The sequence below is a fragment of the Variovorax sp. LjRoot175 genome (assembly GCF_964253805.1).
Lineage (GTDB): Bacteria > Pseudomonadota > Gammaproteobacteria > Burkholderiales > Burkholderiaceae_C > Variovorax.
Genome location: NZ_CAXURY020000001.1, coordinates 3,351,065 through 3,464,579, shown reverse-complemented (window position 1 = coordinate 3,464,579; position 113,515 = coordinate 3,351,065). Strand labels below are relative to the sequence as shown.

General features: G+C 66.2%; 104 protein-coding genes and 3 pseudogenes (2 of these 107 cut by a window edge). 69 read left to right on the top strand and 38 right to left on the bottom strand.

The features are described from left to right. The 4 genes in view from ACSQ89_RS17220 to ACSQ89_RS17205 are tightly spaced (each overlapping or abutting the next) and all read right to left on the bottom strand, a layout consistent with a single transcriptional unit that may run on beyond the window. A protein-coding gene (locus ACSQ89_RS17220; RefSeq protein WP_436292796.1) for an aldo/keto reductase crosses the window boundary here: on the bottom strand, positions 1–875 show its 5' portion. It extends 106 nt beyond the left edge of the window; 875 of the gene's 981 nt are visible here — the first part of the coding sequence; its start codon is at positions 873–875; its stop codon lies off the left edge, out of view. Further along, a complete protein-coding gene (locus ACSQ89_RS17215; protein WP_093111765.1) occupies positions 872–1,903 on the bottom strand; it encodes an ABC transporter permease in 1,032 nt (343 codons plus the stop codon). The genes ACSQ89_RS17220 and ACSQ89_RS17215 overlap by 4 nt, the downstream gene beginning before the upstream one ends. Next, complete coding sequence (locus ACSQ89_RS17210; RefSeq protein WP_436292797.1) at positions 1,900–3,426, bottom strand: sugar ABC transporter ATP-binding protein; 1,527 nt, start codon at positions 3,424–3,426, stop codon at positions 1,900–1,902. The genes ACSQ89_RS17215 and ACSQ89_RS17210 overlap by 4 nt, the downstream gene beginning before the upstream one ends. Then, positions 3,423–4,469, bottom strand: a complete 1,047-nt coding sequence (locus ACSQ89_RS17205) for a substrate-binding domain-containing protein (protein ID WP_436296301.1) — start codon at positions 4,467–4,469, stop codon at positions 3,423–3,425. Before ACSQ89_RS17205 ends, ACSQ89_RS17210 begins: the two co-directional genes overlap by 4 nt. Positions 4,470–4,955: 486 nt before the next feature. Here ACSQ89_RS17205 and ACSQ89_RS17200 point away from each other — a divergent pair, with 486 nt between their 5' ends. The 3 genes and pseudogenes from ACSQ89_RS17200 to ACSQ89_RS17190 form a co-directional block, all read left to right on the top strand. Beyond that, positions 4,956–6,722, top strand: coding sequence for a glycerol-3-phosphate dehydrogenase/oxidase (locus ACSQ89_RS17200; RefSeq protein WP_436292799.1), 1,767 nt, complete (start codon positions 4,956–4,958; stop codon positions 6,720–6,722). Between the two features lie 100 nt (positions 6,723–6,822). Continuing rightward, on the top strand, positions 6,823–7,107 hold the full coding sequence (locus ACSQ89_RS17195) for a GntR family transcriptional regulator (RefSeq protein WP_436292800.1): 285 nt from the start codon (positions 6,823–6,825) through the stop codon (positions 7,105–7,107). 69 nt (positions 7,108–7,176) lie between these two features. Then, positions 7,177–7,329, top strand: a pseudogene (locus ACSQ89_RS17190) (UTRA domain-containing protein); the annotation flags it as partial. An 84-nt stretch (positions 7,330–7,413) separates the two neighbouring features. Here ACSQ89_RS17190 and ACSQ89_RS17185 read toward each other — a convergent pair. Next, the gene (locus ACSQ89_RS17185; protein ID WP_436292849.1) at positions 7,414–9,003 is read right to left on the bottom strand and encodes a GMC family oxidoreductase; all 1,590 of its coding nucleotides are present in this window, start codon (positions 9,001–9,003) and stop codon (positions 7,414–7,416) included. A 506-nt stretch (positions 9,004–9,509) separates the two neighbouring features. On the opposite strand from ACSQ89_RS17185, the gene ACSQ89_RS17180 reads away from it, so the two are divergent. The 3 genes from ACSQ89_RS17180 to ACSQ89_RS17170 are packed head-to-tail and all read left to right on the top strand — an operon-like array spanning position 9,510 to position 13,517. Beyond that, a complete protein-coding gene (locus ACSQ89_RS17180; protein ID WP_436292801.1) occupies positions 9,510–10,997 on the top strand; it encodes an FGGY family carbohydrate kinase in 1,488 nt (495 codons plus the stop codon). Next, on the top strand, positions 10,994–12,757 hold the full coding sequence (locus ACSQ89_RS17175; protein ID WP_436292802.1) for a glycerol-3-phosphate dehydrogenase/oxidase: 1,764 nt from the start codon (positions 10,994–10,996) through the stop codon (positions 12,755–12,757). The genes ACSQ89_RS17180 and ACSQ89_RS17175 overlap by 4 nt, the downstream gene beginning before the upstream one ends. 19 nt (positions 12,758–12,776) lie before the next feature. Next, complete coding sequence (locus ACSQ89_RS17170) at positions 12,777–13,517, top strand: GntR family transcriptional regulator (protein ID WP_436292850.1); 741 nt, start codon at positions 12,777–12,779, stop codon at positions 13,515–13,517. A gap of 121 nt (positions 13,518–13,638) precedes the next feature. Here the strand turns inward: ACSQ89_RS17170 and ACSQ89_RS17165 are convergent, their stop codons facing one another. Then, entirely contained in the window at positions 13,639–13,836 is a 198-nt protein-coding gene (locus ACSQ89_RS17165; protein WP_436292853.1) for a hypothetical protein, read from the bottom strand. Here ACSQ89_RS17165 and ACSQ89_RS17160 point away from each other — a divergent pair. After that, a pseudogene (locus tag ACSQ89_RS17160) lies at positions 13,814–14,011 on the top strand (hypothetical protein); the annotation flags it as partial. The gene ACSQ89_RS17165 and the pseudogene ACSQ89_RS17160 overlap by 23 nt on opposite strands. A gap of 56 nt (positions 14,012–14,067) precedes the next feature. Next, the gene (locus ACSQ89_RS17155) at positions 14,068–14,775 is read left to right on the top strand and encodes an autoinducer binding domain-containing protein (RefSeq protein WP_436292803.1); all 708 of its coding nucleotides are present in this window, start codon (positions 14,068–14,070) and stop codon (positions 14,773–14,775) included. Between the two features lie 6 nt (positions 14,776–14,781). Here the strand turns inward: ACSQ89_RS17155 and ACSQ89_RS17150 are convergent, their stop codons facing one another. Continuing rightward, entirely contained in the window at positions 14,782–15,405 is a 624-nt protein-coding gene (locus tag ACSQ89_RS17150) for an acyl-homoserine-lactone synthase (RefSeq protein ID WP_436296300.1), read from the bottom strand. A gap of 306 nt (positions 15,406–15,711) precedes the next feature. Here ACSQ89_RS17150 and ACSQ89_RS17145 point away from each other — a divergent pair, with 306 nt between their 5' ends. The 5 genes from ACSQ89_RS17145 (at position 15,712) to ACSQ89_RS17125 (ending at position 20,414) form a co-directional block, all read left to right on the top strand. Continuing rightward, positions 15,712–16,659, top strand: coding sequence for a Bug family tripartite tricarboxylate transporter substrate binding protein (locus tag ACSQ89_RS17145; protein WP_436292805.1), 948 nt, complete (start codon positions 15,712–15,714; stop codon positions 16,657–16,659). Continuing rightward, positions 16,656–17,030, top strand: a complete 375-nt coding sequence (locus ACSQ89_RS17140; protein WP_093111751.1) for a chorismate mutase — start codon at positions 16,656–16,658, stop codon at positions 17,028–17,030. Before ACSQ89_RS17145 ends, ACSQ89_RS17140 begins: the two co-directional genes overlap by 4 nt. 233 nt (positions 17,031–17,263) lie before the next feature. Next, positions 17,264–17,812 (top strand): helix-turn-helix domain-containing protein, encoded by a 549-nt coding sequence (locus ACSQ89_RS17135; protein WP_436292851.1) that lies wholly within the window; start codon positions 17,264–17,266, stop codon positions 17,810–17,812. A gap of 420 nt (positions 17,813–18,232) precedes the next feature. Beyond that, positions 18,233–18,442: a hypothetical protein gene (locus tag ACSQ89_RS17130; protein ID WP_436292806.1), complete on the top strand. Its 210-nt coding sequence runs from the start codon at positions 18,233–18,235 to the stop codon at positions 18,440–18,442. Between the two features lie 577 nt (positions 18,443–19,019). Continuing rightward, positions 19,020–20,414 (top strand): NAD(P)-binding protein, encoded by a 1,395-nt coding sequence (locus tag ACSQ89_RS17125; RefSeq protein ID WP_436292807.1) that lies wholly within the window; start codon positions 19,020–19,022, stop codon positions 20,412–20,414. 424 nt (positions 20,415–20,838) lie between these two features. Here the strand turns inward: ACSQ89_RS17125 and ACSQ89_RS17120 are convergent, their stop codons facing one another. Both ACSQ89_RS17120 and pabB read right to left on the bottom strand, forming a co-directional pair. Further along, a complete protein-coding gene (locus tag ACSQ89_RS17120) occupies positions 20,839–21,708 on the bottom strand; it encodes a DMT family transporter (RefSeq protein ID WP_244503934.1) in 870 nt (289 codons plus the stop codon). Continuing rightward, a complete protein-coding gene (pabB, locus tag ACSQ89_RS17115; protein WP_436292808.1) occupies positions 21,701–23,833 on the bottom strand; it encodes an aminodeoxychorismate synthase component I in 2,133 nt (710 codons plus the stop codon). The genes ACSQ89_RS17120 and pabB overlap by 8 nt, the downstream gene beginning before the upstream one ends. Positions 23,834–24,336: 503 nt before the next feature. On the opposite strand from pabB, the pseudogene ACSQ89_RS17110 reads away from it, so the two are divergent. Continuing rightward, a pseudogene (locus tag ACSQ89_RS17110) lies at positions 24,337–25,748 on the top strand (type II toxin-antitoxin system HipA family toxin). A gap of 390 nt (positions 25,749–26,138) precedes the next feature. Here ACSQ89_RS17110 and ACSQ89_RS17105 read toward each other — a convergent pair. Then, on the bottom strand, positions 26,139–26,414 hold the full coding sequence (locus ACSQ89_RS17105; protein ID WP_436292809.1) for a helix-turn-helix domain-containing protein: 276 nt from the start codon (positions 26,412–26,414) through the stop codon (positions 26,139–26,141). A 332-nt stretch (positions 26,415–26,746) separates the two neighbouring features. Here ACSQ89_RS17105 and ACSQ89_RS17100 point away from each other — a divergent pair, with 332 nt between their 5' ends. From ACSQ89_RS17100 to mobF, 4 genes are all read left to right on the top strand, one after another. After that, the gene (locus tag ACSQ89_RS17100; RefSeq protein ID WP_436292852.1) at positions 26,747–27,295 is read left to right on the top strand and encodes a helix-turn-helix domain-containing protein; all 549 of its coding nucleotides are present in this window, start codon (positions 26,747–26,749) and stop codon (positions 27,293–27,295) included. A gap of 481 nt (positions 27,296–27,776) precedes the next feature. After that, positions 27,777–28,130 carry a hypothetical protein gene (locus ACSQ89_RS17095; RefSeq protein WP_436292810.1) on the top strand — a complete coding sequence of 118 codons (354 nt, stop codon included), beginning with the start codon at positions 27,777–27,779 and terminating at the stop codon, positions 28,128–28,130. Continuing rightward, positions 28,130–29,761: a type IV secretion system DNA-binding domain-containing protein gene (locus ACSQ89_RS17090; protein ID WP_436292811.1), complete on the top strand. Its 1,632-nt coding sequence runs from the start codon at positions 28,130–28,132 to the stop codon at positions 29,759–29,761. Before ACSQ89_RS17095 ends, ACSQ89_RS17090 begins: the two co-directional genes overlap by 1 nt. Before the next feature lie 17 nt (positions 29,762–29,778). After that, positions 29,779–32,769 (top strand): MobF family relaxase, encoded by a 2,991-nt coding sequence (gene mobF, locus ACSQ89_RS17085; protein ID WP_436292812.1) that lies wholly within the window; start codon positions 29,779–29,781, stop codon positions 32,767–32,769. Between the two features lie 85 nt (positions 32,770–32,854). Here mobF and ACSQ89_RS17080 read toward each other — a convergent pair whose 3' ends face one another. Beyond that, positions 32,855–33,712 (bottom strand): helix-turn-helix domain-containing protein, encoded by an 858-nt coding sequence (locus ACSQ89_RS17080; RefSeq protein ID WP_436292813.1) that lies wholly within the window; start codon positions 33,710–33,712, stop codon positions 32,855–32,857. A gap of 238 nt (positions 33,713–33,950) precedes the next feature. Between ACSQ89_RS17080 and ACSQ89_RS17075 the strand changes: the two genes are divergently transcribed. Genes ACSQ89_RS17075 through ACSQ89_RS17015 form a run of 13 tightly spaced genes read left to right on the top strand, consistent with a single transcriptional unit; the run spans position 33,951 to position 44,424 of the window. Then, positions 33,951–34,580: a lytic transglycosylase domain-containing protein gene (locus ACSQ89_RS17075; protein WP_436292814.1), complete on the top strand. Its 630-nt coding sequence runs from the start codon at positions 33,951–33,953 to the stop codon at positions 34,578–34,580. A gap of 50 nt (positions 34,581–34,630) precedes the next feature. Then, a complete protein-coding gene (locus ACSQ89_RS17070) occupies positions 34,631–35,005 on the top strand; it encodes a hypothetical protein (protein ID WP_436292815.1) in 375 nt (124 codons plus the stop codon). Positions 35,006–35,013: 8 nt separating this feature from the next. Further along, the gene (locus ACSQ89_RS17065) at positions 35,014–35,346 is read left to right on the top strand and encodes a hypothetical protein (RefSeq protein ID WP_436296299.1); all 333 of its coding nucleotides are present in this window, start codon (positions 35,014–35,016) and stop codon (positions 35,344–35,346) included. Next, positions 35,346–37,865, top strand: a complete 2,520-nt coding sequence (locus ACSQ89_RS17060; RefSeq protein ID WP_436292817.1) for a conjugal transfer protein TrbE — start codon at positions 35,346–35,348, stop codon at positions 37,863–37,865. Before ACSQ89_RS17065 ends, ACSQ89_RS17060 begins: the two co-directional genes overlap by 1 nt. Further along, positions 37,865–38,587: a P-type DNA transfer protein VirB5 gene (gene virB5, locus ACSQ89_RS17055; protein WP_436292818.1), complete on the top strand. Its 723-nt coding sequence runs from the start codon at positions 37,865–37,867 to the stop codon at positions 38,585–38,587. The genes ACSQ89_RS17060 and virB5 overlap by 1 nt, the downstream gene beginning before the upstream one ends. 4 nt (positions 38,588–38,591) lie before the next feature. Continuing rightward, a complete protein-coding gene (locus tag ACSQ89_RS17050; protein WP_436292819.1) occupies positions 38,592–38,855 on the top strand; it encodes a hypothetical protein in 264 nt (87 codons plus the stop codon). A gap of 13 nt (positions 38,856–38,868) precedes the next feature. Next, complete coding sequence (locus ACSQ89_RS17045; protein WP_436292820.1) at positions 38,869–39,822, top strand: type IV secretion system protein; 954 nt, start codon at positions 38,869–38,871, stop codon at positions 39,820–39,822. A 10-nt stretch (positions 39,823–39,832) separates the two neighbouring features. Beyond that, on the top strand, positions 39,833–39,970 hold the full coding sequence (locus ACSQ89_RS17040; protein ID WP_436292821.1) for a hypothetical protein: 138 nt from the start codon (positions 39,833–39,835) through the stop codon (positions 39,968–39,970). Beyond that, the gene (locus ACSQ89_RS17035; RefSeq protein WP_436292822.1) at positions 39,967–40,773 is read left to right on the top strand and encodes a virB8 family protein; all 807 of its coding nucleotides are present in this window, start codon (positions 39,967–39,969) and stop codon (positions 40,771–40,773) included. Before ACSQ89_RS17040 ends, ACSQ89_RS17035 begins: the two co-directional genes overlap by 4 nt. Then, positions 40,770–41,588, top strand: a complete 819-nt coding sequence (locus ACSQ89_RS17030) for a TrbG/VirB9 family P-type conjugative transfer protein (RefSeq protein ID WP_436292823.1) — start codon at positions 40,770–40,772, stop codon at positions 41,586–41,588. Before ACSQ89_RS17035 ends, ACSQ89_RS17030 begins: the two co-directional genes overlap by 4 nt. Positions 41,589–41,590: 2 nt before the next feature. Then, complete coding sequence (locus ACSQ89_RS17025; protein WP_436292824.1) at positions 41,591–42,826, top strand: TrbI/VirB10 family protein; 1,236 nt, start codon at positions 41,591–41,593, stop codon at positions 42,824–42,826. Positions 42,827–42,837: 11 nt separating this feature from the next. Next, a complete protein-coding gene (gene virB11, locus ACSQ89_RS17020) occupies positions 42,838–43,908 on the top strand; it encodes a P-type DNA transfer ATPase VirB11 (protein WP_436292825.1) in 1,071 nt (356 codons plus the stop codon). A gap of 27 nt (positions 43,909–43,935) precedes the next feature. Then, positions 43,936–44,424, top strand: a complete 489-nt coding sequence (locus ACSQ89_RS17015) for a single-stranded DNA-binding protein (protein ID WP_436292826.1) — start codon at positions 43,936–43,938, stop codon at positions 44,422–44,424. A gap of 33 nt (positions 44,425–44,457) precedes the next feature. Here ACSQ89_RS17015 and ACSQ89_RS17010 read toward each other — a convergent pair whose 3' ends face one another. Both ACSQ89_RS17010 and ACSQ89_RS17005 read right to left on the bottom strand, forming a co-directional pair. Next, positions 44,458–44,646: a hypothetical protein gene (locus ACSQ89_RS17010; protein ID WP_436296298.1), complete on the bottom strand. Its 189-nt coding sequence runs from the start codon at positions 44,644–44,646 to the stop codon at positions 44,458–44,460. A 934-nt stretch (positions 44,647–45,580) separates the two neighbouring features. After that, a complete protein-coding gene (locus tag ACSQ89_RS17005; protein ID WP_436292827.1) occupies positions 45,581–47,206 on the bottom strand; it encodes a carboxylesterase/lipase family protein in 1,626 nt (541 codons plus the stop codon). Positions 47,207–47,441: 235 nt separating this feature from the next. Between ACSQ89_RS17005 and ACSQ89_RS17000 the strand changes: the two genes are divergently transcribed. Then, entirely contained in the window at positions 47,442–48,152 is a 711-nt protein-coding gene (locus tag ACSQ89_RS17000) for a gamma-glutamylcyclotransferase (RefSeq protein WP_436292828.1), read from the top strand. A 16-nt stretch (positions 48,153–48,168) separates the two neighbouring features. Here the strand turns inward: ACSQ89_RS17000 and ACSQ89_RS16995 are convergent, their stop codons facing one another. Both ACSQ89_RS16995 and ACSQ89_RS16990 read right to left on the bottom strand, forming a co-directional pair. Beyond that, complete coding sequence (locus tag ACSQ89_RS16995) at positions 48,169–49,809, bottom strand: AMP-binding protein (RefSeq protein ID WP_436292829.1); 1,641 nt, start codon at positions 49,807–49,809, stop codon at positions 48,169–48,171. A gap of 24 nt (positions 49,810–49,833) precedes the next feature. Beyond that, positions 49,834–50,424 (bottom strand): 2-hydroxychromene-2-carboxylate isomerase, encoded by a 591-nt coding sequence (locus tag ACSQ89_RS16990; RefSeq protein ID WP_436292830.1) that lies wholly within the window; start codon positions 50,422–50,424, stop codon positions 49,834–49,836. A gap of 162 nt (positions 50,425–50,586) precedes the next feature. Here ACSQ89_RS16990 and ACSQ89_RS16985 point away from each other — a divergent pair, with 162 nt between their 5' ends. Genes ACSQ89_RS16985 through ACSQ89_RS16975 form a run of 3 tightly spaced genes read left to right on the top strand, consistent with a single transcriptional unit; the run spans position 50,587 to position 52,622 of the window. Then, entirely contained in the window at positions 50,587–51,327 is a 741-nt protein-coding gene (locus ACSQ89_RS16985) for an SDR family oxidoreductase (protein WP_436292831.1), read from the top strand. A 7-nt stretch (positions 51,328–51,334) separates the two neighbouring features. Beyond that, positions 51,335–52,321, top strand: coding sequence for an NAD(P)H-dependent flavin oxidoreductase (locus ACSQ89_RS16980; protein ID WP_436292832.1), 987 nt, complete (start codon positions 51,335–51,337; stop codon positions 52,319–52,321). A gap of 55 nt (positions 52,322–52,376) precedes the next feature. Next, on the top strand, positions 52,377–52,622 hold the full coding sequence (locus ACSQ89_RS16975) for a hypothetical protein (RefSeq protein ID WP_436292833.1): 246 nt from the start codon (positions 52,377–52,379) through the stop codon (positions 52,620–52,622). 84 nt (positions 52,623–52,706) lie between these two features. Here the strand turns inward: ACSQ89_RS16975 and ACSQ89_RS16970 are convergent, their stop codons facing one another. The 16 genes from ACSQ89_RS16970 to ACSQ89_RS16895 form a co-directional block, all read right to left on the bottom strand. Continuing rightward, positions 52,707–53,777, bottom strand: coding sequence for an enolase C-terminal domain-like protein (locus ACSQ89_RS16970; RefSeq protein ID WP_436292834.1), 1,071 nt, complete (start codon positions 53,775–53,777; stop codon positions 52,707–52,709). A gap of 21 nt (positions 53,778–53,798) precedes the next feature. Then, positions 53,799–57,338 (bottom strand): indolepyruvate ferredoxin oxidoreductase family protein, encoded by a 3,540-nt coding sequence (locus ACSQ89_RS16965; RefSeq protein ID WP_436292835.1) that lies wholly within the window; start codon positions 57,336–57,338, stop codon positions 53,799–53,801. After that, positions 57,335–58,279, bottom strand: a complete 945-nt coding sequence (locus ACSQ89_RS16960; RefSeq protein WP_436292836.1) for a 2-dehydropantoate 2-reductase — start codon at positions 58,277–58,279, stop codon at positions 57,335–57,337. Before ACSQ89_RS16960 ends, ACSQ89_RS16965 begins: the two co-directional genes overlap by 4 nt. Positions 58,280–58,295: 16 nt before the next feature. Further along, the gene (locus tag ACSQ89_RS16955) at positions 58,296–59,270 is read right to left on the bottom strand and encodes a Bug family tripartite tricarboxylate transporter substrate binding protein (protein WP_436292837.1); all 975 of its coding nucleotides are present in this window, start codon (positions 59,268–59,270) and stop codon (positions 58,296–58,298) included. A gap of 34 nt (positions 59,271–59,304) precedes the next feature. Next, positions 59,305–60,282 (bottom strand): Bug family tripartite tricarboxylate transporter substrate binding protein, encoded by a 978-nt coding sequence (locus ACSQ89_RS16950; RefSeq protein ID WP_436292838.1) that lies wholly within the window; start codon positions 60,280–60,282, stop codon positions 59,305–59,307. Positions 60,283–60,417: 135 nt separating this feature from the next. Continuing rightward, on the bottom strand, positions 60,418–61,515 hold the full coding sequence (locus ACSQ89_RS16945) for an enolase C-terminal domain-like protein (RefSeq protein ID WP_436296297.1): 1,098 nt from the start codon (positions 61,513–61,515) through the stop codon (positions 60,418–60,420). Positions 61,516–61,529: 14 nt separating this feature from the next. After that, on the bottom strand, positions 61,530–62,312 hold the full coding sequence (locus tag ACSQ89_RS16940; protein ID WP_436292840.1) for an SDR family oxidoreductase: 783 nt from the start codon (positions 62,310–62,312) through the stop codon (positions 61,530–61,532). 173 nt (positions 62,313–62,485) lie between these two features. Then, positions 62,486–63,517: an AraC family transcriptional regulator gene (locus ACSQ89_RS16935; protein WP_436292841.1), complete on the bottom strand. Its 1,032-nt coding sequence runs from the start codon at positions 63,515–63,517 to the stop codon at positions 62,486–62,488. 24 nt (positions 63,518–63,541) lie between these two features. Next, positions 63,542–65,320, bottom strand: a complete 1,779-nt coding sequence (locus ACSQ89_RS16930) for an acyl-CoA dehydrogenase C-terminal domain-containing protein (RefSeq protein ID WP_436292842.1) — start codon at positions 65,318–65,320, stop codon at positions 63,542–63,544. Positions 65,321–65,336: 16 nt separating this feature from the next. Then, complete coding sequence (locus tag ACSQ89_RS16925) at positions 65,337–66,521, bottom strand: acetyl-CoA C-acyltransferase (protein ID WP_436292843.1); 1,185 nt, start codon at positions 66,519–66,521, stop codon at positions 65,337–65,339. 3 nt (positions 66,522–66,524) lie between these two features. Continuing rightward, on the bottom strand, positions 66,525–68,297 hold the full coding sequence (locus ACSQ89_RS16920; RefSeq protein WP_436296296.1) for an AMP-dependent synthetase/ligase: 1,773 nt from the start codon (positions 68,295–68,297) through the stop codon (positions 66,525–66,527). A gap of 5 nt (positions 68,298–68,302) precedes the next feature. After that, entirely contained in the window at positions 68,303–69,499 is a 1,197-nt protein-coding gene (locus ACSQ89_RS16915) for an ABC transporter substrate-binding protein (protein WP_436295998.1), read from the bottom strand. Positions 69,500–69,512: 13 nt separating this feature from the next. Then, positions 69,513–70,295: an ABC transporter ATP-binding protein gene (locus ACSQ89_RS16910; RefSeq protein ID WP_436295997.1), complete on the bottom strand. Its 783-nt coding sequence runs from the start codon at positions 70,293–70,295 to the stop codon at positions 69,513–69,515. Beyond that, positions 70,296–71,060 carry an ABC transporter ATP-binding protein gene (locus tag ACSQ89_RS16905; protein WP_436296295.1) on the bottom strand — a complete coding sequence of 255 codons (765 nt, stop codon included), beginning with the start codon at positions 71,058–71,060 and terminating at the stop codon, positions 70,296–70,298. Then, the gene (locus tag ACSQ89_RS16900; RefSeq protein ID WP_436295621.1) at positions 71,057–72,130 is read right to left on the bottom strand and encodes a branched-chain amino acid ABC transporter permease; all 1,074 of its coding nucleotides are present in this window, start codon (positions 72,128–72,130) and stop codon (positions 71,057–71,059) included. The genes ACSQ89_RS16905 and ACSQ89_RS16900 overlap by 4 nt, the downstream gene beginning before the upstream one ends. 4 nt (positions 72,131–72,134) lie before the next feature. Further along, positions 72,135–73,007, bottom strand: a complete 873-nt coding sequence (locus tag ACSQ89_RS16895; RefSeq protein WP_436295622.1) for a branched-chain amino acid ABC transporter permease — start codon at positions 73,005–73,007, stop codon at positions 72,135–72,137. A 208-nt stretch (positions 73,008–73,215) separates the two neighbouring features. Here ACSQ89_RS16895 and ACSQ89_RS16890 point away from each other — a divergent pair, with 208 nt between their 5' ends. Together ACSQ89_RS16890 and ACSQ89_RS16885 are read left to right on the top strand one after the other, a co-directional pair. Beyond that, a complete protein-coding gene (locus tag ACSQ89_RS16890; RefSeq protein ID WP_436295623.1) occupies positions 73,216–73,806 on the top strand; it encodes a TetR/AcrR family transcriptional regulator in 591 nt (196 codons plus the stop codon). A 12-nt stretch (positions 73,807–73,818) separates the two neighbouring features. Further along, positions 73,819–74,328, top strand: a complete 510-nt coding sequence (locus ACSQ89_RS16885; protein WP_436296294.1) for a MarR family winged helix-turn-helix transcriptional regulator — start codon at positions 73,819–73,821, stop codon at positions 74,326–74,328. A gap of 336 nt (positions 74,329–74,664) precedes the next feature. Here the strand turns inward: ACSQ89_RS16885 and ACSQ89_RS16880 are convergent, their stop codons facing one another. Next, complete coding sequence (locus ACSQ89_RS16880) at positions 74,665–76,128, bottom strand: efflux transporter outer membrane subunit (protein ID WP_436296293.1); 1,464 nt, start codon at positions 76,126–76,128, stop codon at positions 74,665–74,667. 106 nt (positions 76,129–76,234) lie between these two features. On the opposite strand from ACSQ89_RS16880, the gene ACSQ89_RS16875 reads away from it, so the two are divergent. The 5 genes from ACSQ89_RS16875 to ACSQ89_RS16855 all read left to right on the top strand — a co-directional run bounded on the left by ACSQ89_RS16875 (position 76,235) and on the right by ACSQ89_RS16855 (position 82,925). Further along, complete coding sequence (locus ACSQ89_RS16875) at positions 76,235–76,852, top strand: TetR/AcrR family transcriptional regulator (RefSeq protein WP_436295626.1); 618 nt, start codon at positions 76,235–76,237, stop codon at positions 76,850–76,852. Positions 76,853–76,936: 84 nt separating this feature from the next. Further along, complete coding sequence (locus ACSQ89_RS16870) at positions 76,937–78,052, top strand: efflux RND transporter periplasmic adaptor subunit (RefSeq protein ID WP_436295627.1); 1,116 nt, start codon at positions 76,937–76,939, stop codon at positions 78,050–78,052. Next, positions 78,049–81,126, top strand: coding sequence for an efflux RND transporter permease subunit (locus tag ACSQ89_RS16865; RefSeq protein ID WP_436295628.1), 3,078 nt, complete (start codon positions 78,049–78,051; stop codon positions 81,124–81,126). Before ACSQ89_RS16870 ends, ACSQ89_RS16865 begins: the two co-directional genes overlap by 4 nt. Positions 81,127–81,165: 39 nt before the next feature. Next, complete coding sequence (locus ACSQ89_RS16860; protein ID WP_436295629.1) at positions 81,166–81,975, top strand: oxidoreductase; 810 nt, start codon at positions 81,166–81,168, stop codon at positions 81,973–81,975. Between the two features lie 35 nt (positions 81,976–82,010). Further along, on the top strand, positions 82,011–82,925 hold the full coding sequence (locus tag ACSQ89_RS16855) for a LysR substrate-binding domain-containing protein (protein ID WP_436295630.1): 915 nt from the start codon (positions 82,011–82,013) through the stop codon (positions 82,923–82,925). An 8-nt stretch (positions 82,926–82,933) separates the two neighbouring features. Here ACSQ89_RS16855 and ACSQ89_RS16850 read toward each other — a convergent pair whose 3' ends face one another. Beyond that, positions 82,934–83,353, bottom strand: coding sequence for an aconitase family protein (locus ACSQ89_RS16850; protein ID WP_436296292.1), 420 nt, complete (start codon positions 83,351–83,353; stop codon positions 82,934–82,936). Here ACSQ89_RS16850 and ACSQ89_RS16845 point away from each other — a divergent pair. Next, on the top strand, positions 83,285–83,818 hold the full coding sequence (locus tag ACSQ89_RS16845; protein ID WP_436296291.1) for a LysR family transcriptional regulator: 534 nt from the start codon (positions 83,285–83,287) through the stop codon (positions 83,816–83,818). The genes ACSQ89_RS16850 and ACSQ89_RS16845 overlap by 69 nt on opposite strands. A gap of 483 nt (positions 83,819–84,301) precedes the next feature. On the opposite strand, the gene ACSQ89_RS16840 is transcribed toward ACSQ89_RS16845, so the two are convergent. Next, positions 84,302–85,141, bottom strand: coding sequence for an IclR family transcriptional regulator (locus ACSQ89_RS16840; RefSeq protein WP_436295633.1), 840 nt, complete (start codon positions 85,139–85,141; stop codon positions 84,302–84,304). 121 nt (positions 85,142–85,262) lie between these two features. Beyond that, entirely contained in the window at positions 85,263–86,417 is a 1,155-nt protein-coding gene (locus ACSQ89_RS16835) for a serine hydrolase domain-containing protein (protein WP_436295634.1), read from the bottom strand. Positions 86,418–86,624: 207 nt separating this feature from the next. Here ACSQ89_RS16835 and ACSQ89_RS16830 point away from each other — a divergent pair, with 207 nt between their 5' ends. The 11 genes from ACSQ89_RS16830 to ACSQ89_RS16780 all read left to right on the top strand — a co-directional run bounded on the left by ACSQ89_RS16830 (position 86,625) and on the right by ACSQ89_RS16780 (position 97,048). Beyond that, the gene (locus ACSQ89_RS16830) at positions 86,625–87,347 is read left to right on the top strand and encodes an SDR family oxidoreductase (protein ID WP_436295635.1); all 723 of its coding nucleotides are present in this window, start codon (positions 86,625–86,627) and stop codon (positions 87,345–87,347) included. Between the two features lie 56 nt (positions 87,348–87,403). Next, positions 87,404–88,210, top strand: coding sequence for an SDR family NAD(P)-dependent oxidoreductase (locus ACSQ89_RS16825; RefSeq protein ID WP_436295636.1), 807 nt, complete (start codon positions 87,404–87,406; stop codon positions 88,208–88,210). 8 nt (positions 88,211–88,218) lie between these two features. Further along, positions 88,219–89,031 (top strand): SDR family NAD(P)-dependent oxidoreductase, encoded by an 813-nt coding sequence (locus ACSQ89_RS16820; protein ID WP_436295637.1) that lies wholly within the window; start codon positions 88,219–88,221, stop codon positions 89,029–89,031. Beyond that, positions 89,028–89,606, top strand: a complete 579-nt coding sequence (locus ACSQ89_RS16815) for a nuclear transport factor 2 family protein (protein WP_436295638.1) — start codon at positions 89,028–89,030, stop codon at positions 89,604–89,606. The genes ACSQ89_RS16820 and ACSQ89_RS16815 overlap by 4 nt, the downstream gene beginning before the upstream one ends. A 25-nt stretch (positions 89,607–89,631) precedes the next feature. Continuing rightward, a complete protein-coding gene (locus ACSQ89_RS16810; protein ID WP_436295639.1) occupies positions 89,632–90,834 on the top strand; it encodes an acetyl-CoA C-acetyltransferase in 1,203 nt (400 codons plus the stop codon). Between the two features lie 135 nt (positions 90,835–90,969). Further along, positions 90,970–92,325 (top strand): aromatic ring-hydroxylating oxygenase subunit alpha, encoded by a 1,356-nt coding sequence (locus ACSQ89_RS16805; RefSeq protein ID WP_436295640.1) that lies wholly within the window; start codon positions 90,970–90,972, stop codon positions 92,323–92,325. A gap of 7 nt (positions 92,326–92,332) precedes the next feature. Beyond that, complete coding sequence (locus ACSQ89_RS16800; RefSeq protein ID WP_436295641.1) at positions 92,333–94,048, top strand: FAD-binding protein; 1,716 nt, start codon at positions 92,333–92,335, stop codon at positions 94,046–94,048. 19 nt (positions 94,049–94,067) lie between these two features. Further along, positions 94,068–95,051, top strand: a complete 984-nt coding sequence (locus ACSQ89_RS16795) for a thiamine pyrophosphate-dependent dehydrogenase E1 component subunit alpha (protein ID WP_093103554.1) — start codon at positions 94,068–94,070, stop codon at positions 95,049–95,051. After that, positions 95,048–96,058 (top strand): alpha-ketoacid dehydrogenase subunit beta, encoded by a 1,011-nt coding sequence (locus tag ACSQ89_RS16790; protein WP_436295642.1) that lies wholly within the window; start codon positions 95,048–95,050, stop codon positions 96,056–96,058. The genes ACSQ89_RS16795 and ACSQ89_RS16790 overlap by 4 nt, the downstream gene beginning before the upstream one ends. Positions 96,059–96,092: 34 nt before the next feature. Next, positions 96,093–96,323 carry a biotin/lipoyl-containing protein gene (locus ACSQ89_RS16785; RefSeq protein ID WP_093103551.1) on the top strand — a complete coding sequence of 77 codons (231 nt, stop codon included), beginning with the start codon at positions 96,093–96,095 and terminating at the stop codon, positions 96,321–96,323. Further along, positions 96,320–97,048, top strand: coding sequence for a 2-oxo acid dehydrogenase subunit E2 (locus tag ACSQ89_RS16780; protein ID WP_436295643.1), 729 nt, complete (start codon positions 96,320–96,322; stop codon positions 97,046–97,048). The genes ACSQ89_RS16785 and ACSQ89_RS16780 overlap by 4 nt, the downstream gene beginning before the upstream one ends. A gap of 21 nt (positions 97,049–97,069) precedes the next feature. Here the strand turns inward: ACSQ89_RS16780 and ACSQ89_RS16775 are convergent, their stop codons facing one another. Together ACSQ89_RS16775 and ACSQ89_RS16770 are read right to left on the bottom strand one after the other, a co-directional pair. Next, positions 97,070–98,671 (bottom strand): GMC family oxidoreductase, encoded by a 1,602-nt coding sequence (locus tag ACSQ89_RS16775; RefSeq protein ID WP_436295644.1) that lies wholly within the window; start codon positions 98,669–98,671, stop codon positions 97,070–97,072. A gap of 8 nt (positions 98,672–98,679) precedes the next feature. Further along, the gene (locus tag ACSQ89_RS16770) at positions 98,680–99,921 is read right to left on the bottom strand and encodes a cytochrome P450 (protein WP_436295645.1); all 1,242 of its coding nucleotides are present in this window, start codon (positions 99,919–99,921) and stop codon (positions 98,680–98,682) included. A gap of 215 nt (positions 99,922–100,136) precedes the next feature. On the opposite strand from ACSQ89_RS16770, the gene ACSQ89_RS16765 reads away from it, so the two are divergent. From ACSQ89_RS16765 to ACSQ89_RS16715, 11 genes are all read left to right on the top strand, one after another. Next, a complete protein-coding gene (locus ACSQ89_RS16765) occupies positions 100,137–100,382 on the top strand; it encodes a hypothetical protein (RefSeq protein WP_436295646.1) in 246 nt (81 codons plus the stop codon). A gap of 249 nt (positions 100,383–100,631) precedes the next feature. Continuing rightward, entirely contained in the window at positions 100,632–100,859 is a 228-nt protein-coding gene (locus ACSQ89_RS16760; protein ID WP_093103542.1) for a hypothetical protein, read from the top strand. Between the two features lie 16 nt (positions 100,860–100,875). Then, positions 100,876–102,114 (top strand): CaiB/BaiF CoA transferase family protein, encoded by a 1,239-nt coding sequence (locus tag ACSQ89_RS16755; RefSeq protein ID WP_436295647.1) that lies wholly within the window; start codon positions 100,876–100,878, stop codon positions 102,112–102,114. Further along, positions 102,111–103,373 carry an NAD(P)/FAD-dependent oxidoreductase gene (locus ACSQ89_RS16750; RefSeq protein ID WP_436295648.1) on the top strand — a complete coding sequence of 421 codons (1,263 nt, stop codon included), beginning with the start codon at positions 102,111–102,113 and terminating at the stop codon, positions 103,371–103,373. The genes ACSQ89_RS16755 and ACSQ89_RS16750 overlap by 4 nt, the downstream gene beginning before the upstream one ends. A gap of 13 nt (positions 103,374–103,386) precedes the next feature. Further along, on the top strand, positions 103,387–103,707 hold the full coding sequence (locus tag ACSQ89_RS16745) for a 2Fe-2S iron-sulfur cluster-binding protein (protein WP_436295649.1): 321 nt from the start codon (positions 103,387–103,389) through the stop codon (positions 103,705–103,707). Positions 103,708–103,769: 62 nt separating this feature from the next. Then, positions 103,770–104,990 carry an amidohydrolase family protein gene (locus ACSQ89_RS16740; RefSeq protein ID WP_093103536.1) on the top strand — a complete coding sequence of 407 codons (1,221 nt, stop codon included), beginning with the start codon at positions 103,770–103,772 and terminating at the stop codon, positions 104,988–104,990. Between the two features lie 3 nt (positions 104,991–104,993). Then, positions 104,994–105,971, top strand: a complete 978-nt coding sequence (locus tag ACSQ89_RS16735) for an NAD(P)H-dependent flavin oxidoreductase (protein WP_436295650.1) — start codon at positions 104,994–104,996, stop codon at positions 105,969–105,971. 9 nt (positions 105,972–105,980) lie between these two features. After that, a complete protein-coding gene (locus tag ACSQ89_RS16730) occupies positions 105,981–107,162 on the top strand; it encodes an NADH:flavin oxidoreductase (protein ID WP_436295651.1) in 1,182 nt (393 codons plus the stop codon). Next, positions 107,162–107,992, top strand: a complete 831-nt coding sequence (locus tag ACSQ89_RS16725) for an enoyl-CoA hydratase (protein ID WP_436295652.1) — start codon at positions 107,162–107,164, stop codon at positions 107,990–107,992. The genes ACSQ89_RS16730 and ACSQ89_RS16725 overlap by 1 nt, the downstream gene beginning before the upstream one ends. 4 nt (positions 107,993–107,996) lie before the next feature. Next, positions 107,997–108,791: an enoyl-CoA hydratase/isomerase family protein gene (locus tag ACSQ89_RS16720; protein WP_436295653.1), complete on the top strand. Its 795-nt coding sequence runs from the start codon at positions 107,997–107,999 to the stop codon at positions 108,789–108,791. Positions 108,792–108,826: 35 nt separating this feature from the next. Further along, positions 108,827–109,648 (top strand): enoyl-CoA hydratase/isomerase family protein, encoded by an 822-nt coding sequence (locus ACSQ89_RS16715; RefSeq protein WP_436295654.1) that lies wholly within the window; start codon positions 108,827–108,829, stop codon positions 109,646–109,648. 24 nt (positions 109,649–109,672) lie between these two features. On the opposite strand, the gene ACSQ89_RS16710 is transcribed toward ACSQ89_RS16715, so the two are convergent. Beyond that, a complete protein-coding gene (locus tag ACSQ89_RS16710) occupies positions 109,673–109,870 on the bottom strand; it encodes a hypothetical protein (protein WP_436296290.1) in 198 nt (65 codons plus the stop codon). Here ACSQ89_RS16710 and ACSQ89_RS16705 point away from each other — a divergent pair. The 4 genes in view from ACSQ89_RS16705 to ACSQ89_RS16690 are tightly spaced (at most 57 nt apart) and all read left to right on the top strand, a layout consistent with a single transcriptional unit that may run on beyond the window. Beyond that, positions 109,854–110,693, top strand: a complete 840-nt coding sequence (locus ACSQ89_RS16705; RefSeq protein ID WP_436296288.1) for an oxidoreductase — start codon at positions 109,854–109,856, stop codon at positions 110,691–110,693. The two genes, ACSQ89_RS16710 and ACSQ89_RS16705, sit on opposite strands and share 17 nt — an antisense overlap. A 10-nt stretch (positions 110,694–110,703) precedes the next feature. Then, the gene (locus ACSQ89_RS16700; protein ID WP_436295504.1) at positions 110,704–112,059 is read left to right on the top strand and encodes a hypothetical protein; all 1,356 of its coding nucleotides are present in this window, start codon (positions 110,704–110,706) and stop codon (positions 112,057–112,059) included. Then, positions 112,056–113,456 (top strand): acyl-CoA reductase, encoded by a 1,401-nt coding sequence (locus tag ACSQ89_RS16695; protein ID WP_436295503.1) that lies wholly within the window; start codon positions 112,056–112,058, stop codon positions 113,454–113,456. Before ACSQ89_RS16700 ends, ACSQ89_RS16695 begins: the two co-directional genes overlap by 4 nt. Positions 113,457–113,513: 57 nt before the next feature. Then, on the top strand, positions 113,514–113,515 hold a 2-nt sliver of the coding sequence (locus ACSQ89_RS16690) for a MarR family transcriptional regulator (protein WP_436295502.1). 742 nt of this gene lie beyond the right edge of the window; just 2 of its 744 coding nucleotides fall inside the window; the start codon is cut by the window's right edge — 2 of its three bases fall inside, at positions 113,514–113,515; the stop codon falls past the right edge of the window.

The window sequence follows — 113,515 nt, the reverse complement described above, 5'->3', positions numbered from 1 at the left end:
CGCACGCGCGCGCCGCACAGGGCCACCGAGACGGTGCCGCGCGCGATGGTCCAGGCGATCATCAGCTGGCCGAACGAGCAGCCGAGCCGCGCGCGCAGCGGGTCGAGCTCCTCGAAGAAGGCCTTGAGCTTGGAGCGGTTGGCCTCGTTGAAGCGCGGGTTGGTCGCGCGCTGGTCGTCGCCCTTGAACTCGCGTTCGGGATCGATGGGGCCGGCGAGCAAACCAAGCGCCAGCGACGAGTAGCCCAGCACCGCGACGTTGTGCTCGCTGCACAGCGGTGCCAGCGTGGTCTCGATCTCGCGGTCGATCAGGCTGTAGCGCTCCTGCGCCGCATCGACCGGGCCGTAGCGCAGGTACTCGGCGAGCGTTTCGGGGCTCACGTTGCTGACGCCGATGGCGCGGATCTTTCCCTGCTTCTTGAGCTCGAGCAGCGCGTCCATGGTTTCGGCCACGGGCGTGGTGCTGTCCTGCCAGTGCGTGATGTAGAGGTCGATGTAGTCGGTCTGCAGCCGCTTCAGGCTTTCTTCGGCTTCATGGGAGATCGATTCGCGGCCGAGGTAGCGGTACACCGGGTGGCCGTCTTCCTCGAAGAAGTGCGTTCCCTTCTGGGTGTGCCAGACCAGGCCGCACTTGGTCGCGATCACGGCCCCGTGGCGGCGCCCCCTGAGCGCGGTGCCAACGATGCTTTCGGAGCGGCCGAGGCCGTAGGCGGGCGCGGTGTCGATCAGGTTCACGCCCGCGTCCAGCGAAGCCTGGATCGCATTGACGGCGCCCGCGTTGTCGCCGCCGCCCCACATCCATCCGCCCATGGCCCAGGTGCCCAGTCCGATGGCCGAGCATTCGATGCCGGAAGGACCCAGCGTTGTCTTCTTCATCGCGTTGTCTTTCTCGTGTTCAGGAGGTGGTCGATGGTCACGGCGGCGAGCAGGATCAGGCCCTTGATGACGTCCTGCCAGTAGGGCGACACGTCGAGTAGGATCAGCGAGCTGGTCACCACCGACAGCAGTGCGAGGCCAAGCACCGCGCCCAGCACCGTGCCGGAGCCGCCCTTGAGACTGGCGCCGCCGATCACCGCGGCGGCGATCACGTTGAGCTCCATGCCCATGCCGAAGGTCGGCGTGGCGGCGCCGAAGCGGGCCGTGTAGATCACGCCGGCCAGGCCTGCCGATGCCGAGCACAGCACCGTGACCCAGAACTTCACGCGTCCGACGCGGATGCCCGAGTACAGCGCGGCCTTCTCGTTGCTGCCCGTGTAGAACACCCGGCGCAGCAGCGTGGAGCGGCGCAGCACGAAGTCGCTCACCACCACGATCAAGAGGAAGATCAGGATTACCGCCGGAATGCCGAAGAGCGTGCCTTGCCCGATGAACTTGAACTCGCCCGGCAGCGAGAACAGCGATTGCGGCGTGCCCTGCGTGAGCGCGAGGCACAGCCCGCGCACGATCACCATGAAGGCCAGCGAGGCGATGAAGTGATTGAGCCCGATGCGCGTCACGCAGCCGCCGATCATGGCGCCGATCAGCCCGCTCGCGCCGATGGCCACCAGGCTCGCGACCCACGGGTCGACGCCCATCAGGAAGAGCTTGCCCGTCACCACCATCGCGAAGCAGACCACCGAGCCGACCGAGAGGTCGATCCCGCCGACAATCAGCAGGATCGTCATGCCGACCACCACGATGCCTTCGATGGAGAAGGACAGCAGCATCGCGCGCACGTTGTCCCAGGTGAGGAAGTAGGGCGATGCGAAGCTCATCGCCACGCACAGCACCGCGATGATCAGAAGAAGCCCTGCTTCGCGCATGCTCGTCAGTTTGTTCGGTAGCTTCACCGGGTCTCCTGTGCGACGGGGTTGGACGCCGGCCAATGCCGTGCCCCCCGCGCCGAGTCTCGATGGAAAGTTCATGCCATCTCCTGTTCGCAGAGTCCGGAGGCGAGCCGCAGCAGGGCTTCCTCCGTCATTTCGTTCGGTTCCAATTCGCCCGCCAGCTTGCCGTCGCGGATCACCAGGGCCCGGTCGCACAACCCGATGATCTCGGGCAGCTCCGAAGAGATCACGATGACGCCCACGCCCTGGTTCGCGAGCTCGCGCAGGATGTGGTGGATCTCGGACTTGGCGCCGACATCGACGCCGCGTGTCGGCTCGTCCATCAGCAGCACCACCGGCTTGGTGGCGAGCAGCTTTGCGATTGCCACCTTCTGCTGGTTGCCGCCCGAGAGGCTCGACACCTCGATGGCGACGCCGTCCGATTTGAGGTTCAGCTTCGCGCCGAGCTCGCGGGCCAGCCGGTGTTCGGCCGAGCGCTGCAGCAGCCCCCAGCCGGAGCTGACGCGCCGCAGCGCCATCGACGACACGTTCTGTGCGATCGGAAGGTCGAGGAACACGCCGGCTTCCTTGCGGTCTTCGCTCAGGTAGGCGATGCCTTCGCACAGCGCGTCGCTGTACTTGCGGATCGTGAGCGCCTTGCCGCACAGGCGCACCGTGCCGCGTTTCGCGAGGCGCAGGCCGCACACGGTTTCGGCCAGCTCGCTGCGTCCGGCGCCCATCAGCCCGGCGATGCCGAGGATCTCGCCGCGCTCCAGCGCGAAGGAGACGCCGTGCACACGCTCGCCGTCGGCGATGTCGGTCACTTCGAGCACGGGCTCGGAGGACCCGGTGGCGGTCTGCTTGGGCGGGTAGTAGTTGCCGAGGTCGCGCCCGACCATGCGGCGGACCAGTTCGTCCGGCGTCATGCCGGCCAGCGGGCCGCAGTGCACGTTGCGCCCGTCGCGCAGCACGGTGACACGGTCGCCGTGCGTGAGGATCTCGGCCATGCGATGGCTGATGTAGATGATGCCGATGCCCTGCGCCTTGAGGTCGTGCAGCACGCGGAAGAGCGCAGCCGACTCGTTGTCGGTCAGCGCGGCCGTGGGCTCGTCGAGGATCAGCACCTTGCAGTCCAGCGTGAGCGCCTTGGCGATCTCCACCAGTTGCTGGCTCGAGATGCTCAGGTCGCGCACCAGTGCGCCGGGGTCGATGTCCTGCCCCAGCCGCCGCAGCGCCTTGCCGGCCCGCTCGTTGAAGCTGGCGTAGTTCATCCACGCCTGCTTGCCGGCGTTGATCTCCGGCATGAAGATGTTCTCGGCCACGGTCGCGTCGGCGCACAGGGCGATCTCCTGGTGCACCAGGCCGATGCCCAGGCGCATCGCATGCGCCGGGCCGTCGATCACGACCTTCTCGCCGTTCAGGACGATGTCGCCTTCGTCGGGGCGGTGGATGCCGTCGATGATGTTCATCAACGTCGACTTGCCCGCGCCGTTCTCGCCGCACAGGGCGTGGATCTCGCCGGCCTGCAGCGAGAAGTCCACGCCCGAGAGCGCGCGCGAGGCGCCGAAGCGCTTGCTGATGCCGCGAAGTTCGAGCAGCGAAGAAGAGCCCGCAGCGCTCACTCGCCGATTCCCTTGGTGCCGCGGCGCGCGAGGTACTTGCCCCAGTAGAAGTCGTCCGCGTTCGCCTTGCTGACCACGGCGAGGCCGTTGTCCAGGAAGGGCACCGACATCGGGTTGGCGCCGTTGCGCTTGGCGTCATTCATCGGATCGATGAGCGACGGGTTCTTCGCCAGGAACAACATCATCATCCCCATGTAGCCCTGCATGCCCTGGTTCGGGTTGATGGAGCCGAACACGTCGCCCGACTTGATCATGTCGAGGATCTTGGCGTTGACGTCGCAGCACATCACCTTGATGTTCTTCTTGGTCTCGACCTTGGCCTGCGCCGCGCCGAGTGCCGAGTTGGCTTCGGGCATGAACAGCGCACCCAGGTTCGGATTGGCCTGCGCCAGGCTCAGCACCGCCTGGTAGGCCTTGTTCGGGTCCTGGTTGCTGGCGGCGCGGCCGACCAGCTTCATGCCCGGGTGCTTGGTCGTCATGCGGTTCACGAAGGCCGCGATGCGGCGGTCGTGGTTGTCCTGGCCCGGGTTCTCCAGCACTGCGTATTCGCCCTTGCCGTTGAGCGAGGTCGCGATGGCGTCGGCCGCCTGCGTGCCCTCGCGGTCGTTGTCCGAGGTGACGAAGGACGTGCGCTTCGAGTTCGGCGAGTCGGCCGCGAAGGTGACGACTGGGATGCCCATCGCCGCGGCGCGGTTGATCGGCTCGATGAACGGATCGGGGTTCATCGGGTGCAGCAGGATGCCCGCGGGCTTGCGTGCCAGCTCCTGCTCGAACGATGCCAGCTGCTTGTTGACGTCGTACTCCGGCGTGCCGGTGTAGCGGGTGCGAACGCCCAGCGTGCGGCCGAGCTGTTTCATCATTTCGTAGACCGGAAACCAGTACTCGACGCCCGACACCATCACGTTCATCACGTAGACGTCGCTGGCATTGCCGCGCAGGCCGGCGCCCGCCGCGGGGGCTGCGGATTGCTGTTGCGCGAATGCGCTGGCGCCGGCCAGGCCGATACCGGCGGCAGCTGTGGACCTCAGGAAATTACGCCTCATTCTTTGTCTCCTTACGTTGGCTGGAAGAGCTTGCGACCCGCTGTTCAAGCAGATCTTTGGGATCTCGGTGTCACGATTGCTGTTATGACAGGCTAGAATGTACACTTGGCCCGTTTATCTCGATAACTAGGGGAAACGCTACTGGAGATGAGTTTTGTTCCTCAAAGCTGTTATGACATGAAGCCAAACATACTGATCATTGACATGGGCTCGAGCAGCGCTGAAGGCGCTGGCACCGGAGGCTGGCAGTGGCCGCACGCTGGCGACATCCGGCCTCGCAGTGCCGCGTTCGCGTTGGCCCCGCCGGCGAATGCGAGGTGGGTGCGCAAGCGATCCACGCCGTCCGGTCGGCCCTTTGCTCGCGCCGTGTGACCAGATCGCGCCGGACGCGGCCAACGCGGCGGCGCACACGGATTTTTATCTTGCCCTCAACGAACTGGTCGACCGCATGTCGCCCACGTTCACCTACCTATCTGGCGAAATCCAATGAAGCATTCCGATCTGCCCTTCGAGCGCCCGGCGTCTCTGTCTGGCCGGCATTTCTCGACAGTGATAGTCGGCGCGGGCATCAACGGCGTGGGCGTGTTCCGCGACTTGTCTCTCCAGGGCGTAACCTGCCTGATCGTGGACAAAGGAGACTTCGGCGCCGGCGCAAGCGGTGCACCGTCCCGCATGATCCACGGCGGTTTGCGCTATCTGGAGAGCGGCGACTTGGCGCTGGTGGCGGAATCCACCCGCGAGCGCAACCTGTTGTTGCGCAACGCACCTCATCTGGTTCAACCGCTTAAGACGGTCGTGCCCCTGGCGAGCCGGTTTGGCGGCTTGTTGAGCAGCGCGCTCAGATTTGCCGGCATGAAGCAGGCGCCGCGCACGCGAGGCCTGTTTGCTGTCGCGTTCAGTTTGCGTCTGTACGACTTGCTGGGGCGACGGCAGCGCGTCATGCCGGGACACCGGATCGACCATGTGCAGCCCCAGGATCGCACCTTGTTCCGCTCGACCGTGCGATGGCTTGCGACCTACTTCGATGCCTGGATTAGACATCCCGAGTGGCTCATTCTTGAATTGATCGCAGATAGCCACCGCGACCAACCTCAGTCCAGAGCTGCGAACTACTGTCGGCTCGTGGGCTGCGAGGGAAAGTCCTTGACGCTGTGCGACGAGCTGACCGGCGAACGGATACAGGTCAGCGCCGATACGGTGGTCAACGCCGCGGGAGCCTGGCACGACCATAGCGCGGCCGCGCTGGGCGGCGCGGGCTCGCGCGTGATGGGCACCAAAGGCTCTCACCTGGTACTCAAACATCCCGCGCTGCGCGATGCGCTCGACGGCCGAATGGCCTATTTGGAGGCGGCGGATGGCAGGGTATGCATCGTCTATCCCTTTCTCGACCGGGTGCTTGCGGGGTCCATCGACATACCGGTGGATGACCCGGATCAGGTCGTCACCGAACCAGACATCGACTATCTGCTTGGCGTTTTGCGCGAACGTTTTCCGCGCTTGAGCTTCGATCACGATGATGTGGTGTACACCTTTGTCGGCGTGCGCCCCCTGGCTCGCTCCGGCGCCGACAAGCCCGGGCAGATCTCGCGCGAACACTCGGTGCTCGTCGATCCGTCAAGTGCGACGCGCGCGATCCCCCTGGTTCGCCTCGTCGGCGGAAAGTGGACGACGTTCAGGTCACTTGCACAAGAGGCGACGGACGAGCTCCTGCGGCTGCTCGGGCGCCCCCGGATCGGGTCGACCGAGGAATTGCCCATCGGCGGCGGGGCCGAATGGCCTACCGATCCGCTGCAAGCAGATCGCTTTGTCGAATGGACGATGGCGGTTTCCGGTGTGAGCCGCCGGCGGGCTTCGGAGCTCACGACCCGCTATGGCTCGAAGGCGCTTGTGCTGGCTGAGCGCTTCGCCGCGAATGGCGATCTGCCGCTGCGACACGCGCCCCACTACTCGGCCTCTGAGATCCGCTACCTTTGCCTTGAAACGGGCGTGGTCCACCTGTCCGATCTGGTGATCCGCAGAACGCTGCTGGCCATACGCGGGGAAGTCACCGATGGCATGCTCGCCGAGATCGCCGATCTCGCCGCCCAAGCCCTGGATTGGGACGCGATCCGTCGAAACGAAGAACTGCGGACCTGCGGTACCACCTTGCGAGATCGGCACGGCGTTCGGCTGGCCGCAGAACACTCTCCATCCCGAATCGACGGACGAAGCACCCTGGACCCGCGCACCAGCATTCGCCGAAATCTGCCATGAACAACCCGACTGGCTGTTTGCCGCACTCGATCGCAACTCCCCATCCCCGCTGCGGACCCAGTTCAGGGATGCCGTTCGCGTCCAGATTCTGGGCGGCAAATTGGAGATCGGTGCCAAACTCCCGTCCGAGGCCGAGCTCGGCGAGCAATATGGCATCTCGCGCATCGTCGCGAGAGAGGTGCTGGCTGCTCTGGTCCGAAGCGGCTCGATATACAAGATCAAAGGCCGTGGGGCCCTTGTAAATCAGCCCGCGAGCGCGACGAGGATTCGTGTCGACCGTTCTCGGTTTCTCCGACGAGATGTGGAGCGCAAGGGGCGCTCGGTGCGCACTCAGGTGTTAGGCCAAGAACTGCGTTTGCCGCACGAAGACGAAGCGCGTCACTGAGACTGACCGAAGGGATGCAGGGGGTTGCATAAGTGCCTGCGCAGTGTCGATGGCGAGCTGTGATTGCTTGTGGAAACGGTCGTGCCTGCCGACCAGGCGCCCAGCCTGCACCGCATCCGGTTGGAAGCTCGATCCCTCTACGACGTGCTGCGACGGCAGTACGGGCTTCGCATTGTTCGGGCCGAACGGTGGATCGATGCCGCGGTGCCTGACGCATCAACCTGCGCCCTTTTGAATCTGCCCGAACCCGAGGCCCTGCTGCGCACTCGCTCCATAGCCCTTTGCACATCGTCGCGGGAGAACGCTTCACTCACGCGCATCCGCCCGAACCCACCCGGCCGCCTTTTCTGCCATCATCAAAGTCGGGCTGTTGGTGTTGCCGCTGGTGATGGTCGGCATCGCGCCGGCGTCGACAACGCGCAATCCGGCGATCACGCCACCGCGTCCGTCGCGCACGCGCAGCCGCGAATCCAGCACCGCCATCGGATCGCTGTCAGCGCCCATCTTGGTGGTGCCGACGGGATGGAAGATCGTGGTCGCGATGTCGCCGGCCAGCCGCGCCAGCTCTTCATCGCTCTGGTACTGCGTGCCGGGCTTCCATTCCTCGGGCTGATACTTTGCGAGTGCAGGCTGGGCCGCAATCCGGCGCGTCACGCGAAGCGAGTCGGCCGCCACCTTGCGGTCTTCGTCGGTGCTCAGGTAGTTCGGGGCGATGGCCGGCGCATCCTGGTAGCGATTGCTCTTGATGCGCACCGTGCCTCGGCTGGTGGGGTTGAGGTTGCACACGCTCGCGGTGAAGGCCGGAAAGCTGTGCAGCGGCTCGCCGAAGGCGTCGAGTGAGAGCGGCTGCACGTGGAACTCAAGGTTCGGGTGCTCATGCGCGGGCGAGCTGCGCGTGAACGCGCCCAGCTGCGACGGCGCCATGCTCATGGGGCCGCTGCGCTTCGTCAGGTACTCCAGGCCGATCCTTGCCTTGCCGAGCATCGACGAGGCCAGCACGTTGAGCGTCGGTGCGCCATTGATTTTGAACACGGCGCGGATCTGCAAATGGTCCTGCAGGTTGGCGCCCACGCCCGGCAGGTCGGCCAGCACCGGGATGCCATGCTGCAGCAGCAGGTCGGCCGGGCCGATGCCCGAGAGTTGCAAGACTTGCGGCGAGCCGATGCTGCCGCCGCAAAGCACCACTTCCTGCGTGGCCTGCACAGTGACCATCTCGTGGCCGTCCCACACCTGCACGCCGGTGCAGCGCTGGCTGCCATCAATCTGTGTTTCGACGATGAGCTTCGTCATATGGGCATTGACCCACATCTCGAAGTTGGGCCGGCCGTAGCAGGTGGGCCGCAGGAAGGCCTTGGCCGTGTTCCAGCGCCAGCCGTCATTCTGGTTGACCTGGAAGTAGCCCACGCCTTCGTTGCTGCCGCGGTTGAAGTCGCTGCAGTGGGGGATGCCTGCTTCCTGCGCAGCAAGCGCGAAGGCGTCGAGGATGTCCCAGCGCAGCCGCTGCTTCTCGACCCGCCATTCGCCGCCCGCGCCGTGCAGTTCGTCGGCGCCGAGGTAGTAGTCCTCGTGCTGCTTGAAGGCCGGCAGCACGTTCTGCCAGCGCCAGGTCTCGTCGCCTGTGAGCGCAGCCCATTGGTCGTAGTCGCGCGCCTGGCCACGCATGTAGATCATGCCGTTGATGCTGGAGCAGCCGCCCAGCGTCTTGCCACGCGGGTAACGCAGCGTGCGGCCGTTGAGACCGACATCGGGCTCGGTGGTGTAGAGCCAGTCGGTGCGCGGGTTGCCGATGCAGTACAGGTAGCCGACCGGAATGTGGATCCAGTGGTAGTCGTCCTTGCGGCCAGCCTCGATCAGAAGCACGCGCTTGCTTTTTTCGGCACTCAGGCGGTTGCACATCAGTGCCCCGGCGGTGCCGCCGCCGATGACGATGTAATCGAATGAGGAACTCTTGATCTCGTTGCTCACAGTAGGCTGTCTCCGGCCAGACTTCGCGCGTGCGCAAAACCTTGCCGCGCATTACTGGCCTTAAATTTTCAGTCTCGCTAGACCGGTGAAGGAAGACTCACTCGACGCCCGACACCATGACGTTCATCACGTACGTCGCTGGCATTGCCGCGCAGGCCGGCGCCCGCCGCGGGGGCTGCGGATTGCTGTTGCGCGAATGCGCTGGCGCCGGCCAGGCCAATACCGGAGGCAGCTGCGGACCTCGGGAAATTACGCCTCATTCTTGTCTCCTTACGTTGGCTGGAAGAGCTTGCGACCTGCTTTTCAAGCAGATCCTTGGGACTTCGGAGTCACTGTCGATGTTATGACAGGATGGAATGTACGCTCGGCCCGTTTGTCTCGATAACTAGGGCAAACGCTACTGGCAACGCGCTTTTATTCCGCGAAGCTGTTATGACATGAAGCCAAACATACTGATCGGCATCGACATGGGCTCGAGCAGCCTGAAAGCGCTGGCCCTCGAAGCCGGAAGCGGCCGAACGGTCGCCTTGTCCCGAATGCCCTTGCCGCACGACCGGCTGCCCGGAGGCGGTTGCGAGGTGGGCGCCGCAGCGATCCGCGCCGCGCTGACCGACGTGCTGCGCGATGTTGCCCACCAGCTCGGCCCGCGCACGGCCGAGGTTCGCGCCATGGCATGCACCGGCCACGGCGCCGGCCTCTATGCGCTCGATGCCAGCAACGAACTCGTGGGTGGCCGAGCCGTCGCATCGACCGACCAGCGCGCCGGTGCCCGTGCGCGCGCCCTGTCGGCGAGCCGCGGTGCGCGGCTGTTCGAGGACGTGGGCTGCGGCCCGTGGCCCGGGCAGCCGACGGTGATCGCCGCCGAGCTGCTGGGCGCCGATGCCGTGCGGCGCGGCGACCTGCGCCGCCTGCTGTTCGCCAAGGACTACCTCGGCTTCCTGCTGACCGGCGAGATCGCCACCGATGCCAGCGATGCGAGCACCGCCGGCCTGGTGTCGCTGGCCACCGGCGGCTGGTCGCAGGCGGCCTTCGATGCCTCGGGCCTTGCGGACCTCGGGCCGCGCACCTTCGCCCCCATCGTGCCGAGCGGCACCGTGATCGGAAAGCTATTGCCCTGCGAGGCTGCGCTGTGCGGATTGCCTGCGGGCATTCCCGTCGCGATGGGCGCCATCGACCTGCTCGCCTCGATGACCGCGATCTGCGCGGAAGGCCGCGGCCGCGCGGTGTCGGTCTTCGGCACATGGTGCGTGAACGCGGTCATCGGGCCGGTGATCGAGCCCAAGCCCGCTGTCGCTGCCATCGTGAACTTCGGCCGCAAGAACGAGCGGCTCTACATGGAGAACAGCCCCTCATCGATGGCCAACATCGCCTGGCTGGCCGGCGTGCTCGCGCTGCCCGATGCGCGCGCGGTCGTCGACCTTGCCATGACAGTGCCGCTGGGCGCCAACGGTCTGCGCTTCCTGCCTTTCATCAATGGCGGCGGGGGCGTGACAGCGGGCTTCGTGGGCCTCAAGAGCCATCACACGCGCTCGGACATGGCACGCGCCGTGGTCGATGCCGTGACGGCGCAGCATGCGCGGCACACGGCGCGCCTCGCGGCGGGCGGCCTCGCCGTTTCGGCATCGACGGTGCTGGGCGGCGGGGCGAGCGATGCGCGCCTCGTGCGCCTGCTCGCCGCCTTTCTGGGGCGACCGCTCGAGCGCTGCGCCGACGACGAGACCGGCGCACGCGGCGCCGCGCTCTATGCCGCCATGTCGCAGGGCCTCGACGACGCAGCGCACGGCAGTGCCTTGCTCGCGCCCTGCGACGTCATCGAACCCGATGCAAGGGACGCACGCGCCCATGCGGATTTCAACGCCGATTTCAACGAACTGATCGACAGCATGTCACCTGTCTTCACCCACATCGCGGGCGGTGCGCAATGAGCGCATGGCAACTGCCCTTCGTGCGCCCGGCCTCTTTGTCGGGCCGCCATTTCTCGACGGTGATCGTCGGCGCCGGCATCAACGGCGTCGGCGTATTCCGAGACCTCTCGCTGCAGCGCGTAGACTGCCTGATCGTCGACAAGGGCGACTTCGGCGCCGGCGCCAGCAGCGCGCCCTCGCGCATGATCCATGGTGGCCTGCGCTACCTGGAGAACGGCAGCTTCTCGCTCGTGGCCGAAGCCACCCGCGAGCGCAACCTGCTGCTGCGCAATGCGCCGCACCTGGTGCGCCCGCTCAAGACCGTCGTGCCGCTCGCCAACTTCTTCGGCGGCCTGATGAGCAGCGCGCTCAAGTTCTTCGGTCGCACGCCGCCGCAGCGCACACGCGGCCTGCTGGCCGTGGCGCTGGGCCTGCGGCTCTATGACCTGCTGGGGCGCCGCCAGCGCGTGATGCCGGGGCACCGGATCAGCCGCGTGGCCTCGGCGGACCGCAGCCTGTTCCGCGCGGCGATACGCTGGACCGCGACCTTCTTCGATGCGTGGATCAGCCACCCCGAATGGCTCATCCTCGAGTTGATCGCCGATGCCTGCCGCGACCAGCCGCGCTCCGCGGCCGCGAACTACTGCCGCGTGGTGGGCTGCGCGGGCAACATCCTCACGCTGCGCGACGAGATCACCGGCGCGCACGTGCGCGTCACCGCCGACACCGTCGTGAACGCCACGGGTGCCTGGCTCGACCGCAGTGCGGCGGTGCTCGGTGGTGCTGGCCCGCGCGTGATGGGCACGAAGGGCTCGCACCTCGTGCTCGACCATCCGGCGCTGCGCGATGCGCTCGACGGCCGCATGGCCTACTTCGAGGCGGTGGACGGGCGGGTGTGCGTCGTCTACCCGTTCTTCGATCGCGTGCTCGTGGGCTCCACCGACATCCCGATCGAAGACCCGGACCAGATCGTCACCGAGCCCGCCGAAGTCGACTATCTGATCGATGTGCTGCGCGAGGTTTTTCCGAACATGGCCTTCGGGCGCGACGACGTGGTCTACACATTTGTCGGCGTGCGGCCGCTCGCGCGTTCGGATGCCGACAAGCCAGGGCAGGTCTCGCGCGACCATTCGGTGGTCGTCGACCTGCCGAACGCGACACGCGACATTCCCATCGTCGGTCTCGTGGGCGGCAAGTGGACCACTTTCCGTTCGCTGGCCGAAGAAGCGACCACCGAAGTGCTGCAGCAGCTGGGTCGCTCGCGCACGGCCTCGACCGAGCTGCTGCCCATCGGTGGCGGCGCGGATCTGCCCGCCGATGCGCCGGCAACCGAACGCTTCATCGAACGGATGATGGCCGCCTGCGGCATGGGCCGCACGCGCGCGCTGAATCTGCTGAGCCGCTATGGCTCGAAGGCGCTGCCGCTGGCACAGCGCCTTGCGGCGTCGGGTGACGTGCCGCTGCGACACGCCCCCGATTACTCGGCCGCTGAACTGTCCTACCTGTGTCTCGAAACCGGTGTGGTGCATCTCGACGACCTCGTGATTCGCCGCACGCTGCTGGCCATCCGAGGCCTTGTCACCGATGCCGCGCTCGCCGAGATCGCCGGCGTCGCGGCGGAAGCGCTGGGCTGGGATACAGTGCGCGCGCACAACGAACTGTGTGCCTGCGCGACCGCTCTGCGGGAGCGCCATGGCGTTCGACTCCAGGCGGTGGCTCCCGACGCGGAACCCTCCTTCGATGCATCATTGATGATCAGCTCAGCCCTCGGCCAATCTTAAAGTGAACAGTTCCAACGACATGTCGAGCGTGCTCGACCGCACATCCGAATCACCGCTGTGGGCGCAGTTCCGCGACGCGATCCGCCTGCAGATCCTGCAGGGCGTCCTGCCCATCGGCGCCAAGCTGCCTTCCGAGGCGGAGCTCGGCGACCAGTTCGGTATTTCGCGCATCGTGGTGCGCGAAGCCCTGGCCGACCTGGTGCGCAACAACCTGATCTACAAGATCAAGGGCCGCGGCGCCTTCGTGTCGGCGCGCGAACGGGACGAGGATTTCGTCTCGACCGTGCTGGGCTTCTCCGACGAAATGGAACGCAAGGGCCGCTCGGTGCGCACGCAAATCCTCACGCAGGAGCTGCGCGCGCCCACCGAGCAGGAGGCCACCGCTCTGGGCCTCACCGGAGACGACGCTCAGGTCGTTGCGCTCAAGCGCCTGCGCAGTGTCGATGGCGAGCTGCGCCTGCTGGTCGAGACGGTGGTGCCGGCGGACCTGGCACCGGGGCTGCACCGCACGCGGCTGGACGATCGCTCGCTCTACGACGTGTTGCGCCGGCAGTACGGCCTGCGCCTGGTGCGTGCCGAACGCTGGATCGATGCGGTGCTGCCCGATGCGGCGACCTGCGAACTGCTCGCGCTGCCGCAGCCCGAGCCGCTGCTGCGCATCGAGTCGATTGCCTACGGTGCGAACGGCCGGCCGCTGGAGCACTACCGCGCGCTGCACCGCTGCAAGACGAGCCGCCTGCACGTGCAGACGACGGCCTGACATGGCCACGGCATCGAGAAACTCGCGCTTGCGCGTCTTTCTCGTCGACAGGTTCAGGCACAAATGAAATCCTGAACTCGCCCGATGTCATCGAGCGGCTTGAGAAGCAGACCATCGCCCCCTAGGCGGCACACCAGCCGACATGGGCAAGTTCTTTGAAGCGGAACTGCGTTTCTGGAAAGACGCCGCAAAGGCGGCGAAGGTTCCGCCGAGTCAGCAACCTCGAATTCAGGAAGGAGACATCATGAGGATCCGCGCTTCTGTCAAACGGCTCGTCAACTACAACGTTGGGATGTGCGTCAAGAAAGATGGCAGGCATGAAGGACTCCAAGGTGATCGTGGCAAGCAACAAGGACGAAGAGGCGTCGATCGTCAGCGTGGCCGATTGCGGCCTGGTTGCCGACCTTTTCACGGCCGTGCAGGAACCGGTCAAGACGCTTTTGCGGCGCCCGAGGCGGCGCGCAACGACTTTGTCTGATAGTTTCAAGTCATAACTATTGGCGCGCGGCCGCTGCATTCGCCGCAGATCCTGGACATGGCGAGGGCTGTCATGAAGGCATGGACGGAAGATCTTGTTACGGGCATCAGTCGCGCGCATGGCGTGGACGACCTGTTCGCCCAAATCTGCAAAAGCGCCAGGAGTCTTGGCTTTGAGCGCTGCGCATACGGCTTGCGACGGCCCTCGCCTTTTACGCGGCCAAGAATATTCCTGCTGAACGACTATGACCCGCGTTGGCGTCGTCGCTACGAGGAGGCCGGCTACCTTGCGGTCGATCCCACGGTGCTTCACGCAACCAGGAGCCTGACGCCAATCGTGTGGTCCGATGCGCTCTTCTGCGAGACGCCGGCGCTATGGGCCGAAGCGAGATCCTTCGGCCTGTGCGTCGGCTGGGCGCAATCGTGCTTCGACGCGGACGGTTCGGTGGGGTTGCTGTCCTTGTCGAGATCACACGAACGGCTGACGGAGAAGGAGCTCCGCGCGAAGGACATGCCTCTGCGTTGGCTGGTAAACGTCGCGCAGATAGCGCTTTCTTCCGCGCTCACGGCCATCGCGTCTGGCGAGCCTCCTCGCTTGACCCGGCGCGAGAGGGAGGTCATGCAGTGGACGGCAGACGGAAAGACTTCCCTCGAGGTCGGGGACATCCTTGGCATCTCGGTCGACACGGTCAACTTCCACGTCAATAACGTGCTCGTGAAGCTCGGGACCGCGAACAAGACCGCCGCTGTTGCACGCCTGGCCGTGCGCTTGTTTCACTGAATTCACCTATGCGTCCCTCTTGGTCGAACTGGCGTCCGACTGTTGAGAGTGCAACGGGCGCCTCCCGCTGCCCGGGATGTCGGTGTATATCCAGCAGGCAAAGACCTGCTGTTCGCCGACGAACCGCGGCGCTGCCGCGCGGCTTGCACTGATGCGATATCGCCGCAGAAGACGTTCGATCCCGAGTGGAGAAACCGTGATGAGTCGGCCCACCCCGGCGCCGGCGGCCGCCGACATTGCGGCCCGCAGCAAAGCCACCGCCAATGGCGACGAGTATCGACCATCTGCGTGCGGATCGATCGAATCGAGATCCATCGCAGCGAATCTCGACAACTCCCAGATGTCCGGAGATCGCGGGACTTCCGCGTCCCCCATCAGCTCGGGAAAGACCTCGCCGAGCAGGTACGGCCGTTCGGTCGGCAGCAGCCGTGCCGTGCCCACCAGCGTGATAGCGTCGCGCAGCGCTACCAGATAAAGGGTGTCGGGCCGATCGAACTGGTCGTATTCCATTCCTTCGGGCGAAGGTAGCGGCCAGCCCAGGCGCTCGACAAAGACTTTGTGCCGGTAGCGCGCCATCCGGGCCATCAGTTCGGCGCCTAAGCTGATGGGCGTGCCCGCCAGAATTTCCACTTTCTGATCCCGTTGAATGTCATGAGGCCATTCCAGCGGAGCGCGCCGACGTCGGAAACTACATGATCTGGCAGGTTGCCAACCGGCGGCGGGTTTGACCTGTACCACACCCGATTTGCGCGGGATGCAAGGCTCCCAGGAGGGACGTCGGCGGCCCACCCTTGCGTCGCATGCAAGCGTTGAAAGCGCACTCAACGTGGGAAATGATCGGCGCACCGAATCGAACTCAGGTGACCTTCCTTGCGACCGACTCCTTCTGTCCTCCGCTTCCTGCGCAGCTTTCTGGGTGCGCTTGTTCTTGTTTCGATGGCCAGCGGCTCCGGCGCGCAAACTGCCGCCAAGCCCGAGCCTGCCGACAAGTGGCCGACCAAGCCCCTGCGCATCATCGTGGGCTTTGGCGGCGGGTCTTCGCCGGACCTGGTCGCCCGAACGCTGGCCGAGCCGCTGTCCCGAGCGCTGGGGCAGCCCGTGATTGTGGAGAACCATCCTGGCGCGAGCGGGAACATCGCCGCCAACCTGGTGGCCAAGGCCGCTGATCAGCACACGATCGGCATGCTGATCAACGGCAACATGACGATTGCCAAGCTGGTGACGCCTTCCACTCCCTACGATCCGCTCACGGACCTCGCCCCCATCAGCCTGATCTGCACCGCGCCGCTGCTGCTGACGGCGCCCGTCGATGCGCCGGGGCGGGACGCGCGCGACTTCTTCGCCGCTGCGCGCACTGCAGGCAACCGCTGGAGCTACGGCACGCCAGGCATCGGCACGGTGGGTCATCTGGCCATGGAATTGCTCAAGACCCGTTCGGGCATCGCACCGATCCACGTGCCCTACCAAGGCAACCCGCAGGTCATCAACGGACTGATCGGACGCGACATCCAGCTCGCACTGCTTCCGCCTGGCCTGGGCGCGGCTCAGGTTCATGCCGGCAAGCTGCGCGCCATCGGCGTGACCTCGGCGACCCGCAGTGCGCTGGTGCCGGAATTTCCGAGCCTCGAAGAGGCGGGCATCCACGGGTTCCAGATCGAGATCTGGACCGCCGCCGCCGCGCCGGCCACGCTGCCCAAACCCATCATTGCCCGGCTGTCGGCGCTGCTCAGCGAGATCACGCGCTCTCCCGAGGTGAGGCAGAAGCTGTTCCAGCAGGGCCACCAGGCGGTTGGCACGACAGCCGAAGGCTTGGCCAGCCGAATCAAATCGGACACGGACCTTTTGCGCGGCATCATCGTGGCGCAGGGTGTGAGGGCGGAATGAACACCTCGCCTCTACCCACAACACCGTGCCAACCCGCCGGTAATCCGCATGAGGTCCTCGAAAGGCTGCGTGACGAACTCGACGTGATCGACAAGGCATTGCTGGCGGCCATCCGCGACCGCCTCGCGTGTTGCCGCCAGATCGGTCTTCACAAGAAGCGCAATGGAATACCCATGATGCAGGCTGGCCGAATTGGAGTCGTCCAGCAGCGTGCATCGTTGTTCGCCCAGCAACACGGACTCAACGGGGAGTTCTTGCGGCAGCTCTACGAACTCATCATCGAGGAGGCATGCCGGCTCGAAGACGCCATCATTCAGTCCGACGGCAGCGATCTGGACCAACGCATCGTTGTAGCCGTGAAGCAAAGCTGAGGCGGGTTGAGCGCCAACTTCTTGTCTCCGGACTCGGGTTCGACCATTCGAGTGGCAGGTGTCGTGTGTCTTGGCCGGCGCCAGGTGAGGGCCACGCTGCAGTGGAGGCGGATGCCATGAGAAGAAAGTCCCCGGCGTCGCCGCTCCCGACGACGAGAAGAACAAGCATCCCGATTGAGCTGTCACCCCAACACGGCATCCCCGCTCCCGCCCGCAGCAGGTCTGCCTCGCGACTGGGCGAGCAGATCAGGGCGTTGCGCGTTGCCTCCGGTGCCTCGGGGGGAGAGCTCGCGCGAAACTGCGGTATCTCCCGCTCGATGCTCTCGCGCGTTGAGCGTGGCCTGGTGTCTCCATCTGTCGAAACGCTGGATCGCATCGCCCACGGGCTGGACGTTCCGCTCTCGCGCTTCTTCTGCGAGCCGGGGAGCCGCTCGGACATGTCGTTCGTGCCGGCCGGCCAGGGCATCGTCGTCGAGCGCCTCGGCGCCGGGACGGACTGCCGCCACGCGTTGCTGGGCCACGTGCTGTCAGGCAATCTGCTCGTGGAGCCTCATTTCGTTACGCTGCTGCCGGACGCGCAGCCGCACGCCGGTACTCAACACGCTGGCTTGAAGTTCCTGTACATGATGTCCGGGCGCGTGCGCTACCGGTACGGCACCAGGCGGCTTGAACTTGGCCAGGGCGACGCCTTGCTCTTCGAGGCGAGCGCGCTCCATGGCGTCGACGCAATCATCGAGGCACCGGCATGCTACCTGGCGATCGTCCTGACCGTTCGTGACTAGACTGCCGCAGCACCGCTTCAAATTCATGTCCACCTTCGTCACCCTGGGTCCGCCGAACAGCAACCATGATTTCGTGCTGCGGCGCTATCTGAGGGCGCACGGCCTGCTGGACCTTGAGCGCGTTCGCATCGAGCTTGTCGATGACTTCCACCAAGGTGCCCGGATGTTGATCGATGGTCGCGCGGACTTCATGTTGCAGTGCGCCGTGCACCCGTCGACGGCTGAGATCACCGGGGCTTTCCGGCGGCAGGTGTTCGTGGTCGACGCGTTCATCTCGCGCAGCAGGCCCATGTCGCTACTAATGGCGCAGGATCACGACGCTGGGCAGTTGCCGCGCCGCGTAGGGCTACAGCCCGCCACGCGAGAATATGCCGACCTGTCCCGGTGGTCGGAGGCCGTGCTTGACCTACGGTCACGGCCGTGGGCGAGGGCCTGCTGGCGAAGAAGTACGAGGCCGGCATTGCGTTCTCTTCGCTGCTCGAAGAGTACCCAGGGAGATTCCAGGTCCTGGAGGACGTCGGTGCCATCTGCGATGCGTGGGTGGTGTTCGGGACAGCGGCCGTGGATAAGGGCAAAGCTGTAGTGTGGACGGACAGCCCGGTGGCGCGTCTGTATCGCGACGCGGCCTAGCGTACCGGGCGCGCGTTGCCCCGGACCAACTCTCCCCAGCATTTGGTCGACCATCTTGATGGCATCGACCGCCTTCACAAAACCGTGCTGCAACAAAGCCAGATTGATCACCGACGTCGCGACCGCCGATGGCGAACCGGTGCGGGAGCGACTCGCGCTGACAATGGCGCCGGTTGGCCTGCGGCTTCGGCTGCGCGTCCGGGCGCACTGAGAGCCGAGGGCGGCTCGACGAGCCCGCAGTCGGTAACAACTCAGCATAGACCGACCTGCGCTGCGATGGAACACTCTCCCTCTGGAAGTGGGGGTTTTTTTAGGAGTTCGTCTGCCAGAACGTCCGCACTGCCAGCGGTTGCGGTCTTTCCTGTCCGCCACCGGAACTCACGGACTTATCCCCATTGCGGTTGTCCACTACCGCGCCGATCGGAACGAAAACGACGAACAAGCAATGAAAGGGGGATGCGGCGCTGGAATGCGAAGGTCCTCGCATGTACAAGCATTGACGACCAGTTGTGCTCGCAGTCGAATCGAGGTTTTCCGGCGGCTCTAACCCCCGGAAGCAAATGGAAGGAGGCGGCATATGGCTCCTCAGGCTTTGGAGACTGACTACCTGGTGGTCGGCAGCGGCGCAGCCGGTATGGCGTTCACCGACTCGCTCGTCAGCGAAACCGACGCCCATATCGTGATGGTGGACCGCCGCTCGGCGCCCGGGGGACACTGGAACGACACCTACCCTTTCGTTCGCCTGCATCAGCCGTCGCTCTACTATGGCGTGAACTCAACACCGCTCGGCAGCGACGCCATCGAACTGCGCGGGCCCGAGGCGGGCCAATACGAGCGAACGAGGGGCTCCGAGATTCGCGCGTACTACGCTCGTGTCATGGAAAAGCGATTGATCGCTTCAGGCCGGGTCCGCTTCTTCCCGAATTGCGAATACGTCGGCAAGCAGCGCTTCGTGTCGCGCCTGTCGGGCGCTACGTTCGACGTCAAAGTGCGCAGAAAGCTGGTCGACGCCAACTATCTCTCGCCATCGATTCCCGCGCTCACTCCCGCGCCGTTCGGCGTTGGCGACGGCGTGTCCGTGATTCCAGTCCACCGCCTCGTCGATGTCGTCGACAAGCCTGACCGCTACGTCATCGTCGGTGCCGGCAAAACCGCCCTCGACGCCTGCGTCTGGCTCCTTAGGAACGGTGTCGAGCCGGGCGACATCCAATGGGTGAAGCCACGCGAAACGTGGCTGCAGAACCGCACCTACACGCAGCCCGGCGAGCTCGTTGGCACTTTGCTCGAAGGCATCTCGTTGCAGATGGAAGCTGCCGCCCAGGCAACCTCGATCGACGATCTCATCAACCGGCTGGAAGCGGCTGCACAGATGCGGCGAGTCGACCGCAGCGTGCGACCGACGATGTACAAGGGCGCGACGATCGGCGACTGGGAGATCGACCTGCTCCGGCGCATCGAGGATGTCATCCGCCTCGGCCACGTCTGCAGCATCGAACGCGACCGCATCCTGCTGGAGCGGGGCAGCGTCGCGACCAGTCCCCGGCACCTGCACGTGCACTGCGCGGCGCAGGGCGTGCGGTATCCGCCTGCGTTGCCGATCTTTGCGGCGGACCGCATCACATTGCAGCCGGTGCGCATGGGCCTCATTCCCTTCAACGCAGCGCTGGTGGGGTTCGTCGAGGCACGCCGCGACGACGACGCGGAGAAAAATCGTCTGTGCCCTACCAACCCATTTGCGAACACGCCGCTCGACTGGGCTCGCGGAACGCTGGTCCAGATGGGAGCCGACCGCGCCTGGTCGAAGGAGCCCGACCTCCAGGCGTGGCTCGAACGCTCGCGACTGAACCCGATGCGCGGACTGCGCGCTCATGCTGACGAAGAACGGGTGCAGCGGGCATCACAGAGATTCGCCGCCAACGTTGGGCCCGGCCTCAAGCGGCTTGCAGCGATCGTTGGGCAGACTGCAGCGTAGACGCGCCCGAAGACGCGGCCCCCGCGCCCCGCAAACGCAGTCGTTCGGAGCAGTGTTGCCCTGCTAGTTCGGAGAAGCAGATACGGCAAGCGATCGCCGCGCTGGAGTCTGATGCGCGCGCTGCGCTCGCCAAACGACCGCTCCCAAAGTGGATCTGTCAGTGGATCAGAAAATTGCCAGGGACCGCTTTATGCGACCGGCGTCTCGGTGGCCCAGAGCCAAACGGCAGCAGCCAGTCTAGAGCGCTCGTTGAAGCCGGCTCTGACGGCCCCACAAGCCCAGATCGCCGAAGTTCACCGAGGCCCACGGCCCTTGAGATAACCACCGACATCCGCGAAGCAACTGGCTGTCATATCGACGTGGCCATCATCACTCACGAGCACCAGGACCGTGTCAACGCGGCCGAAAGGCGGAGGCGGACCACTCAGCGGGAACGACTGCCGCGTAGCGCCAGGAGGCCGCCGGCACTGATCAGCACGATGCCGATGCCCGACGCCGCATCGGGCGTCTCGTCCCACCCGAGGTAGCCCATCAGAAGCGCCCAGAGCAGGATGCTGTAGCGAAATGGCGCGACGACCGAGAGATCGACGTCGCGGCAGGCGGCGATCAGCGCGTAGTTGCCCAGCGCCGCGCACAGGGCGGCCAGCGCGAGACCCAGCGTTTGCGCGGGCTGCAGCGGTTGCCAGGTCTCCCGCAGGCCGAGCGCGAAACCGCCAGCGCACGAGGCCACCGTCGCCGCGAGGGTGATGAGGACCGAAGGAACACCCGGGGGCATGGCGCGCGTGGCCAGGTCCCTTGCCGCCAGGCCGGCAGCGCAGGCGAGAGAGAACACGATGCCCCAGTTCGCCACGCTCGCCTGCGAGAAGGGTCTGGCGATCAGCAGCACGCCGGCCAAACCGGTCACTGTCGCGAAGATGCGACCGGCTTGCGGCGCCTCCCATCCGAGCGCCATCGCGCACACGGCAATCAGCAAGGGCGACACCATCATGATGGCCGTGACGATGGATAGCGGAGTCAGCGAGAGAGCGGCGACGGAGGCCATGGCGGTCGCCACCTCCAGCACCGATCGGACGGCGACCATCGGCTGCAGCAGTTGCCGCCATCGCGGCAGCATGCCGGCGCGACGGGCGAGCACCAGGACCATCGCCGTGGCAAACAGGCCGCGGACGGCCAGCACCTGCCCATGCGGGTGGTGCGCCAGCGTGAATTTCAGGCAGGCGTCGTTGAGCACGTAGCACGCCATCGCCCCGAGCATCAGGAAGACGCCGCGGCGATTGGCGGAAGGGTCAGCCATCGCTGTCGTGCGGCGTTGGATCCCCGGCACTGCGAGAAGCGCGCGTGCCCGGCGCGCCGGCCTCTTGCAGCACATCCTGCTGGGCCCGCGCCTTCAGGACGATCTCCTCGACTTCGGCGTCCGGATCGGACATTGCGATGATGGCGCCGCCGGAGCCGATCGAGACGCGGCCGTTCGCACTCACGATGGTGCGGATCACGATGTTGAGCTTGGCGCTGCCGTTCAGCGACAGAAAGCCGATGCTGCCGGAATAGATGCCCCGTGGCGACCCTTCGATCTCGTCGAGGATCCTCATCGTCCGGATCTTGGGCGCCCCGGTCATGGAGCCGCCGGGGAAGGCGGCGTGGACGCAGTCGATCGCACTCACGTCGTACCGCAACTGGCCCCGGATGGTGCTGACCAGCTGGTGGACCGTCGCGAAGGTCTCGATCTGGAACAGGCGCGGCACGTGCACGCTGCCAACCTTGCAGACCCGGTTGAGATCATTGCGCAGGAGGTCGACGATCATGAGGTTCTCGGCGCGGCTTTTTTCGTCGCTGGCGAGGGTTGCCGCGATGGCGGCGTCCTCCTGCGGCGTCGCGCCGCGGCGCGCGGTGCCTTTGATCGGCCTGGACTCGACCGTGCCGTCCGGCTCGATGTTCAGGAACAGTTCGGGCGAGGCGCACAGGACCGCCAGGCCGGGCGTTTTCAGGAAGGCGGCGTAAGGCGCCGGATTGCGCCTGCGCAGCGTGCAATAGACGTCCAGGGCGTCGATCTGGCCGGCGCCCTCCAGCTGGTTGGTCAGGCAGACTTCGTAGGTCTCGCCATCGAGGATGTTCTCCTGGCATCTCGCGATGCGGCGTCGGTAGTCGGGCAGATCGATGCGCCATGCGAGCGCGTCCGCAATTCGGGAAGCGCCGTCAGGTGGTGCAGCGTCCGATGGCACCGGATTGGAGAGGGTCCTTTGCATTTCATTCATCCAGGCCTCGCTGGCCAGGGAATGCGGTTCGCGATCGACGCAGACGATCCAGGTCTGTTGCTCGCCGTGATCGATAGCGACAAAGCGACGAACCCGCATCCACAGCGCGTCCGGCGTGGACGCGTCGTGGGCGTGGTTGCCGCCCAGTTCACCCTTGAGCTCGTAGCCGAAATAGCCCACGTAGCCGCCGGCAAAGTCGAAGGGCAATGACGCTCCGCCAGGCGGCACAACGTTGGTTTCCTGCTTGAGGAAATCGAAGATGCTCTGGATGCGCGTTTCGATATGCGCTTCGTGGTGGATATCGATCTGCCTGTCACGCGACCGGTAGGTGATCACCTGCGCGTCCGGTCCGCCCGCATCGCCCATGTACGAATAGCGCGAGTTCTGGCCGTCCGCGTCGCTGCTGTCCAGCCAGAAGGCGGCCGCGTTGCCGGCGAAGCGGTGGCGGAAAAGCGCTTCGGCGTCTGGATAGCTTTCAAGGCATCGCGCGCGAATGATCAGCGTGTCGTCCTGCTGCAGCGGCATGCCGTGTCCAAGTTGCGGCCACCTGGGCGATGCCGAGGGGCCGTGGACGGCAACTGCGCGGGCTTGCCACTGCTCGGTGAGTTCCCTGAAGTTGCGCAGCAGGCGCGCCCCGTACTCGGTGCAGATCGATTCCGGATGGAACTGCACGCCCCACCAGGGTTTCGACGTATGCCGCAGGGCCATCAGGGTGCCGTCGAAGGTCCACGCCAGCGGCTCGAGCTGCTCGGGCAGCCCGGTCACTGCCAGCGAGTGGTATCGGACTGCATCGAACTGTTCCGGGATTCCCCGGAACAAGCCGCTTCCGGAGTGGCGGACGCGGTCGAGGCGTCCATGCATCGGCCGTACGGCGCGGGCCACGTTCGCACCGCAGAAGTGGGCCATGGCCTGGTGCCCGAGGCAGACACCCAGTACCGGTACCCTGGCGTGCCGGAGCACGTCGGCCGAGACCCCCAGGTCCGAAGGGCGTTGCGGTCTTCCGGGCCCCGGCGAGATGACGATGTTGTCGAACTCGAGTTCGGCGATCTGGGGCCACGACATTTCATCGTTCGTGATGACGCGCGGCGGCTGCGCGTTGGTCGCGGCGAGGTACTGGTAGAGGTTGTGGGTGAACGAGTCGTAGTTGTCGATCAGCAGTGTGCGCATCGTGGATCCCTTTGCACTTTAGGCGTGCGGATCCATCGTTGACGACGCGCAGAGTTGTGCCAACTACCAGAACAGGTAGGCATGCTTGAAGGTTGAGCACCTGGTACCACTTGGGCGCGCAGATCGCTCCTGCGGATTCTTGTCCGGATGACTCTGTGAATGTCGGGGCGAAGGTCCGCTTCTCTGTCCGGAGAGCTTCCAACCATGGGGCGTACTTGGCGCCGGTCAGTTCGAAGACGAGCCTGGGGCCGCAGCGCACGCGATGCACGCGATGCACGCGATAGACCGTGCGCCCCTCCTCAGGCGCTGCGGGAGCTACGGCTCAGGAACCGACGGTTTGCCAGTCTCTGCGTATGTTGGGGTGGGGAACCGTGGCCCGGATCTAACTTTCGCGTATCTGAAATACGCAAAGGTCTATTCTTGTCACGGTCTCGGCGCTGCGGCAGCGCTTCCTGGAGGCGTTCCGCCTGCGCAGCGAACATGCGGCGTCGATCGACGCGACGATGCGCGCGGCGATCGCCGTACGCCTGATCCAGGAGTACGGTGATGCCAAAGGCGCCGCTGACGCGGTCTGGGCGCTGGCCCGCGAAAACGACTGGTATCGTGAAGGGGAGGGCGCGGAGAAGTATCTGCTGCGGCGAACGTCCTCTGTCGCGACCCGCAACGAAGCCGCCTTCGCTCTGACGGTCGCGTGGCACGGCGTGCCGCTCGGTGAACTGTCTCACGACGGTTTTGAATGGCGTTGGACCCCGGCCGAGGACGGTCCCGTCCTGCCGCCGCTGATCCGGCAGACCACGCCAGGCCGACTGCCACCCTTCATCGTCTCGCTGCTGCCTGAAGGCTGGCTCGCGTCAGTTTTCAAGGATCCTGACGAGCGCGTGCTGCTGCGCGAGGGCAAGCGGTACATGTCCAACATCACGATCGCAGAGAAGAGCGCGGAGCTCGCCGCCTTGCCGTCAGACCTTCTCTCAACGCGGCTTTCCGTCTTCATGTCCGAGGGGGTCTTTACTGGGACCTATGCCGGTCCGGGGCGCAGTGCCACCGACCAGGACTTCGAGCAAAGACTCGCCAAACTCTTCGAAAGCGCAGAAACGCCCCGGCTTTCGGGCGTCCAGATCAAGGCGCCGATGTTCCTGGGCGAAAACGGCGCCCTCCAGCCGGCCACCGGTCTACCCTTCACCCACATCCTCAAGCCCGCCGGAACGAGCGGATTCGAATCCCTGCCGCCGGTCGAATGGATCGGCCTTGCTCTTGCGCGCGGATCCGGGCTAGAGGTGCCGGACAACGCCCTTGTCGCTATGCCCGATGGCCTGCCACCAGCCTTGCTCGTTGAGCGCTTCGACATCCGGACCGGCCCGCAGGACACGCTCATGCTGGCGATGGAAGACATGTGTTCGGTCCTCGATCTGGAACCTAAGGACAAGTACACCGCACGATCGAACGCGTGGCGCGCGCGATTCGGCCGCTATCGACCGCTCCCGAGGACGACTTGCGCCTCCTGCTGCAGCGTGCGCTCTTCGCCTGGCTGATCGCGGATGGAGAGATGCACCTCAAGAACATGGCAATCCTCAAGATCGCGTATCCGGGCGAACAGGCGTTTCGTTCGGTTCGCGTCGCCCCTGTCTACGACACGCTGACGACCCGCGTGTTTCCTCGCCTTGAGCACGATCGCATGGCCCTGAAGCTCAATGGCAAGGATGAGCGGCTGCGCCGATCGGACTTTGTCGCCGTCGCGACCCTTGCAGGCTTGCGCGCGGGCGACGCGAACGAGGCGATCGATCAGCTTCTGCAAGCACTCAAAGGCGCGATCGAGGGTCTCGTCTTTCCCGCGCAGTGCCTCTACGGTCCGCATGCCGAAGCGGCCGTGGCGAAGGTCTTTGAACTGTGCCGAGGCCGCGTGGAGTCCTTCGACTGACTGACGGCGATCACTGCTGCTGAAGACGTCGTCTCCGTCTGCCCTGCGGCGGAGCGTCACGTCCGAGGCGCGCCGAAGCAGGCAAGCACCAAATTTGTCCATAGCCGCTGACCACCTTGCGAGGCTTACTCCACAACTTGAGAAGGAGTCAAGGCGGTGACCTGGCTCACTGCATCCGGGTGATGATCTCCAGCGCCTTGATGCGCCTTTCGGGCGTGAGCGCGTGAAAGGCAAGTAGCATGGCGGCCGTCGTCATCAACCGCGTAGAAGTAGGCCACCGGCACGTCGAGCACCGCGGCCAGTCTTTCCACGGTCAACCAAAGCGCTGGCGGGGCCGCGGCCCGGTCTTGACCTCTTCAGCTGAGCCCCCGGCCCAGCGACTTCAGCCCACTACGGTGCCTTGCCTGTTCTCTTCCTGTGCTGATCTAGGTCCTTGAAAAATTCCGATGGCTGAATGCCGAGCGCAGTGACGATTTTCAGTATGTTGATCAGGGCGAGGTTGTGTTCGCCACGTTCGATGCCGCCCATATAGCTGCGGTCGATCCCGCATGCGTCACCGAACGCCTCTTGCGAATAGCCAAGCTTCTTCCGGCGGCGACGAACAGCCTCCCCAAAAAGCAGCAGCTCGGGCACTTTCTGCTTGCCGGTTGAGGTGGGTTTGACCATTCATGGATGGTCAATTTAAATGGCATTAAACTCCACGGTATAAGATTGGACGGGATATAGTTACCAGTCGAGAACAACATTCGCGCCCTCCAGTCCGGAAAGGAATTCACATGAAGAGGGATTGTCGATGCCATGAGCGCGGAATGCGGATCAGCAGAGGTGCACGAGGGCAGGGATGAGGACGCTCCGCATCTCGGTCAGAAAGACATGCCATGAGAAAACTGCTCACTGCTTCGCCGTTCCCGACGGCAAGAAAGCCCAAGATACCCGTTGCGCTGTCGCACCCGCGCGGCCGTCCCGCAACGCCTGCCCGCAGCGAGTCCACCTCGCGCCTGGGCGAGCAGATCAAGGCCCTGCGCGTCGCCTGCGGCGCCTCTGGCGGCGAACTCGCCCGCCGCTGTGGCATCTCCAGCTCGCTGCTCTCGCGTGTCGAGCGCGGCCTGGTGTCCCCATCGGTGGAGACGCTCAACCGCATCGCCCAGGGGCTCGATGTTCCGCTTTCCCGCTTCTTCTCCGACCAGAGAAGCCGCACGGACCTGTCCTTCGTGCCGGCAGGCCACGGGATCATGGTCGAGCGCATCGGCGCCGTGGCGGACTACCGCTACGAGCTGTTGGGCCACCTGCTGTCGGGCAACTTGTTCGTGGAGCCCTATCTGGTCACGCTGCAGCCTCAGGCGCGGCCTTACACCAGCTTCCAGCATCCGGGCCTGAAGTTCCTGTACCTGATGTCCGGGAGCGTGAACTACCGCTACGGCGGCAAGCTGCTCAAGCTCGGCCGTGGCGACGCGCTGCTGTTTGACGCGAGCGCGCTGCACGGGGTCGAGGCGATCATCGAAGCGCCGGTGAGCTATCTGGCGATCGTCTTTTCGTTGCGCGACTAGACCGCAACGCAGTCCCAGCCATAACCCCAGTCTCAGCCCTCCAGCCCTCAGCCAGAGGCGGCGGTCACGGCGATGGGCAAGTGACGCTTGCAGAAGAACTATGAAACCGGCATTGCGGCGTTCGAGCAGCAGCGCCTAAACCATGATTGCGGGCCGGAACGGCGCGACCACGGACAGATCGGCACGGGGCCCGCGGAACAGTCAACTCCCAGAACTGGTGGGTGAGCGAAGGCACGCGCTCGGATAGGCTCTTCGAGGGGCGATCAATATGTTGCGTTGATACGCGGCGGCATGAGCAGGAAGCCCAACGACTGATCATTCGAGTCGCAACTCAGCATGGAAAGGCCTCTGGGGGAGAAGCAGATGATCGACCTTCGCCATTCGCGCCATTTCGGGGGGGTGAACTGGCTTTGCCTGGCCTCTCCGAGGTCTGACCTCGGGGTCCGCAAGCCGCGTGAATGCGGCTTGAAGGGGTAGGACCATGTCCAGCATCGTGTCCATCAAGTTCAACGCTGAAGAGGCCGAGGTGCTGCAGCGTGCCCATGCGGCCTCGGGCATCGCCGGCCTGAGCTCGCACATCAAGCAGGTCTACTTCGACGCCCTCACGCTCAACGTCGGCGTGCTCCAGGAGATTCGATCCGAGCTCGAACGCATCGGCGCCGGGGTCGAGCGGCTGCGCGATAGCGATGGTGGAAAGACCGATCCGGACTTGCTGCTGGGCATCCTCTGCGGCCTGTACGTCATGGTTCGCAAGTCGGTCAGTGAAAGCATCCGTGCCCAGGCTGACCAGGTGCTGGACGTCACGGCGATCGAAGGCTTCCTGAAGGGCAGGTGATGCTCGTCAGCCATCGCAGCCCCGACAACGCCCTGCGATCCTTGCTCGCGCTCGGTGTGTTCGCCGCCATCCTGGCGGGCTGGGTCGCTGGCGTCGCGCTCTACTACCGGCTACCCGCATCGATGTTTGCACGGGGTCTCTGGTATGCGGCCAAGGAGACGCCCGGCATTCCAGCGCTCTGGATCGGGCCGATCGCGGGCCTGATTCTCGGCGTGCTGGTCTTCGCCGTCTGTGCGAATCGCTACGTCAATCACTTCGGCGGCGCGGCCTTCGTGACGAGACTGAGGGGGCCCAGGATGGTGAGCCAGACGCTGCTCGCCGCGCAGACCAGGAAGGGCAGGGGGCAACTGCGTTTTGCCGGGATTCCCATTCCTGCGGAAGTGGAGAACACCCAGTTCTTCGTGGGCGGTTCGACCGGCACGGGCAAGAGTGTGTGCATCAGCGACTACATCGAAAGCGCGGTGGCGCGTCAGGACCGCATCATCTGTGTCGATCCCGACGGCGCATCCATGCGCTACTTCTACGCCGCTGGCGACGCGATCCTGAATCCGTTCGACAAGCGCAGCCAGGGCTGGAGCATCTTCAACGAGATCCGGACCAGCTTCGACTGCGAGCAGTACGCGATCAGCCTGATCCCGCGCAGCCCGTCCACGGAGCAGGAGACGTGGAACAGCATGGGCCGCACGATCGTGAGCGAGACCCTGACGGTGTTGCTGCGGCAGGGAGCGGGCACCACGGAGCGGCTGGTCTACTGGCTCACGACGGCCAGCAATGACGACCTCAAGGCGCTGCTGGCGGGAACGCCGGCCGCCGGCTGCTTCCACGGAGCGCCGGACACCCTGGCCAGCATCCGGACCGTGCTGACCCAGTACATCACGCCGCACAAGTACCTGCCCTCGGGCGACTTCTCGTTCCGGGATTGGCTCGACGCGGGCCGGGGAAGCCTGTGGATCACCTGGCGTGAGGACATGCTGCAGGCGTTGAAGCCATTGATCTCCTGCTGGGTGGACGTGACCTGCGCCAGCGTGCTGTCGATGCCGGAGGATCCGGACCGGCGCATGCACCTGGTCTGCGACGAACTCGACTCACTGGAGAAGTTGAACTACATCATCGACGCCGCGACCAAGGGACGGAAGAAGGGCCTGCGCATCATGCCGGGGGTGCAGTCGCTGGCGCAACTCAACGACATCTACGGCAGGGACGACGCGCTGACGTTGCGCAACTGCTTTCGCAGCGCCTTCCTGTGCGGCATCGGCGAACTCGACACCTACACCGCCGAGGAGTTCTCTCGCGGGCTCGGCGAACATACCGTGCTGCGCCGGGCGCCCAGCGTGTCGGTCGGCAGTGCAGGCGGGAAGGGCACCCTTTCGCATCGTCAGGACACCGAGCGCCTGGTGTCGCCGGCCGAGTTCCACCTGCTCCCCAATCTCACGGGCTACCTGAAGCTGGCGGGCAACTATCCCATCGCACGCGTGACCATGAGGTACAAGCCACGCCTGGTGGTTGCGGCGCCGATGGTCATGGCGGACGGCTTTCATGATCGGCCACAGGAAGAAAACCTGCTGTTCTCAGCCGCGGCCGATGCTGCGCCCGCCACGCCCGCAGCAGTGGCCGCCGCGGCCAGTGCCTGACGCTGGAGCGCCGGCGGATGCTGTCCTTCAAGTTCGTGACCAGCGCCTCCGGCGCAGCCCACTACTTCGAAACCTCCGACGACTACTGCGGCAAGGAGGGCCATCGCGGCGACTGGATCGGTCAGGGGGTGATCGATCTCGGGCTGGACGGCATCCACGCCGTCGATCGCGAGACCTTCCAGAACCTGCTCGACGGCCAGTTGCCCAACGGGAAGCGCGTCCGACTCAGCCAGACCAGGGGCAGCAAGGACCGCAAGGGCATCGACTTCACCTTCAGTGCGCCCAAATCGGTCAGCATCCAGGCGCTCGTGAAGGGTGACCCGCGGATCATCGACGCGCACGACGCGGCCGTGAAAAAGAGTCTCGACCTGCTGCAGGAGTTCGCTGCCACCCGCAAAAAGCAAGCCGGCCTGTCGTTTCGGGAGCGCACCGGCAAGCTCGTGACGGCGACGTTCCGCCATGAGCTGTCGCGCGCGCAGGATCCGCAACTGCACACGCATGCCATCGTCATGAACCTGACACGCCGTTCGGATGGCGAATGGCGGGCCCTCTCGAACGAGGACATGCTCAGGAACGTGAAGGTGGTGGGCGCCTTCTACCGCGCGACGCTGGCGGCCGAGCTGAGGGCGCTGGGTTTCGAGTTGCGCGAGACCCGAAAGGGCGGCTGGGAGCTGGCGCACATTTCCGATCCGGCTATCCGGCTTTTCAGTCAGCGTAGCCAGGAGATCGAGCGGCTGCTCGCGGCACGCGGTCAGGATCGGGAAAGCGCCACCACCGCCCAGAAACAGATCATCACGCTGGCCACGCGCCGCAAGAAGACCGAGAGCGACCGTGCCTGGCTGCGCGCGCACTGGCTGCAGACCGCACGCGAGGCCGGCATCGAGCTGGATGTCCAGAGTGGGCTCGGGCAGACGATCCAGCGAACAGTCGGCAAGCTGGGCGACGCCATCGTCGAGAAGCTGACCGGCAAGGGGGGCAGCGCGACAGCAGCCAATGACGCGATCGACTTCGCGATCGCGCACCTGGCGGAGCGGCAGGGTATCTTCACCCGGGGCGAACTGCTCGAGGTGGCCTATGGCCGCGCTGCAACGCGCACCAGCACCACTGCGGTCGAAGCGGCGCTGAACTCGGCGAAATCGGATGGCCGTCTGCTGTCCGAGCTGCCGCTGTACCAGACGGCCCGCTCGCTGAACATCAGCGCCTCGGAGCTGCTGAGGGATCCTCGCGCGGGCCGCTTCAAGGGACATGACGACTCGGAGAAGCTGACCCGCTCTTCATGGATCGCCCTGACGATGGCGGCGCGCGGCCAGGCCCAGCAGCAGGCGCAGGCCAGCGTCGACGCGGCCATCCGGCGCGGTGCGCTCGTCTCGGCCGAGCCGCGCTTCACGACGCCCGAAGCCCGCCGCAGCGAGATCCGCATCCTGGCCATCGAGAAAGCCGGGCGCCGCGCCGTGCCCGCCGTGGCATCTGCCGAGGCGGCGGCCGGCATGCTGGCAGCGAGCGACCTGAATGCCGGCCAGCGTGATGCGGTGTCGATGGTGCTGACCGCGCGCGATCGGTTCGTCGGCATCCAGGGCCTGGCAGGGACCGGCAAGAGCCACATGCTGCGCAAGGCCGTCGAAGGGATCAAGGCCGAGACCGGCAAGCTGTCGGGCAAGCTCGGCTACCGGGTGATCGGGCTGGCGCCCTACGCGTCGCAGAACGAGGCGCTGGCTGCGCTGGGTATGGAGTCGCAGACGCTCGCCTCCTTCCTTGCCCGAACCAGCCAGCATCGAGCGCTCGATCGCCATTCGATCGTGCTGCTGGACGAAGCTGGCGTCGTGCCCGCGCACCAGCTCGAAAAGCTCATGGCCATCGTCGAGAAGCACGATGCGCGGCTGATCCTGGCGGGCGATCGCAAGCAGACCCACGCGGTGGAGGCCGGCAAACCTTTCGAGCAGCTGCAGGACGCCGGCATGACGAGGGCCTACCTGACCGAGATCAAGCGCCAGAGGAACGAGGCGATCCGTGCGGCGGTGGTCCACGCGGCGAACAGCGAGGTTCCCGCCGCCGTGTCGGTGCTCCAACATACGGTAGTGGAGGTGAAGCAGGACGCCCGGCGCTACGTGCGCATTGCGCAGGCCTATGTCCAGCTCCTGGCATCCGAGCGACTCGAAACCTTGATCGTCGCCGGCACCAACGAGGCACGCCGGGCGATCAATGCGCTGGTGCGCGAGGGGCTGTCACTTCCGAACGGTGAAAAGGTGGAAGTCTTGAACAACGTCGACATGACGCGCGCCGAACTCAAGTCAGCGCAGAGCTACGAGGCCGGCCAGATCGTCGTGCCGCAGCGCAGCTACGGCGGCGATCTCGTCAAGGGCGAGCAGCTCAGCGTCGTGAGCCACGACATCCGTCGCAACCTGCTCACCGTGGAGCGGGAAGGGGGCCGGCGCTTCGCCTTCAACCCCGGTCGGCAGTCCATGCTGCGCTTGTACGAGAAGGAGAACGTGGATCTGGCGCCGGGCGACTGGGTGCGCGTGAGCGCGAACGACAAGGCCCTGGGCATCTGCAATGGCGAGCGCTACCAGGTGGCGGCCGTCGATGCGACGCATGTGACGCTCAAAGGCGGCCACCTGGGCATCAGGATCGATCGCCGGCGGCCCATGCACCTGCAGCACGGCTACGCCAGCACGATCCACTCGGCGCAGGGGCTCACCAGGAACCGGGTGCTGGTCGACGCCAACACGAAAAGCCTGACCAGCAACCGGGCGGTGTTCTACGTGGCCATCTCGCGGCCGCGCAACGACATCACGCTGTTCACCGACGACGCGTCGACGCTCGCCGGGGCAATGAGCCGGGAGCCGAAGAAGTTCGCGGCACTGGAATTGCGCGATGCGCGCAACGAGGAGATGGTCTTGAAAACCAGGATAGACCGTGCTGCCAGGCTCAAGCTTGCCGCTCAGTTCAGGATGCGCCCGCCGCCTGCAAGGCCGGCAGCGGCGGCGCTCGGGGTCGCTCACCAGAGGTGAGGTGGCCGTACCTGGTCGTCACGCGCGCGTCGGTCGCGGCTCGGACCCTCATGCCCTGCCCGTTCGACCGCGCGACGGAAAAGCCCTATCGGGAATCCGGGGCTCGAGGGGATTCCAGGCCATCGCTCTCGAGCGCCGCAATGATGAACTCGATCTGCGCGGGCTTTTCGAACACCCTGAAGTTGTACTGGCTCGACGCCGCGGCGACCTCCGCCGTGTTGATGCTGCCGTCGCGCAGGCGCCCGCTGAGCAGGGCGATGGCGCCGTGAACAGCCTGCTCGCGGATCTTTGCCACGACCGGCAAGGCATTGCCGCCGCGCACTTTCCAGTCGAGGATGTAGCCGTCGAACGGCGAGCGCTGGATCTCTGCGATCAACGCATTCGCGGCGCTGAAACCCACCGGCTCGTAGCCTTTCTCACGCAGCGCGGCGCAGATCGTCTTGGTGACTTCCTTGTCGTCGTCCAGTACCGCGATGCGGGCAGGCGGGCCGATCATCTGGTCGATTTCGAAGCGGGCGATCTGCCGGGTCCTGGAGGATTTGGGTGCCGAGTCTGCAGAAACGACCTTGTAGGCGCCGGCGCTTTCTACGGCCACAAAGGTGGCGTTGCCGAGCTCATCGCCATCGGCAAACCAGACGCGGCACGGGGCCCGGACCTCTCCCACCTGCAACGTCGCTCTCGTCCCTCCCTTGGCACGTCCGCCGCCGAGCATCTCCGGAAGCGACTCCCCGAACTTTTCCGCGAGGGTCTGCAACTCGTCGATGGTCCAGGCAGCCGTGCTGTGAACGCGGCGGTGCGCAGCAGCGCGCGAGAGATTGAAGAACTCGCCGACGAATGTGGATTGCCTGTGCTTGGGGATGCCGTGGCGGTCGAGCAGGGCGCGAACGGCCTGAGCGGCTTGCGACGGTGGTTCGTCTTCGTCGGGGGGCGGACTGGATGTCATCTACTCTGGCCTTATCCAAATGTAAGTTTGCGTCACGCGCAACTAAAAATCATCTTTTGTATCGTCAGACGATACATAATACGCCACGCCAGACAGCACTGACTAGTTTTCCATCCGTTGACGATCAAAAAATGCTCGCTACGACCATGCAAAGCCACTCCACCGCGACGTTGTGCGATGGTCTACGGCTTGCGCCCTTCCTTGCAAGCGGTACGCGTGGCAATGCAGGAGCGGCGCAATGGTAGCGATCGCTGCGTTGCTCGATCAATGTGCTCCGCAGGTCTCGCCGGTGCTGATGCAGGCGCTCGTGCGTGCTGAGTCGGCCTGGCAGCCCCTGGCGATCGGCATGGACAAGGCGCACGGTTCGGTGAAGCAGCCGGCGACCTTGGAGGAGGCCGTCGCAACGGCCAAGGCCCTGGTTGCCGCTGGCCGCAAGTTCTCGGTCGGACTGGCGCAGATTCACGCGAGCAACGTGTCGCTGTACGGGCTGACCTGGCAGCAGGCCTTCGATCCGTGCCAGAACCTCGCTGTCGGCCAGAAGATCCTCTGGAACTCTTACGACCGTGCCGCGGCCTCCGGCTATTCCGGCATGGCAGCGATATGGGCGGCGCTGCGCGGCTACAACTCCGGCGGCGTGGACCGGGCGATCAGCGATGCGTACTGCAGCCGGATCTTCGCGTACATGAGCAGTGCGCCGCCCTCGGTGCATTTCGGCGCCGGTGCCCTGGCCGCCCGGCCCGCAGTCTCGGCCCCGCGCGCGGCGGGGAACGTCGCTGCGCTGCCGGCGGACGAAACCAAGAGCAAGCAGACCCTTGCCGGCGAGTCGCTCGACATCTTCGAAAAGGCCGGCAGCCGCCCGGGCTTCTGACCCTCTACCTGCGCAGTCAAACACCGACCACTTCACCTCGGGAGGATTCCATGCTTGCCCAGTTCACCCTGCCGCTCCACAGGATTGATCTCGCCAAGGCTCGCCGCGTGGCCGGTTGGGCGCGCATGGCATGCGTTGCGGGCGCGCTCGCAGCAGCTGGCGATCCCGTCATGGCCCAAAGCCTGAAGCAGGCCGGCGTCAACATCTTCAACGCCATCTACGGCGTTGTCGGAGTGATCGGCGCCATCGCCTGCCTGCTCACGCTGCTGAATTGGGTGACCGGCAACTGGCTCGGCCGCGACGATCCGAAGAAGATCTTCTTCCAGGCGCTGCTGGGAACGGCGCTGGCCTTCGGTATCGTGGCGATCATCCAGTTCGTCAAGGACATGGTGGGCGGATCGGCCTCGGGCATCTCGAACCTTTGAGCGCCATGATGGAGGCCGGTCAACGCCACGAGGAGCCGGCGCTCGAGCGCGCCGTGATCTACCGCGGGCCGCAGGCACCGGTGCTGCAGGCCTACGTGCCGCTGCCCGTGTTCGGCGCCGAATGCATGCTCCTGCTGCTGTGCACGCGCCTGTTCGGGTTCTGGACCCTCCTGCTGCTGCCGCTGCATCTGGTCCTGGTTCTCAAGACCAACGACAACCCGTTCTGGGTACGGGACCTGGTGGCGAGCTACCGGCACCGCTGGTTCGCCCTGAACAAGAACAGCCACGGCCGCGGCGTCGTCAGCTTCAGCCCGCACCTGAATCGGAGCGAGGTGCAGTGATGTCTGCCGCGCCCAGCACCAAGGCCGAGCGCAGTGTCGCCAGCTGCCTGCCGTACTCGCAGCAGATCGACGACCACACCGTCATCACCTACGAGGGCGACCTCACGCAGACGATTTCGGTGCAGGGCCTGTCGTTCGAGACCCTCGGCCACAGGGAGCTGGACAACCTCAATCAGCAATGGTTCTCCGCGATCAACAACATCGCGCGCAGCCCGAACGTGGCGCTGTGGACGCATCTGGAGCGCCGGCGCGTGCGCCACGACTTCTCTGACATCCGCTACGACAACAGCCTTTCCGAGGAGTTCGCCCGGCAGTACGCGCGCAAGTTCGAGGGCGAGCAGCACTTCACCAACCAGCTGTTCGTCTCGCCGGTGTATCGCCTTGCCGGCAACCGGGCGGACCGCACCAGCATCCGGTTGTCGAAGCGTTCGAGCGAGGCCATGACCGAGCTGCGATTGCGGGCGCGCGACGAGCTGTCCAAGCTGTCCGCGCAACTGATGGCAAGCCTGAAGCGTTACCATCCGCGGCGGCTCGGGACCTACGACCTCGATGGGCAGCTGTGCTCGCGCACCGCCAGGTTCTATGGCCGGCTGCTGAACAACACCGACCGGAACATCGGGCTCGGGGCGTACGCGTTGAGCCAGAGCCTGCAGGCCGCGGCGCTGAACTTCGGCGCCGAGACGGTGGAGATCGAGGGCGCGGCCGGCTCCCGGTTTGCCGCCATCCTCACGCTGGTGGCCCCGTACCGGGCCGAGCAGCTCGATGCCAAGGTCTTCGAAGGCCTGCTGTCCTCGTCTTTCGAGTTCGTTCTCAGTCAGTCGGTGACGGTGATGGCCTTCGACAAGGCCGATGCCCTGCTCAAGACCCAGTACAACAAGATCAAGTCCACCAGCGACAACGAGGAGCAGCTCAAGGAGGTCGCCGCGGCGCGCACCCAGCTGCAGGCCGGCAAGTTCTCGATGTTCGAGCACGAGCTGATCCTGGTGGTCTATGGCGACTCCATCAAGGAACTCAACCAGAACGTCAACACCGCCGTGACCCTGCTCGACCAGAAGAGCATGAACACCTCGCGCGAGCGCGGTGGGGCGCTGATCTGCACCTACTTCAGCACGCTGCCGGGCAACTTCAATTACGGACGCATCCGGGCGATGCCGATCAGCAGCAAGAACTTCTCCAAGTTCTTCCCGATGCACAACCATCCCAGGGGCAACGCGCAGGGCAGCCAGTGGGGTGCGCCGATTGCGCTGCTGAAGACCGCAGCGGGCGGGCCTTACTTCTTCAACTACCACGTGAGCCGCAACCGGCTGCTGGAGCAGGGCATCCGCCTCGACTATGACGACGAGCTGGCGGCGCGGCGCGGCTCGGAGGAAGACCAGGGCGGGGCGGCCAACGACGCCGCCGGTGACGCGCGAGCCCGGGCGCACCGCAAGGAGCTGGGCAACTACAAGATCATTGGGCGTTCGGGCGGCGGCAAGACGGTGTTGAAACTCGCGCTGCGCCTGCTCGCAAGGAAACAAGAGATGGCGAGCGGCCGGCCACTGAAGATCTTCAGCTTCGACAAGGACTATGGCGAGGAGATCTGCATTCGCGCGATGGGAGGGCGGTACTTCCGGATCACCGGCGGCGAGCCGACGGGCATGAACCCGTTCTCGATGGTGCCGACCCCGGAGAACATCTCCGTGATCCTGAGCATCATGAGCTGGAACGCGCAGTTCGACGGCAAGTACGTCATGACGCACAAGGACGAAGAGGATCTGCTGCGCAGCATCCGGCAGGTCTACGAACTCGAGCCGAAGCATCGCCGCTACGCCCGAGTGCGCGATTCCCTGCCTACCCATCGCGAGAGCAGCCTCTACAACGCGCTGGGTCGCTGGTGCGACGGCGGTGCCTTTTCGTGGGTGCTGGACAACGAGACCGACCGGTTCGATCTGAGCGGCGCCGACACCTTCGGCTTCGACATGACCAACTTCCTCGACATCGAGGAGGCGAGAACGCCGATCCTTCGATACCTGACGCACAAGATCGCGCAGCAGGCGTCCGGCGCGCCGCACATCATCGACATCGCCGAGGCCTGGCGGGCGCTGAAGGATCCGCTGATGCAGAGCTTCATCGAGAACAAGGGCAAGACGATCCGCAAGGAAGACGGCGTGATCGGCCTGGACACCCAGGAGCCCAGCGACATCAGCCGCTCGCCGCTCGGCAGCACGCTGTTGTCGCAGTTCCCGACCCAGCTGCTCCTTCCCAACGGCGAGGCCGAGCAGGCCGACTACATCGACGGCCTGAAGCTCACGCCGCGCGAGTTTCACCTCATCAAGCACACCGAGGAGAACTCGGGCCAGTTCCTGCTCAAGAAGGGCGCCGAGTCGGTGCGGGTCAGGATGGACCTGAGCGGCATGGACGACATGCTCGCCGTCCTTTCGGCGAGCCTGGACAACGTCGAGGTCATGCATTCAGCGATCGCCGAGGTGGGTTCCGAGCCGGCTGCCTGGCTGCCCCTGTTTCTGAGAAGGAGAGTGTGATGAAGCGGTTCATGTGCGCTAGGCGCTTCTTTCTCGGACTCGTGGCGAGCGCTGGCCTGGCCAGCGGCGCCAACGCCCAGATCCCGGTGACGGTCACGAGCGACATCCCGGCCATGATGAACCAGGTCGAGACCATCATGAAGTGGACCGAGCAGCTGCGCTCGATGAGCGACCAGCTCGACCAGATGAAGCAGGTCTACGGGACGCTGCAGGGAATGCGCAACCTGGGCAGCCTCATGAACAACGACCTGCTGACGCAGTACCTTCCACAGGACTACGTTGGCGCGGTGCGGTCGCTCAAGAACGGCAGCGGGTCGTTCGCCGGCATCTCGGGGTCGCTGAACGACATCATGCGAGCCAACCAGCTGCGATCGTGCGCGGAGCTCAACAGCGACCCCACCATGCGTTCTTCCTGCAACCAGCAGTGGCAGCAACTCGCACTACAGAAGCAGATCGGCGACATGGGTTACCGCAAGGCTGCCGAGAACATCCGCAACCTGCAGACCTTTGTCGGTTCGATCAACGCTTCGACCGACGTGAAGGCGATCAACGAAGTGCAGGCGCGTATCCAGGTGGAAACCGTGCGGATGCAGAACGAGCAGATCAAGCTCTCGACCATCCAGGCGATGGAAGAGGCGGACCGCCGGTTGCAGCAGCAGTCGGCCATCGACAACTTCAATGCCGGCATGTCCCGTGGGGCGGCTGGCGGCATCAGGTTTTGACGCTATGAAAACATCAAACCTCTTTGTCGCTCTGGGTGTGCTTGTGGCATCCCTCGCCGGATGCGGCAAGAAAGAAGAAATAAGCCAGTTGCCAAGGTTCGACGCCAAAGCCATCGCGGCAGAGACAGACAAGGGCAACCTCGCTCCGCTAACGGAGCTGAACAAGGCCTGCACCGAAGAGGTTGAAAAGAACAGCAAGCGGATGGCGGTTTGCAAGGTGCAAGACGAGGTCGGAAAGCTCACTAAGCCACTCACCGTCAGGTTCTGATGCGACGCACGTCATGGCCGACAACATCATCGGTGACATCTATAACAACTTTGAACGGGCGTTGGGATCGTTCTACGAAACGGCCGCTGCGGGCATCTCGGGTTATGTCATTCCCGTCGCTTGGGTGCTTCTGGGCATCTGCATGCTGATCTGGTGCTATCTCGTAATTGAGGGCAAGGTTGCGGTGCCGATCACTGACTGGTTGTTGAAGTTCGTCGGCTTCATGATCGTCCTCTACGCAATGGGAAACGGGTATCTGTCGTGGGTCGCGCGACCCATCTTCAACCTTCCATCTGAACTCACGACCGCGCTGAGCGCAACATCTTCCAGTGCACCCGATTTATTGAGTCAAGTGAACGAGAAAATCGTAGACCTCGTCTCAGCGATGTTCACTGCTGGCACGAACTTAGTGAAAGACTTGGCGATTGGTCCAGCGATCGCCCTGTTCCTGATGGGCGTCCTAGTGATCGTGGCTACGTACCTGCTGCTAGCTGCCGCGATGTTTTCAATCATCTTCTCGAAACTCGGCTTGAGCATGGTGCTCGCTGTCGGGCCATTCTTCTTGCTCGCGCTTATCCTCCCGCAGACGAGGAACTACTTCTACTCGTGGCTGAACACGGCTTTGTACTTCGTCTTCTATCACGTGTTTACTGCGCTATTCATCTTCATGTTCATCGGAATCGTCAACAGCTACGTTGGCAAGCTGAATATGACTTTGGGCGGCGTTTCGGGAGGCGGTGGCGTGCTTTCGATGGTTGCGCGGCTGGTGGGAGCAAAAGGAGACGGGCTGAATGTCGCCGCACTGACCATACCCATTCTGCTCATATCGCTTGCCATGTTCTTCATGTTCCTGCAGATCCCGGTCATGTGCGCATCGCTCACAGGCGGAAGTGGTGGCTCGTTCGGTGCAGGACTCACGAACTTGATTCACGGACGGTCGCTGCGGAGCCGCTCGAGCTCCAAGTGAGGCTGCTGACATGAAGCACCTGCTCAAGCTGTTCTTGCTCGCCGTGGTCATCAGCCTCCTCGGTTGCGGCGCGCCCAAGCCGCCCGGCTGGCCGTCTGGCGAGGAGCGACCCATCAACGCGTCGCAGAGCACCAAGGCGGTCAAGTGACCGACAGGCAGACCTACTTCGCACAGGCGCTGGACTGGGATACCCAGCAGCGCCTGGGCCTCGAGCGCCGAGCCTCACGCAATGCCAGGATCGCCTGGGCCTGCGGCATCCTGTGCGCCTTGAGTGTGCTCAGCATCAGCGTCCTGCTTCCACTCAAGCAGTTCGTCCCCGCCATCATCCGCGTCGACAACGCCACCGGTGCCTACGACGTCCAGGCGCCCGGTGAGACAGTGACAGTGGGCCGCGACCGCGATCAGAAGATCGTTCAATCGGATGTCGCTCGCTATGTGCTTGCGCGGGAGGGCTTCACGCGCGGCGAAGCAGAAGCCAACTACAAGACGGCCTACCTGATGTCCTGCGGACCGGTGCGCACCGATTGGGAGAACTACTTCAATCCCGAGATCAACGCCCAGTCGCCGGTCAAGACGATGACGCCGACCGATGCCGAGCGCGCAGAGATTCAGAGCATCACGTTCCTGCCGACCGACCAGGACGATCTGCGCGTGGCGCAGGTGCGCTTCGACAAAACCGTGACGCGCGGCGTCGCCCCGCCTGTGCGCACGCGCTACATCTCGACCCTCACGGTGCGGTACGAGAAGGCCAACATACCTTCTCAGATCCGAGACCTGCATGTCAACGCCTTCGGCTTCTGCGCGGTGAACTACCGCCGCGACCAGGAGGGCGTGCCGCAGGTGCTCGGCGCGCCGGCAGCGCCCGGGTCGGTGGGGCCAGCTCCTGTCTCGTCGACATCCAATGCGATCACGCCGGCCAATGTCGGCATGCCGCAGGCCGCAACCAGATGAACCACTCTGCGTGTGCGCTCCTTACGCTGCTGCTGTCGGCCGGATTCGTCCGCGCCGAAGTCGGAACGGTGCCATCCGCAAGCGACGCGCGGATCCAGACCGTGAAGTTCACTGGCGACAACATCATCCGTATCGCCGCCGCCGAAGGGGTGGTCACCACGATCGAGCTCAGCAAGAAGGAGGAGATCAAGGACTTCGCGATGGGTGACCGCGATGCCTGGCATGCGGCCATCAACGGCAACCTGTTCGTGCTCAAGCCCAAGGACGTCAAGGCGGACACCAATCTGACCATCTTCACGAATCGGCGCTCGTACCTGTTCCAGCTCAAGACCACCAGCCGCACGTCGCGCAGCGTCGCGTACTGGGTGCGCCTGCAGTACCCCGAGCAGGACGCCAGCACACCTGAGGCCATCGCGCTGGTGAAACAGGAGGCCGAGCGCAGGCAGATGAATTCGGGCTTCAAGGCGTCCTCGCGTGAAGGAACGCTCAACTACGACTACTGGATCGCGGGGCCGCAGGAGCTGCAGCCCCTGTCCATGCACGACAACGGCCGACAGACCTTCATGCTGTTTTCTGCTGCCAACCCGCTGCCCGCGGCGTTCGTCATCGAACCCGACGGGACCGAGAGCCTGGTCGACTACCACGTCGAGGAGGACACCATGGTGCTGCACCGCGTGGTGCAGCGCGTCATCCTGCGCCGCGGCGCGCTGGTGGCGGGCATCACCAACCGCTCGCCGAGCCTGCCGATCCAGTCATCGCCGACCGGCACCGCCAGCGGCAGGGTCCAGCGCGCAATCCGGGAACCGGGAGGCTAGCGATGTTCGAGCAGAAAAGGGAAGCACCGGTTGCCGAGGAAGAGCGCGAGGGCCTGGTCGAGCGCAAGCGCGCCGTCGCGCCCGGGCAGAAGCTGATCCTGGTGGCGACGTCGACCGTGGCGGCGCTGCTGATCCTCTTCGGGATCGCCAGCAAGAACAACTACTTCGGTCTCTTCGGGGCGCAGGCAGCATCGAAGAATGACACCAAGACCGATGCGCGGCCGCTCGCCGCGCCCGAGGTGAAGGTCCCGCTGGCGCTCGGTTCGGTGGCCGCTCCGCCGACGTACGTGGAATGCCCCGGCGGCCTGCGTCTTCCGGTCGGCCTGAACTGCCCCGAGCTCGAAAAGAAACCCGACACCGGCCAGCCCGCCGCCCAGGGCGGCATGACGGAGGAGGATCGTGTCCGCGAGCGCCGCCGCAAGAGCGCGATCAACCTTGCGGCGCATCAGCCGGTGTCGGCTGCTGCGGCGCAGCTGGGTGCTGTAGTGACGACGGCGTCTGGCCTGCCCGGCGCCTCGACGCCGCAAGGCGGCACGAATGCCCTGGCGAGCGCACTGTCCGCCACGATCACGCCGGGCACCAGCGCGACCATCAACCGCAATCCGTCGATGACCCTGGCCAAGGGCACGCTGCCGGATTGCACCTTGCTGACGGCGATCCTGACCGATCAGCCCGGCTTCCTCAAATGCATTCTGAGCGCCCCGGTGATGTCGATGGACGGCAAGGTGGTACTGATGGAAGCGGGCACGACCATGGAAGGCGAGTACAGCCAGGGGCTGCAGGCTGGCCAGAAGACGATCTTCACCCTCTGGTCGCGCGCCGTGACGCCGAACTTCGTCTCGGTCCAGCTCAATTCGCCCGGTACCGATGCGCTGGGCCGCGCAGGCACCTCCGGCTATGTCGACAACAAGTGGTTCGAGCGCTTTGCCGGGGCGGTGTTCTTTTCGCTGTTCGAGGATGCCAAGCAGAGCTACATCGCCCGGGACGACGCGCGCGCCTCGCGATCAGCGGGCGCTGCCTACGGCGATACGTACAACATCGGCACGCAGGGTTCGTTCTCGCAGCTGAACAACACGGGCAGCACGACCAAGTCGATCGTCGAGGAGATGCTCAAACAGGGCAGCCAGCTGCGGCCGAGCCTGTACAAGAACCAGGGCGAGGTCATCAAGATCTTCGTGGCGCGGGACGTCGACTTCTCGACGGTCTACGAGTTGCGTCCGGCCGCATCGGTGAACTGAGCAGCGCGGTCATGGGCGCATCCGACAAGTACGTTTCGATCCTGGCGCACCTGCGTGCATTCGAAGGCTGGCTGGCCGATCCGAGTGTCAACGAGGTAGCGGTGAACGCGCCGGGAGTCGTGCAGCTTTGGAAGCGCGGCGTGTGGGAGCAGGTTGAGGCGCCCGCGATCAGCTTCGAGTACCTTCAGGCGCTGGGCAACTTCCTGGCGAACATCTCCCAGAAGCCCTTCGACGAGGGCGACCCGATCTTGTCTGCCTACCTGCCAGGTGGCGAGCGCATCGAGATGACGATGCCGCCGACCGCGGCGCGCGGGATGATCTACCTCAACCTGCGCAAGCACACGAGCCAGTCCTTCGAGCTGGGCCAGTTTGTCGAGCAGCGCTACTTCCAGCGCACGCGGCATGTGCACTCGGCATCGCTGTCGGATGACGAGCGTGCGCGACTGCTCGTTCATCTCGAGCCGGCACAGGTCGAGCTATGGGATCTGGCCAGGGCGGGTGACTGGCCGGCATTCTTCGCACGGGCGGTAAGAGAACATCAGAACCTGATCGTCTCTGGTGCCACCGGCAGCGGCAAGACCTCCTTCATCCGTGCCCTCATCGAGTTGATCCCGGCCTGGGAGCGCCTCATCACCGTCGAGGACACGCCGGAGATGCCGCTGCGCAATCATCCGAACTCGCAGGCGCTCTTTTATCGGCGGGATTCGCATGCCGGCGAGCGTGTGGTGGGTGCCACGGCCAAACAGGTGCTGCAGGCCGTGATGCGCAAGACGCCCAACCGCGTGCTGCTCGCCGAACTGCGCGGTGACGAGACCTTCTACTACGTGCAGAACGTTCTCAACTCGGGGCACCCGGGCGGCGTCACGACCGTTCATGCAAACTCGCCACAGGAGGCGTTCGTTCGGATCGCGCTGTTGATCAAGGCGTCCGACGAGGGCCGCAGCCTGGCGCTTCAGGAGATCATGCGGCTGCTGCACACGCTGGTGCATGTCGTCGTGCAGTTGGTGTTCGATCGCGAGCTGGGGCGGCACGTCCCGGCCGTCTACTACGACCCGATGCATGCGCTATCCGTCGTGGGCTAGATGATCCGGCAACAGTAGGAGATGGACATGAATCATGTGCAACTGATCGGACGTCTTGGCCGGGATGCGGAGCGGGCCGGCTCGGCCGAGGATGTCCTTGCGATTCTTAACCTGGCGACCAACGAACGCTGGACGGACAAGGCCGGCCAGGACGTCGAGCACACCGAGTGGCATCGGCTGGTCTGCAAAGGCCGGCTGGCCCAGTGGGCTCTGTCCACGCTGGGAAAGGGAGCCGAGGTGTTTGTCGAGGGCCGGTTGCGATCAACACGCTGGACCGGGCGCGATGGCAGCCAACGACGCGGCTTTGAAATTCTGGTGGACGAGTTGAAGGTGATCAGTGGTGCGCCGCGAAGAGATCGCGTGGTACTGGCAGCGAAGGGCTTGTCGTCGATTGAGAAGCTGCTCAGGGATCGCGCCAGCGGCAGGAGGCGCGATGTGTCCCTCGCCGACTTGTCGGGGATGCTCGGAAGTGTGCGCGAGTCTCTTGAGCAAGAGGCAGCGGACGCGCGTTTGTGACCGACACGCTTGGCCTGCCCCAGGCGTCTAAAGTCATACCGAGCGTGGACAGCGCATCATGACCTGGATGGGTATTCCGGCGCATCGTGACCGCCCGTTCCGGGCCATCGTGACCGGGCATTCCGGTCGAACGCGCAGGTACATGCCGCCGCCGTCGGCGTAACGCTCGCCGATCGCGGCACCCTTGTGCTTCACCTGCCTCATGAACGTGTCTGTCAGCATCGCCGCTCCTGGGCTTGTCGGTACGGCGTGTCGGTACCTGATGTCGGGACCAGCGCAGGTACCTGCAAAAGTACCGACAAAGTACCGACATGGCATGCTATGCCGCGGATTGGCTTGAGGCAAAGAAAACCCGCTTTCCCTCGAAGAGATGCGGGTTCGGAGACTGATGTGAATTTCGAGAACGTTTGGCGCTGATTTCGGCAATGGACGGCGCTGCTTTTCAGGTTCGCCGCTTCGACAGAACCTAATTTCCGGCATGACGTGTCACTGTTTCGCACATTTCCGGCAATTCGTGTCGCGTCTTGGAAGAGGGCGCCTGTCGTTCTTCCCCGATGAGGCACCGTATCGCGGTGCGGGCTGTGCGACGCGACTGGACACCGCTGGATGCTGGGTGTACGGAAAGGCAGACGCCTCCAGGGAATGTCACCCCCCCCAAAGCGGGGATGCGGATTCATTTGTACGAGCACAACATGAAGCTTCCTGGGGTCTGCTGACTCCGCTCCATGTCACAGTGCAAAGTGATCGACTCGCGCAGGGAGAAGCCTACGGGGCCGGCTACACGATCATTTCCGCCATCATCACTTCACGGGACCAGGTCGTTCCGCGTGTCGTAGGGCATCTCCGGGAACAGTCCCGGCACCAGCGTGTGAGGCATGAACATCACGCCCAGCGCGCTGCCGGAGATTTCGCGACCTGATCCTTGCCGATCGTTCTGGTCGCGCCCGACTTGTTCTCGACGACGAACGGCTGTTCGAAAGCCTGCCCCTGGCGATCGGCGAGATTGTGGGTGGGCCATCGGATCCCAAGGGCTGCCCGCGGTGGACGGCACGATGATGCGCACCGGCTTCGCGGGTCAGGCAGGGGTCTCGGCTCGCCCAATCCCTGCGGTTCGTGCGATGACGAGGGAGTCATCTCCGTTCCGCATCGCAGCAGATTAGCGTTCGCCGCGATCGAGCACCCAGGGCATCTTTTCCCACAGTGCGCATTTGTGGAACTCTGCAAAGTGTGCGACAGGCGAGGCTTGGCTCCGGCCGCCCGGCCGCAGCGACATCAACGATCCGTCCGCGATCAATCGGGGCCACGCCGCCTGGCCGGGAACCTCCGGGTTGAAGTTTCTGGCGAAAGCGGCCCAGTAGCGGGTCATCTCCTTCGAAAACTGCCATTGCGCTTCGGTAAACCGTGAGGAGGAGAGCTGCATGTGAGGCGAATCGGCCCACGTGAACGGAGTATCGAGACCATGTGACGCGCGAAACTCATAGCCGGGCGGCGTCGAGGGTGCCGGTGGGTTTGGATCCTCGAACTGGTAATAGAAAGTGGGCGTTTGCCGCGCGAGATGTCTCGCCAGCGCCAGGTTGGTGCAGCCGCCGAGACCGCGCATTCCGCTGTCGGTAATGAAGTCGCCGATGACGTAGGGCAGCGCGTACTGACCCGAGTATTTGTCCGCTGGATACGCTGCCAGCAACGCTGGGGCACGGTCAGCCCCGACGAGCCGGGTTACCCAGGCCGCGTACGCCTGGGCCGTGAAGTTGGCGAAAGCCACGCCGGAACTACGACCTTCTTCGCGCATGCTGCCCATCAATACAGGCACCGCCCTCCATTCGCCTGCTGCCATCGACTCGATCGCAGGCTTGCGGTGGAAGCCTTTGGGATCGATATGTGGATTCCAGGCGCCTCCGGCAGTCACCAACTCGCCGGCGCTCTTGGAGCGCAAGCAGGTCACGACATTCTCCGGGTTCGCGCATCCAAGCTTGGTTGCAAAGGCTGCCGCGCGCGCCTCCGATTGCGCGACCGTGTCAACGTCCCGCAAGCAATCATCGCTGGAAATAATCGCCGCATGAAGAAGCCCAGCAGTACCAGGGTTGACAAGGAGCGCGCAAACGTTGGTTCCTCCCGACGAGGTTCCTCCCAACGTAACCTTGGTGGGATTGCCGCCGAATGCACCGATGTTGCGTTGAACCCATTCCAGCGCTGCTTTGATGTCGAGCAATGCATAGTTTCCCGCCAGGCGATCCTTGGCCTGCTGGGCGAGGGCGGGATGATTCAAGAAACCGAGTGATCCGAGGCGGTGATTGATGGCAACGACCACAACCCGGTTCTCTGCCGCCATGCGAGCGCCGTCGATCTGGACTGCGCCGCCGACCGTATTGGCCCCGCCGTGAACATACACAAGTACCGGGAGCGATGTGCCCGAAGCAGCGCCTGCGGGACGATAGAGGTTGAGATAGAGGCAGTCTTCGTTCTCCGTTCGACCGATGACCGGGGAACCACCCATCTGCGGGCAACTAGGTCCAGCGACCGTCCCGTCTCGTACGCCCTGCCAGGAAGCGGCTCTCTCGGGGGGAGCCCAACGCAGGCTTCCCATTGGCGGCGCCGCGAAAGGCAGTCCGAGGAACACCTCCGCGTCTCCTTTTGCAAGGCCTTTGACGCTGCCGTTCTCGATCGTTGCCGTCGAGCGGCCTGCATCGACTGCGACCCCGGCCTTATACACACAGCCAACCTGTGCAAGGGCCGCGGCGCTCATGGCAATCCAGAAGGCTAGTGAGAATGAACGATGGGTCATGGAAAACTCCTGGTTCGTTCATTAGCGGCCACGCTTCCATCTATCTCGGGGCCAGCGGCATTCCATTGCGCCGAAAAGTGAATCAGTCTCGCAATCAGATCGCGCGGCCAGACCTTCGTCAGTCCGCGACGCTGCACTTGGATCATGGAAGTCAGTGTATTTAACTATCGTTTAGTAAACGAATTCAATGTTAAAGTTCGCGCCCTGTCAACACGATTTCCCAAGAGGCTCGCTCATGCGTTATCTCAGCCCGCGCGAGGACGACCGAGCTGGATCGAGGGCGGTGGTCGAGCCCGCGCGAGTCACTCGCGAAGGGCTCCTCGACGACGGCTTCATGGCGCACGTCTATGCGCAGCTTCCGGAGGGAGCGCGGCTGCGCACGGCCGAGGAACTGGAAGCGTCGATCGAAGGCATCCTGTCGCGGCATGATGGCGATACAGCTGTTCATGTGTTTGGATATGGATCGCTGATGTGGAATCCCGCGGTGGAGCACACTGGCGCGCGTCCGGCGAAAGTTCACGGCTGGCACCGCGCCTTCTGCCTGCGCTCGGTCATCGGGCGGGGGTCGCAAGAGTGCCCCGGGCTGATGCTCGCCCTTGACCGGGGTGGCGCGTGTCAGGGAGTGCTTTTGCAGATCGAGCCGCGCAAGGTGCGTGATGAGCTGCGGGTGCTCTGGCGAAGGGAGATGCTGACCGAGGTTTACCAACCGCGATGGGTGACTGCTGATGTGGACGGCCGGGCCGTGCGCGCGATCACCTTTACGGTCAACCGATCGCATCCGCGCTACACGAAGACGCTCTCCCTGCATGAGATGGCCCGGATGATCAACACAGGAGCGGGCAGCCTCGGCACCTGCCGCGAGTACTTCGACGCCACGATTCAAAAGCTCGAGACGCTTGGCATACGCGATATCGGGATGGAGCGCCTGCGCTGCGCTGCAGGCTGAGGCCCCGTCCCCGCCATCAGGCCGCCGCTGGCGCCCGAAGTTCCTTGCGGAGGATCTTGCCCACGGTCGATTTCGGCAGGGCCTCAAGAAAGGTGATGTGGCGAGGCACCTTATAGGGTGCCAGGAGCTTGCGGCAGTGTGATTCGACGTGGTCCTCCTGCAGGCCCGGCGAGCGACGCACGACGAACAGGTGAGGGACTTCGCCGGAGCGCTCGTCGGGCACGCCTACGCACGCGCACTCCAGCACATCCGGATGCAGCGCGACCACGCCCTCGATCTCGTTCGGATACACGTTGAACCCGGACACCAGGATCATGTCCTTCTTGCGGTCGACGATGGTCATCAGTCCCTGCGCATCCATCGTGACGACATCGCCCGTGCGAAACCAGCCATCGCTGGTAAACGCCTTGCGCGTTTCTTCTTCGCGCTTCCAGTAGCCTGCGAACACCTGCGGCCCCTTGATAAGCAACTCACCGGGCGTGCCGTGCGGAACCGGGTCGCCCGCGTCGTCCACGATCAGCACGTCGGTGGAGGGCACCGGCACGCCGATGGTGCCGTTGCAGCCTGGCGCATTAAAGGTCGCGCTGGGCGACGTCTCCGTCAGGCCATAGGCTTCGGTGATCGGTGGCCCGCCCGCTGCCTCCCACTTGCGCGCGACCGCCGCCTGGATCGAGGCGCCGGCCCCGATGACCATGCCACAACGCGAGAAGTCGACCGATGACAGTTCGGGCATGTTCACCATGCCGTTGAACATGGTGTTGACGCCGATCACCACATCGAAGGGCATCCGGCGCAACTCGGCGCACAAGGCCTGGATGTCACGCGGATTCATGACAAGCCGGTTGTGTCCGCCGCTCACCAGAGCCATCAGCGCCATGCCGAGCGGGAAGATGTGGTACAGGGGCAGCGGCGTGACCAGCTCGAAGTTCTGGATTTCGAGGGTCAGTCGCAACCAGGACTGCATCTGCAGCGAGCTGGCAAGCACGCTGCGGTGCGTCAGGCATGCGCCTTTGGAAACGCCCGTGGTGCCGCCGGTGTACTGCAGGAAGGCAAGATCGGAGGGAAGGACATCCTCGCCTGCAAAGTCGGCGTCTGCCAGCGTGGACGTGGCGTCGCGCAAGCTGACGATGCGAGGGTCGGCGTGCTCAGGCTTGACCCCCGTCTCTCCGGCAGTCGCGAACAGGGCCTGTTTCACGCCTTGCATCGGCACGGTCATGACATGCCGAAGTTGCGTCTGGTCGAGAACCTCGGAGACAAGGCCGATGAACGGCTCGCCAGCCAACAGCGCGGACGCCCCCGAATCGGCCAACTGGTACTGCAACTCGCGGGCCGTGTAGAGCGGATTCATCGCCACACCCACCATGCCTGCGCGCAGGATCGCCGCTAACGCTACCGGGTAGATGAGGTTGTTGTGCAGTAGCAGGGCGACCCTGTCGCCCCGCTTGAGACCGGCCGCTTGCAGGGACCGCGCGAGCAGCGCCGATGCATGCTCGACCTGGGCGTAGGTCAGCGATTCACCGGCGCAGGTCACAGCCGTCCTGGCGGCGTGCCTCGTGAAAGCGCCTTCGAGCAAGGTGACGAGGGTGTCGTGCTCGCCGTACACAAGGTCACGAGGCAGTCCTGCCGGGTAGGAAGCATGCCAAATTCTTTGATCCACGTTGTCTCCTTTTTTTTTGTTCGGTCAGGACAGTGCTTCGCGAACGAAGTCCATCCGGTCCTGGCCGAAGAACATCTGGTCGCCGACGAAGAGCGTGGGTGCGCCGAACACGCCGCGCTCGACCGCCTCCTGCGTCGTCGCCTTCAGCGCGGCCTTGGTCTCGGCGTCCTGCGTCAGGCGCTCGATCTCTGCAGGATCGAATCCGCCTTCGGTCAGGATGCGGGCCGTGAGTTGCGCATCGTTCAGGTTGAGCGCGTCGATCCAGAGCGCCTTGAACACGCAGCCCAGCAGCTGCTGCAGCTGCTCGGGGCGGCGCAACTGGATCCCGGTGACCGCGCGCATGAGGAACAGCGTGATGACCGGAAAGTGCGGATTGCCCCTGAACGGGACGCCATATCGGCGCGCGTGGCGCTCGTAGTCCATTTGCGTATAGCGTCCCTTGACGGGGATGGTGGCCGGCGAGGCATTGCCGGTGGCCTGGTAGACGCCGCCGAGCAGCATCGGCCGGTAGACGAGGTCGGCGCCAAGGCTGGCGCACAGGCCCGGCACCTGTGTCCACGCCAGGTATGACGACGGGCTTCCGACATCGAAGAAAAAGTCGACTGACTTGCGCATTGAGGGGCTCCTTTTTGAGTTAACGAACGTTTGATAAACGAACGCTATGTGATTGCAGGTCTTCCGTCAACGGGGTTTCCTTGGGCTTTACCTTTGATTGACAAACGATCGTTCATTGATTAACGTGCAATGACTCAACGGACGTTTTCTAAAGGAGACTGTATGGACCCATCAGCCAGCCACCGTGGTGTGGCTCTCGTCGTCGGCGCCGGTGACGCCACTGGCAGTGCCATCGGCGCGCGCTTTGCCCGCGAGGGCTACGTCGCCTGCCTGACACGGCGATCGGCCGACAAGCTGGAGCCGGCCGTCGAGCGCATTCGCGCGGCGGGCGGCCAGGCGTTCGGGTACGGCAGCGATGCACGGAAGGAGGAAGACGTCGTCGCCCTCGTCGACCAGATCGAGAAGGAGCGCGGCCCCATCGAGGTGATGGTGTTCAACATCGGTGCCAACGTGCCTAGCAGCATTCTGGAGGAGACCGGGCGAAAGTACATGAAGATCTGGGAGATGGCCGCCTTCAGCGCATTCCTGAATGCGCGCGAGGTTGCCCGCAGGATGGTCCAGCGCGGGCGCGGCACCATCCTTTTCACCGGCGCGACGGCCGGCATCCGCGGCTCAGCGAACTTCGCGGCCTTCGCCGGCGCCAAGCATGCGCTGCGCGCCCTGGCTCAGAGCATGGCGCGCGAACTCGGCCCGCGGGGCATTCACGTGGCCCATATCGTGGTCGACGGCGCGATCGACACGGAGTTCATCCGCAGCAACTTCCCCGAACGCTATGCGCTCAAGGAGCAGGACGGCATCCTGAACCCCGAGCACATCGCGGAGAACTACTGGTACCTGCACACCCAGCCTCGAGACGCATGGACGTTCGAGATGGACCTGCGCCCCTACATGGAAACCTGGTGAAAGACACATGAAAACACGCATCACAGAACTCTTTGGCATCCGCCACCCGATCATCCAGGGCGGCATGCACTACGTCGGCTTCGCCGAACTGGCCGCGGCTGTGTCCAATGCCGGTGGGCTCGGGCTCATCACGGGCCTCACGCAAAGGACACCCGAGCTCCTGGCCAAGGAAATCAGCCGCTGCCGCGAGATGACGGACCAGCCCTTTGGCGTGAACCTCACGTTCCTGCCGACCTTGTCTTCGCCGCCATACCCCGAGTACATCGCGGCCATTGCCGAAGGCGGCGTTCGCATCGTCGAGACGGCAGGGCGTAGTCCAGAGGCCTACATGCCCGCGCTCAAGAAGGCCGGCATCAAGGTGATCCACAAGTGCACCTCTGTGCGGCACGCGCTGAAGGCCGAAGCGATCGGATGCGATGCCGTGAGCGTGGACGGTTTCGAGTGCGGCGGCCACCCGGGCGAGGACGACATGCCGAACATGATCCTGCTGCCCCGGGCTGCCGAGGAGTTGAAGATTCCGTTCGTCGCCTCCGGCGGAATGGCCGACGCGCGCAGCCTGGTGGCGGCCCTTGCGCTGGGCGCGGAGGGAATGAACATGGGCACGCGTTTCGTGGCCACGCAGGAAGCGCCGATCCACCAGAACGTGAAGGACGCCATCGTGACGGCCACCGAGCTGGACACTCGGCTCGTGATGCGCGGCTTGCGCAATACTGAGCGCGTGCTGACCAATTCATCCGTCGAGCAATTGATCAGGATCGAGAAGGAAAAAGGAGCCGATCTCAAGTTCGACGACATCATCGACCAGGTCGCCGGCGTCTACCCGCGCGTGATGTTGCAGGGCGAAATGGATGCGGGCGCCTGGAGCTGCGGCATGGTGGTCGGCCTGATCAACGACATTCCCACGGTGCAGGAACTGATCGATCGCATCATGGAGGAAGCCGAACAGTTGATCGTGCAACGGCTCGCCGGTTTCCTGGAGCCTGTGGCGGCCTAGCAGCGGACATCGGCCGGCTCACTCCGGCGAGCGAGCCGGCTCCTTGTTAGACATCATGAACACTCCCGTCAAGCCCGCCTACGAAGCCCGGTACTGTTCGCTGTTCAATGGCGGTGAGCTTGCGTTTCCATGCGATGCGCAAGGTAGCGTGGACCTCGACGGGTTGAGCGAGCGCGCGCGCACCAACTACTTCTATGCCCGGGCCCTGACCGGACGCGAATTCGCGGCGCCAGTCGTCATGGCCCGCAGCGAGCATCGGCCCGATGCTGAAAATGCTGGGTGCGTTCAAGAAATAGGGTGATGCACCGGCCGTCGCCGATGCCCTGCAACGCTACAGCCTTGCCAGGTAGGTGCGGGCGAAGGCCGCCGCCCCTTGACGGGGCGTTCACACCAGGTATCGCTGCACGGCTTCTTCATTGAACTCGACCCCCGACCCCGGCCTATCGCCGGTGTATGCCATCCCGTCGCGCACTTCGAGCGGCTCCTTCAGGATCGGGTTCCACCAGTCCATGTACTCGAGCCAATGCGCGGTCGGCGTTGCGCAAAGCAACTGGGCGCTGACTTCCGGCCAGAAATGGTTGGACAGCGCCACACCATAAAGCTGGCCCAGTGCGGCAATTTGTTGCCAACCCGTGACGCCGCCGCATCTCATCGCGTCGGGCATGGCCAAGCCGCGCACGCCTGCGTCGAACGCGTGACGGAAATCGAGGGTCCCCAACCAGTTTTCGCCAGCCTGCAACGGTGTGGCGGTGGCCGCTGCCAGCTGCACCAACCCGGCGTAGTCGTGGGCAATAATCGGCTCCTCGATCCAGACCAGTCCTTCGCCGTCGAGGGCGCGCAGGCGTATCGCCGCCTCGCTGGTGCGAAGCGACTGGTTATAGTCGACCATGAGGGCCACGTCCGGGCCCACAGCCGAGCGCATGGCGCGCACGACGGCCAAGTCTTCCGCGACGGTCGGGTAGCCGATCTTCGCCTTGACCGCCTTGAAGCCTTTGCGCGCCCACTTCTCGGCGGAATGGGCGCTGCCCTGCACGCCTTCGTAGCTGACGCCCGCATAGGCCTGGATCGGGCGCGGCGCTGATCCGAGCAAGGCGCAAAGCGGCAGCTCGTGAGCGCGAGCAAAAGCGTCCCATACCGCCATGTCGATCCCGGCCAGGGCCATCCCGACCAAGCCGTGGGTGCCGAGCATCCGGAAGTGCCCATGCAGCCTGCTCGAGAGATCGGCGGGCGCCAGGGGCTGGCCGACGGCGACCGATTCGAGATTGCGCATCAGCTCGGCCAACGGCTTCTGTGCGGCGAGCCCGTAGCTGAAGAGGATGCTATGGCCTTGTACTCCGGCGTCCGTGTTGATGGTCAGGAGCACGAGGGGCGACACCCCGACCGTGCCGGAGGCAGTGCGCAGGGGCTCGGGCATGGGAACGATGGCGCAGCGGACCTGGAACGAGGTGATTTTCATTTGGTGATCTCGAGAATTGGTTCAGGCGGCCACCCGCGCCGTTGTTGCCGGTGGCGCAGAGGAGGCCTCGAATTCGGCCAGCAGCGCCTGCCGGGCGATCTCCGCTTCAGCCATGCTGCGCTCCTTCACGTGGCCATAGCCGCGGATGCGCTGCGGCAGTTGGGCCAACTGGATTGCGATCTCCAGGTTGTGTGCGCGCAGTTCGCTTTCCAGGCGCTGCAACAGCACCTCGTAGTTGGCGATCAGCTCGCGTTCGGCACGGCGCTCGGCGGTGTAGCCGAACAGGTCGAATGGCGTGCCGCGCACAAATCGAAGTCGAGCCAGCACGCGCATCGCAGGCAGGATCCAGGGGCCGTATTCGCTTTTCTTCAATTGCCCGGTCAGCGGGTCGCGGCGCGACAGCAGGGGCGGGGCCAGGTTGAAGCGCAGGCGCTGCGGACCCTCGAATTGTGCGGCGAGCGCGGCCTGGAACTCCGGCGCCGCGTGCAGGCGCGCCACCTCGTACTCGTCCTTATAGGCCATCAGCTTGGCGAGGTTTTCGGCGACGGCCAGCGACAGCCGCTGGCTGCCGGGTGCCACCGCGGCCTCGGCTTGCGCGATTTTTTCGACCAGTGCGCGGTAGCGCCGCGCGTAGTCGGCGTTCTGGTAGCACGTGAGCAGTTCGGTGCGGTGCGCCAGCACTTCCTGCAGCCCTTGCGGCAGCTTCGGCGCGGGCGGCGAAATACCGGCCGAGGCCGCCTCGACCGCGGCGCGGTTCGTGACCCAGAGGCGGCCGAGGCGCAGCGCGCGACGATTGGACTCGACCTGCACGCCATTGAGCTCCAGGGCCCGCTCGATGGCAGCCACACCCACCGGCAGCCACCCCTTCTGCGCGGCCACACCCAGCAGGAACGTATTGGCCGCCACCGCATCGCCACACAGCGCGGTGGCCAGTCCGGTCGCGTCGACATAGTCCACATGCTCGGGGCGCACGACGCTCGCGACTTTGCGCTGGAGCATGGACACCTCGACGCGATGGTCCGGGTTCCTGGTGAAAACCGCGCTCGGCGGCACGCGGTCGTTGCCGAGGAAACGGCTGCGTTCCATGTCCAGCGTGCGTGACGCCTCGTCCGCCAGACCGGCGAGCATGTCGAAGGCCAGCATCAGGTCGGCTTCGCGCAACCCGATGCGCTGGCTGGCGATGCCCGAGGGCGCCGCCGCGACGCGCAAGTGGCTGAAGACCGTCCCGTTCTTCTGAGCCACGCCGGTCATGTCGTAGACCGAGGCGGCCTTGTGTTCCAGGTGCGCCGCCATGGCCAGTACCGCGCTGACCGTGATCACGCCGGTGCCGCCGATGCCGGCCACCATGACGGAAAAGCCATCGGCAACGGGCCGCACCGGCGGTACGGGTATGTTCTGCAGCAGCGCCTCGGGTATGTCGCCCTGCGCAGGCCGGCGCAGGCTGCCCGAGCTGACCGTGACGAATGACGGGCAAAAGCCCTCCGCGCAGCGATAGTCCTTGTTGCACGAGGACTGGTTGATGGCGCGCTTGCGGCCCAGGGCGGTTTCCACGGGTTCGATGCTGATGCACCCGGATTGCGCCGAGCAGTCCCCGCAGCCCTCGCACACGGCCTGATTGATGAACAGCCGCTTGGGCGGATCGACCATGACCTTGCGCTTACGCCGGCGGCGCTTCTCCGCGGCACAGGTCTGTTCGTAGATGAGTACGGTGCAGCCCGCCACTTCGCGCAGTTCGCGCTGCACCGCATCGAGATCGTTGCGGTGACGTATCGTCACCTCTTTGGGCATGGCGGCATCGGACCGGTGCAGATCCGGATTGTCCGACACCAGCACCACCTGCTTCACGCCCTCGCCCAGCACTTGGCGGGCCACCCGGCTGACCGAAATAGGCCCATCCACGGGCTGGCCTCCGGTCATGGCCACGGCGTCGTTGTAGAGGATCTTGTAGGTGATGTTGGCTTTGCTGGCGACCGCGCCGCGCAGCGCCAGCAGGCCGGAGTGGTAGTAGGTGCCATCCCCGAGGTTCTGGAACACATGGCGTGTCTTGGTGAAATGGTGCAGTCCGCTCCAGTTCATGCCTTCGCCGCCCATCTGCGTGGACAGCAGGGTGCGCGCCTTGTAGAACATCGCCATGCTGTGACAGCCGATGCCCGCCAATGCGAAGCTGCCTTCGGGCACGTTGGTGGATGTGTTGTGCGGGCAGCCCGAGCAGAAATAGGGAGGGCGGCTGTCCTGGGCCGCGGCCAATGCGATGACGCCGCTGCGGCGAGGGGCCAGCAGCGCCACGCGTGCCTCCAGCGCTTCATCGGCCAGGCCCGCCGCGCGAAGCCGGGCGGCGATCACCAGCGCGAGGTCCAGTGGTTCGAGTTGCTTCTCGAGGGCCACCAGCGCAGTGCCGTGCTCGTTGTATTTGCCGACGATGCGCGGGCGCGCGGCCTCGTTGTACAGCACGACGGCGGCCTGCCGCTCGACGAAGGCGGCCTTTTCCTCGATGAAGAACAGCTCGGCCTTGCCGGCAGCAAATTCCTTGAGCCCGAGCGGCTCCAGCGGCCACACCATGCCGACCTTGTACAGCGCCAAGCCCAGCGTGCGAGCCCGCGCGTCGTCGATGCCCAGATAGGACAGCGCCTGGCGCGTGTCTTGGTAGGCCTTGCCGGCTGAAACCAGCCCGAACCGCGCGCTCTCGTCGCCCATCGTGCATTGGTCGATGCGGTTGGCGCGCGCAAACCGCAGCACCAGCGGCAACCGGTGATGCATCAGGATGGTTTCGTCGCGCGCCGGCGCGAACGCCCCACGATAATGCACGCCCTCGGGCGGCAACAGATCGGCCGGGTCGGGCAGGGCGATGTGCTGCGCCTGCGGGTCGATGTCAACCGTGGCCGTCTGCTCGATGGTCTCGTTGACCACCTTGAGGCTGGCCCAGCAGCCGGCGTAGCGCGATAGCGCGAAGCCCAGCAAACCGAACCGCACGATGTCCTCGACGTTGGATGGATACAGCACCGGGATCGAGTTGGCGGCCATCGCCTGCTCGCTTTGATGCGCGACCGTTGATGACTTGCCGGGGTGATCGTCGCCGAACACCGCCAACACGCCGCCGCGCGGATGCGTGCCGGTGTAATTGGCGTGCTTGAAGGGGTCTCCCGAGCGATCGACGCCGGGCCCCTTGCCGTACCACATGGCGAACACACCATCGACGTTGGCGGGACCCAGCGCGTCCAGCTGCTGCGTACCCCACACCGCTGTGGCGGCCAGATCTTCGTTGACGCCCGGATCGAAAACAATGCCCGCCTCCTTCAGGCGCCGCGCCGCCGCCCACAGTGCCTGGTCGAAGGTGCCCAGCGGTGAACCGCGATAGCCGCTGATATAGCCGCCCGTGGACATGCCCGCGCGCCGGTCACGTTCGCGCAGCAGCAGCAGCACGGCGATCAACGCCTGCGCGCCGGTCAGGAATGCCGAGCCCTGCGCCAGATTGAAGCGCTCGTCCAGGCTGGCGAGCGATCGCAGCGCGCCGGCTTCGACCGGGGGTCGGGCGAGATCGATGATGTCGGGCGTCGGGCTCATCGTGCGGAAGCTGCCGTGCGCTGGGCCTCGTAGACCTGCAGATTGCAGTAAGCGGTCTGCAGCAGAGGCACCGCTGTGCCGACGAGCTTGGCTTGCGCAATCAGGTCCCCCAGGATGGCCTGTGACTCCAGGCGGGGTGTGCCCGCCATCATGTCGCGCGCCATCGACGCAGCCCAGGGCGAGGCCGGGTCCAGCAGGACGCGCTCGACCATGCCGACCGACGCCGGGCCCGGCGGGTGGCCGGACAGGGTCGCGACGCGCGTCACTTCCTCGATCGACTGTCGGATCAATGCCTCCCCGCCCGCGGCGCGCAGTATCTCGCTGACACTCGCGCGCATCAGGCTGGTCGCCGTGGCCCCGGACGCGAGCATCACCCACTTCTCCCACAACTCCTGCTCGATGTCGGCAGACAGCCTGCGCATGCCGGGCGTGCGTGCGATCAGTTCGTGAAAGCGCTGTGCAACGGGCTCTTGCGACGCAGCACGCGCGCCGAGGACAAACACGTCGTTAGGCCCAAAGTGCTGGATCGCGCCGTCGGGCATCAGCATGGTGGCGATGTAAGCAATGCCGCCGAGCACCTTTTCGCGGCCGAAGCGCTGGTCCAGCCGCTTGTAGGCTTCCATGCCGTTGATGACCGGCAGCACCAGCGCGCCCGCTGCCACTGCGGGGGCGATCGTGTCCATTGCCTCGTCGAGTTCGAAAGCCTTGCAGGTCAAGAGCACGACATCTGCCTGCGCCGCAGCCTCCGCCAGTTCGCCGCGGCTGAGCGTCGCAACGGGCAGGCTCATGTCGCTCAAGGCGCTGCGCGCGACCAGCCCATGCTCGCGCAGTTGAGCACGACGCCGCTCGCGCACCAGGAAACGCACTTGCGCGCCGGCCTGTTGCAGGCGGGCCCCGTAATAGCCGCCGGTCGCACCGGCTCCCAACACCAGAATTTGCATGGAGATGTCCCTCTGTTTACTGCGCTTGCAAGTTGATCGACTTGGCCACGGCGCGCATCTTGGCGGCCTCGTCCCTGAAGAAGTTGGCCGCCTGTACCGTGTCCAGGGGCCCCAAGACCCGCGAGCTGTTTTCGCGCACGAAGCGCAGGAATTCAGGCTTTCCCAGCGCCTCGGCGCTGGCACGGTTCAGGCGCGCCACTTCGGCATCCGGAACCCGCGTCGGGACAAACAGGCCGCTCCAGACTGAGTGGCTGAACGACTTGAGGGAACTGCCCTCGCTCAAGGTGGGAACGTCGGGCAGGTCGGGGTTGCGCTGTTCGCTCGCAATGCCGATCGCCTTCACCTTGCCGGACTTCAGCAATCCGACCACAGGACCGGCGAGGGGAAGGAACGCCAGGTCAATCTGGCCGCCCACCAGGTCGGGCACCATCGAGGCAGTGCCTTTGTAGGGCACCGCCATCAGCTTTGCGCCGATACGCGCCTCGAAGTCGGCAGCCGCAATGTGGGATGAGGAGCCGTAACCGATGTTGCCGATGGAGAGTTCCTGGTTGCCGGGCTTGCGCACGTAGGCCACGAGTTCATCGACGTTCTTGAACGAATGCTTGGACGCGCTCAGCAAAATGAAGTCCGTCGTGCCCAGGGGCGCGACCAGCTTGAACGACTCCGGCGAGTATTTCGCCGTAGCGATGCTCAACGGTGCCAGGATCAGGTCGGGTCCGCTCGTGCCCAGGACCACAGCGTTGTCGGGCGCCGCCGAAGCCACGTTCATCGCGCCCAGCGCGCCGCCCAGGCCCGGCAGGTTTTCGACGACGACGGTCTGCCCCAAGCCGTCCTGCAAGGCCGGCTGTATCTGCCGGAAAGTCACGTCCACTGCGCCACCGGCAGGCCAGGCTACTCGAATAGTGAGGGGCTTGCCGCTCGCGTTTTGTGCGTACGCGGCGGGAAGAAAAAACGAAGCGGCGACCGCCGCGGCCAACAGGATTTTTTTCATCGCATTGCTTTTTTGATGGGCCGAATGGGGCGCGCTACTGCGGCTGCAGATTGGTCTGCCGCGCGAGATCGCCATATTTCAGAATCTCGGCGTTGTAGAAATCGTCGGATTCCTTGGCGGACATTGCCAAGGTGATGACCCCGCCTTCGCTGGCGAACTTCTGAAATTCGGGGCTCAGCACAGCTTCGGTCACCGCCTTGTTCAGGCGTTGCACGATGGCATCCGGCGTGGCTCGCGGCACCAGCAGGCCGATCCATTGCCGGTGGAGGACTGGCCGCTCGGGGTGGGCTTCGGATAGCGTGGGCACATCGGGCAGCATGGGGTTGCGCTTGGCCGCGGCAATGCCGATAGCGATCAGCTTCTTTTGCTGAACCATCGCCACGGTGGCCATGCCCAGTGGGATGAACCCGATGTCCACATGGCCACCGAGCAAATCCTGGACGAGCGGCGCCATTCCCTTGTACGGTATGCCTGCCGCCTTGAGGCCGCTGGCCGCTTTCATGTCGTCGCCTGCGAGCTGCGAGCTCGACCCCGGGCCCTGATGGGCCAGCGACAGGCCGTTTGGCAACGTCTTGCTGTAGTCCACCAGCTCGGCCAGGGTATGGGCCGTCATCGAAGGCCGCGCCACCAGCAGCATGTCGCTCAATCCCAGTGCCGCCGCCATCCGGAACTGGTTGGGTCTGTACTGGGCCGATGCCATTGCCAGCGGGGTCAGGATAACGTCGTTGGTGTGCCCTGCCACGACATAGCCGTCGGCCGGTGCCTTGAGGACATTGACTGCACCGATCGCTCCGCCGGCGCCGGACAGGTTCTCGACCATCAATGGCTGGCCCAACTCGGCCTGCATCCTGGGCAGGATTTGCCGGATGAAGACGTCGGCAGTCCCGCCCGCAGGAAAGGCCACCCGGATCGTTACCGGTTTGGTCGGATAAGCCTGCGCCCATGAATTCGAGCTGATGGCTGCGGCGGCGACGAACGCCCCCAGCAAGATCGATCGTTTGATGCTGTGCATGAAAATTGTCTCCGTTCTTTTCGGTCCCCAGGTCGCGTTGCAGTAGCTCTGCCACACGCCACTTCCGCGTCCCCCGAAGGAGCGCGATTTCTCAATGTCCTTTCGCCATTTCCTCAACCTCGCCGCCATCACCGTTCAGAAGCGGTAGGCATACTTGGCAATTGCGCTCTCGTTCCATTCGACTCCGCTGCCGGGCCGCTCGGGGATATGGACTTCGCCGTTGCGGACCTCGAAGGGCTCTGCCAGGATCAAATCGGCCCAATCGCACCACTCCAGCCAGTGCGCGGTTTCCGTCACCCGCATCAGGTGAGCCGAGAACTCGGGGTATAGGTGGGTGGACACTGGAACCCCCTTGGCCGCCGCGATCCCGGCGGCGCGCATCCAGCCGGTTACGCCGCCGATGCGCATCAGGTCGGGCATGACGAAGTCCGTGGCGTCCAGTTCGAGTGCGATCTGCAGCGCGCGCGGACCCCAGAAGTTCTCGCCGACCTGGATTGGCGTCGCCAGCCGGCGGCGCAACTGCGCCAATCCCGAGAGGTTGTCGCATGCGATCGGCTCCTCCATCCAGTAGAGCCCTTCGCCGTCCAGCGCGCGGCAGCGCGCAATGGCTTCGTCCATGGTGTGGGCCTGGCTGAAATCGGCCATGAGTTGCAGCGATGCGGCGCCGGCGCGCCGGGCGGCCGCGATGGCCGCGAGATCCTGCGCCAGGCTGTCGCGTCCCAGCCGAATCTTCAAGGCGGTGAAGTCCCCTTGCGCGATGAGCTCCTCCGTCTCGCGCGCCACCTCCGAAGGATCGATCAGCCACAGGCCGTTGCTGTTGTACGCTTTGACCGGGCCCACGCTGCCGCCCAAGTAGCGGGCCAGCGGCAACTGCGCCGCCTTCGATAGCGCGTCCCACAACGCCATATCGAGGCCGGCGATCGCAGCCAGCGTGACGCCTTCCAGCCCGATGGGCCAGAGGCTTTGGCGCGCTTGGCGGAACAGGTCGACCGGGTTGGCGGGCTTGCCCTTGAAGCGTTCGACCAAGTCGCGGATGAGGGGGGCGATGTAGCGCACGCTGTTGGGCAGGTAGGGCTGCAGGTAGCTGCGTCCCACCACGCCTCCCTGCATGTGCAGGTCGATCAGGATGATGGTCCAGGCCGGCGGGGACATGCTCTTGAGCACCGGAGTGCGCTTGAGTGGCACCAGCACGGCACGCACGTCGACGGACTCGATGGTGAGGAGAGGATGCATGGCAACCACCACGTTCAGCCCAACGTGCCCGTGAAGGCGCCGCCGTCGAGCAGCAGGTTCTGCCCGGTCATGAAACCGGCGTTGGCACCGCACAGGAAAGCGCAGGCCTGGCCGAATTCCTCGATCGTGCCAAAGCGCCCGGCCGGCACCTGCTGCAGCATGGCGTCACGTGCTTCGTCCGGCGTCTTGCCGCTGCGCTTGCCCAGCACGGCGAAGCCCATGAGGATGCGGTCGGTCGCGTGGAAGCCGGGCAGCAGGGCGTTGATCGTCACGTTGTGCTTCACGATCTGCCGTGACAGTCCGGCGACAAAGCCGGTCAGCCCCAGGCGCGCGCCGTTGCTGAGCCCGAGAAAATCAATGGGTGACTTGACGGCGCTCGAGGTGATGTTGACGATGCGCCCGAACTTGCGGCCGATCATGCCGTCCACCGTGGCGCGGATCAGTTCGATCGGCGCCAGCATGTTGGCGTCCAGGGCGGCGATCCACGCGTCGCGGTCCCATTCCCTGAAGTCGCCCGGTGGGGGGCCGCCCGCGTTGTTGACCAGAATGTCGGGCGCCGACAGCGCCGCAAGCACAGCTTGGCGGCCCTCGGGCGTTGCGATGTCGGCAGCCACGGTCTTTACCGTCGCGCCGGTGCTGCTGCGGATTTCGTGCGCCGTGCTCTCCAGAGCGTCCACGCCGCGCGCGGTGATGAGCAGCTCCACGCCTTCGCTCGCGAGCGCCAGGGCGCAGCCTTTGCCCAGCCCCTTGCTCGCGCCGCAGACAATCGCGCGCTTTCCTCTGATCCCCAAATCCATTGCTCACTCCTTGGTGTTGACAAGGCGCCCATGCGAGCATGACGGTGTGCCTTGTGTCGCCAAATTCTGTGGCGGGCGTCGCTGGCCGACGAGGTCTGGTAGCGCCAGAGGGGGGTTCGTTTGTGCCATGCGGCCGTGTCCCCGGGCTGCACGGTCGTGGTCTGGCGAGGCGCTCAGGCGGCCCCGGTCCGGTAGTCGCTCGGCACTTTTCCGGTCCAGCGCCTGAAGGCCTTGCGGAAGTTGGTCGCTTCAGTAAAGCCCACCCGCTCGGCGATGTCGACGACAGGAAGCTTCGAATTGCTGAGATAGCCGATCGCCAGCTCTTTGCGCGTCTGATCGACCACACTCTTGAATGTCACGCCCTGGTCCGCCAGACGCCGGTGCAGTGTGCGCACCGACATACCCAGCCGCTCGGCCAGCCGCGCAACCGACACCATGCAGCGGGCATCGTCAAGGCAGGCGCCACGCACCCGCCCCGCCCAACCGCCGGCCTGGTAGCCGCCGTACGCGGCGGCGACACACAGCCGCCTGCACAGTTCGTGGGTGATGGAATTGGCACCCGGGCAGGCCGCATCCAGGATCGCGGCATCGAAATGCCATTCGAGTACATCGGCGTCGAACTCGACCATGCAACCGAAGACCTGCGCGTAGGACCGCCAGTGCGGTGGCGCTCGGTAATTGCAGACGAGGCGCAGGGCGGGCAACGGCACCTCGAGCACGCGCTGAAACAGGGAGTTGAGCGAGCTGCGCCAGAACTCCGCGACGAATGGAAGGATGGCGCCAAAACGCTCGGCGGGCGCACAAGCCAGGATAGCCACGTCGCCCTGAACGCGCAGCGTGGGCTGCAGGAACGGCATGGCAGGCTGCACGTGCGCGATTCCAAATTCAAGTCCGTCCCGGAACGTGGCGCTGCTGGCCATTGCGAAGCCGTAGATGCCGAAGTCGCCGATGCGCTGGCGTGCCCCGGCACGCAGGGCCAGGTCGGACTCGGACGACAGCCTTTGTGCATTGGCAAAGACCGCCATCCGTTGGGCCGGCGACATCGGGGCGTATGCGTTGTCGATGTCGTCGGGCTCCAGCCCCGTGCCTGCGAAGAGGTCGGACAGGGCGACCCCATCGCATCGCAGCTGTGCTGCCAGCGCCGAAAAACCCAGCATGGCGGCGCCGGGCGCAACGGTCTTGAGGCTTGCGGCATTCAGCGTCATGGCAGCGATGCTGTAGCGCCGCCACTAGAAAAGGTCGAGCGTCGGCGCCATCAATGCGGACGATCCCACTCGGATTTCGCCGCAGAGTGCCGCCGTCTGCGGCAACAGCCGCTGGTAGTAGAAGCGGGCAGTGGCCATCTTCGACGCGTAGATAGGATCGGTCGATTCGGACTGCTTCGCCGCAACTTCCGCCATGCGTGCCCAGGTCCATGCGAGGGCCACATGCCCCACCAGGCGCAGATAAGGCACTGCGGCGGCCCCGGCCGCGTCAGGGTCAGTCGCGGACGTGGCTACGAGCTCGCTGGTGAGTTGCCTCACTTCAGCGACCAATGCCGCCAGCGGCTCCGCGAACTCGCGCATCACCTCGCGCGGGCCGCAGGTTTCGGTGAATGCGGCGGCCATGTCCAGGAAGGTGGCCATTTGCCGGCCTCCGTCCCCCAGCACTTTGCGCCCGAGCAAGTCCATGGCCTGCACGCCGTTCGTGCCCTCGTAGAGCCCGACGATGCGCACATCTCGCAGATGCTGCTCGACACCGTTCTCGCGTATGTAGCCGTGCCCGCCGAACACCTGCATGGCCAGCAGCGTGGATTCCACGGCGAGGTCACTGGACAGCGCCTTCACGAGCGGGGTCAGCAGTCCGAGCAGTTCGGCCGTCTCGTTGCGTTTGGCGGGGTCGGGATGAAGGCGCTGCACATCGCTCAGTTGCGAGGTCCACAGCGCCAGCGCGCGCGCGCCCTCGATGTTCGCCTTCTGCGTGAGCAGCATGCGGCGCACGTCGGCATGCCCGATGATCGGGTCGGCGACTTCGCCGGACGATCTCGCACCGCTGGCGCGGCCCTGCAGGCGCTCCTTCGCATAGGCCAAGGCCTTCTGATAGGCTGCTTCCATCAGGCCGATGGCGATCATGCCGACGAGCACGCGCATGTGGTTCATCTGCACGAACATGCCCGCCAGACCCTTGTTGGGTGCGCCCAGCAGCCAGCCGGTCGCACCGTCGAAATTGATGGTGCAGGTCGAGTTGCCGTGGATGCCCAGCTTGTGCTCGATGGAGCCGCAGACCACCGCATTACGTGCTCCGGCCGCGCCGCTTGCATCGGGGATGAATTTCGGAACGATGAAAAGAGAAATGCCCTTCACGCCCGACGGCGCGTCCGGCATGCGCGCGAGCACCAGGTGCATGATGTTGTCGGTCAGGTCCTGCTCGCCGCCCGAGATGAAGATCTTGCTGCCCGTGATGCTGTAGCTGCCGTCGGCCTGCGCCACGGCGCGGGTTCGCATCAGGCCCAGGTCTGTGCCCGCGTTTGGCTCCGTCAGGCACATCGTTCCGGCCCACTCGCCCGACGCGATCTTCGGCAGATAGAGTGCCTTCTGTTCCTCCGATCCATTGGCCGCCACGTTCACGTACGTCGCGTGCGACATGCCGGGATAGGACGACCACGCCATGTTCGCGCCGCCGAAGACTTCATAGACCGCGTTGGCCACGACCGAAGGAAAGCCCTGGCCCCCGAACTCGGGGCTGCACGCCAGTCCGGCCCAGCCGTTCTTCGTGAACTCGTCGTAGGCTTTCTTGAAGCCCGGCGGCGTCTGCACAACGCCGGCCGAAGGCATGCTGCAACCGTGCTCGTCTCCCGGCGCGTTGAGCGGCGCAATCACCTCGGATGCGAACTGGCCGGCTGCGGCGAGCACCTGGTCGATTGTCTCGGCGTCGAGCTCCGGCTGGCCGCAAGCCTGCAGCATGGCCGGTACCTGAAGCAGCTCGTGCAATACGAACTGGATGTCGCGCATTGGGCTCTGGTAGGTCATGGTGATGTTCCTTGACTCAAGCCACTTCGAACAGGCCCGCGGCGCCCATTCCGCCGCCGATGCACATCGTCACGACGACGAAGCGCGCGCCGCGCCGCTTGCCCTCGATGAGCGCATGCCCCACCAGCCGCGAGCCGGTCATGCCGTAGGGGTGTCCGATCGTGATGCCGCCGCCGTTGACGTTCAGCTTTTCGGGATCGATGCCCAGGCGGTCGCGCGAGTACAGCACCTGGCAGGCGAAGGCCTCGTTCAATTCCCACAGGCCGATGTCGCTCACCTTGAGCCCGTGGGTCTTCAGCAGCTTGGGCACCGCCAGGACCGGGCCGATGCCCATTTCCTCGGGCGCGAGGCCGGCGACCGCGATGCCGCGGTACGTGCCCAGCGCCTTGAGCCCGCGACGCTCGGCGACCGCCCGCTCCACCAGCACGCAGGCCGATGCGCCATCCGACAGCTGGCTGGAATTGCCCGCGGTGATGACGCCGCCTTCGATGACTGGCTTGAGCTGGGAAAGGCCCTCGAGCGTGGTATCGGGACGGTTGCCCTCGTCGCGGTCGAGGGTGACGTCACGGTAGCTGATCGCGCCCGTCTGCTTGTCGGCCACGGCCATGCTCGCCGTGATCGGCACGATCTCGTCATCGAACAGGTGGCGCTCCTGCGCCAGGGCAGTGCGGCGTTGCGCTTCGGCCGAATACGCATCCTGCGCCTCGCGCGAGATGCCGTACTTCTTCGCCACGATCTCGGCCGTGTTCAGCATCGGGATGTAGGCGTGCTGCACGCGCGCAACGAGCTGGGGGTCGGCATCTTCACCCACCCACTTGACGAACGGGTTTTGGACTGCGGAAATGTTCTCCTGGCCCCCGCCCACGGTCACGTCCATGCCGTCGACGATGATCTGCTTGGCCGCCGTCGCGATGGCCATCAGTCCGGAGGCGCATTGCCGGTCCATGGTCTGTCCCGGCACCGACTGCGGCAATCCCGCCGCAAGCGCCGCGAGACGCCCGATGTTCATGCCCGCGGTGCCGGCGGCCATCGCGCTGCCGATGGCGACATCCTCCACTTCTCCGGGATTGATGCCCGCCCGCTGGACGGCGTGATGAATCGCGTGGCCCATCAGGGTGGGCGACTTGATGTTGTTCAACGCGCCGCGGAATGCGCGGCCGATGCCGGTGCGTGCAGTGGAAACGATGACGGCTTCTCTCATGGTTCAGACTCCAAGTGGTTCGGTAAAAAGGTTGGCGTAGCGGCTCGCCACCACCCCGCGGTTCAGGCGCAGCGCGGGTGTGAGTTCTTCATCGCCTTGATGCAGCGAACGCGGGATGACGCGAATGGTGCGCACGCGATGGTTCTCGGGCAGGCGGCCGTTCGCGATCTCCACTTGCGCCGCGATGAGTGCGGTGATTTCCGGCAGGCCGAGCAGGCTGGCGTAGTCGGTGAAGGGCAGCCGCTGCTGCTGCGCATACTTCCTGATCCGGTCCTCGTCGAGGGAGAGCAGCGCCGCCGAATGCCCGCCTTCCGCCGGCACGACGATCGCATCGGCGATGTAGGCACTGAGCCGGAATGCGTCTTCCGCTATCTCCGGGCTGATGGTTTCGCCCCGTGTTCCGATGGCCCGCGCGCGCACGCGGCCGAGCAGGTGAACGCGGCCGTGTTCGTCGACACGCCCGAGGTCGCCGGTGCGCAGCCAGCCGTTCGCAAAGGTCGCGGCCGCGCTCAGCGTTCCGCGTACCCAGTAGCCCGGGCGCGGGATCGTACCGCGCACCAGCACTTCTCCATCGGGCGCCAGCTTCAGCTGGGTGCCTGTCTCGAATGGCGCGGATGCAGTCTCCATCGAGCGGCCGGCAGGAACTATCCTGCAGAAGCCGGCCTCGGCCATGCCGTAGCAGTCGAGCATGGGAACGCCGATGGCGTCGAACCAGTCGGCGACATGCGCGGGACTGGAGGCTCCGCTCGCCAGGGCGACCCGCACGTTCCGCAAACCCAGGGCGGACCGTATGCGCTCCCGCGTCCTGCGCTGCAGCCAGCCGGGCCGGCGCGCCGCGAGGCACGAGGCGTATGCGGTCCGGGCAACAGGCACGGCTTCCTGCATGAACAGCTCGGTCGTTCCTTGCAGCTTCTCGAAGAAGCGCGGGGCTGCGAACAGGAGGTGCGGCTCGACCTCGCCCATGTCGTTGAACACCGTGGACCCGTTCTCCGGCAAGTGGAGCAAGGTTTCGTGCATGAGCATGGCCTTCTGGGCCAGCATGCGTTCGCCGTAGTGCGCCAGCGACATGATCGACAGTGCCCGATCGCCCGGACGCAGCTGCAGCCAATGACTCATGGCGCGCACTTCCCGCAGGAAGTCGTGCTGTCGCCGCGCCACCAGCCGCGCCGGGCCGGTGCTGCCCGCCGTGGCCGCGAGGAATGCAATCTGTTCCCCGGTGCCGGCGTCGATGCGGTTGTCGAACAGCGCCGGTTCTCTGGCCGCGGCTTGCGCGCCGCGCGCAAGCCATTCGTCGTAGGAACTGACTTGGGGGTCCGTGAAGCGCGAGAGCCCGCGTGTATCGAGGACCACGATGTGGCGCAGATCGGGACAGGTGTCGCGTACCGCTAGCACCTTCACCAGCTGGTCGGCGTTCTCGACGAAGACCACCCGCGACCCGGCTTCGACGAGCGCATGCCCGACTTGCGCGGCCGTGCTGCAAGGGTACATGCCGTGGGACACGTAGCCCATGGCCTGCGACGCCATATCCACGATGAACCACCGGGGCCGATTGTCCGAGAGGACCGAGACCACCTCGCCGGCCTGCAGCCCGGCATCGGCCATCGCGAGCCCGATGGCCCGCGCCTCGCTGAAATAGCCGGCCCAGTTCAAGCCCTGCCAGATGCCGCGCTCCTTGTGCCGCAGCGCGGGGCGATCGCCCCATTCGGCGCATCGGCGCCGCCACAACTGGGGCAGGGTCGCGATGCGCGTCTCGTCCGCGGCCAGGGATGCCGACACGTGGATCACAGGGCGCTCTTGGCCGGGTCGACCACGCTGGACCGCGCCGTCCAGCGGCCCTGCACGACCTGCTCGACCCGGGTCCATTCCGGGTCGATGTGGTTGTTGGCGAAGCGCTGCGTGTCGTACGACGCCACGCCCTTGAAGCTGGACGCCTGCAGCGCCTTCACCAGCTTGTCGGTCGTCAAGTCGCGGCCCGCATTGCGCACTTCCTGCAGGAACCAGCTGGTGTAGTCGTAGAAGGCAGCGGCCACGTCGTCCGGCTCGGCCTTGAAACGCTTCCGGTAAGCCTCGGCCCACGACTTCTCTGCGGAGGTGGCCTGGTCGGGTGTCGCGATGCGCCAGGTGCCGACGCCGTACACGCCTTCCATCGCGTCCTTGCCGAGGGCGACGGTGAGGCCGGCGCGGCCCGGGCTGGCGGTCAGCACGTTGACGCCGGTCAAGCCGAGCTTCTTCACTTCGGCCGCCACGGCGATGGTTTCGCGCGTGGTGGTTGCGCAGACGATGAGGTCCACACCCGCGGCCTGCATGCGCGCGACGTGCGAGGAGAAGTCGAGATCGCCGACCTTGTAGCTGGCCTCGGCGGCGAGCGGCATGCCCTTGGCTGCAAGCGCCGCCTTCACACCCTTGCCAACCAGGTCGCCGAAGGGGCCTTCCTGGTAGATGAAACCGACCTTCTTGCTGCCCAGGTTGCCGGTGGCCCACTTCACAGCGGACGAAGTCGTGCTGTCGTAGTTCAGGTTGGTCGTGAAAAGCAGAGGCGTCTGGCCGGCCGCCTGGCGCACGAGGCCTGAAGCTGCATACGGCGCGAAACAGATCACACCGGCATCCACCGCCTTTTTGACCGTGGCAACGTTCGGCCCGGAGCCGAAGGGGCAGAGCAGGGCGAAGACCTCGTCCTTGCGGATCAGTTTGTCCACGGCCCGCACCGCTTGCGACGGCTGACTTGCGTTGTCCTCGATGACCAGCCGGAGCTTGCGGCCGTTGATGCCGCCGGCCTCGTTGGCCTCGTCGATGCGCATCTGGATGCCGTTGCGGATCACGGGCATGCCGATTGCCACCGGTCCGGAAAGGTCGAGATGGGTGCCCAGGACCAGTTCCTTGTCGCCGACACCCGCTGCGCGCGCGGATGTGGTCCACAGGGCGCCCGGCGCCGCGGCTGCAAGGCTTGTCTTCAGGAGGGTTCGGCGATTGAGTGTCATGACAGTCCTTTTCTCAGTTCCAGGAAGGGCGTCGCCGCGCCGGCCGGATCCCGCCAGCGACACCTTGCGGCAGGTGGTGCGATGCGCCACCCAGGTAAAACTCCTTGATGTCTTCGCGCTGGGAGAGGGCCTCGCAACTGCCAGCTGCAGCCACGCGCCCCAGTTCGACGACATAGCCGTGGTCGGCCGTGGCCAGCGCGATTGCCGCGTTCTGCTCGACCACCAGCACGGCGGTCCGGGTCTTCTCGCGTATGCGCTTGATGATGGCGAAGATGTCCTTGGTGAACAGCGGCGAGAGGCCCAGCGAAGGCTCGTCGAGCAGGAGCAGGCGCGGCCGTCCCATCAGCGCGCGGCTGATCGCCAGCATCTGCTGCTCGCCACCGGAAAGCAGGCCCGCATGCTGGCGCTGGCGCTCGCGCAGGCGCGGAAACCAGTCGTACATCTGCTCCATGTCGCGCGCGATCTCCGCATCCCGTCTTGCGAACGCACCCATGCGCAGGTTTTCCGCAATGGTGAGGAACGGGAATATCTGGCGGCCTTCGGGCACCAGCACCACGCCGCCGCGAGCGACTTCATCGGCATCCTTGCCGTCGATGGGCCGGCCCTCGAACTCGACGGTTCCGTTGGAAGGCGCGAGCACGCCGGCAATGGTGTTGAGCAGCGTCGTCTTGCCGGCGCCGTTGGCGCCCAGGACGGTGACGATCTGCGCGGCATGCACTTCGAGGCTCACGCCGTGCAGCGCACGCACCGGGCCATACCATGTCTCGAGATTGCGGACGGACAGCAGTGTGCTCATTCAAGTCCCCAGGTAGGCCGCGATCACACGCGGGTCGGCTTGCACCTGCGCAGGCGTGCCATCGGTCAGGACCTGTCCCTGGTCCATCACCACCACCCGATTGGCGACCGCTGCGACCAGCGACATGTCGTGCTCCACCATGACCACCGTGACGCCCAGTTCGGCCTGAATGTCTTCCAGCCAGTAAGCGAGCCTTCGCGTCTCCTCTGGGTTCAACCCGGACGCCGGCTCGTCGAGCAGCAGCAATCGAGGCTCCGCTGCAAGGGCGCGACCGAGCTCGACGACCTTGCGCACGCCGTAGGGCAGTTCCGCCACCGGCCGATGCCGGAACGCGGCGAGATCGAGCAGCCGCACGACGTCTTCGACGCGTTCGCGCGAGAGGGCTTCTGCGCGCTGCACGGACGGCAGGTTGAACATCTGCGAAAAGAAGCTGCCGTGGTTCGCACGATGGCGGCCGAGCAGCAGGTTCTCCAGCACCGTCGCGCCCTCGAACAGCTCGATGTTCTGGAAGGTGCGCGCGATGCCTTGCCGGACCACGTCGTGCCGTGCCAGACGCGCGATATCGTTCCCGTTGAAGCGGATCCTGCCGCTGCTAGCGTCGAATACGCGCGTGATGAGGTTCAGCAGCGATGTCTTGCCCGCGCCGTTCGGACCGATCACTGCGAGGATCTCTCCCGGGCGCACCGAGAAGCTCACGTCGCGCACGGCCTTGACGCCGCCGAAGGACAGGCTCAATCGCTCGACCTCGAAGAATGCGGCGCTCATCGGTAGCGCTCCGATTTCATGTAGACCTTGGTCTGGTGAACGCGGCTCTTGCGCACCCACGGGAATTCGCCCAGGACCTTGCGGATGCGAACCCAGCGGGCGTTGAGGCCGCCCGGCTCGAGCAGGACGAAGAAGGTCAGCACGGCGCCGTAGACGAAAAGCTCCAGCCCGAACTGCGCGCCCAGCCTGGCGGGCAGCGCCTCCTTCAGCGAGGAGATGAACGAGGGCAAGAGGCCGATCAGGATCGCGCCGAGGATGGCCCCCCGCAGGCTGCCCAATCCGCCGATGAACACCATCAACACGAGCTGCAGCGACAGCGCCAGGCCGAACGCTTCTGGCGTGATGTGTTGCATCTGGTGCGCGAGCAATGCACCGGCGAGTCCCGAGCACGCCGCCGAAAGGCTGAAGGCAAGCACCTTGGTGCGGGCGACGTCGATGCCCAGGCCCTGCGCCGCAGCCTCGGAGTCGCGGATGCCGATGAAGGCGCGACCGGTGGCGGACCGCATCAGGTTGACCAGCAGGAGCAAGACCACCGCCAGCACCACCAGGCAAAGGAAGTAGAAGGCGCGCGGACCGCCGAGGCTGAGCCCGAAAAGGGTCGGGTCCGGCACCGCCATCCCGCTGTGGCCCCCGGTGACGCTCTTCCACCTGCCGAGGACATGCTCGGACACGATGGCAAACGCCATGGTGACCATGGCCAGGTGCAGCCCCGACACGCGAATGGCCGGCATGCCGACGAGCAAGCCGCCAAGCGCCGCGCCCGCGGTGGTCAGGAGGAGCGACAGGGGCAACGGCACACCCTGGGTCAGCAGGATGGTGTGGATGTACGCGCCGATGCCGATGAACGCGGACTGGCCGAGCGAAACCTGCCCGGTGAAGCCTGTGAGCATCATGAGGCCGAGGCTGGCCACGCACATGATGAGGATAAACGTCGCCTCGCCGATGTGATAGGCCGGCAGCACCCATGGTGCGGCGACCAGGCCCAACACGAGCAGGCCGTACGCAAACCGCTCGGGCTTGCCGCGCAGCAGCCGCCGCCCCTCGTCGAATCCCGTTTCGTAGCGTGCCATGGTGTCAGACCCTCCGGCCGTGGCTTTCGCCCAGGATCCCGCGCGGATACAGGATGAGAACCGCGATGAGCACCAGGTAAGGCGCCACGTCCTTGACGCCGTCGGGCAGGTAGACGCCGGCGAACTGTTCGATGAGGCCGATGAGGAGGCCGCCGATGATGGCGCCCGGCGCGCTGCCGAAGCCGCCGAGAACCAAGGCCGCCAGTGCCTTGAGCATGACGAACCACAAGCCCAGGTCGACCAGCGTGATGGGAGCGAGCAGCAGCCCGCACAGCGCGGCGATCGCGCCGGAGATCGCCCAGACCAGCGAATTCAGGCGCTTCACGCGCACCCCGCAGAGATATGCGGCCAGCTGGTTCTGCGAAGTCGCGTGGATCGCAATGCCGAGCGTGGTGCGGCGCAGAAAGTAATAGAGGAGCGCCGTGACGCCCATTGCGGCGCCGACGATCACCAGGTTGAGCTCGGCCACCACGCTGCCGCCGATCTGCATGGATTGCCCTGTCCACGGCGTGGGATAGCTGCGCGACTGCGGCCCGAAGAACATGCTGACGCCGCCGCGGATCATAAAGCCGATCCCGATGGTGAGCATGACGCCCGAGAACTGGGGGCGCCCGACGATCCTGCGCATGATCTTCGCCTCCAGCAGGAAGCAAAGCGCGGCCGAGATGCACAGCACGGCGACGAAGCTGAGCCAGAACGGCAGGCCCGCCGCGACGACGAGACCCCAACCGAGGAAGGCGGAGAGCATCACCACGTCGCCTTGCGCGAAGTTGAGGACCTCGGTCGCTTTGTAGCTGAGGACGAGGCCGAGTGCGACGAGTCCGTAGATTGCACCGCTGGAGATGCCTTGCACGATCAGCTGGTTCAGTTGGGTCATCGGATCATCCGCTTGGCTTTAAATAACGATCGTTTGTTAAACGATGGTGAACTATAGGTTTGCAACGAGGGCAGCGTCAACATGGCGGCTGGGGTTCTCAGCAGGGGGAAACCCTCGGGTATCGCCAGACTTTGTTTATGAAAATGAATCCGTTTAACAAACGGTCGAAATGCTATGATCGGGTTCTACGAACTGCCGAGGTGCATGCATGCGCTATCCGTCAACCCACAAAGAGGAAACTCGCAAGAAGCTGCTCGCGAATGCCCGTGCCATTGCCAAAAAGGGCGGTTTCGAGACCACTGGAATCGATGACCTGATGGCGGGAATCGGCCTGACCGGCGGCGCTTTCTACGGCCATTTCGCGTCCAAGGAAGCGCTGTTTGCCGAACTCGTCGAACACGAAATCTCGAACAGCGCCGAGATGCTGGCCGGGGACCGGGACTCGCCGCCCGACCACGTCGCGAAGCGGTTGCGCAGCTACCTGAGTTCGTATCACGCCCTGCACCCGGAAACCGGGTGCGTCTTGCCGGCACTGGGACCGGAAATCGCAAGGGCGGGGCCCGAAGTGCGTGCGGCCGTCGAGGAGGGGCTGAAGCGCTTGCAGAAGAGCTGGAGCTCGCGCATCGGCGACCCGGATGCGGCATGGGCGCTGATTGCCCAGTGCGTGGGCGCACTGGTACTGTCTCGCGCGGTTGAATCGGAGCGCACCCGCAAGGAAATCCTAGCCTCCAGCCGCCGCTTCATCGACCAGACTCATGCACTGGACCAGCTTCCCGCGAAGCCCTCCAAGGTATCCTGACAGCCGAAGCTGATGTTGCCCCGGCGCGTCACTCCTGCACGTGCGCTGATGCAAACGTTCTCTGCACCGCAGGCACGCGCGGTTGCTGCCGCTAGGCTCCAGCGGTCATCCTGCACCGACACCAAGGCGCATCAGCTCGCTCGCCTGGTCAGGCAGCACTATGACGCGGAACTAAGCAAGGTCGGCCTCAGAATTACGCAGTACCGGCTGTTGATGGAGGTCCTGGCACATGGGCCCGTGCGCCCCTGTGACTTGGCCGAGACAATGTCGCTCTCTCCATCAACGCTGACACGCACTCTCAAGCCTCTCATCTCGACAGGTTGGGTGGATCTTGGACCGGGCGTTGACGGACGCACTCGCAGCGTGCGCATCACCACTGCAGGCCGTAGCAAGTGTGCCGAGGGCATGCCTCACTGGAGCGTGGCCCAGGCCAAAGTGCATCAATTGATTGGGAGCCGAAATGTCAGCGCATTGCATGCGCTCATAGGGGAATGCTTGATAAGCATGTCAGCAGCGGAATGAATGACGTCAAAACGTATCGGCCGTTGGCGGCCATTACCTGAGGGTGATGGGAGCGGCGTTTGGCTTCACTGCCATCGCGTAGTCGCTTTATTTCGTGGGGCAGGGGGCGCGGCGTGTCGGCTGGCCGCTCGCTGTGGGTGGCTTCCGTTGCGTATGCGCGCTGTCCGCGGTGGCCCTCGTGTTCGCTGGGAGGCTCAGTCTTGAGTCTGCCTTCCTGGTCGTGGCTGGCCGCACCATTGCCGGCGCCGCATTGACGGTGTGGACTTTCGCCCGCGTGAAGTGGGAAGTCGATAGATCGCGTGGTGGGAAGAACTGCGCTGGGTCGTATCCGGAATCTCAATGCGACCCGATTGCCGCCGCTCTGACGGCCTCGGCCTGCCAGCCGCCGCCCAGTGCCTTGAATGCACTGACCGCCGCGCGCGCCGATTCCGTTTGCGCTTGCGCTCTTGCATCGGCCACGCGCAGCATGCTCTCGTCGGCCTGCAGGACTTCGATCAGGCTGACGACACCTCGCTGATAAGCCGCAAACGATGCCCCTCGTGCACGGCCGAGAGAGGCCTCTCCCTGCGCGAGCAGGGCGGCTTGTTCTTCACGCTTGACCAGGGCGGAGAACGCGTTCTCCACGTCTTCAGTCGCGCGTAGCGCGGCAAGCCGGTAGGCCGCGAGCAACTCCGCGTCCTGCCCCTTGGCCAGTTCGATCTGCGCATCGATGCGCCCGAAGTCGAACAGCCGCCAGCGCAGGCCGAGCAGCGCCGCGGCCTGGTTCGCGCCCCCCGTGAACAAGTTGCCGCTGGCCACCGACGTGGCGCTACCGATCGTTCCTCCAAGCGACAGCTTCGGGTAGTACTCGGCCACAGCCACGCCAATGCGGGCGTTCGATGCCGCAAGGCGCCGCTCGGCGGCGATCAGGTCGGGCCGACGCCGCAGCAATTCGGCGGGCGAACCGGCGGCGCTGATGCGCGGGGCGGCGGGAATGGCCACGGCCGTCGCCAGTTCGGCGCGGTGCGCGCCCGGCGCCGCGCCCAGCATCACGTCGAGCGCGTTCATGGCCGCAGCCTCGCCCGCCTCGAGCGCCGGCACGGACGCACGAACCTGCGCCAGCGTGCCCTCGGCCTGGTGCAGCTGGAGCTCGGTGGCCAGCCCCTTGCCGTAGAGCAGGCCGATCTTCGACAGCAGGTCCTGCTGCGTGCCGACTTGCCGGCGTGCAATGTCGAGGCGGGTTTGCAGGCCGCGCAGGGCGATGTAGATGTCGGCGGTTTGCGCGGCCACGGCCAGGCGCGTGGCGGCCGCACCAGCCTCCGATGCCTGGTAGTCGGCCAGAGCAGCCTCGCGTCCCCGGCGCAGCCCGCCGAAGATGTCCAGCTCCCAGCTTGCACCGAGGTTCGCTTCGTAAGCGTTGCCGTAGCGATCGAAACCTGGCTGCGAGTTCAGGACCTGGCCCAGCGGCGTCTCCACCGACTGGTAGGCCCTGGCGGCTTGTCCGCCGAGATTGCCCGAGGGCAGCAACGCAGCGTTCGCTGCACCGAGTCCGGCCCGTGCCTGTGCCATGCGGGCGGATGCCTGCGCAAGATCAAGATTCTGTTTCAGCGCGTGTTCGACATAGCGGGCCAGTTGCGCATCGCCGAAGCCGGTCCACCACGCCACCAGCTCGGCGTTGGCGGTGGCGGATCGCCGGTCGAGGGCTGCCTCGCCGATAAATCGGTCCGGCAAGGTCGGGGCAGGCCGGACATAGTCAGGCCCGACAGCGCAGCCTGCAAGAAGGCTGAACAGCAGGGGCAAGGCAAGAGTACGTTGGGACATGGGATTGCTCCAGGACGACGGACAGGAAAAGCAGAAAGAAGCGTGTGACTATAATTCAAGTTGGTCACTTGTTGTCGTTTGTTTGTCCGGGCGGTAAGCTCTCGGCATGAACAACGCAACTTCTTCTCCGCCTGTCGCGCGGGGGCCGGCCGATCACGACGTGCGCGCGCAGATCGTCGTCGCAGCCACCGAGCACTTCAGCCAGTACGGGTACGAGAAGACCACGGTTTCCGACCTTGCCAAGGCCATCGGCTTCTCCAAGGCATACATCTACAAGTTCTTCGAGTCCAAGCGGGCGATCGGCGAAATGATCTGCTCGAACTGCCTGCGCGAGATCCAGTTGGGCATCCGTGCGGCGGTCGACGGGGTCGACCGCCCGCCGGAGAAGCTGCGCCGCATGTTCAAGGCCATCGTCGATTCGGGTCTTCGGCTGTTCTTCCAGGACCGCAAGCTCTATGAGATCGCCATCTCGGCGGCCAGCGAGCGCTGGCCGTCGGCCATTGCTCACGAAGAGTGCATCCGGCAGCTGCTTCTCGAACTGCTGAAGCAAGGGCGGGAGTCCGGCGACTTCGAGCGCAAAACACCGATCGACGAGACGGCGGCGGCAATCTACCTGGTCATGCACCCCTACATCAACCCCCTGATCCTGCGGCTCAGCGCCGATCACACGGAGCAGGCGCCGGCCCAGTTGTCGGGTCTGGTGCTTCGCAGTTTGTCGCCATAGGCAAATAATTTCTATGTGACTATTGACTAAAATGGTCACTATTATCAGAATCGGGGCCCTGATCGATTCGTCAATGGGCCCCTCATGCACTCGCGCCGCTTCCTCACCTCCGCCTTCGTCTGCGCCTTGCCGTTCGCGCTGGTCGCCTGCGACGACAAGACGCCGCCCGATCCGCGCACCCAGACGCCGCTGGTGCGCGCCGCCACCGTCCAGACAGGCGCGGCGGCATCGCGCTCGTTCACCGGCACCGTCGCCGCGCGGGTTCAGAGCGACCTGGGCTTCCGCGTCCCCGGAAAGGTTCTGGAGCGCTTGGTCGACGCAGGCCAGACGGTCAAGCGCGGGCAATTGCTCATGCGTATCGACCCGGTCGACCTGAGGCTGGCGGCACGTGCGCAGCAGGAGGCCGTCAGCGCCGCACGGGCGCGTGCGAAGCAGGCCGGCGACGAAGAAGCGCGCTACCGCGATCTGCGCGGCACCGGCGCCATTTCCGCTTCGGCGTATGACCAGGCCAAGGCGGCGGCGGATGCCGCCCAGGCCCAACTCGGTGCGGCCGAAGCGCAATCGGAGGTCGCGCGCAATTCGAATCGCTATTCGGAACTCACTGCCGATGCGGACGGCACCGTTCTCGAGACGCTGGCCGAGCCTGGCCAGGTCGTCAACGCCGGGCAGCCGGTGGTCCGCGTGGCGCAGGCCGGGCGCAGGGAGGCCGTGGTCCAGTTGCCCGAAACGCTGCGCCCGGTCGTCGGCTCCGGCGGGCAGGCCACGCTGTTCGGCAGGGAAGGTGTTGCCGTGCCCGTCGAGCTCAGGCAACTCTCCGATGCGGCCGACAAGCTCACGCGCACCTTCGAGGCGCGCTACGTGCTTGACGGCGCGCTCGCCAACGCACCCTTGGGTGCGACGGTGACAGTTGACATCGCGGACGGCAAACCAGCGCAGGCAGGTGGCGTCCAGGTGCCCATCAGCGCCCTGTTCGATACAGGAAAGGCGACGGGCGTCTGGGTCATCGGTGGCGACCCATCAACCGTGCGCTGGCAGCCGGTGGCCGTCGAGCGCCTGGACGGCGAGCGTGCCCTGGTGGCCGGTCAACTCAAGCAGGGGGACCAGGTTGTCGCGCTCGGCGCGCACCTGCTGCGCGAAGGCGAGAAGGTGCGTGTCGCGACCTCGGCCGCGACACCCGCGGCGGGTGGAGCCCGCCCATGAGCGAAGGCCGCTTCAATCTGTCGGCGCTGGCCGTACGCGAGCGATCTATCACGCTGTTCCTCATTGGCCTGATCTCGCTGGCGGGGCTGGTCGCGTTCTTCAAGCTCGGCCGCGCGGAAGATCCCGCCTTCACCGTCAAGGTGATGACGGTCATCACCGCCTGGCCCGGCGCCACGGCGCAGGAGATGCAGGACCAGGTCGCAGAAAAGCTCGAGAAGCGCCTGCAGGAATTGCGCTACTACGACCGCACGGAGACCTACACGCGGCCCGGGCTGGCGTTCACGACCCTGACGCTGCTCGACAGCACGCCGCCGGCACAGGTGCAGGAACAGTTCTATCAGGCGCGCAAGAAGCTCGGCGACGAAGCGGGCAACCTGCCGGCCGGCGTGATCGGGCCGATGATCAACGACGAGTACGCGGACGTCACCTTCGCCTTGTTCGCGCTGAAGGCCAAGGGAGAACCGCAGCGCGTGCTGGTGCGCGACGCCGAGACGCTGCGCCAGCGGCTGCTGCACGTGCCGGGGGTGAAGAAGGTGAACATCGCCGGCGAGCAGTCGGAGCGCATCTACGTCGAGTTCGCGCACGACCGGCTGGCAACCTTGGGCATCGGGCCGCAAGACGTGTTCGCCGCGCTCAACAGCCAGAACGCGCTGAGTCCTGCCGGGTCCGTGGAAACCAGGGGCCCGCAGGTGTTCATTCGGCTGGACGGCGCATTCGACACCCTGCAGAAGATCCGCGACACGCCCTTGGTTGCGCAGGGCCGCACGTTGAAGCTGTCGGATGTGGCCACGGTCAAGCGCGGCTACGAAGATCCGGCCACCTTCATGATCCGCAACGGCGGCGAGCCTGCCTTGCTGATCGGCGTGGTCATGCGGGAAGGCTGGAACGGGCTCGACTTGGGCAAGGCCCTGGACGTGGAAGCCCGTGCCATCAATGCCGAGCTGCCCCTGGGCCTGAGCCTGACCAAGGTCACGGACCAGTCGGTGAACATCAGCGCGTCGGTCGACGAGTTCATGGTCAAGTTCTTTGCGGCCTTGCTGGTCGTCATGCTGGTGAGCTTCCTGAGCATGGGCTGGCGCGCGGGGCTTGTGGTTGCAGCCGCAGTACCGCTGACGCTGGCGGTGGTCTTCGTGGTGATGGCCGCGACTGGCAAGAACTTCGACCGCATCACGCTCGGCTCGCTGATCCTCGCGCTCGGCTTGCTGGTGGACGACGCCATCATCGCCATCGAGATGATGGTCGTGAAGATCGAGGAAGGCTATAGCCATGTGGCCGCATCCGCCTATGCCTGGAGCCACACGGCAGCGCCGATGCTCTCGGGCACGCTGGTCACCGCGGTGGGCTTCATGCCCAACGGCTTCGCGCCATCGACAGCGGGCGAGTACACCAGCAACATGTTCTGGATCGTCGGCATCGCGCTGATCGCATCGTGGGTGGTCGCCGTGGTGTTCACGCCCTACCTGGGCGTCAAGCTGCTGCCGAACTTCAAGAAGATCGAAGGCGGCCATGCCGCGATCTACGACACGCCGCGCTACAACCGGCTGCGTGGCGTGCTGGCGCGCGTCATCGCGCGTAAGTGGCTGGTGGCGGGCGCGGTCGTCGGCCTCTTTGTGGTGTCGATCCTCGGCATGGGCGTGGTCAAGAAGCAGTTCTTTCCGATCTCCGACCGCCCTGAAGTCCTGGTCGAAGTGCAGATGCCCTACGGCACCTCGATCACGCAGACCAGCGACGCTACGGCGAAGGTCGAGGCCTGGCTCTCCACGCAGTCGGAGGCCCAGATCGTCACGTCCTACATCGGACAGGGTGCGCCCCGCTTCTACTTCGCGATGGGGCCCGAACTGCCCGACCCGTCGTTCGCCAAGATCGTGGTGCGCACGGCCAGCCAGGAGGAGCGCGAGGCCCTGAAGCACCGGTTGCGCCATGCCATTGCCGATGGCCTCGCGCCCGAGGCGCGGGTGCGCGTGACCCAGCTCGTGTTCGGGCCGTACTCGCCGTTCCCTGTTGCCTACCGTGTCACCGGACCCGATGCGAACGAGCTGCGCAAGATCGCGGCCGAGGTGCGACAGGTGATGGATGCCAGTCCGATGATGCGCACCGTCAACACCGACTGGGGCACCCGCACGCCCACGCTGCACTTCACCCTGAAACAGGACCGCCTGCAGGCCGTCGGGCTGACCTCCAGCGCCGTGGCGCAGCAACTGCAATTCCTCTTGAGCGGCGTGCCGGTGACTACCGTGCGCGAGGACATCCGCACCGTGCAGGTGGTGGCCCGTTCGGCCGGCAGCACCCGGCTCGATCCCGCGAAGCTCGTGGACTTCACGCTCGCCGGTGCCGGAGGCCAGCGCATTCCGCTGTCGCAGGTCGGCGAGGTCGAGGTGCGCATGGAAGAACCGGTCATTCGGCGGCGCGACCGCATGCCCACGATCACGGTGCAGGGCGACATCGCCGAGGGGCTGCAGCCCCCCGACGTGTCGACCGCGATCACCGCGAAGCTGCAGCCCCTGATGCAGAAGCTGCCCGCCGGCTACCACATCGTTCAGGCCGGCTCCATCGAGGAATCGGAGAAGGCGACGCAGGCGATGCTGCCGCTGTTCCCGATCATGCTGGCGATCACGCTCCTCATCATCATCTTCCAGGTGCGCTCGATCTCCGCGATGGTCATGGTGTTCCTCACGAGCCCGCTCGGGCTGATCGGCGTGGTGCCGACCTTGCTGCTGTTCCAGCAGCCCTTCGGCATCAACGCGCTTGTGGGACTCATCGCGCTATCGGGCATCCTGATGCGCAACACGCTGATCCTGCTCGGGCAGATCCACCACAACCAGCAGGAGGGGCTCGACCCGTTTCATGCGGTCGTCGAGGCGACCGTGCAGCGTGCCCGGCCTGTGATCCTGACCGCGCTTGCGGCGATCCTCGCGTTCATTCCACTGACCCATTCGGTGTTCTGGGGCGCATTGGCGTACACGCTGATCGGCGGTACGTTTGCTGGGACGATCCTGACGCTGGTGTTCCTGCCGGCGATGTATTCGATCTGGTTCAGGATCAAACCCGGCAATGCTACCCAGCCCGCGCACTGATGCGCCTCACTACCATTCATTGAGATCGAAGGAACTGCCATGTCTTCATCAGTTGTTGTCGTGACGGGCGTGTCCTCGGGCATCGGACGCGTCGTTGCGGAAATGTTCGTGGCGCGATGCTGCCGGGTGTTCGGCACCGTGCGCGACCTGCGCAACGCGCCCAAGCTGCCCGGTGTCGAGATCGTCGAGATGGACGTTCGGGATGAAGGCTCGGTTCAGACGGGCATCGAATCCGTCATCGACCGTGCCACGCGCATCGACGTGCTGGTCAACAATGCGGGAATGATGATGATCGGCGCGGTCGAGGAAACCGCGACGGCCGAGGCCGCGGCCCTGTTCGACACCAACGTTTTCGGCATGCTTCGCACCACGCGCGCCGTGCTCCCGTACATGCGTGCGCAACGCCGCGGGCGAATCGTCAACGTCAGCTCTGTGCTTGGTGTGCTTCCGGCCCCGTACATGGGCCTGTATTCGGCCACCAAGCACGCGGTGGAAGGGCTGTCGGAGTCGCTGGATCACGAGGTGCGCCAGTTCGGCATTCGCGCAACGCTGGTGCAGCCAGCCTTCACCCGGACCAACCTCGATACCAGCGCGCCTCGTGTCAAGGCTCGGATATCGGGCTATGACCGCGAACGCGACCTGGTGGCGCTCTCCGTGGCCGACAGCGTGAGCAGTGCGCCCGAGCCGCACGGCGTGGCGGGCACCATCGTCGAGGCGGCGCTCGGCCCATGGCGCATGCGTTGCACGCCGCCAGGGGAGGCGTCTCTCCTGACGAAATTGCGCCGCTTCTTGCCAGCAGGACCGGTGGATGCGAGCCTGAGAAAAAAACTCGGACTCGTCTCTTCCTGAGCAGTTGCCCTGCCGCACAAACGAAGGCGGACGCCGTGGACAGCCTGGATCTCCTGCGCGCCTTCAGCGAGGTTGCCTCTTCCGGAAGCTTCTCCCGCACCGCCAAACATCTGGCGCTGTCGAGGGGGACTGTCAGCAAGTACATCGCAGCCCTCGAGCGCCGCTTCGGCGTCCGGCTGCTGAACCGGACCAGCCGCGCCGTCAGCCTCACGGACGCAGGCCTCTTGCTGCTCGACAGAAGCAGGCCGATCCTGGAACTGGCCGACGCGACACGCGCCGAGCTCCAGGACCGCGCGCGGGTCCCGAGCGGGCGCCTGCGCATTTCGGCACCGCACGGCATGGAACTGACGGAATTGCCGGCGCTGATCAACGACTTCCTCGGCCACTACCCTGAGGTCAGCATCAGCCTCGTGCTCTCGAACCGCCGGATCGATCTGACGGAGGAGGGCGTCGACATCGCGCTGCGCTTCGGCCCTTCGGCCAACGAGAACCTGATCGTTCGAAAACTGGCGCCCATGGAACTCAGCGTCTGCGCCGCGCCCATGTACTGGCGCAAGCACGGTTTACCTACCCATCCGAACGAGCTTGCGCATCACGTCGCATTGATCAGCACCCCATTGAATGCGCTGGCGAAGTGGCGCTTCGAAGCCGACAGTCAGCCCATCGAGGTGGAGGTCCGTGGGAGGCTGGACGCAACGGAAGCTGGCCCGCTGCTCCAGGTGGCACTGCTCGGCGCAGGCGTCGTTTATCTGCCGTCGGTGATGCTCGAGCCCTACGTGGAAAGCGGGAGGCTGGTCCCCGTCCTCTCGGAGTTCGTTCGCAGCGACATGTGGCTGTCGGCTGTCTATCTGCAACGTCGGCACAGCACGGCGGTGCAGCGTGCGTTCCTGGACTTTTTGGCGAGCCGGCTCAAGCCTGCAGGCGTTCAGATGAGGATCGGCTCACAGTGAGCCAACAGTCACCTTGTCTTTACTGTAAGACTCGCAAAGGAAACGATGTAGCCAGCCAGGGCGCTTGCTGCCACCGTGGAAGGACTGCCCAGCCACAACGACCCTGGGCCCGACCGGCCTGGGAAATTGCGGTTGATGGCACTGACAGTGACCTGTTCAGCGCGGCTCGATGCGCCAGGCCCGGCGTTGATACAAGCACCGCAGCCAGGTTCGACGAGCTGTACGCCCATCTGCAGAAAGACCGCTGTCATCCCTGCGCGATCGCTGCGTTCCCGTACGTCCTGGCTGCCGAACTGAAGAAAGAAATCCACCCCTGGCGCCAGTCGCAAGCCACGATCGGCGCCCCATTTCATGACTTCATGGTAGGCCTCGATGTCCTCGAGCTTGCCGCCGGTGCAAGACCCGCCATAGGCGATGTCGATCGCCACTCTCTCGGACGACAAATCAGATACGGCTACGCCTCTTCCAGGGTCGCCCGGCCGCGCGACCATCGGTTCCAAGGCCGAGCAAATCGACCTCGATCTCCGAGTCGTAGTCGAATCCTTCGTCGCTGCGCATCCAGTCTGTCACCTGGAAGTCGCGTTCGCTGCGCCGAACGCGAATCGACTGTTCCGTCCGCCGTCAGCAAACGGATGGCCGCGCTTGAGGTGCGCGCCGGCATGCCGTTGTTGCGGCGTGGTGCACGAGGAATGGAACCGACTGATGCTGGCTTGGCGTTGGCACGCCAAGCGAGGGAGGTGCTGGCAAGCCTGGAGCGGATGCGAACGACATGCTATGCCGGAATTGAACAGCGACACGATATGTTTCACCATCTCTGCCGAAGAGGCTTCTTTCAAGCTGACCTGGATGGAGCGATGTTTCTCCAGCACCTTGACCATATCAGCTGGAAGTGAACTGGAAAGTGCGGCCAAACTCGCGACGATCCGCACGCTGCCCTCTCCCCCGCTTGCGATGACCTCCATGGTCGCTTGCTCGACAAGATATGCCCGAATCGACACTGATGTGAATTTCGATAATGCTTGGCGGTGATTCCGGCAAAGGATGTCACGGCTTCGACGGCAATTCGAGCACGCTAGCCTCAAGTTCTGGCATCTCTTGTCGTTACTTCGCAGTTTTCCGGCATTGCGTGTCACATGTTGAGAGTAGAGGAGGGCAGACCTCAACCTGAACCATGAGCGCATCGGCTTATATCGTGATGCCGAAGCGGGACGGCTGACCGGTTATCCCCGCCGTGGTGGGCGCGCAGCGGCGCGTATGAGTATGGACTGCTTCAGACTGCGTTGCGGCCATCCTGCTCGCAGCGTCAGCCGCGTCTCAGGCAGTTATCTCGCTCAAGTGTCTTTCCCGCATCCAGCGCCTCTTTCACCCGTCTGGCGTCATCCTGTTCGGCTTGAGATGGGTGGCATGCTCGGCTGGACAGCCCCGACGACGCCCGAAGCCCTCGCCGCCAATTCCTTGACTGTCGCTCTGAGCAGATCCATGTCCTTCCGGAATCGATCTGCCGGGCCAGCGACAGTGAGCGATGCGATGCACTCTCCATTGCCGTCGAATACGGGCGCAATCACGGACCCGACCCCAGCGATAGGGGTATCGATGGAACTGCACACACCTTCAGTCCGGATCTTTGCCATCTCGCGCGTGATCGAGGCCTTCGCGATCCCGGCCGGCATCTTGATCTTGAACTGCACCGAGGCCATGTACGCGTCCCGGAACCCCTTGTCGGCAAATGCGAGCAGCAACCAGCCGGTCGGGCTCGCATACAGCGGCCGAACCGTACCGACGGGTACTTGCAGGCGAACCGGATGCGGGCTATTGACAAGTTCGACAAACGCCACGGCCTCGGCCTCACGGTTGAGCACGCCGAGCAAAACGGTCTCGCCGGTGCGTTCAACGAGTTCTTCCATGAAAGGCCGGATCATCTTCGGGAAGTTCCATGCGGACATCACGCTCGCCGAGAGGCGGATGATCGAGGGGCCGATGCGATAGCTGCCCTCACTGTGGATCAGGTAGCCTTCGGCCACGAGGGGGCGCAGCAGATTCAGCAGGCTGCTTTTCGGCGCTGCCAGCGTTGCGCTCAACTCGGCGAGCGACATCCCGTTCTGCGTCAGCGACAACACGTCGAACAATCCCAACAGGCGCGTCAGGGAACGCGGGCCGGTGGTGTCGCGTTCAGGGTCTTCCGCGGGCAGCGGCGCCGATCTCGCCTGTCTTGTCATTCGAATCCTTCGCCCATTCAGGGATGCTGAATCGCCATTTTACCGGGGCACCCCCCTACCGACTCTGGCGATTCATCGACAGGCGATTGACGAAGGTCGCGGCACGCGCTGCGCGATCTCTTCAGAGTTTCAATGCGCCACGCACGGCCTCGGCGATCGTCAGGATCGCGTCTTCGTCGCGTGTTGCCGGGTTGAACAGACGGTTGTGGCAGATCGCCACGGCGAGCTGCGCATCAGGATCGGCCCAGCCGATGGAGCCGCCCTGGCCGGGATGGCAGATCGCGCGCGGGTTCTTCGCCGAACACACTGGTGGATGTTCGCCGCCGAACCAGTAACCCCCGATCGTGATCGGGATCGGGAAGCCGAACATCACCGGATCGGGCTCGTCGCTGTGCGCACGCGGCGTGTTCAGCGTGGCCACCAGGCCTTCCGAGAGCAGCCGCACCCCGTCGAGCTCGCCGCCGCCAGCCAACATGGCCCAGAAACGCACTTCGCTGCGTGCGGTGAAGATGCCGCCCACCCCGGCCACCTCGGCGCGGCGCACCTCGGGTCGCTCGAACACCGCCGGTCCCAGCGCGACCGCGGGCGGCATCGAGGCGAGATAGAGCGGCGGCAAGTGCTCGGCCGGGAGCGGCCGCATCGCGTCGAACTGCCGCGCGATCCGCGGCTCGACAGCATCGGGGATACCGATCCAGAGGTCCGGCGCGCCGAGCGGCGCAGCGATCTCCTCGCGCACGAAGCGGCCGAGCGAGCGATGGTCCGGGTCGGCGCGGCGCACCAGTTCACCGAGGATCCATCCGAAGGTCATTGACAGGTACATGGTCTTCGCGCCGGGCTCCGCCAGCGGCGTGAGCTCGGCAATCGCGCGGGTCATCCAGGGCCAGTCGCACAAGCGCTCCGGGGTCATCCCCTCCGGCATCTGCGGAATGCCGGCGCGATGCGTCAGCACGTCGCGCAGCGTGGTTCTGCCTTTGCCGTGGGCGGCGTACTCCGGCCACCATGTCGCCACGGGTGCGTCGTAGTCGAGCCGGCCGCGATCGACCAGCATGTGCACTGCCGTCGCGGCGACGGCCTTGGTGACCGAGTAGACGTTGAAGAGCGTCTCGCCGTCGACGGGGCGGCCGTTTGCCGGATCGGCCAGGCCGCCCCACGCATCCACCACCAGGCGGCCGCGATGGTAGGCGGCCACTTGAATGCCGATCTCGCGGCCGCTGGCGATCGCGTCATCGATGGCGCGTTGCACCGGAGGGTTGGCGTCGAGCATGGGCGGGGTCAAGCGGGTCTCCTTTCGAGGTGGGCTGCACGGGTCGATGTGGCAGCGGCGACCTGGGCGCGCAGCGGGGCCTTCGATCGAAAAAGAAGCCTCGAAGCTCTTGTTGAGGCCTCGCCAATTGGTTTATATTGTAGAACGACGTTCAAATAAATGACGTCGCTTTTTCACGAACTCGAGAGCCCTGGGCCCGGGTCGACAAAGGAGCAAGGCATGGTTCAAGGAGTAGCGCAAGACGCCGATGCGGCACTGCTGGCAGGCCGGTGCGCGATCGTGGCCATGCCGGGGCTGGCCCTCGGTGCTGCGCTGGCGCGCGGGCTGCGGCGGCATGGGGCGCGCGTGGTCGAGATCGACGTCGCGCCCGGCTCGCGCGCCGACGCGGAGGCGGCCATCGGGGATGCCTCGCGCGAGGCCGGCGGCGCAGACCTCGTCGTGCATGCGGGCGCCACGCCTGCGGCGCTGGCGTCGCGCCCGCTCGAGGCGCTTTCTGCCGAGCAATGGCACTCCGCCGTGCATCGCAGCATGCTCACGAGCCTGTACTTCCTGCAGGCGGTCCATCGCCAGCAGCGCGAGGCGGGCGGGGCGACGGTCGTCGTCGGCCCTTCGACGGCGCTGGTCGGTGCGGCCGGCCTCGTCGCGCTGATCACGCTGGCCGAAGCGCAGCGCACGCTGGTCAAGTCGGCGGCGCGGCAATGGGGCCGGCACGGCATGCGCCTCAACTGGGTCGGCGTCGGGGCGCAGCGCTACGCGCCCTCGCTGGCAGACGCCGCGCTGCCGCCGACGCCGGAGCTCGGTCCGCCGCCGCCAGCGCTCGGCCGCGTGCCCGAGGCGGAAGCCGAGGTGGCCGACGTGATCGCATGGCTCGGCAGCGATGGGGCGCGCGGCGTGACGGGCGCGAGCTTCAACCTCGACGGCGGCGACTGGATGGTGCCATGAGCGCCGCCCGGCCGCCCGAAGGCGCTCGCACCGCAGCCGAAGGCGAAGGTACTCCAATGAGCAATGCAAGCGCAACGACGACGACAACCGGCGCGGGCCTGCTGCAGGGCCGCGTCGCCTTCGTGACCGGCGCCGGCGCCGGCATCGGCCGCGGCATCGCGCTGGCGCTCGCCGCCGCGGGCGCGCGGGTGGCCGTGACCGGGCGCCGGGGGGCGACCTGCGACGACACCGTCGCGCTGATTGCCGCCGAGGGCGGCACTGCTTTCGCGCTGGAGGCAGATGTCGGCGACGCCGCGGCGGTGAACCGTGCGGTCGAAGCAACCGTCGCCCGTTGGGGGCGGCTCGACATCCTGGTGCAGAACGCGAACGCCGGCGCAGACTCGGCGCATCCGATCGCGCTCGAAGAGGTCACGGAAGAAGACTGGCTGCGACAGGCCCGCGTCGCCAGGGACGGCAACCTGCATTGCGCCCAGGCCGCGGTGCCGCACCTGCGGGCCAGCGGGAGCGGCCGCTTCATCGTGCTCGGCTCGGCCTTCGGGCTGCATGGCGCGGCGATGAATCCGGTGTATTCGGCGTTGAAGGGCGGCGACCGCGGCTTCGTCAAGTCGCTGGCGCGCGAGTGGGGGCCCTACGGCATCACCGTGAATGCGATCGAGCCCGCCGCTGCCACCGAGCCGACCCAGGTGTTCTTCGCCCAGAACCCCGCGGTCCGCGACGCCTACCTCCGCATGTTCCCGCTCGGCCGCATGGGCGCGCCGCGCGAGGACATCGGCCGCGCCGTCGTGGCGCTCTGCAGCGACCTGATGGGCTACGTCAGCGGGCAGAACCTGCCCGTCGACGGCGGCCTGTACACCGCATTGTGAGGACAGCCATGACGGGACGCGTGCAAGGAAAAGTGGCGCTGGTGACCGGCGCGGGCGGCGGCATCGGCGCGGCCTGCGCGATGGCACTGGCGCGTGAAGGCGCCGCGGTCGCGGTCGGCGACATCGACCTGGCCGCCGCCGAGCGCCAGGTCGCAGCGATCGAGGCGGAGGGCGGCCGGGCGATCGCACTGCAGGTCGATCTCGGCGACGAGGGCTCGGTGCTCGCGATGGTCGAAGCCACCGTCTCCCGGCTCGGCGGCCTCGACATCCTGCACAACAACGCGGCCGACACACGGCTCTCGTCGACGCGCGACCGGCCGGTTGCCACCGTCGAGACCGAGGTCTGGGACGCGATCCTGCGCGTCAACCTGCGCGGCACGATGCTCGCTTGCCGGGCGGCCATCCCGCACCTGCGCCGGCGCGGCGGCGGCTCGATCGTCAACACCAGCTCGAATGCGGCGCTCGCCGGCGCGCTCTCGCACAGCGCCTACAGCGCGTCCAAGGCCGCAATCAACTCGCTGACGCAGAGCGTCGCGACGCAGCACGGCAAGGAAGGCATCCGCTGCAACGCGATCTCGCCGGGGCTGATCGTCACGCCGTCGACCAGGGACAGCTATGCCGCCTCCGGCGTCGGAGAGATCATGCTGCGCCACCATCTGACGCCGCGGCTCGGGCGGCCCGAGGACATCGCGGCCGCCGTGGTCTTCCTCGCCTCCGACGAGGCCGGCTTCATCACCGGCCAGGTGATCTGCGTCGACGGCGGTTCGCTGGCGCACCAGCCTTACGTCGCGGACTTCGCAGAGCGCGAGGCAGCATCGTGAGCGATCTGGCGCAGCGTCTGGCCCGCGTCGAGGCTGAGCTGGCGATCGGGCAACTGCCCGCGCGCTACGCCGTCGCGGTCGACTCACGCAATGTCGATGCCCTGGTCGCGCTCTTCGCCGCCGATGTGGACTGCGGCCGCTGGGGCATCGGACGCGAGGCCTTGAAGCGCTACTACGCGAGCCGGCATGTGCTCACGGGCTTCTACCGCTCGGTCCACCTGGTGTGCGGCCAGACGATCGAGCTGATCGACGCCGATCACGCGAGCGGCACGGTCTACTGCCGTGCCGGACACGAAGACAAGGACCACTGGATCGAGATGTCCATCTGCTATTTCGACCGCTATGTCCGCAGCGAAGGCCTCTGGTGCTTCGAGCGCCGCGACGAGAAGCACTGGTACTCGACCGACTGGCAGCAGCGCCCCAACCGCGGCGAGGGCGCGGGCTTCCAGAATTGGCCCGGCAAGTACGAAGGCCCGAAGTTCGCGCCGAGCCTGCCGCATGCCTGGCCGAGCTGGGCGGCCTACTGGGAGGCGCAGGGGGACGTTGCCCGACGCGCGGTGACCCATGCACCCTGATCTCGCATTCACGAGGAACTGACGCATGCGCAGGGCTGCCATCGTCTCCCCTTTGCGCACCGCCGTCGGCGCCTTCGGCGGCAGCCTGAAGCCGCTGCCCGCCGACCAGCTCGCCAGCGCCGTCCTGAAGGCGCTGGTCGCCCGCAGCGGCATCGACCCGGAGCGCATCGACGAGGTCGTGATGGCCCAGTCCTACGCCAACAGCGAGGCGCCTTGCCTCGGCCGCTATGCCGCGCTCGATGCCGGCTTGCCGGTCGCGGTGCCGGGCATGACCCTGGACCGGCGCTGCGGCTCCGGGCTGCAGGCCGTGATCGATGCGGCGATGCAGGTGCAGACCGGCGCGGCCGATGTCGTCGTGGCCGCCGGCGTCGAGAGCATGAGCAATATCGAGTACTACAGCACTGACCTGCGCTGGGGCGCGCGCGCCGGCTCGGTCACGATGCACGACCGCCTGCAGCGCGGTCGCGAGCGCTCGCAGCCCGAACACCGCTTCGGCTACATCTCCGGCATGCCCGAGACCGCCGAGAACCTGGCGGGTGACTACGGCATCTCGCGCGAGGCCGCCGATGCCTTCGCGATGCGCAGCCATCAGCGCGCCGCCGCGGCCTGGCGCGAAGGCCGCTTCGCGCACGAGGTGGTGAGCGTCGCCGTGCCGGCGAAGAAGGGCGAGGCGTTGCACTTCGCGCGCGACGAAGGCATCCGTGCCGAGACCACGATGGAGACGCTGGCGAAGCTGAAGCCCGTGCTGAAGGGCGGCACCGTGACCGCCGGCAACGCGAGCCAGCAGAACGATGCGGCCGCCGCCTGCCTGGTCGTCGCCGAGGACAAGCTGGCCGAACTGAAGCTCGAGCCGATGGCCTGGGTGCGCGGGTGGGCCGCCGCCGGCTGCGAGCCGTCGCGCATGGGCATCGGCCCCGTGCCCGCGGTGAAGAAGCTGCTGGCGCGCACCGGCCTGTCGTTCGACCGGCTCGATCTCGTCGAGCTGAACGAGGCCTTTGCGGCACAGGTGCTGGCGGTGCTGAAGGGCTGGGAATGGAACGATGCCGACCGGCTCAACGTCAATGGCGGCGGCATCTCGCTCGGACACCCGATCGGCGCGACCGGCGTGCGCATCCTCGCGACGATGCTGCACGAGCTGAAACGGCGCCAGGGCCGCTATGCGCTGGAGACGATGTGCGTCGGCGGCGGGCAGGGGCTGGCCGCGCTCTTCGAGCGGGCCGGGTCGTAGTGAACCTCACGGGTCGTACCGCATTGACAGCGCCAACTCGACGCGTTTATATTTCAGAACGGCATTCGATTATTGATACCTGATGCCCGCGAGGCAGCTCGCGACCGGTGCAGCCAGAACCAGGAGAGACACACAGTGGATACCGCCGTGAAGCCCAAGGTGCGCGTGGACTACGTTCCGGCCGAGCACTACATCTCGCGCGAGATCGTGCAGCTCGAGAAGCGCCTGCTGTGGCCCAAGGTGTGGCAGCTCGCCTGCCGCCTCGAGGAGATCCCCTTTCCGGGCGACTACGTCACCTACGACATCAACGACGAGTCGGTCATCGTCGTGCGCCAGACGCAGGACACGATCCGCGCCTTCTACAACGTGTGCCAGCACCGCGGGCGGCGCCTGACCGAAGGCTGCGGGTCGGCCGCCAGGCTGCAGTGCCGCTTCCACGGGTGGCAATGGAGCCTGGACGGCAAGGTCATCCGCATCGTCGATCGCGACGACTGGCAGGGCTGTCCCGACATGAGCGACGAGGACTTCTCGCTGCCGGAAATCAAGGTCGACACCTGGGCCGGCTTCGTCTTCGTCAATTTCGATCCGGCCTGCGAGCCGCTCGCCCGGCACCTGGCGCCGGTGCCGGAATACACCGACTGCTACGAGTTCGAGAAGATGCGCTACCGCTGGTACAAGTCGGTGCGCCTGCCCTGCAACTGGAAGGTCGCGCTGGAAGCCTTCAGCGAGGGCTACCACGTCTTCGGCACGCACCCGCAGCTGCTCGATTGCCAGGGCGACGACGTGACGCGCAGCTTCACCTTCGGCAGGCACGGCATGTTCGGCTACCCGGCGCCGGCGCGGCTGCCGGGCGCGCCGTCGCCGCGCACCGGACGGCCGGTCCCGGACGACGTGCGCCCCGGCATCGTCAAGTTCTTCGCCGACCTGGAGGACCAGCTCAAGGCGATCACCACCCAGCGCGACCTCGATGCCGCCAGGCGCATCCTCACCGAGTGCTCGCCCGACACGCCGCACCTCGAGCTGCTGATGAAGGTGGGCCAGTTCCAGGCCGAGGCCGCGATCGCCGAAGGGGCAGGCTGGCCGAACATCACGGGCGAGCAGATCTACAAGGCCGGGACCGACTGGCACGTGTTCCCGAACATGATCTTCCTGATGTCGCCCGACGGCATGCTCTTCTACCGCGCCCGGCCGGACGGCGACAACCCCGACTCCTGCTTCTACGACATCTGCTCGATCGCGCGCTACGCGCCGGGCGCCGAGCCGAAGCTCGAGCGCGAGTTCTATTGGGGCGCGGACGACTGGAAGACCGACACCGTCGAGCGCTTCGGCCTGATCCTGTCGCAGGACTTCGCCAACATGACCGAAGTGCAGAAGGGCATGAAGTCCCAGGCCTTCCGAGGCGCGCGCACGAACCCGCTGCAGGAGTCCGCGATCTCGAACTTCCACCGCGCGCTGCGCGAGATCCTGTTCGACGAGACGAGCAGGGCCTGAGGACACGATGTCGACCAACGGAACCTGGGACGAGGCCTTCGACTTCGTCATCGTCGGCAGCGGCGGCGGCTCGATGTGCGCCGCGCTGGCGGCCAAGCAGCTCGGCAAGCGCGCCTTGATCGTCGAGAAGCAGCCGCTGATCGGCGGCTCGACCGGTTTTTCCGGCGGCGTCTGGTGGGTGCCGAACAATCCGGTGATGAAACGCGCCGGCGTGGCCGACAGTGCCGAGCGCGCGCGGCAGTACCTCGATGCGGCCGTCACCTACCAAGGCCCGGGCACCAGCCCCGCGCGGCGCGATGCCTTTCTGCGCAACGGCCCGAAGATGGTCGAATTCCTCGAAGGCCAGGGCATGAGGTTCGTCTACGCCGACGGCTGGTCCGACTACTACGACGAGCTGCCCGGCGGCGAGCCGCGCGGCCGCTCGCTCCTGGCCGAGCTTTTCGACACGCGCGAGCTGGGCGAATGGGAGTCGAAGCTGTCGCGCTACAAGGGCTTCAGCCTGCCGCTGCCGACCGATCAGTTCCCGTCGCTGATGCTGGCCAAGCGCACCTGGGGCGGCAAGAAGACCGCGCTGTCGATGGTCGGACGCATGCTGAAGGCCAAGCTGACCGGCCGGCGGCTCGCCGGCGCGGGCGCGGCGATCCAGGGCCGGATGCTGCAGATCGCGCTGCGCGAGCAGCTGCCGATCTGGACCGATTCGGCCCTTGCGCAATTCGTGCTCGACGGCGATCGCGTCGTCGGCGTTGCGGTGCAGCGCGACGGCAGGCTGGTGCGCGTGCAGGCGCGCGATGGCGTGCTGATGAACGTCGGCGGCTTCTCGCGCAGCGCGGCGATGCGCCAGCGCTTCCAGCCCCAGCCGAATTCGGCCACCTGGACCAATGCCAACCCCGGCGACACCGGCGAGGCGATCGAATGGGCGATGGCGCTCGGCGCGGCGGTGGACTGCATGGACGAAGCCTGGTGGGTCGTGACCTCGCTCGCGCCGGACGGCCAGCCGCCGAAGCCCGGCGGCTATGCGGCCGACGGCACGCCGCTGCCCTTCATGCACCACCTGGACCTGTCGCTGCCGTACTCGATGATGGTCGACCAGCTCGGCGAGCGCTTCTGCGACGAGGCCGGCGCCTACATGGAGATCGGCCAGCGCATGTACCAGCGCCAGCGCGAGACCGGAAAGGCCGTGCCGAGCTGGGTCATCATGGACAGCCGCCAGCGCGCCTACTACCCCTGGGGCACCGCGCAGCCCGGCCAGGTGCCCGAGGAGTGGTTGAAGAGCGGCTACATGGTGAAGGCCGAGTCGATCGACGAGCTGGTGAAGAAGACCGGCATCGACGGGGCAGGGCTGGCGCGGACCCTCGAGCGCTTCAACGGCTTCTGCCGCAGCGGCGTCGACAGCGATTTCGGCCGCGGCTCGCGCGCCTTCGATCGTTGCCATGGCGACCCGACCGTGACGCCGAATCCCAACCTCGGCGCGATCGAGAAGCCGCCGTTCTACGCGGTGCGCATGTACCCGGGTGACGTCGGCACGGCCGGCGGCGTGGTCACCGACGAGCATGCGCGGGTGCTGCGGGAGGACGGCTCGGTCATCCACGGGCTCTATGCCACCGGCAACTGCACCGCCTCGGTGGTTGGGCGTTGCTATCCCGGCGCGGGCGCGAGCATCGGCGCCTCCTTCACCTTCGGCTACATCGCCGCGCACCACGCACTGGGCGCACCCCTGCAATGACATCGACCAGGACGAATCCATGACACCAGACACGCGCATCGACCAGGCCATCCTGGTCGACATCTACCGCCGCATGGCCCTGATCCAGCGCAGCGACGATCGCTTCCGCGCGGTCATCAAGGCCGGCAAGATCGTCGCGCCGTACTACTCGCCACGCGGGCAGGAAGCGATTCCCGCCGCGGTGTCGGTGAACCTCACGAACGAGGACACGATCTGCACCATCTACCGCGGCATCCACGACATGCTCGCCAAGGGCGTGCCGTCGAAGCTGCTGTGGGCGGAGATCGCCGGCAAGGCGACCGGCACCTGCAAGGGCAAGGGCGGCCCGATGCACATCACGCACCCGGAGTCCGGCGTGATGGTGACGACCGGGATCGTCGGCAGCAGCATGCCGATCGCCAACGGACTGGCGCTGGCGGCGCAGATCCGAGGGCAGAAGCACGTGTCCGTCGCGTATTTCGGCGATGGCGCCTCGAACATCGGCGCCTTCCACGAGGCCTTGAACATGGCGGCGGTCTGGAAGCTGCCGGTGATCTTCGTCTGCCAGAACAACGGCTATGGCGAGCACACGCGCTACGAGCTGGCCACCTCCGCGAAGCAGGTCTCCGACCGCGCCGCGGGCTACCAGATGCCCGGCGTCACGATCGACGGCAACGACCCGCTGGCGGTGTATGCGGCGGCGCGCGAGGCCGTCAGCCGCGCGCGCGCCGGCGAGGGCCCGACGCTGATCGAAGCCAAGACCTTCCGCTTCCAGGGCCACGTCTTCGGCGACGCGGACGCCTACATGGCGCCGGGCGAGAAGGAGGCTGCGATGGCGAGGGATCCGGTTCCGCGCTTCCGCAGCTGGCTGATCGAAGGAGGCGTGGCCGAATCCGAGCTGGCGGCGCTCGAGTCGGCGATCGATCGCGAGATCGACGAGGCCGTGGCTTTCGCGCTGGAGAGCCCGGTGCCGGACTTGTCCGAACTGCAGCGGGATGTGCTGGCCGAGGAGGTTGCGCAATGAATACGACAAGCACCGTGCTCGACAAGGTCAAGCCGATGAACACGATCCAGGCCGTCAACCTGGCGCTCGACGAAGCAATGGGCCTGGACCCGAACGTCATCCTGCTCGGCGAGGACATTGCCGACGGCCAAGAGGGCGGGATCGTCGGCGTGACCAAGGGGCTCTCGACCAAGTACGGCACCTCGCGCGTGCGCTCCACGCCGATTTCCGAGCAGGCGATCATCGGTGCGGCGATCGGCGCGTCGATCGTCGGCATGCGGCCGGTGGCGGAGATCATGCTGATGAACTTCACCGCGGTGGCGATGGACATGATCGTCAACCACGCGGCCAAGCTGCGCTACATGTCGGGCGGGCAGACGCATGTGCCGATCACGATTCGCACGATGACCGGCGCCGGCTTCGGCACCGGCGGCCAGCATGCCGACTACCTCGAGGCCTGGTTCGCGCACACCGCCGGCATGAAGGTGGTGGCGCCGTCGTCGCCGGCCGATGCCTACGGCTTGATGCTGTCGTGCATCTTCGACGAAGACCCTTGCCTCTTCATCGAGAACATGCCGAGCTACTGGACGCCCGGCGCGCCGCCGCAGCTCGGCCAGCGCATTCCGCTCGGAAAGGCGAAGGTGCTGCGCGAAGGCCGCGACGTGACGGTGATCAGCTACAGCCGCATGGTGCAGGACTGCGCCGCGGTCGCGGACAAGCTGGCGAAGGAAGGCGTGGAGGTCGAGCTGATCGACCTGCGCACGATCTCGCCGCTGGACGAGGCCACCTTGCTGAGCTCGGTCGCGAAGACGCGGCGCGCGGTGGTCGTGCATGAAGCGGTGCGCCGCTTCGGCGTGGGCGCCGAGATCGCCGCGCTGCTGCACGAGCACCTGTTCAGCGCGCTGAAGGCGCCGGTGCAGCGCGTCGGCGCGAACCACTCGCCGGTGCCGTTCTCCAAGACGCTGGAGGCAGCCCACGTGCCGCAGCCGGCGACGATCGAGGCGGCGATCCGCAAGACGCTGGACTGAAGCGCGACCATCCCAAACGACCGAGGACATCCCCGTGGCCACCCAGGTTCTGCTCCCCAAGATCGGCTTTTCCATGAACGAGGCGACGCTCGCCGAATGGATGGTCGCCGACGGCGCCGCCGTCACCGAAGGCCAGCCGCTGTATGCGCTGGAAAGCGACAAGTCCGTGCAGGAGGTCGAGTCGCCCGCGACCGGCACGCTGAAGATCGTGGCCCGCGTCGGCGAGGTCTACGAGGTCGGCGCGCTGCTGGCCGAGATCGCATGATCGGCGCCGACCTTCCGGCGTGGCCGGTGGTCGACTTCGCAGCCTTCGGCGAGGTCGAGCTCAGGCCGCTTTCGCGCATCCAGAGCCTGACCGCCGGGTTCCTGGCTCGCAACTGGCTGAGCATTCCGCACGTCACGCACCAGGACGACGCAGACATCACCGCGGTCGAAGCGCTGCGTGCGACGCTGGCGCCCCGGCCGAGCGCGCTGGCCTTCTTCGCGAAGGCGCTGGTGTCGGGCCTGAAGGCCTTCCCGCAGTTCAATGGGTCGCTGGACGCGAGCGGCAGGAACCTCGTGCTGAAGAAGTACTTCCACATCGGCATCGCGATCGACACGCCGCGCGGGCTCGTGGTCGGCGTGGTGCGCGACTGCGACTGCAAGCCGCTCGCCGACATTGCGGCCGACATCTCGGCCCTGTCCGCCAAGGCCCGGGGCCGCGGGCTGCCGATGAGCGACATGGAGGGCGGCTGCATCTCGATCAGCTCGCTCGGCGGCATCGGCGGCACCGGCTTCACCCCGATCGTCAACGCGCCCGAGCTCGCGATCCTCGGCATCGCCAAGGCCGAATGGAAACCTCGTCGCGGATCGGACGACGCGATCGAATGGCGGCTGAAGGTCCCGCTCTCGCTGAGCTACGACCACCGCGTGATCAACGGCGCCGACGCGGCGCGCTTCCTGCGGCATCTGGACGAGGTACTCGCCGAGCCGAAGCAGCTGCTCGCCTGAGGAAGTCCTGCAAGCCGCTCGTCATCGCGCATCCTCCAGAATCAGATCGGCCGCGCGCCATGCCATCGCCATCACCGGACCGTTGGTGTTGCCGGCGGGCATGGTCGGCGCGATCGACAGGTCCATCACGCGCAGCGCCTCGACGCCGCGCACCTTGAGCAGCGGATCGACGACGCTGCGCTCGTCGCCGCCCATGCGGCAGGTGCCGCAGGCGTGGTAGCCGCTCTGGCCGCCGCTGCGGAAGGCGTCCAGGATCTGTTCGTCGCTCTGCACCGCCGGGCCCGGTCGAGTCTCCGCTGTGATCCATGCCGCCAGGCTCGGTTGTTCCGCGACGCGGCGCATGAAGCGCATCGAGGCGATCGCGATGCGGCGGTCTTCCTCCTCGGCGAGGTAGTTGGGGTCGACCTCGGGCGGCACGTCCGGGTCGGGCGAGACGATGCGCAGATGACCCTGGCTGCGCGGGCGCAGCCCGTAGCTGAAGAGCTGCATGCCGGGGAAGTCTTCCATCGCCATGCCGCCCGCCGCGAAATCGAGCGAGAAGGGGCACATCATCAGCTGCGCGTCGGGCCGCGCGGCCCCGGGCAACGATCGGTAGAAGCCGCCGACCGGATACGAGCCCGTCGCCATCACGCCGCTGCGCGTCGACAGGTACCTGGTCGCATGGAGCCCGAGGCGCCAGCCGCTGAACTCGCGGTTCTGGGAATGGCGCCAGTCGGCGAGCCGCCACTGCGCCATGTACAGCAGGTGCTCGCGCAGGTGGAGCCCGACGGCCAGGTTGTGCGCCACCGCCCGGATTCCCAGGGAGCGAAGATGCTCGCCGTCACCGACGCCGGAGAGCTGCAGCAGGCGCGGCGATTGGAGCGCACCGGCGCAGAGGATGACCTCGCGCGTCGCGTCGAAACGCCGTGCGCGGCCATCGACCACTGCCTCGACGCCGACGGCCCGCCGGCCTTCGAACAGCACGCGGCGGACCCGCGTGTCGGTGAGCACTGTCAGGTTGGGGCGCGATCGCACCGGGGTCAGGAAGGCGGCGGCGGCGCTCTGCCGCACCCCATCGCGGATCGTGTAGCTCAGGTAGGCGATGCCTTCGTGATCGAGACGATTGAGGTCGTCGCGGCGCTCGAGGCCCAGGCGCGCACAGGCGGCGATCGTTGCTTCTGCCAGCTCGGTGCGCTCGCCGTGCGGCGTCACCTTCAGCGGCCCGCCGGCGCCGCGCAGGTCGTCGGCGCCGAGTGCGTGGTCTTCGATCGCCTTGAAGCTCTTCGCGATTTCGGCCCAGCCCCAGCCGGCGGCGCCCTGCGAGGCCCACTCGTCGTAGTCCGCAGGATGACCGCGCATGTAGACCATGCCGTTGATCGCGCTCGAGCCGCCGAGCATCTTCCCGCGCGCCCAGACCTCCTGCCGGCTGCCGTTGCCGGCGTGGGGCGCCACAGGGATGTAGTCGGCATGCTTCGGGTCCGCTAGCAGCTTGCCGAAGCCCTTGGGCATGGCGATCAGGGGGCTGTGGTCCTCGGGCCCGGCTTCGATCAGCAGCACCCGGTGGCCGGGGTTCTCGCTGAGGCGGTTGGCCAGCACGCAGCCGGCCGAGCCGGCGCCGACGATGAGGTAGGTCGCGTCGGTCACTGCAGCGCTCAGTCGAAGCGCACGTGGATGTGCTTGGGCACGCGCATCATCGTGCCCTGGATCCGCGGTGGCGGCATGTCGGGATCGAGGCGCAGGTTCGGCAGATGGTCGAGGATCGCATTCAGCGCCCGCGCCATCTCGACGCGCGCGAGGTGCTGGCCGATGCACACATGGGGCCCGAACGCAAACGCGAAATGGCGCTGTTTCTTGCGGAAGATGTCGAAGCGGTCCGGGTTCTCGAAGCGCGAGGGATCGCGGTTCGCCGAGCCCGAAGCCACCGAAAGGCAGGCGCCTGCCGGCAGCTTCACCCCGCAGAGTTCGGTGTCGACCGAGGGTGTGCGTGTCGCGATCAGCACAGGGCCGTCCCAGCGCAAGGCTTCCTCGATCGCCTGCGGAATCAGCGAGCGGTCCTTGCGCACCGCCTCGAGCTGGTCCGGATGGGTCAGCAGGCCGGTCAGCAGGATGCTCGTGCCTCGGTAGGTGGTGTCGCCGCCTGCATTGACGAGCTGCCGCAGGAAGGAGATCAGGATCTCTTCGGGCAGGCGCTCGCCGTCGACCTCGGCATGTGACAGCAGGCTCACGAGGTCATCGCCCGGGTCCGCGCGCCGCTCCTGCAACAGGGCCTTGAAATACACGCCCAGCTTGTGCGACGCCTCGGTGCCGTGGGCCACGTCGTACGAAACCACCGTCTGCGCGATCGCCAGCTTGTGGAAGATGCCGACGTCCTCCGGCGGCAGGTCCAGCTGCCTGTAGATGATCTGGAACGGGTAGTGGTGGGTGAACTCCTGCACCAGATCGGCTCGGCCGCGGCCGCTGAACTTCTCCATCAGCGACGCCACGACGGGATCGACCAGCGTCTCGCCCCACTTCGATACCGTGTTCGGCAGGAAAGCCTTCTGGAAGATCTTGCGATAGCGCGGATGGTCCGGCGCATCCATCGTGCTCACGCTCTGGCCGAACGAGATGCCCAGGTTGCGCGCGTAGATGCCGTTCGAGTAGGTCTGCGGATCCAGGAAGACGCTCTCGACCGCGTCGTAGCCGAGCACCAGGTACGCCGGCAGAGCCACCATCGTCACGTCCGGATGCAGGCCCAGCGCGCTCCGGTAGTCGATGGCATGCACCGGCCCTTGTTCGCGCCACCGGGCAAGCTGCGGGTAGGGATCGTCGTGCTCGCCGAACGCGGCGTCATCGGAGACGAACGGGTCGTAGGCCGGGTCGTCGAAGTCCTGGATGCGGGGGATGGCGCCCATCATGATCCTTGTCGATATCGGCGGCATTGATATTGCAGAACGATATTCAACTATACGACTTCGCTTTCTACGTAACGCGAGCAACTCTCTCGGGTTTTCCCGGATCATGACTGATTAATTTCAGAATAGTATTCGCGGAATAGAACGACTGTCATGCGGATAGTCGCACGGTGTTGATGGGGTCGCCGGCGCAGGGGTCGCCTGAGGAGACTGAAATGCTCAGTGGTCTGAAAGTGTTGGCAATCGGCTCGGCAGTGGGCTTGTTCGGCTCGCTGGGCTATCTGAAGTCGGACGCGTCCGATGAAGCGCGCGCCGCGGCCCCCTCGAAGGCCGAGGTCTGCCGGGCGGGCGGCAGCAACCTGCCGGCTGCGACGGCCCAGGAGTGCTACCGGGAGATGGTTCGTGCCTACGGCCATCTGGGAGGTTCGATCGGCCAGGTCTTCGCGGCGTCGCGCCGCTGAGGTCGGCGCCTCGCCGACCGCGTCCGGGCTCGGGCGCACCGCGCGACGAGCCTGAGCCGGAATTCGCTTCGGATGCCCTGCGATGCCATCGCGCGATGGCTTGTGCAGGCGCGTCTGCCCCCTGACGGAATTGCCCTGCGGCCGCCCGTGGCGTCGGGCTGCACCGGCATGTGAAGGCATGCTGCAAAGGGTTTGCAATGTTCTTAAAGTAGACTATCATTCGACTATACGAACAGCGAGGTGAGTCTTATGAACAGCCTGCAAATCGATTCGAATGGCACGTTGACCGAACTCGTCGCATTCAAGTGGCTGATGGCCGGGCGCGGCTGGTGGGTGGATGTGCCGCGCTTCTGGCGCGACGCGGCCTACGCACGCGAGTGCGCACAGAAGGGCGCCGAAAGCGGTCTGGAGCTGCTCGCGCGCAGCAGCGCCGCCTTGCTGGCGCAGGTGCCGCGACCGACACTCCAGGGGACCTGATCCTCACTTCACTGCCATGTCCAGAAAGCCCTTCTCGCACATTCGCGTTCTCGATCTGTCGCGCGTCATCGCCGGCCCGCTGGCCGCGCAGATGCTCGGCGACCTCGGTGCCGAGGTGATCAAGGTCGAGCGCCCCGGCGCGGGCGACGATGCGCGCAGGATGGGCCCGCCGTTCCTGAAGGACCGCGACGGCCGCGACACGCACGAGACGCCGATCATCCTGGGCAGCAACCGCAACAAGAAGTCGATCACGCTCGACCTCGCCCAGCCCGAGGGCCAGGGGCTGGCGCGCCGGCTGGCCGCGATGTCGGACGTGCTGGTCGAGAACTTCAAGGTCGGCGACCTGAAGCGCTACGGCCTGGACCAGGCAAGCCTGCGCGAGCTCAATCCGCGCCTCGTCTATTGCTCGGTGACCGGCTTCGGCCAGACCGGGCCCTATGCGCCGCGCCCCGGCTACGACTCGATCTTCCAGGCCATGGGGGGCCTCATGAGCGTGACCGGCTATCCGGACGAGGAGGGCGGTGCGCCGGTCAAGACCGGCCCTTCGATCGCCGACTTCGTGGCCGGGCAGTTCGCCGCGATCGGCGTGATCACGGCCCTTTACGAGCGCGATGCGAACCGCGAGGCCAGCGGCGGCCGCGGCCAGCACGTCGATGTCGCGCTCTTCGACTCGCTGGTGGCTTCGCTGTCGCACTACGCGGCGCAGTACCTGGCGACGGGCGAGGTGCCGGTGCGGCGCGGCACGCAGGGCAGCGGCGGCTTGCCGTCGCAGGTCTTCCCCTGCGCCGATGGCGGCGTGATGGTGGTGTGCGGCAATGACGAGCAATACCGTCGCTTCTGCAGCGCGCTCGATCACCCCGAGCTCGCCGACGACCCGCGCTTCGCGACCAACCCGCTGCGCGTGGGCAACCGCAAGCCGCTCGCCGCCACCTTCGATGCGATCACGCGCCGCTGGCGCCAGGCCGACCTGCTCGCCGCGATGGAAGCGGCCGGCGTGCCGGCCGGGCCGATCCGCGATCTCAAGCAGGTGTTCGACGATCCGCAGGCGCAGCACCGCGGCCTGGCCGCGGAGGTACCGCATCCACTGGCCGGCAGTGTCAGGATCTGCACCAATCCGATCAAGTTCTCGGACACGCCGATCACCGACTACACCGCGCCGCCGACGCTGGGCCAGCACAACGACGAGATCTACCGCGGCCTGCTCGGCCTGGCCGCCGAGGAGATCGAACGCTTGAAGTCGAAGGGCATCGTGTGAGCGGCGAGCGCGATGCGCTGGTCGTCATCGGTGCCGGACATGCCGGCACCGAGCTCGCGGTGCAGGCGCGCGAGGCCGGATGGCAGGGCCGCATTCAGCTGGTCGGCGACGAGACCGCGCTGCCCTACCACCGGCCGCCGCTGTCGAAGGCCTACCTGGCCGGCACCGCGACGCTCGACTCGCTGCACCTGAAGGCGCGCGCCACGCTCGAGAAGGCCGGCGTCGAGCTGGTGCAGGGCCGGCGCGTGCAGGCCGTGGACCGAGCGGACCGGCGCGTCGCGTTCGAGGACGGCTCCTCGATCGGCTATGCGCGGCTCGCGCTGGCCACCGGTGGGCGCCCGCGTCCGCTGCCGGCGGCGATCGTGGGCGCGGCCGTTGGCGCCGACAACTTCCACTACCTGCGCACGCTCGCCGACGTCGATCGCATCCGCCGGCACTTCGAGCCCGGTGCGCGCGTCGCGATCGTCGGCGGCGGCTACATCGGCCTCGAGGTGGCCGCGGTGGCGGTGAAGGCCGGGCTGAAGGTCACCGTGCTGGAGGCGGCCGACCGCGTGCTCGCGCGGGTGACCGCGCCGCGCGTGTCGTCCTTCTACGAGCAGGTGCACCGCGAAGCCGGCGTCGACCTGCGCGTCGGCGTGCAGGTCGACGGCTTCGCGCTCGATGCGGCGCGCCGCAGGGTCACCGGCGTGCATTGCGCCGACGGCGAGCGCCTGGCCTGCGACCTGGTGATCGTCGGCATCGGCCTGGTGCCCAATACCGAGCTCGCCGCCGCCGCCGGCCTTGCGGTCGACGACGGCATCCGCATCGACGCCTGCGCACGCACCAGCGACCCGCAGGTCGTCGCGGCCGGCGATTGCACGCGCTTCGACAGCGCGCTGTATGGCCGCTGCGTGCGGCTCGAGTCGGTGCCGAATGCGCTCGAACAGGCGCGCTCCGCGGCGGCGGCGCTGCTCGGGCATGAGCGGCCGTTCGAGAGCGCGCCGTGGTTCTGGTCCGACCAGTACGACCTGAAGCTGAAGATGGTCGGCCTGTCGCAGGGCCATGACCAGTTCCTGTTGCGCGGCTCGGTCGAGCAGCGCTCGTTCTCGGCCTTCTACCTGAAGGGCGAACGCGTGATCGCGGTCGACACCGTGAATCGCCCGGCCGAGTTCATGCTGGCCAGGCGCATCGTCGGCGAACGCATGGCCATCCCGCCCGAGCGGCTGGTCGACGACGGCGCGCCGCTGAAGAGCCTGCTTGCGGAAGCCTTGCCCCAATAAGGAGAAAACCACCGTGCCCCGTTTCACGATCATCGAGCACACCGGTGCCGAGCACCAGGTCGACGCCGAAGTCGGCCAGTCGGTCATGCAGGGCGCCATCGACGCCCTAGTGCCCGGCATCCTCGCCGACTGCGGCGGCTCTTGCAGCTGCGCTACCTGTCACTGCTACGTCGACGAAACCTGGATGTCCAGGCTGCCGCCGCCGGAATCCACCGAGCGCGACATGCTCGAGTGCGTGCTCGAGCAGCGCGAGACAAGCCGCCTGTCGTGCCAGTTGCGCGTCACGCCCGCGATCGAGGGCCTCGTGATCCGCCTGCCCGCATCGCAAGTCTGAAGCACCCCAATTCGAGCCGTGCCGCGACCGCGCGGCATGGCATCCCATCCCCGGAGAACCTGATGACGACCACCACCACTTCTGCTGCACCGCTCTTCAAGGGCCCGATCTTCGACGGCGACACCCATCTCTACGAAACCCCCGATTCCTTCAGCCGCTACCTGCCCGAACAGTTCAGGAAGGATTGGAGCTACGAGTGGAAGGTCGGCGCCGACGGCGAATACGCGATGTACGTGGGCCAGCGCAAGGTTGAGATCAGTGCCGGCTATTACTCCGAGGACGGCCGCGTGCCGCCGCCGGGCAAGCTGCACGAGTGGCTGCGCGCGCAGAAGGAGGGCAAGGAGAACGTCGACATGCGCGTGCCGATGACCGAAGACATGTATGCCCGCGACGCCCGCCTCGCGAAGATGGACGAGTTCGGCGTCGAAGGCTGCTTCCTCTACTGCGGCAACATGGTCGCGTCGATCAGCTACCTCGACGAGCCGAAGGCCGCGGCGGCGGTGATGCATGCCTACAACCGCTGGATGCTCGACGACTGGGGCTTCAACTACAAGGACCGCATCTACTCCGCGCCGCTGGTCTCGCTCGACGACCTGGATGCGGCCTGCGCCGAGGCCGAATGGGCCATCAGGAACGGCACGCGCCTGTTCCTGATGCCGATGGGGCCCTTCGGCGGCAAGCCGCCGGCGCATCCTGACTTCGACCGCTTCTGGTCCATCCTCAACGAAGCGCACTGCCGCGTGGTCTATCACGTGTCGGAGGCGATCTACATGAAGGACCACATGGCGGTGTGGGGCGAGCCGGTGCAGCAGTCGCGCCAGCGCCAGACTGCCTTCGTCTGGATGCACGGCTACAGCGAGCGGCCGGTGGTGGAGACGATCTCGTCGCTGATCTTCTGGAACTTTTTCGCGCGCTTCCCCAACCTGCGCGTACTGTCGGCCGAGAACGGCGCCGAGTGGGTGCCGACCATGCTGATCAAGATGGACAAGTGCCGCGGCATGGCGAAGAACGGTTACTGGCCGGGCGGGCAGCTGAAGGAGCGGCCGAGCCGGATCTTCCAGCGCCATGTCAGCGTGGTGGCCTATCCGGAGGACGACCTGAAGACGATCGTCGACCAGGTCGGTTCGCACGAGTGGATGATCATGGGCTCGGACTACCCGCATGCCGAAGGCGTGCCGGCGCCGCGCGACTTCGCCGACGAGGCCTGCAAGCAGCTCGGTGCCGAGCAGACGCAGGGCGTGATGCATGACAACGGCCGGCGCTTCCTCGCGCCGGTGGTGTGAAGCATGAAGACCAAGGTGAGTGCGCTGCTCGGCAGCCGGCTTCCCGTCGTGCAGAGCGGCATGCGCTGGGCCTCGCGCGCCGAGCTGGTCTCCGCGGTCTCGAACGCCGGCGCCTTCGGCATCCTGTCGGCGCACACGCAGCCGGATGCCGAGGCGCTGCGCCGCGAGATCGAGCGCACCCGTTCGATGACCGATCGGCCCTTCGGCGTCAACCTGACGCTGCTGCCGGGCGCCAGCGGCGTTGACGTCGATGGCTACGTGCGGGTGGTCTGCGAAGAGCGCATTCCGGTCGTCGAGACGGCCGGCGGCAGCCCGGCCCGGTATCTCGATGCGCTGAAGGATGCCGGCGTCAAGGTGATGCACAAGGCCACCAGCGTGCGCCATGCGCTGAAGGCCGAGTCGCTCGGCGTCGATGCGGTGATCATCGACGGCTTCGAATGCGCCGGCCACCCGGGCGCTGACGACGTGCCGGGCCTGGTGCTGATCCCGGCCGCGGCGCGGGCGCTGAAGATCCCGGTGCTGGCCGCCGGCGGCATTGCCGACGGGCGCGGCCTGGTCGCGGCCCTGGCGCTGGGCGCCGAGGGCGTCTGCATGGGCACGCGCTTCCTGTTGACGCGCGAGTCGCCCCTGCACCCGCAGGTCAAGGCGCGCATGCTCGCCGCGTCTGAAACCGACACCACGCTGGTCGGCCGCCGCTTCGGTGACAGCATCCGCGTGCTGAAGAACCGCACGGCCGCCGAAGCGCTCGCCCTCGAGGCGCAGCCGGCGACGACGCACGGGGACCTCCTGCCGCTGATCGGCGCGCCGCGCTGGATGCAGGCGATGGAAAGCGGCGCCGCGGACGATGCGGCGCTGCCGATCGGCCAGTGCGTCGGCCTGATCGACGATCTGCCCAGCTGCGCCGAGCTGGTCGAGCGCATGCTGGTGGAGGCGCGCGCCGCGATCGAGCAGCGTCTGCCGGCGCTGCTGGGCGCCGCCTAGGCCCAGGCCATGAACGATCCATCCGATCCATCCGCGCCCATCGATGTCGCGCCCTTGTTCGAACCGATCGCGATCCGCGGCCTCCAGCTCGCCAACCGCATCGTGATGGCGCCGATGACGCGCAACTTCTCGCCCGGCGGCGTCCCGGGCGAGGACGTCGCCGCCTACTACCGCCGCCGTGCCGAGGGCGGCACCGGCTTGCTGATCACCGAGGGCGTGGGCATCGATCATCCCGCGGCGCTCGGGGATGCGGGCCTCGGCGAAAGCAACCTGCCGCATCTCCATGGCGAGGCGGCGCTCGCCGGCTGGAAGCGCGTCGTCGATGCGGTGCATGCCGCCGGCGGCCGGATCGTGCCGCAGCTCTGGCACCAGGGCGTGATGCGCGAACCCGGGACCGGCCCGCATCCGGAGGCCGCGTCGCTGCGTCCATCGGGTCTCTGGGGCCCGGCGGGCCGCATGACCTCGATCGACCCGGCATACGCCGAACGCGTGCAGGCGCCGACACGGCCAATGACCGAGCGCGAGATCCAGGACGTGATCGATGCCTACGCGCGCAGCGCCCGTCACGCGCGCGAGGCCGGTTTCGACGGCATCGCGATCCACGGTGCGCACGGCTACCTGATCGACACCTTTCTGTGGGACGAGACCAACCGCCGCAGCGACGCCTGGGGCGGCGAGCGGCGCGCCCGCGCGCGCTTCGCCGCCGAAGTGGTGCGCGCGATCCGGCGCGAGGTGGGCGAGTCGTTGCCGATCTTCTTCCGCTTCTCGCAGTGGAAGCAGCAGGACTTCAAGGCCCGCCTCGCTTCGACGCCGCAGGAGCTCGAGGAGGTGCTCGGCCCGATTGCCGATGCCGGCGTCGACGTGTTCGACGGCAGCGTGCGCTATTTCGACCGCGCCGAGTTCGAGGGCTCGCCGCTGAACCTGTCGGGCTGGGCCAGGAAGCTCACCGGCAAGCTCGCGATGGCGATCGGCGGCATCGGGCTGGACCGCGGCTTCTACGATTCGAAGCGCGACGGCCGTGCCGGCGGGTCAGACAATGTCGCGCTGCTGATGAAGCGATTCGAGCGCGCCGAGTTCGATCTGGTCGCGGTCGGCCGCGCGCTCTTGAACGAACCGAGATGGACCGAGAAGCTGCGTCACGGGCACGCGTTGCCGGCCTTCGACGAGCAGCGGATGAAGGAGTTGTACTGATGAGTGAGGCCATCACCTGGGCGCTCGCCGACACCGGCGTGCTGACCCTGACGATCGACCGCCCCGAGGTCAGGAACGCGATCGACACCGCTGGGCAGAACCTGCTGGTGCGCCGGCTGGTCGATGCAGCGCGCCATCCGCGCGTGAAGGTCGTCGTGCTGACCGGCGCCCGCGCGGCCTTTTGCACCGGTGCCGACGTGCGCTCGATGGGCGCGCCGGACCCGGACGACGCGATCGCGCAGGAGTTCGGCCAGACCGGGCTCTGGCAGGCGCACGAGGCGCGGGTCGACCGCCTGCGGCGCCTCGCCGAAGCCTCGTTCCTGCTGCACGACATGGGCAAGCCGACGATCGCGAAGCTGCGTGGGCCGGCGGCCGGGCTCGGCTTCTCGCTCGCCCTCGCGTGCGATTTCCGCATCGCCGCCGACAATGCCTTCTTCGTCTCGAGCTTCGCGAAGATCGGCACGCCGGGCGACTACGGCGGCAGCTACTTCCTCACGCAACTCGTCGGCCCCTCGAAGGCAAAGGAGATCTACATGCTCTGCGACCGTGTCGGCGCCGCCGAGGCGCTGGCGCTGGGCATGGTCAACCGCGTCCTGCCCGACGCCGAGCTCGATGCCGCGACCGACGCGTTCGCACTGCGGCTGGCGAACGGGCCGGCGCTCGCCTGGCGGGCGATCAAGGAGAACGTCCACGCCGCCGCGCACCAGACGCTGCAGCAGGTGCTCGACCTCGAGGCGCGCAACATGATCCGCTGCCGCCTGAGCGAGGACTGCAAGGAGGCGCTCGCGGCCTTCCAGCAGAAGCGCGAGCCGCGCTTCGAAGGGCGGTGATGCGATGAGCAAAGCCGTCGATCGCCCCGACGACATGGTGCCGCTCGCGCGCGAGGGTGCGGTCGCGGTGCTGACGCTGAACTTCCCGGCGCGCCGCAATGCCTACTGCCTGCAGATGCGCACCCAGCTTCGCGACCGGCTCGGGACGGCGATGGCCGATGCCGAGGTGCGCGCGATCGTGCTCACCGGCGCTGGCGGACACTTCTGCGCCGGCGGCGACATCAGCGAGATGGAAGCGCGCACGCTGCTCGAGAACCGCGAGCGCTGGCAGCTGGTGAGCGCGCTGATCCGGCTCATCGCACTCGGGCCGAAGCCGGTGGTTGCGGCAGTCGAGGGCTCGGCGATGGGCGCGGGCCTGTCGATCGCCTCGCTCGCCGACCATGTGGTCGCTGCGCGAGACGCGAAGTTCGGTGCCGCGTTCGTCAAGGTGGGCCTGATGCCGGACATGGGCGCGCTGTGGAGCCTGCAGCACCGGGTCGGTCGTGCGAAGGCCCGCGAGATCCTCGGCCTCGCGCGGGTGTTCGACGGCGCCGAGGCGCACCGGATCGGCCTGGCCAACGAGCTCGCCGAGTCCGGCGGGGCGCTGCCGCAAGCGCTTGCGGTGGCGCACGAATACGCGGCGCTGCCGCCGGTGGCGAACGCGCTGCTGAAGAACGCGCTGGCGCAAGGCGTGGACAGTCTCGATGCGGCGATCCGCAGCGAGGTGGAGTTCCAGGCCGCGGCCATGGCCAGTGCCGACCATGCCGAGGCGGTGCGTGCGTTCCTGGAGAAACGCGCGCCGCGCTTCGAAGGCCGGTAGTTGGAACATCTCGTCACTTACTGAAGACCGCGACCATGACCCGGGTGCGCTCCGAGCATTTGCGTGACGGCGGCGTGCTGCAGCTCGTGCTCGAGCATGCGCCGGTGAACAGCCTCTCGCACCCGATGCGGCTCGCGCTGTGGCAGGCGCTGGAGGCGGCGGATGCCGATGCTTCGGTGCGGGCGATCGTGATTGGCGGCGCCGGCCGCGGCTTCTCTGCCGGCGGCGACTATGCCGAGCTGCACTCGCCGCTGCAGCGACGGTGGCCGGCCCTGTCGGCCCACCTGTTCCCGCGCATCGAGGCGTGCACGAAGCCGGTGATCGCGGCGATCCACGGCTTCGCGGTCGGCGGCGGCTTCGAGCTCGCGCTCGCTTGCCACTACCGCATCGCACAGCGCGACGCGCGCATTGCGCTGCCCGAGCTGAAGCACGGCGTCGTGCCGCCGAGCGGGTCGCAGCGCCTGCCGCGTGCAGTCGGCGTGAGGCGCGCGCTCGCGCTGATCCTCGCGGCCGAGCCGGTGCGCGCCGATCGCTACGCCGAGACGCCCTTGTTCGCTCGCTTGTGCGATGCCGACCCGCTGGCTGCCGCCCGCGCGTTCGCCGCGGCGCTGGAGCCGGGCCGGCCGCCGGCGTCGGCGCTGCTGCGCCACCGGCCGCTCGAGCGCACCGGCGCGGCCGAGGCGATCGCCGCGTGTCGCGCCAGACTGGCCGATGCAGCCGTGCCAAGCCAAGCCGCTTTGCGCTGCATCGACGTCGTCGAATGCGCTGTGCGCGCCGCGGACTTCGACGGCAGGCTCGCGGCTGCGAAACAGATCCACGACGAGCTCTCCGCCCGCGCTGGCGCGGGCAGCGCCTGAGCTCGATTGATATTGATAAACATATCAAGCGGCATGGGCCTGCGGATCCGGGCCTGTCACGGAGCGCGCCCCCATGTCATCAAGCTCGGGTAAACCCGGTTGCGGCTGGAAGCGGCGCCATAGAAGATTCGCCAAGATAATAAAAAACAGAACGATGTAAACATAGTTGAACGCTTCGCCAGCAACGATCGAAGGAGATCCTGAGATGGCAAATTGGCTCATTACCGGCGTCTCGAGCGGCTTCGGCCTCGAGCTCGCCCAGGCCGCGCTTGCGCGCGGCGACACCGTCGTGGGCACTGTGCGCCAGCCTGCGCAGGCCGATCGCTTCGAGCAACTCGCGCCCGGCCGCGCCCATGCGCTGCTGCTCGATGTGACGCGGATCGAGGCGGTTGAACCGGCCGTGCAGAAAGCCCTGAAGCTCGCCGGCACGATCGACGTGCTGGTCAACAACGCCGGCTACGGCCTGTTCGGCGCGATCGAGGAAGTGTCCGATGCCGAAGGGCGCCAGGTGATGGACACCAACCTGTTCGGCCCGCTTGCGGTCGTGCGTGCGCTGCTGCCGCACCTGCGCGAGCGGCGCGCCGGGCACATCTTCAATGTCGCGTCGGTTGCCGGCGTGATCGGCTTTCCTGCCTGCGGCCTGTATGCCGCCTCCAAGTTCGCGCTGGAAGGCGCGACCGAGGCGTTGGCGACCGAGCTGGCGCCCTTCGGCATTCGCGTGACGATCGTCGAGCCGGGCGGCTTCCGCACGCAGTTCGCCGGCGGCTCGCAGCGCCAGGCGGCGCTCCGGATCGACGCCTACGCCGGCACGCCTGCGCACAAGGCGCGCGACCACATCGGCCACTACCACGGCCACGAGCCGGGCGACCCGGCCAAGGCGGCGGCCGCGATCATCCAGGCGATGGAGGCGCAGCAGCCGCCGCTGCGGCTGGTGCTCGGTGCCGACGCGGTCGGCATGCTGCGCGGGGCCTACGAAGCGAGGATGAAGCAGCTCGCCGAGTGGGAGAGCGTGTCGGTCGCCACGGCCATCGAGCCAGGCCGGTGAGGAGGGCAGCATGACACCGATCCGCCGGCAACTGGTCGACATGATCCTCGACCCGAACCTCGCCTACGACCTGCCGACTTCCGACGTCGAGGCACTGCAGCTTCGGGCGGCGCAGGAGCTGTTCGAGGAGCGCAAGGCGCAGATCTCGCTGCTCGCGCGCCGCGCCGAGGACGCCGGCATCGAGCGCATCGGCAAGCTGGAGGACCTGGTTCCTCTGCTGTTCGCGCACACCGTCTACAAGTCCTACCCGCCGTCCTTCGTCGAGAAGGGGCAGTGGGGCCGCATGCTGCAGTGGCTGAACACGCTGTCGGTGGCCGACACCACCGGCGTGGACGTCGACGACGTGAAGGACGTCGACGACTGGCTCGCGCGCCTGTGGGAGGCCGGCCACCGGGTGCTTGCGACCAGCGGTTCGTCTGGCAAGTGCTCGTTCCTGAATCACACGGTGGGCGACAACGACCTGAAGAGGCGCCACTTCAAGTACTCGGTCGGCTGGCCTTACGTGCGCGCGAATGCGGATCGCACGGTATTCTGGCTCGGCCCGTCCAGGGGCACGAGCAGCGCGACCGAGGCCGCCCAGTTCAACTTCGAGAACTTCGGCAAGCCGGGGCAGACCTTCGCGCTGACTGACCAGCCGCTGCGGATCGCCGATGTCAGCCGGATGGCGGCCATGCGCAAGAAGATGGCCGACGGCAGCGCGACGCCCGACGAGATCGCCGCCTTCGAGCAGGAGGCCGCCCGCAAGGGCGCCGAAGGGCGCGAGGGCTTGCTGAAGCTGCTCGACACGATCCTCGACCGCCGCGCGGAGCCGATGCTGATCTCGGGCATGTGGGCGCAGTACATGGCGCTCATCGCCCGCGCACGCGAACGCGGCATCGGCGACGGCGCGTTCCATCCCGACACCGTGGTCAACGCCGGCGGCGGCATCAAGGGCGTGCCCTTGCCGCCGGATTACAAGGAGCAGGTCGACCGCTTCTTCGGCCAGGTCGTGCGCCCGGGCAACTACGGCATGACCGAGCTCGCGCAGGTGATGCCGCGCTGCGAGGCCGGGCGCTACCACCGCGCGCCGGCGCTGATCTGGCTGATCGTCGATCGCGATGGCGAGCGCCTGTTGACGGCGCAGGACGGCGAGGATGGCGTGGTCGAGGGCCGCTTCGCATTCCTCGATCTGCTCTACGAAGGGCGCTGGGGCGGGCTCATCACCGGCGACAAGGTGAGCGCCGACCTGAAGCCGCGCTGCCCTTGCGGCCGCCGCGGGCCGACGCTGTTCGACAACATCACGCGCTTCGCGCAGCCGGGCGAGGACGACCACATCGGCTGTGCCGGCACCATCGACGCCTATGTCCGGGGAGCGATCGCTGCATGAACACGACCACCACCATGGCGAGTGCCGCGGTCCCGGTCTGCCACGTCGTGCAGGGCAGCGTCGTCACCGGAGCGGCCCGCGAGTACGGCAGCCCGCAGGCGCGCTTCGCGACCCCGGCGCTGGACCTGAACGCGCTGGTGTGGACGCGCCGCGAACCCGGCCCCGCCTTCGACACGCCGCTGGCCGAGATCATCGACCTGCTCGTGGCGACCGGCGAGCGGCTGAAGCACGACCCCGACGGGCTGCTCGCCGAGGCGCTCGAGTTCAGCATGCGGACGAGCCCGCTGCCGCGCGACGTGCTGCAGCGCTCCTATGCCGGGCTCGGCCGCGTGTTCGACCGCCGCAGCATGCTGTTCCAGGTCGAGCAGGAACTCGGCGGCACCGACGTGCTGGACGGCTGGCGCGTCATCGCCGGCGCGCCGAGCGGGCGCACCCACCGGATGCGCGCGTTCCCGCCGCGGCTGATCCACGTGATTGCCGGCAACGCGCCGGGCGTGGCCGCGATGTCGGTGGTGCGGGGCGCGCTGACGAAGGGCGTGCACCTGATCAAGCTGCCTTCCAACGATCTCTTCACGGCCACCGCGATCCTGCGCACGATGGCGGCGGTCGCACCCGGCCACCCGCTGGTGCGCTCGTTCTCGGCCGCCTACTGGCGCGGCGGCGACGCCCAGGTCGAGAGCCTGCTGTTCCGGCCGCAATTCTTCGACAAGGTGGTGGCCTGGGGCGGCGAGAGCACGATCCGCAGCGTCAAGCAATACATCGGCCCGGGCTTCGAGCTGGTGGCCTTCGATCCGAAGACCTCGATCTCGCTGATCGGCCGCGAGGCCTTCGCTTCCGACGCCGTGCTGGCCGAGGTGGCCGAGCGCGCCGCGACCGACGCGACGATCATGAACCAGCAGGCCTGCGCGTCGAGCCGGGTGCAGTTCGTCGAAGGGTCGGTCCAGGAGGTCGATCGCTATTGCGCGCTGCTGCAGGCGCGGCTGGGCGTGCAGCGCGAGACCTGCTCGGCGCTCGGCAGCCCGCTGTCGGCCGAGCTGCGCGACGAGATCGACGGCCTGCGCGGCATGGAGCCGCATTACCGCGTCTGGGGCGGCTACGAGGGCCGCGGGCTCGTGATCCGCTCGGAAGAGCAGGTCGACTTTCATCCGGACGGCCGCGTCGTCAACGTCGTGCCGGTGACGAGCCTCACCTCGGCGGTGGGCTGCGCCAACGTCGCGACGCAGACCGTCGGCGTCTACCCGCCCGAGCGCAAGGCCGAGTTGCGCGATGCGCTCGCTGCGGCCGGCGTGCAGCGCATCGTCGAGCTCGGCAAGGCGGTGGCCTTCGAGGCGGGCATCTCGCACGACGGCTTCCTGCCGCTGAACCGCTTCGTGCGCTGGGTCAACGACGAAGGCTGAGCGGTCGCGCGGGGCCTTCGCTGATATCGTGAAAGATATCAACGAGCAGGCATACCGAT

Bases quoted from the DNA above. Each gene is read 5' to 3' on its own strand.
- ACSQ89_RS17175 (WP_436292802.1), top strand. From the start codon at position 10,994: ATGAGCGCATGGCAACTGCCCTTCGTGCGCCCGGCCTCTTTGTCGGGC.
- ACSQ89_RS17050 (WP_436292819.1), top strand. From the start codon at position 38,592: ATGAAAACATCAAACCTCTTTGTCGCTCTGGGTGTGCTTGTGGCATCC.
- ACSQ89_RS17060 (WP_436292817.1), top strand. From the start codon at position 35,346: ATGTCTGCCGCGCCCAGCACCAAGGCCGAGCGCAGTGTCGCCAGCTGC.
- ACSQ89_RS16810 (WP_436295639.1), top strand. From the start codon at position 89,632: ATGCGCAGGGCTGCCATCGTCTCCCCTTTGCGCACCGCCGTCGGCGCC.
- ACSQ89_RS16860 (WP_436295629.1), top strand. From the start codon at position 81,166: ATGTCTTCATCAGTTGTTGTCGTGACGGGCGTGTCCTCGGGCATCGGA.
- ACSQ89_RS16885 (WP_436296294.1), top strand. From the start codon at position 73,819: ATGTTGCCCCGGCGCGTCACTCCTGCACGTGCGCTGATGCAAACGTTC.
- ACSQ89_RS16830 (WP_436295635.1), top strand. From the start codon at position 86,625: ATGGTTCAAGGAGTAGCGCAAGACGCCGATGCGGCACTGCTGGCAGGC.
- ACSQ89_RS17180 (WP_436292801.1), top strand. From the start codon at position 9,510: ATGAAGCCAAACATACTGATCGGCATCGACATGGGCTCGAGCAGCCTG.
- ACSQ89_RS16875 (WP_436295626.1), top strand. From the start codon at position 76,235: ATGAACAACGCAACTTCTTCTCCGCCTGTCGCGCGGGGGCCGGCCGAT.
- ACSQ89_RS16965 (WP_436292835.1), bottom strand. From the start codon at position 57,338: ATGAGCCCGACGCCCGACATCATCGATCTCGCCCGACCCCCGGTCGAA.
- virB11 (WP_436292825.1), top strand. From the start codon at position 42,838: ATGGGCGCATCCGACAAGTACGTTTCGATCCTGGCGCACCTGCGTGCA.
- ACSQ89_RS16820 (WP_436295637.1), top strand. From the start codon at position 88,219: ATGACGGGACGCGTGCAAGGAAAAGTGGCGCTGGTGACCGGCGCGGGC.
- ACSQ89_RS16930 (WP_436292842.1), bottom strand. From the start codon at position 65,320: ATGACCTACCAGAGCCCAATGCGCGACATCCAGTTCGTATTGCACGAG.
- ACSQ89_RS16715 (WP_436295654.1), top strand. From the start codon at position 108,827: ATGACCCGGGTGCGCTCCGAGCATTTGCGTGACGGCGGCGTGCTGCAG.
- ACSQ89_RS16840 (WP_436295633.1), bottom strand. From the start codon at position 85,141: ATGACAAGACAGGCGAGATCGGCGCCGCTGCCCGCGGAAGACCCTGAA.
- ACSQ89_RS16915 (WP_436295998.1), bottom strand. From the start codon at position 69,499: ATGACACTCAATCGCCGAACCCTCCTGAAGACAAGCCTTGCAGCCGCG.
- ACSQ89_RS16700 (WP_436295504.1), top strand. From the start codon at position 110,704: ATGACACCGATCCGCCGGCAACTGGTCGACATGATCCTCGACCCGAAC.
- ACSQ89_RS16770 (WP_436295645.1), bottom strand. From the start codon at position 99,921: ATGGGCGCCATCCCCCGCATCCAGGACTTCGACGACCCGGCCTACGAC.
- ACSQ89_RS17030 (WP_436292823.1), top strand. From the start codon at position 40,770: ATGAACCACTCTGCGTGTGCGCTCCTTACGCTGCTGCTGTCGGCCGGA.
- ACSQ89_RS17005 (WP_436292827.1), bottom strand. From the start codon at position 47,206: ATGACCCATCGTTCATTCTCACTAGCCTTCTGGATTGCCATGAGCGCC.
- ACSQ89_RS17010 (WP_436296298.1), bottom strand. From the start codon at position 44,646: ATGCTGACAGACACGTTCATGAGGCAGGTGAAGCACAAGGGTGCCGCG.
- ACSQ89_RS16895 (WP_436295622.1), bottom strand. From the start codon at position 73,007: ATGACCCAACTGAACCAGCTGATCGTGCAAGGCATCTCCAGCGGTGCA.
- ACSQ89_RS16890 (WP_436295623.1), top strand. From the start codon at position 73,216: ATGCGCTATCCGTCAACCCACAAAGAGGAAACTCGCAAGAAGCTGCTC.
- ACSQ89_RS16695 (WP_436295503.1), top strand. From the start codon at position 112,056: ATGAACACGACCACCACCATGGCGAGTGCCGCGGTCCCGGTCTGCCAC.
- ACSQ89_RS16780 (WP_436295643.1), top strand. From the start codon at position 96,320: ATGATCGGCGCCGACCTTCCGGCGTGGCCGGTGGTCGACTTCGCAGCC.
- ACSQ89_RS17075 (WP_436292814.1), top strand. From the start codon at position 33,951: ATGGTAGCGATCGCTGCGTTGCTCGATCAATGTGCTCCGCAGGTCTCG.
- ACSQ89_RS16845 (WP_436296291.1), top strand. From the start codon at position 83,285: ATGGTAGGCCTCGATGTCCTCGAGCTTGCCGCCGGTGCAAGACCCGCC.
- ACSQ89_RS16870 (WP_436295627.1), top strand. From the start codon at position 76,937: ATGCACTCGCGCCGCTTCCTCACCTCCGCCTTCGTCTGCGCCTTGCCG.
- ACSQ89_RS16735 (WP_436295650.1), top strand. From the start codon at position 104,994: ATGAAGACCAAGGTGAGTGCGCTGCTCGGCAGCCGGCTTCCCGTCGTG.
- ACSQ89_RS16945 (WP_436296297.1), bottom strand. From the start codon at position 61,515: ATGCATCCTCTCCTCACCATCGAGTCCGTCGACGTGCGTGCCGTGCTG.
- ACSQ89_RS17200 (WP_436292799.1), top strand. From the start codon at position 4,956: ATGAAGCATTCCGATCTGCCCTTCGAGCGCCCGGCGTCTCTGTCTGGC.
- ACSQ89_RS16935 (WP_436292841.1), bottom strand. From the start codon at position 63,517: ATGACGCTGAATGCCGCAAGCCTCAAGACCGTTGCGCCCGGCGCCGCC.
- ACSQ89_RS17015 (WP_436292826.1), top strand. From the start codon at position 43,936: ATGAATCATGTGCAACTGATCGGACGTCTTGGCCGGGATGCGGAGCGG.
- ACSQ89_RS16795 (WP_093103554.1), top strand. From the start codon at position 94,068: ATGACACCAGACACGCGCATCGACCAGGCCATCCTGGTCGACATCTAC.
- ACSQ89_RS17170 (WP_436292850.1), top strand. From the start codon at position 12,777: ATGTCGAGCGTGCTCGACCGCACATCCGAATCACCGCTGTGGGCGCAG.
- ACSQ89_RS17095 (WP_436292810.1), top strand. From the start codon at position 27,777: ATGTCCAGCATCGTGTCCATCAAGTTCAACGCTGAAGAGGCCGAGGTG.
- ACSQ89_RS16720 (WP_436295653.1), top strand. From the start codon at position 107,997: ATGAGCAAAGCCGTCGATCGCCCCGACGACATGGTGCCGCTCGCGCGC.
- ACSQ89_RS16910 (WP_436295997.1), bottom strand. From the start codon at position 70,295: ATGAGCACACTGCTGTCCGTCCGCAATCTCGAGACATGGTATGGCCCG.
- ACSQ89_RS16900 (WP_436295621.1), bottom strand. From the start codon at position 72,130: ATGGCACGCTACGAAACGGGATTCGACGAGGGGCGGCGGCTGCTGCGC.
- ACSQ89_RS16940 (WP_436292840.1), bottom strand. From the start codon at position 62,312: ATGGATTTGGGGATCAGAGGAAAGCGCGCGATTGTCTGCGGCGCGAGC.
- ACSQ89_RS17125 (WP_436292807.1), top strand. From the start codon at position 19,020: ATGGCTCCTCAGGCTTTGGAGACTGACTACCTGGTGGTCGGCAGCGGC.
- ACSQ89_RS16710 (WP_436296290.1), bottom strand. From the start codon at position 109,870: ATGAGCCAATTTGCCATCTCAGGATCTCCTTCGATCGTTGCTGGCGAA.
- mobF (WP_436292812.1), top strand. From the start codon at position 29,779: ATGCTGTCCTTCAAGTTCGTGACCAGCGCCTCCGGCGCAGCCCACTAC.
- ACSQ89_RS16880 (WP_436296293.1), bottom strand. From the start codon at position 76,128: ATGTCCCAACGTACTCTTGCCTTGCCCCTGCTGTTCAGCCTTCTTGCA.
- ACSQ89_RS16730 (WP_436295651.1), top strand. From the start codon at position 105,981: ATGAACGATCCATCCGATCCATCCGCGCCCATCGATGTCGCGCCCTTG.
- ACSQ89_RS16865 (WP_436295628.1), top strand. From the start codon at position 78,049: ATGAGCGAAGGCCGCTTCAATCTGTCGGCGCTGGCCGTACGCGAGCGA.
- ACSQ89_RS17140 (WP_093111751.1), top strand. From the start codon at position 16,656: ATGAACACCTCGCCTCTACCCACAACACCGTGCCAACCCGCCGGTAAT.
- ACSQ89_RS17215 (WP_093111765.1), bottom strand. From the start codon at position 1,903: ATGAACTTTCCATCGAGACTCGGCGCGGGGGGCACGGCATTGGCCGGC.
- ACSQ89_RS16970 (WP_436292834.1), bottom strand. From the start codon at position 53,777: ATGAAAATCACCTCGTTCCAGGTCCGCTGCGCCATCGTTCCCATGCCC.
- ACSQ89_RS16950 (WP_436292838.1), bottom strand. From the start codon at position 60,282: ATGCACAGCATCAAACGATCGATCTTGCTGGGGGCGTTCGTCGCCGCC.
- ACSQ89_RS16990 (WP_436292830.1), bottom strand. From the start codon at position 50,424: ATGCGCAAGTCAGTCGACTTTTTCTTCGATGTCGGAAGCCCGTCGTCA.
- ACSQ89_RS17080 (WP_436292813.1), bottom strand. From the start codon at position 33,712: ATGACATCCAGTCCGCCCCCCGACGAAGACGAACCACCGTCGCAAGCC.
- ACSQ89_RS16705 (WP_436296288.1), top strand. From the start codon at position 109,854: ATGGCAAATTGGCTCATTACCGGCGTCTCGAGCGGCTTCGGCCTCGAG.
- ACSQ89_RS17105 (WP_436292809.1), bottom strand. From the start codon at position 26,414: ATGGTCAAACCCACCTCAACCGGCAAGCAGAAAGTGCCCGAGCTGCTG.
- ACSQ89_RS16955 (WP_436292837.1), bottom strand. From the start codon at position 59,270: ATGAAAAAAATCCTGTTGGCCGCGGCGGTCGCCGCTTCGTTTTTTCTT.
- ACSQ89_RS16760 (WP_093103542.1), top strand. From the start codon at position 100,632: ATGAACAGCCTGCAAATCGATTCGAATGGCACGTTGACCGAACTCGTC.
- ACSQ89_RS17120 (WP_244503934.1), bottom strand. From the start codon at position 21,708: ATGGCTGACCCTTCCGCCAATCGCCGCGGCGTCTTCCTGATGCTCGGG.
- ACSQ89_RS16980 (WP_436292832.1), top strand. From the start codon at position 51,335: ATGAAAACACGCATCACAGAACTCTTTGGCATCCGCCACCCGATCATC.
- ACSQ89_RS17185 (WP_436292849.1), bottom strand. From the start codon at position 9,003: ATGTGCAACCGCCTGAGTGCCGAAAAAAGCAAGCGCGTGCTTCTGATC.
- ACSQ89_RS17165 (WP_436292853.1), bottom strand. From the start codon at position 13,836: ATGCCTGCCATCTTTCTTGACGCACATCCCAACGTTGTAGTTGACGAG.
- ACSQ89_RS16960 (WP_436292836.1), bottom strand. From the start codon at position 58,279: ATGCAAATTCTGGTGTTGGGAGCCGGTGCGACCGGCGGCTATTACGGG.
- ACSQ89_RS17070 (WP_436292815.1), top strand. From the start codon at position 34,631: ATGCTTGCCCAGTTCACCCTGCCGCTCCACAGGATTGATCTCGCCAAG.
- ACSQ89_RS16800 (WP_436295641.1), top strand. From the start codon at position 92,333: ATGTCGACCAACGGAACCTGGGACGAGGCCTTCGACTTCGTCATCGTC.
- ACSQ89_RS17025 (WP_436292824.1), top strand. From the start codon at position 41,591: ATGTTCGAGCAGAAAAGGGAAGCACCGGTTGCCGAGGAAGAGCGCGAG.
- ACSQ89_RS16790 (WP_436295642.1), top strand. From the start codon at position 95,048: ATGAATACGACAAGCACCGTGCTCGACAAGGTCAAGCCGATGAACACG.
- ACSQ89_RS16975 (WP_436292833.1), top strand. From the start codon at position 52,377: ATGAACACTCCCGTCAAGCCCGCCTACGAAGCCCGGTACTGTTCGCTG.
- ACSQ89_RS17065 (WP_436296299.1), top strand. From the start codon at position 35,014: ATGGAGGCCGGTCAACGCCACGAGGAGCCGGCGCTCGAGCGCGCCGTG.
- ACSQ89_RS16755 (WP_436295647.1), top strand. From the start codon at position 100,876: ATGTCCAGAAAGCCCTTCTCGCACATTCGCGTTCTCGATCTGTCGCGC.
- ACSQ89_RS16905 (WP_436296295.1), bottom strand. From the start codon at position 71,060: ATGAGCGCCGCATTCTTCGAGGTCGAGCGATTGAGCCTGTCCTTCGGC.
- ACSQ89_RS16740 (WP_093103536.1), top strand. From the start codon at position 103,770: ATGACGACCACCACCACTTCTGCTGCACCGCTCTTCAAGGGCCCGATC.
- ACSQ89_RS17155 (WP_436292803.1), top strand. From the start codon at position 14,068: ATGAAGGCATGGACGGAAGATCTTGTTACGGGCATCAGTCGCGCGCAT.
- ACSQ89_RS16825 (WP_436295636.1), top strand. From the start codon at position 87,404: ATGAGCAATGCAAGCGCAACGACGACGACAACCGGCGCGGGCCTGCTG.
- ACSQ89_RS17090 (WP_436292811.1), top strand. From the start codon at position 28,130: ATGCTCGTCAGCCATCGCAGCCCCGACAACGCCCTGCGATCCTTGCTC.
- ACSQ89_RS17145 (WP_436292805.1), top strand. From the start codon at position 15,712: ATGGCCAGCGGCTCCGGCGCGCAAACTGCCGCCAAGCCCGAGCCTGCC.
- ACSQ89_RS17045 (WP_436292820.1), top strand. From the start codon at position 38,869: ATGGCCGACAACATCATCGGTGACATCTATAACAACTTTGAACGGGCG.
- ACSQ89_RS17205 (WP_436296301.1), bottom strand. From the start codon at position 4,469: ATGAGGCGTAATTTCCTGAGGTCCACAGCTGCCGCCGGTATCGGCCTG.
- ACSQ89_RS16925 (WP_436292843.1), bottom strand. From the start codon at position 66,521: ATGAGAGAAGCCGTCATCGTTTCCACTGCACGCACCGGCATCGGCCGC.
- ACSQ89_RS16725 (WP_436295652.1), top strand. From the start codon at position 107,162: ATGAGTGAGGCCATCACCTGGGCGCTCGCCGACACCGGCGTGCTGACC.
- virB5 (WP_436292818.1), top strand. From the start codon at position 37,865: ATGAAGCGGTTCATGTGCGCTAGGCGCTTCTTTCTCGGACTCGTGGCG.
- ACSQ89_RS16985 (WP_436292831.1), top strand. From the start codon at position 50,587: ATGGACCCATCAGCCAGCCACCGTGGTGTGGCTCTCGTCGTCGGCGCC.
- pabB (WP_436292808.1), bottom strand. From the start codon at position 23,833: ATGCGCACACTGCTGATCGACAACTACGACTCGTTCACCCACAACCTC.
- ACSQ89_RS16765 (WP_436295646.1), top strand. From the start codon at position 100,137: ATGCTCAGTGGTCTGAAAGTGTTGGCAATCGGCTCGGCAGTGGGCTTG.
- ACSQ89_RS17040 (WP_436292821.1), top strand. From the start codon at position 39,833: ATGAAGCACCTGCTCAAGCTGTTCTTGCTCGCCGTGGTCATCAGCCTC.
- ACSQ89_RS17000 (WP_436292828.1), top strand. From the start codon at position 47,442: ATGCGTTATCTCAGCCCGCGCGAGGACGACCGAGCTGGATCGAGGGCG.